The sequence below is a fragment of the Streptomyces sp. NPDC049627 genome (genome assembly GCF_044465645.1).
Taxonomy (GTDB): domain Bacteria; phylum Actinomycetota; class Actinomycetes; order Streptomycetales; family Streptomycetaceae; genus Streptomyces.
On the sequence record NZ_JBITLW010000011.1, the window covers coordinates 114,576 to 217,451 of the forward strand.

92 protein-coding genes and 1 riboswitch (1 of these 93 cut by a window edge) are annotated in these 102,876 nt (G+C 71.3%); of the genes, 57 read left to right on the plus strand and 35 right to left on the minus strand.

Annotated elements, in window-relative coordinates:
• Together ACIBU0_RS28785 and ACIBU0_RS28790 are read left to right on the plus strand one after the other, a co-directional pair.
• Positions 1 to 281: the 3' end of a hypothetical protein gene (locus tag ACIBU0_RS28785; protein ID WP_398824109.1), read on the plus strand. The gene continues 589 nt to the left of window position 1, outside the view; 281 of the gene's 870 nt are visible here — the last part of the coding sequence; its start codon lies beyond the left edge, outside the window; its stop codon occupies positions 279 to 281.
• 334 nt (positions 282 to 615) lie between these two features.
• Positions 616 to 2,010: a tannase/feruloyl esterase family alpha/beta hydrolase gene (locus tag ACIBU0_RS28790; protein ID WP_398824112.1), complete on the plus strand. Its 1,395-nt coding sequence runs from the start codon at positions 616 to 618 to the stop codon at positions 2,008 to 2,010.
• Positions 2,011 to 2,013: 3 nt separating this feature from the next.
• On the opposite strand, the gene ACIBU0_RS28795 is transcribed toward ACIBU0_RS28790, so the two are convergent.
• On the minus strand, positions 2,014 to 2,196 hold the full coding sequence (locus ACIBU0_RS28795) for a hypothetical protein (RefSeq protein ID WP_086731275.1): 183 nt from the start codon (positions 2,194 to 2,196) through the stop codon (positions 2,014 to 2,016).
• Between the two features lie 290 nt (positions 2,197 to 2,486).
• Here ACIBU0_RS28795 and ACIBU0_RS28800 point away from each other — a divergent pair, with 290 nt between their 5' ends.
• Both ACIBU0_RS28800 and ACIBU0_RS28805 read left to right on the plus strand, forming a co-directional pair.
• Positions 2,487 to 5,339 carry an SNF2-related protein gene (locus ACIBU0_RS28800; protein ID WP_398824116.1) on the plus strand — a complete coding sequence of 951 codons (2,853 nt, stop codon included), beginning with the start codon at positions 2,487 to 2,489 and terminating at the stop codon, positions 5,337 to 5,339.
• Positions 5,336 to 6,649, plus strand: coding sequence for an SWF or SNF family helicase (locus ACIBU0_RS28805; protein ID WP_398824119.1), 1,314 nt, complete (start codon positions 5,336 to 5,338; stop codon positions 6,647 to 6,649). Before ACIBU0_RS28800 ends, ACIBU0_RS28805 begins: the two co-directional genes overlap by 4 nt.
• Positions 6,650 to 6,788: 139 nt before the next feature.
• Here ACIBU0_RS28805 and ACIBU0_RS28810 read toward each other — a convergent pair whose 3' ends face one another.
• Together ACIBU0_RS28810 and xylA are read right to left on the minus strand one after the other, a co-directional pair.
• Entirely contained in the window at positions 6,789 to 7,049 is a 261-nt protein-coding gene (locus ACIBU0_RS28810) for a hypothetical protein (protein WP_398824122.1), read from the minus strand.
• 450 nt (positions 7,050 to 7,499) lie between these two features.
• The gene (gene xylA, locus ACIBU0_RS28815) at positions 7,500 to 8,666 is read right to left on the minus strand and encodes a xylose isomerase (protein WP_398824125.1); all 1,167 of its coding nucleotides are present in this window, start codon (positions 8,664 to 8,666) and stop codon (positions 7,500 to 7,502) included.
• A 203-nt stretch (positions 8,667 to 8,869) separates the two neighbouring features.
• Between xylA and xylB the strand changes: the two genes are divergently transcribed.
• The 6 genes from xylB (at position 8,870) to ACIBU0_RS28845 (ending at position 16,559) form a co-directional block, all read left to right on the plus strand.
• Positions 8,870 to 10,315 (plus strand): xylulokinase, encoded by a 1,446-nt coding sequence (gene xylB / locus ACIBU0_RS28820; protein ID WP_398824128.1) that lies wholly within the window; start codon positions 8,870 to 8,872, stop codon positions 10,313 to 10,315.
• A gap of 15 nt (positions 10,316 to 10,330) precedes the next feature.
• Positions 10,331 to 11,539 carry an ROK family protein gene (locus tag ACIBU0_RS28825; RefSeq protein ID WP_398824131.1) on the plus strand — a complete coding sequence of 403 codons (1,209 nt, stop codon included), beginning with the start codon at positions 10,331 to 10,333 and terminating at the stop codon, positions 11,537 to 11,539.
• A gap of 285 nt (positions 11,540 to 11,824) precedes the next feature.
• Positions 11,825 to 12,835, plus strand: a complete 1,011-nt coding sequence (locus tag ACIBU0_RS28830; protein WP_398824134.1) for an acetamidase/formamidase family protein — start codon at positions 11,825 to 11,827, stop codon at positions 12,833 to 12,835.
• 103 nt (positions 12,836 to 12,938) lie between these two features.
• A complete protein-coding gene (locus ACIBU0_RS28835) occupies positions 12,939 to 13,538 on the plus strand; it encodes an N-acetylmuramoyl-L-alanine amidase (protein ID WP_398824137.1) in 600 nt (199 codons plus the stop codon).
• A gap of 118 nt (positions 13,539 to 13,656) precedes the next feature.
• A complete protein-coding gene (locus ACIBU0_RS28840) occupies positions 13,657 to 14,958 on the plus strand; it encodes a GAF domain-containing protein (RefSeq protein ID WP_398824140.1) in 1,302 nt (433 codons plus the stop codon).
• Between the two features lie 77 nt (positions 14,959 to 15,035).
• Positions 15,036 to 16,559 (plus strand): aldehyde dehydrogenase family protein, encoded by a 1,524-nt coding sequence (locus ACIBU0_RS28845; RefSeq protein WP_398824143.1) that lies wholly within the window; start codon positions 15,036 to 15,038, stop codon positions 16,557 to 16,559.
• Between the two features lie 71 nt (positions 16,560 to 16,630).
• Here ACIBU0_RS28845 and ACIBU0_RS28850 read toward each other — a convergent pair whose 3' ends face one another.
• The 3 genes from ACIBU0_RS28850 to ACIBU0_RS28860 all read right to left on the minus strand — a co-directional run bounded on the left by ACIBU0_RS28850 (position 16,631) and on the right by ACIBU0_RS28860 (position 20,304).
• Positions 16,631 to 17,266, minus strand: a complete 636-nt coding sequence (locus ACIBU0_RS28850; RefSeq protein ID WP_398824146.1) for a hypothetical protein — start codon at positions 17,264 to 17,266, stop codon at positions 16,631 to 16,633.
• 196 nt (positions 17,267 to 17,462) lie between these two features.
• Positions 17,463 to 18,770: an RICIN domain-containing protein gene (locus tag ACIBU0_RS28855; protein ID WP_398824602.1), complete on the minus strand. Its 1,308-nt coding sequence runs from the start codon at positions 18,768 to 18,770 to the stop codon at positions 17,463 to 17,465.
• Between the two features lie 100 nt (positions 18,771 to 18,870).
• Entirely contained in the window at positions 18,871 to 20,304 is a 1,434-nt protein-coding gene (locus ACIBU0_RS28860; RefSeq protein ID WP_398824149.1) for an endo-1,4-beta-xylanase, read from the minus strand.
• 631 nt (positions 20,305 to 20,935) lie between these two features.
• Between ACIBU0_RS28860 and ACIBU0_RS28865 the strand changes: the two genes are divergently transcribed.
• Positions 20,936 to 22,402, plus strand: coding sequence for a non-reducing end alpha-L-arabinofuranosidase family hydrolase (locus tag ACIBU0_RS28865; RefSeq protein WP_398824152.1), 1,467 nt, complete (start codon positions 20,936 to 20,938; stop codon positions 22,400 to 22,402).
• A gap of 72 nt (positions 22,403 to 22,474) precedes the next feature.
• On the opposite strand, the gene ACIBU0_RS28870 is transcribed toward ACIBU0_RS28865, so the two are convergent.
• Positions 22,475 to 23,314: an endonuclease/exonuclease/phosphatase family protein gene (locus ACIBU0_RS28870; RefSeq protein ID WP_398824604.1), complete on the minus strand. Its 840-nt coding sequence runs from the start codon at positions 23,312 to 23,314 to the stop codon at positions 22,475 to 22,477.
• Between the two features lie 241 nt (positions 23,315 to 23,555).
• Between ACIBU0_RS28870 and ACIBU0_RS28875 the strand changes: the two genes are divergently transcribed.
• Positions 23,556 to 23,927 (plus strand): hypothetical protein, encoded by a 372-nt coding sequence (locus ACIBU0_RS28875; protein ID WP_398824155.1) that lies wholly within the window; start codon positions 23,556 to 23,558, stop codon positions 23,925 to 23,927.
• 175 nt (positions 23,928 to 24,102) lie between these two features.
• Positions 24,103 to 24,735, plus strand: a complete 633-nt coding sequence (locus ACIBU0_RS28880) for a DedA family protein (protein ID WP_398824158.1) — start codon at positions 24,103 to 24,105, stop codon at positions 24,733 to 24,735.
• A gap of 51 nt (positions 24,736 to 24,786) precedes the next feature.
• Here the strand turns inward: ACIBU0_RS28880 and ACIBU0_RS28885 are convergent, their stop codons facing one another.
• On the minus strand, positions 24,787 to 25,764 hold the full coding sequence (locus ACIBU0_RS28885) for an ABC transporter substrate-binding protein (protein WP_398824161.1): 978 nt from the start codon (positions 25,762 to 25,764) through the stop codon (positions 24,787 to 24,789).
• A gap of 295 nt (positions 25,765 to 26,059) precedes the next feature.
• Between ACIBU0_RS28885 and ACIBU0_RS28890 the strand changes: the two genes are divergently transcribed.
• From ACIBU0_RS28890 to ACIBU0_RS28905, 4 genes are all read left to right on the plus strand, one after another.
• On the plus strand, positions 26,060 to 31,051 hold the full coding sequence (locus tag ACIBU0_RS28890; RefSeq protein WP_398824164.1) for a family 43 glycosylhydrolase: 4,992 nt from the start codon (positions 26,060 to 26,062) through the stop codon (positions 31,049 to 31,051).
• Between the two features lie 156 nt (positions 31,052 to 31,207).
• On the plus strand, positions 31,208 to 32,182 hold the full coding sequence (locus tag ACIBU0_RS28895) for an ATP-binding cassette domain-containing protein (RefSeq protein ID WP_398824167.1): 975 nt from the start codon (positions 31,208 to 31,210) through the stop codon (positions 32,180 to 32,182).
• Positions 32,179 to 32,979, plus strand: coding sequence for an ABC transporter permease (locus tag ACIBU0_RS28900; protein WP_398824171.1), 801 nt, complete (start codon positions 32,179 to 32,181; stop codon positions 32,977 to 32,979). The genes ACIBU0_RS28895 and ACIBU0_RS28900 overlap by 4 nt, the downstream gene beginning before the upstream one ends.
• A 29-nt stretch (positions 32,980 to 33,008) precedes the next feature.
• On the plus strand, positions 33,009 to 34,229 hold the full coding sequence (locus tag ACIBU0_RS28905; protein ID WP_398824174.1) for a cytochrome P450: 1,221 nt from the start codon (positions 33,009 to 33,011) through the stop codon (positions 34,227 to 34,229).
• Here the strand turns inward: ACIBU0_RS28905 and ACIBU0_RS28910 are convergent.
• A complete protein-coding gene (locus ACIBU0_RS28910) occupies positions 34,219 to 37,365 on the minus strand; it encodes an ATP-binding protein (protein ID WP_398824177.1) in 3,147 nt (1,048 codons plus the stop codon). The genes ACIBU0_RS28905 and ACIBU0_RS28910 overlap by 11 nt on opposite strands.
• Positions 37,366 to 37,454: 89 nt before the next feature.
• Between ACIBU0_RS28910 and ACIBU0_RS28915 the strand changes: the two genes are divergently transcribed.
• Both ACIBU0_RS28915 and ACIBU0_RS28920 read left to right on the plus strand, forming a co-directional pair.
• Positions 37,455 to 37,814, plus strand: coding sequence for a DUF779 domain-containing protein (locus ACIBU0_RS28915; RefSeq protein WP_398824180.1), 360 nt, complete (start codon positions 37,455 to 37,457; stop codon positions 37,812 to 37,814).
• Between the two features lie 76 nt (positions 37,815 to 37,890).
• A complete protein-coding gene (locus ACIBU0_RS28920; protein WP_398824182.1) occupies positions 37,891 to 39,180 on the plus strand; it encodes a phosphodiester glycosidase family protein in 1,290 nt (429 codons plus the stop codon).
• Between the two features lie 3 nt (positions 39,181 to 39,183).
• Here the strand turns inward: ACIBU0_RS28920 and ACIBU0_RS28925 are convergent, their stop codons facing one another.
• From ACIBU0_RS28925 to ACIBU0_RS28950, 6 genes are all read right to left on the minus strand, one after another.
• The gene (locus ACIBU0_RS28925) at positions 39,184 to 39,378 is read right to left on the minus strand and encodes a hypothetical protein (protein ID WP_107912016.1); all 195 of its coding nucleotides are present in this window, start codon (positions 39,376 to 39,378) and stop codon (positions 39,184 to 39,186) included.
• Positions 39,379 to 39,488: 110 nt separating this feature from the next.
• Positions 39,489 to 40,352: a phosphatidylinositol-specific phospholipase C/glycerophosphodiester phosphodiesterase family protein gene (locus tag ACIBU0_RS28930; protein ID WP_398824186.1), complete on the minus strand. Its 864-nt coding sequence runs from the start codon at positions 40,350 to 40,352 to the stop codon at positions 39,489 to 39,491.
• Positions 40,353 to 40,545: 193 nt separating this feature from the next.
• Positions 40,546 to 41,622 (minus strand): acyl-CoA dehydrogenase family protein, encoded by a 1,077-nt coding sequence (locus ACIBU0_RS28935; protein WP_398824189.1) that lies wholly within the window; start codon positions 41,620 to 41,622, stop codon positions 40,546 to 40,548.
• Positions 41,619 to 42,800 carry an acyl-CoA dehydrogenase family protein gene (locus ACIBU0_RS28940; protein WP_398824192.1) on the minus strand — a complete coding sequence of 394 codons (1,182 nt, stop codon included), beginning with the start codon at positions 42,798 to 42,800 and terminating at the stop codon, positions 41,619 to 41,621. The genes ACIBU0_RS28935 and ACIBU0_RS28940 overlap by 4 nt, the downstream gene beginning before the upstream one ends.
• Positions 42,797 to 43,774 (minus strand): NADPH:quinone oxidoreductase family protein, encoded by a 978-nt coding sequence (locus ACIBU0_RS28945; RefSeq protein ID WP_398824195.1) that lies wholly within the window; start codon positions 43,772 to 43,774, stop codon positions 42,797 to 42,799. Before ACIBU0_RS28945 ends, ACIBU0_RS28940 begins: the two co-directional genes overlap by 4 nt.
• A gap of 102 nt (positions 43,775 to 43,876) precedes the next feature.
• A complete protein-coding gene (locus tag ACIBU0_RS28950; RefSeq protein ID WP_398824199.1) occupies positions 43,877 to 44,449 on the minus strand; it encodes a helix-turn-helix domain-containing protein in 573 nt (190 codons plus the stop codon).
• 65 nt (positions 44,450 to 44,514) lie between these two features.
• Here ACIBU0_RS28950 and ACIBU0_RS28955 point away from each other — a divergent pair, with 65 nt between their 5' ends.
• The 5 genes from ACIBU0_RS28955 (at position 44,515) to ACIBU0_RS28975 (ending at position 49,294) form a co-directional block, all read left to right on the plus strand.
• A complete protein-coding gene (locus ACIBU0_RS28955) occupies positions 44,515 to 45,519 on the plus strand; it encodes an NAD(P)/FAD-dependent oxidoreductase (protein WP_398824202.1) in 1,005 nt (334 codons plus the stop codon).
• Between the two features lie 30 nt (positions 45,520 to 45,549).
• Complete coding sequence (locus ACIBU0_RS28960; protein ID WP_398824205.1) at positions 45,550 to 47,088, plus strand: ATP-dependent DNA ligase; 1,539 nt, start codon at positions 45,550 to 45,552, stop codon at positions 47,086 to 47,088.
• Positions 47,085 to 47,561, plus strand: a complete 477-nt coding sequence (locus tag ACIBU0_RS28965; protein WP_398824208.1) for an NUDIX domain-containing protein — start codon at positions 47,085 to 47,087, stop codon at positions 47,559 to 47,561. The genes ACIBU0_RS28960 and ACIBU0_RS28965 overlap by 4 nt, the downstream gene beginning before the upstream one ends.
• Positions 47,562 to 47,637: 76 nt before the next feature.
• A complete protein-coding gene (locus ACIBU0_RS28970) occupies positions 47,638 to 49,032 on the plus strand; it encodes an NADP-dependent succinic semialdehyde dehydrogenase (RefSeq protein ID WP_398824211.1) in 1,395 nt (464 codons plus the stop codon).
• 25 nt (positions 49,033 to 49,057) lie between these two features.
• On the plus strand, positions 49,058 to 49,294 hold the full coding sequence (locus ACIBU0_RS28975) for a DUF6213 family protein (RefSeq protein ID WP_030054037.1): 237 nt from the start codon (positions 49,058 to 49,060) through the stop codon (positions 49,292 to 49,294).
• Between the two features lie 159 nt (positions 49,295 to 49,453).
• Here ACIBU0_RS28975 and ACIBU0_RS28980 read toward each other — a convergent pair whose 3' ends face one another.
• Positions 49,454 to 50,680 (minus strand): acyl-CoA dehydrogenase family protein, encoded by a 1,227-nt coding sequence (locus tag ACIBU0_RS28980; protein ID WP_398824214.1) that lies wholly within the window; start codon positions 50,678 to 50,680, stop codon positions 49,454 to 49,456.
• A gap of 185 nt (positions 50,681 to 50,865) precedes the next feature.
• On the opposite strand from ACIBU0_RS28980, the gene ACIBU0_RS28985 reads away from it, so the two are divergent.
• The gene (locus ACIBU0_RS28985; RefSeq protein ID WP_345012212.1) at positions 50,866 to 51,510 is read left to right on the plus strand and encodes a TetR family transcriptional regulator; all 645 of its coding nucleotides are present in this window, start codon (positions 50,866 to 50,868) and stop codon (positions 51,508 to 51,510) included.
• A gap of 15 nt (positions 51,511 to 51,525) precedes the next feature.
• On the opposite strand, the gene def is transcribed toward ACIBU0_RS28985, so the two are convergent.
• A complete protein-coding gene (gene def / locus ACIBU0_RS28990) occupies positions 51,526 to 52,122 on the minus strand; it encodes a peptide deformylase (protein WP_398824218.1) in 597 nt (198 codons plus the stop codon).
• Between the two features lie 111 nt (positions 52,123 to 52,233).
• Here def and ACIBU0_RS28995 point away from each other — a divergent pair, with 111 nt between their 5' ends.
• The 7 genes from ACIBU0_RS28995 to ACIBU0_RS29025 all read left to right on the plus strand — a co-directional run bounded on the left by ACIBU0_RS28995 (position 52,234) and on the right by ACIBU0_RS29025 (position 60,070).
• Positions 52,234 to 53,472 carry a MurT ligase domain-containing protein gene (locus ACIBU0_RS28995; RefSeq protein ID WP_398824221.1) on the plus strand — a complete coding sequence of 413 codons (1,239 nt, stop codon included), beginning with the start codon at positions 52,234 to 52,236 and terminating at the stop codon, positions 53,470 to 53,472.
• Positions 53,473 to 53,495: 23 nt separating this feature from the next.
• Positions 53,496 to 54,224, plus strand: coding sequence for a type 1 glutamine amidotransferase (locus ACIBU0_RS29000; protein ID WP_398824224.1), 729 nt, complete (start codon positions 53,496 to 53,498; stop codon positions 54,222 to 54,224).
• 178 nt (positions 54,225 to 54,402) lie between these two features.
• Entirely contained in the window at positions 54,403 to 55,428 is a 1,026-nt protein-coding gene (locus ACIBU0_RS29005) for a 6-phosphofructokinase (RefSeq protein WP_398824227.1), read from the plus strand.
• A 113-nt stretch (positions 55,429 to 55,541) separates the two neighbouring features.
• Entirely contained in the window at positions 55,542 to 56,492 is a 951-nt protein-coding gene (locus ACIBU0_RS29010) for a cytochrome c oxidase assembly protein (RefSeq protein WP_398824230.1), read from the plus strand.
• 181 nt (positions 56,493 to 56,673) lie between these two features.
• On the plus strand, positions 56,674 to 57,927 hold the full coding sequence (locus ACIBU0_RS29015) for a DUF6777 domain-containing protein (protein WP_398824233.1): 1,254 nt from the start codon (positions 56,674 to 56,676) through the stop codon (positions 57,925 to 57,927).
• A 39-nt stretch (positions 57,928 to 57,966) separates the two neighbouring features.
• Entirely contained in the window at positions 57,967 to 59,877 is a 1,911-nt protein-coding gene (locus tag ACIBU0_RS29020) for a septum formation family protein (RefSeq protein WP_398824236.1), read from the plus strand.
• Positions 59,878 to 59,890: 13 nt separating this feature from the next.
• Positions 59,891 to 60,070, plus strand: coding sequence for a hypothetical protein (locus tag ACIBU0_RS29025; RefSeq protein ID WP_398824239.1), 180 nt, complete (start codon positions 59,891 to 59,893; stop codon positions 60,068 to 60,070).
• Positions 60,071 to 60,073: 3 nt separating this feature from the next.
• Here the strand turns inward: ACIBU0_RS29025 and ACIBU0_RS29030 are convergent, their stop codons facing one another.
• From ACIBU0_RS29030 to ACIBU0_RS29045, 4 genes are all read right to left on the minus strand, one after another.
• Entirely contained in the window at positions 60,074 to 61,288 is a 1,215-nt protein-coding gene (locus ACIBU0_RS29030; RefSeq protein WP_398824242.1) for a sensor histidine kinase, read from the minus strand.
• Positions 61,289 to 61,493: 205 nt separating this feature from the next.
• Positions 61,494 to 63,206: a cation acetate symporter gene (locus ACIBU0_RS29035; protein ID WP_398824245.1), complete on the minus strand. Its 1,713-nt coding sequence runs from the start codon at positions 63,204 to 63,206 to the stop codon at positions 61,494 to 61,496.
• A gap of 74 nt (positions 63,207 to 63,280) precedes the next feature.
• Positions 63,281 to 63,640: a hypothetical protein gene (locus ACIBU0_RS29040; protein WP_398824248.1), complete on the minus strand. Its 360-nt coding sequence runs from the start codon at positions 63,638 to 63,640 to the stop codon at positions 63,281 to 63,283.
• A gap of 2 nt (positions 63,641 to 63,642) precedes the next feature.
• Complete coding sequence (locus ACIBU0_RS29045; protein ID WP_398824251.1) at positions 63,643 to 64,395, minus strand: LytR/AlgR family response regulator transcription factor; 753 nt, start codon at positions 64,393 to 64,395, stop codon at positions 63,643 to 63,645.
• Positions 64,396 to 64,473: 78 nt separating this feature from the next.
• Between ACIBU0_RS29045 and ACIBU0_RS29050 the strand changes: the two genes are divergently transcribed.
• The 6 genes from ACIBU0_RS29050 (at position 64,474) to ACIBU0_RS29075 (ending at position 72,168) form a co-directional block, all read left to right on the plus strand.
• A complete protein-coding gene (locus ACIBU0_RS29050) occupies positions 64,474 to 64,959 on the plus strand; it encodes an Lrp/AsnC family transcriptional regulator (protein WP_398824254.1) in 486 nt (161 codons plus the stop codon).
• A gap of 155 nt (positions 64,960 to 65,114) precedes the next feature.
• Positions 65,115 to 65,924, plus strand: a complete 810-nt coding sequence (gene ddaH / locus ACIBU0_RS29055; RefSeq protein ID WP_398824257.1) for a dimethylargininase — start codon at positions 65,115 to 65,117, stop codon at positions 65,922 to 65,924.
• Complete coding sequence (rocD, locus tag ACIBU0_RS29060; RefSeq protein ID WP_398824259.1) at positions 65,924 to 67,141, plus strand: ornithine--oxo-acid transaminase; 1,218 nt, start codon at positions 65,924 to 65,926, stop codon at positions 67,139 to 67,141. The genes ddaH and rocD overlap by 1 nt, the downstream gene beginning before the upstream one ends.
• A gap of 198 nt (positions 67,142 to 67,339) precedes the next feature.
• Positions 67,340 to 69,799, plus strand: a complete 2,460-nt coding sequence (locus ACIBU0_RS29065) for a SpoIIE family protein phosphatase (protein WP_398824261.1) — start codon at positions 67,340 to 67,342, stop codon at positions 69,797 to 69,799.
• Between the two features lie 88 nt (positions 69,800 to 69,887).
• Positions 69,888 to 71,120 (plus strand): PP2C family protein-serine/threonine phosphatase, encoded by a 1,233-nt coding sequence (locus tag ACIBU0_RS29070; RefSeq protein WP_398824263.1) that lies wholly within the window; start codon positions 69,888 to 69,890, stop codon positions 71,118 to 71,120.
• Positions 71,121 to 71,442: 322 nt separating this feature from the next.
• Complete coding sequence (locus tag ACIBU0_RS29075; protein ID WP_398824265.1) at positions 71,443 to 72,168, plus strand: lysophospholipid acyltransferase family protein; 726 nt, start codon at positions 71,443 to 71,445, stop codon at positions 72,166 to 72,168.
• A gap of 37 nt (positions 72,169 to 72,205) precedes the next feature.
• Here ACIBU0_RS29075 and ACIBU0_RS29080 read toward each other — a convergent pair whose 3' ends face one another.
• The 7 genes from ACIBU0_RS29080 to ACIBU0_RS29110 form a co-directional block, all read right to left on the minus strand.
• Positions 72,206 to 72,970, minus strand: a complete 765-nt coding sequence (locus tag ACIBU0_RS29080; protein WP_398824606.1) for an urease accessory protein UreD — start codon at positions 72,968 to 72,970, stop codon at positions 72,206 to 72,208.
• Positions 72,967 to 73,644 carry an urease accessory protein UreG gene (ureG, locus tag ACIBU0_RS29085; RefSeq protein WP_398824267.1) on the minus strand — a complete coding sequence of 226 codons (678 nt, stop codon included), beginning with the start codon at positions 73,642 to 73,644 and terminating at the stop codon, positions 72,967 to 72,969. The genes ACIBU0_RS29080 and ureG overlap by 4 nt, the downstream gene beginning before the upstream one ends.
• A 165-nt stretch (positions 73,645 to 73,809) precedes the next feature.
• On the minus strand, positions 73,810 to 74,484 hold the full coding sequence (locus tag ACIBU0_RS29090) for an urease accessory protein UreF (protein ID WP_398824269.1): 675 nt from the start codon (positions 74,482 to 74,484) through the stop codon (positions 73,810 to 73,812).
• 56 nt (positions 74,485 to 74,540) lie between these two features.
• Complete coding sequence (locus ACIBU0_RS29095; protein ID WP_398824271.1) at positions 74,541 to 76,262, minus strand: urease subunit alpha; 1,722 nt, start codon at positions 76,260 to 76,262, stop codon at positions 74,541 to 74,543.
• Positions 76,255 to 76,566 carry an urease subunit beta gene (locus tag ACIBU0_RS29100; protein ID WP_398824273.1) on the minus strand — a complete coding sequence of 104 codons (312 nt, stop codon included), beginning with the start codon at positions 76,564 to 76,566 and terminating at the stop codon, positions 76,255 to 76,257. The genes ACIBU0_RS29095 and ACIBU0_RS29100 overlap by 8 nt, the downstream gene beginning before the upstream one ends.
• A gap of 11 nt (positions 76,567 to 76,577) precedes the next feature.
• Positions 76,578 to 76,880, minus strand: a complete 303-nt coding sequence (locus ACIBU0_RS29105; protein ID WP_010988499.1) for an urease subunit gamma — start codon at positions 76,878 to 76,880, stop codon at positions 76,578 to 76,580.
• Between the two features lie 131 nt (positions 76,881 to 77,011).
• Positions 77,012 to 77,641, minus strand: a complete 630-nt coding sequence (locus ACIBU0_RS29110; protein WP_398824275.1) for a TetR/AcrR family transcriptional regulator — start codon at positions 77,639 to 77,641, stop codon at positions 77,012 to 77,014.
• A gap of 119 nt (positions 77,642 to 77,760) precedes the next feature.
• On the opposite strand from ACIBU0_RS29110, the gene ACIBU0_RS29115 reads away from it, so the two are divergent.
• The gene (locus tag ACIBU0_RS29115) at positions 77,761 to 78,744 is read left to right on the plus strand and encodes an ABC transporter permease (RefSeq protein WP_398824277.1); all 984 of its coding nucleotides are present in this window, start codon (positions 77,761 to 77,763) and stop codon (positions 78,742 to 78,744) included.
• A 128-nt stretch (positions 78,745 to 78,872) separates the two neighbouring features.
• On the opposite strand, the gene ACIBU0_RS29120 is transcribed toward ACIBU0_RS29115, so the two are convergent.
• On the minus strand, positions 78,873 to 79,151 hold the full coding sequence (locus ACIBU0_RS29120) for a type II toxin-antitoxin system Phd/YefM family antitoxin (protein WP_398824279.1): 279 nt from the start codon (positions 79,149 to 79,151) through the stop codon (positions 78,873 to 78,875).
• 67 nt (positions 79,152 to 79,218) lie between these two features.
• Here ACIBU0_RS29120 and ACIBU0_RS29125 point away from each other — a divergent pair, with 67 nt between their 5' ends.
• From ACIBU0_RS29125 to ACIBU0_RS29135, 3 genes are all read left to right on the plus strand, one after another.
• Positions 79,219 to 79,854, plus strand: coding sequence for an ATP-dependent Clp protease proteolytic subunit (locus ACIBU0_RS29125; RefSeq protein WP_398824281.1), 636 nt, complete (start codon positions 79,219 to 79,221; stop codon positions 79,852 to 79,854).
• Positions 79,855 to 79,861: 7 nt separating this feature from the next.
• Complete coding sequence (locus ACIBU0_RS29130) at positions 79,862 to 80,170, plus strand: hypothetical protein (protein ID WP_398824283.1); 309 nt, start codon at positions 79,862 to 79,864, stop codon at positions 80,168 to 80,170.
• A gap of 342 nt (positions 80,171 to 80,512) precedes the next feature.
• A riboswitch (cyclic di-AMP (ydaO/yuaA leader) is annotated at positions 80,513 to 80,723 on the plus strand.
• A gap of 3 nt (positions 80,724 to 80,726) precedes the next feature.
• Entirely contained in the window at positions 80,727 to 81,200 is a 474-nt protein-coding gene (locus ACIBU0_RS29135; RefSeq protein ID WP_398824285.1) for a C40 family peptidase, read from the plus strand.
• Between the two features lie 53 nt (positions 81,201 to 81,253).
• On the opposite strand, the gene ACIBU0_RS29140 is transcribed toward ACIBU0_RS29135, so the two are convergent.
• Positions 81,254 to 81,868 carry a LysE family translocator gene (locus ACIBU0_RS29140; protein WP_398824287.1) on the minus strand — a complete coding sequence of 205 codons (615 nt, stop codon included), beginning with the start codon at positions 81,866 to 81,868 and terminating at the stop codon, positions 81,254 to 81,256.
• 103 nt (positions 81,869 to 81,971) lie between these two features.
• Between ACIBU0_RS29140 and ACIBU0_RS29145 the strand changes: the two genes are divergently transcribed.
• A complete protein-coding gene (locus ACIBU0_RS29145) occupies positions 81,972 to 82,892 on the plus strand; it encodes a LysR family transcriptional regulator (protein ID WP_398824289.1) in 921 nt (306 codons plus the stop codon).
• A gap of 25 nt (positions 82,893 to 82,917) precedes the next feature.
• Here the strand turns inward: ACIBU0_RS29145 and ACIBU0_RS29150 are convergent, their stop codons facing one another.
• Positions 82,918 to 83,376 carry an ATP-binding protein gene (locus tag ACIBU0_RS29150; RefSeq protein WP_398824291.1) on the minus strand — a complete coding sequence of 153 codons (459 nt, stop codon included), beginning with the start codon at positions 83,374 to 83,376 and terminating at the stop codon, positions 82,918 to 82,920.
• A gap of 213 nt (positions 83,377 to 83,589) precedes the next feature.
• Here ACIBU0_RS29150 and ACIBU0_RS29155 point away from each other — a divergent pair, with 213 nt between their 5' ends.
• Positions 83,590 to 84,468 (plus strand): helix-turn-helix domain-containing protein, encoded by an 879-nt coding sequence (locus tag ACIBU0_RS29155; protein WP_398824293.1) that lies wholly within the window; start codon positions 83,590 to 83,592, stop codon positions 84,466 to 84,468.
• A gap of 9 nt (positions 84,469 to 84,477) precedes the next feature.
• The gene (locus tag ACIBU0_RS29160; protein ID WP_398824295.1) at positions 84,478 to 84,705 is read left to right on the plus strand and encodes a DUF397 domain-containing protein; all 228 of its coding nucleotides are present in this window, start codon (positions 84,478 to 84,480) and stop codon (positions 84,703 to 84,705) included.
• Between the two features lie 53 nt (positions 84,706 to 84,758).
• On the opposite strand, the gene ACIBU0_RS29165 is transcribed toward ACIBU0_RS29160, so the two are convergent.
• Positions 84,759 to 85,886: an 8-amino-7-oxononanoate synthase gene (locus ACIBU0_RS29165; RefSeq protein WP_398824297.1), complete on the minus strand. Its 1,128-nt coding sequence runs from the start codon at positions 85,884 to 85,886 to the stop codon at positions 84,759 to 84,761.
• A gap of 146 nt (positions 85,887 to 86,032) precedes the next feature.
• Between ACIBU0_RS29165 and bioB the strand changes: the two genes are divergently transcribed.
• From bioB to ACIBU0_RS29185, 4 genes are read left to right on the plus strand one after another with little or no spacing between them, the layout of a single operon-like run.
• A complete protein-coding gene (gene bioB / locus ACIBU0_RS29170; protein WP_398824298.1) occupies positions 86,033 to 87,250 on the plus strand; it encodes a biotin synthase BioB in 1,218 nt (405 codons plus the stop codon).
• The gene (locus ACIBU0_RS29175) at positions 87,243 to 88,541 is read left to right on the plus strand and encodes an adenosylmethionine--8-amino-7-oxononanoate transaminase (RefSeq protein WP_398824300.1); all 1,299 of its coding nucleotides are present in this window, start codon (positions 87,243 to 87,245) and stop codon (positions 88,539 to 88,541) included. Before bioB ends, ACIBU0_RS29175 begins: the two co-directional genes overlap by 8 nt.
• 1 nt (position 88,542) lies before the next feature.
• Positions 88,543 to 89,259: a dethiobiotin synthase gene (gene bioD / locus ACIBU0_RS29180; protein ID WP_398824302.1), complete on the plus strand. Its 717-nt coding sequence runs from the start codon at positions 88,543 to 88,545 to the stop codon at positions 89,257 to 89,259.
• 58 nt (positions 89,260 to 89,317) lie between these two features.
• The gene (locus ACIBU0_RS29185) at positions 89,318 to 89,839 is read left to right on the plus strand and encodes a hypothetical protein (RefSeq protein WP_398824304.1); all 522 of its coding nucleotides are present in this window, start codon (positions 89,318 to 89,320) and stop codon (positions 89,837 to 89,839) included.
• Here the strand turns inward: ACIBU0_RS29185 and ACIBU0_RS29190 are convergent.
• Positions 89,836 to 92,439: a LuxR C-terminal-related transcriptional regulator gene (locus tag ACIBU0_RS29190; RefSeq protein WP_398824608.1), complete on the minus strand. Its 2,604-nt coding sequence runs from the start codon at positions 92,437 to 92,439 to the stop codon at positions 89,836 to 89,838. The genes ACIBU0_RS29185 and ACIBU0_RS29190 overlap by 4 nt on opposite strands.
• A 226-nt stretch (positions 92,440 to 92,665) precedes the next feature.
• Between ACIBU0_RS29190 and ACIBU0_RS29195 the strand changes: the two genes are divergently transcribed.
• The gene (locus ACIBU0_RS29195; RefSeq protein ID WP_398824306.1) at positions 92,666 to 93,352 is read left to right on the plus strand and encodes an esterase/lipase family protein; all 687 of its coding nucleotides are present in this window, start codon (positions 92,666 to 92,668) and stop codon (positions 93,350 to 93,352) included.
• A gap of 107 nt (positions 93,353 to 93,459) precedes the next feature.
• The gene (locus tag ACIBU0_RS29200; protein WP_398824308.1) at positions 93,460 to 94,146 is read left to right on the plus strand and encodes a class I SAM-dependent methyltransferase; all 687 of its coding nucleotides are present in this window, start codon (positions 93,460 to 93,462) and stop codon (positions 94,144 to 94,146) included.
• Between the two features lie 10 nt (positions 94,147 to 94,156).
• On the opposite strand, the gene ACIBU0_RS29205 is transcribed toward ACIBU0_RS29200, so the two are convergent.
• Together ACIBU0_RS29205 and ACIBU0_RS29210 are read right to left on the minus strand one after the other, a co-directional pair.
• Positions 94,157 to 94,531, minus strand: a complete 375-nt coding sequence (locus ACIBU0_RS29205; protein ID WP_398824310.1) for a fic family toxin-antitoxin system, toxin component — start codon at positions 94,529 to 94,531, stop codon at positions 94,157 to 94,159.
• A gap of 4 nt (positions 94,532 to 94,535) precedes the next feature.
• Positions 94,536 to 94,775, minus strand: coding sequence for a toxin-antitoxin system HicB family antitoxin (locus ACIBU0_RS29210; protein WP_398824312.1), 240 nt, complete (start codon positions 94,773 to 94,775; stop codon positions 94,536 to 94,538).
• 204 nt (positions 94,776 to 94,979) lie between these two features.
• Between ACIBU0_RS29210 and ACIBU0_RS29215 the strand changes: the two genes are divergently transcribed.
• The 6 genes from ACIBU0_RS29215 to ACIBU0_RS29240 all read left to right on the plus strand — a co-directional run bounded on the left by ACIBU0_RS29215 (position 94,980) and on the right by ACIBU0_RS29240 (position 102,443).
• Positions 94,980 to 95,873 carry an ABC transporter ATP-binding protein gene (locus ACIBU0_RS29215; protein ID WP_398824314.1) on the plus strand — a complete coding sequence of 298 codons (894 nt, stop codon included), beginning with the start codon at positions 94,980 to 94,982 and terminating at the stop codon, positions 95,871 to 95,873.
• Positions 95,874 to 95,877: 4 nt separating this feature from the next.
• Entirely contained in the window at positions 95,878 to 98,451 is a 2,574-nt protein-coding gene (locus tag ACIBU0_RS29220; protein ID WP_398824316.1) for an ABC transporter permease, read from the plus strand.
• A 46-nt stretch (positions 98,452 to 98,497) separates the two neighbouring features.
• Complete coding sequence (locus tag ACIBU0_RS29225) at positions 98,498 to 99,466, plus strand: LLM class F420-dependent oxidoreductase (protein ID WP_398824318.1); 969 nt, start codon at positions 98,498 to 98,500, stop codon at positions 99,464 to 99,466.
• Positions 99,467 to 99,522: 56 nt separating this feature from the next.
• A complete protein-coding gene (locus ACIBU0_RS29230) occupies positions 99,523 to 99,948 on the plus strand; it encodes a GNAT family N-acetyltransferase (RefSeq protein WP_398824320.1) in 426 nt (141 codons plus the stop codon).
• A 144-nt stretch (positions 99,949 to 100,092) separates the two neighbouring features.
• Positions 100,093 to 101,433: a hemolysin family protein gene (locus ACIBU0_RS29235; RefSeq protein ID WP_398824322.1), complete on the plus strand. Its 1,341-nt coding sequence runs from the start codon at positions 100,093 to 100,095 to the stop codon at positions 101,431 to 101,433.
• Positions 101,430 to 102,443 (plus strand): hemolysin family protein, encoded by a 1,014-nt coding sequence (locus ACIBU0_RS29240; RefSeq protein WP_398824324.1) that lies wholly within the window; start codon positions 101,430 to 101,432, stop codon positions 102,441 to 102,443. Before ACIBU0_RS29235 ends, ACIBU0_RS29240 begins: the two co-directional genes overlap by 4 nt.
• Positions 102,444 to 102,876 lie beyond the last annotated feature (433 nt).

Genomic DNA, 102,876 nt, shown 5'->3' on the forward strand with positions numbered 1-102,876 from the left:
GGAACCAAGGAGGCCACAGCGGCATCCGGCGGGTCCTCGCCGAGGCACGCGCCTACGTGGAGTCCCCGCCACCGCTCGGCCGCGTCCGGTCGTCCTTCGCCACGGGTGACGCGCGGACCCTGCGCGCGGACGGCCCCGGCTGGTCGCTCGTCGCCAGAACGGACGACATCGCGTTCGTGCTCCTCGACGACGAACCCGGCGAGGTCCTGCCGGTGGGCCGCGGACCCGAGCTGCCCGGACTGCTGGAAGCGCTCGACAAAATGGCCGTACGGCCGAGCTGAGCCGCACACCGGGAGACCTGGCCGCCGGTCTCCCGGGGCCTGACCCGGGAGACCGACCGCCGATGCACACCGCTGCCGCGTCCGGCATGCCTGCCATGCGCGGAGCGGGCCGGCACTCCCGGGCGCGGAAAGGGTGCGCGGGGGAAGGGGCGCGCGGGGGAAGGCCCCGGGGAACAACGCTCAGGCGATGACCTGTCGTGGGGCCCCACGAGGCGACGGCATCCGATGTGGCCCCAACCCATGGAAGGCGCGGACCGAGACCCGCACGATGAGGCAGCCCTCACAGCTCCGTTCTCTGCCCTGTGCTCCGTCTCCCGCCTTCCAGGAGGCCGTCATGCGCCTGTCCCGAGGTGTCCCGTTCGTCGCCGCCACGTTGCTGGCCGGTGCCCTCAGTTGGCCGACTCCCGCAGCGGCCATGTCAGTCGGTCAGCAGCACTGCGCCCGCCAGGAGCGGGTGCGGGTACCGGGTGCGGCCCTCCAGCAGAGCGCCTGTCTCACGGATCTGACCACGGCGGGACTCGCCGGCACGCCCTACACCGACATGGCCGATCAGGCCGGGCTGACAGCCCGGGGCACCCGGACACCGGCCGGCGTTCCCGGCCTGCAGGTCGACGGCTACTTCCCGGACTCCTCCGGCTTCAATGCCACGCACGGCCTGCACCACGACGCCCAGTTCGTGATCCGGCTGCCGGACCGCTGGAACGGCGGACTGGTTGTCACCGGCGCCCCTGGCACCCGTAGGCAGTACGCGACGGACACGGCGATCTCCGACCACGTGCTCGCCCTCGGGTACGCCTACGCCGCGACCGACAAGGGGAACAACGGCGCCGACTTCTACCGTGACGGAAAGCGCCCCGGCGACGCGGTCGCCGAGTGGAACGAGCGGACCACCGAACTCACCCGGGCCGCCCGCAAGGCGGTGGCCCAGCGCTACGGGCACGCTCCCCGCCGCACGTACATGACCGGGATTTCCAACGGCGGCTATCTCACCCGTTGGCAGCTGGAGAACCATCCCGAGCTGTACGACGGCGGTGTGGACTGGGAGGGCGCGCTGTGGACCGCGAACGGTCCGAACCTCCTCACCTCCTTGCCCACCGCGGTGGCACGCATACTCGGCTCCGCGCGGGACGAGGACCTGTACACGGTCGGTTTCGCACGCGGCTCCGAGTTTCTGTGGCCGTACCATGAGCAGGCCTACTGGGGAGTCACGCAGAAGATCTACCGCGCGGAGTTCGACCCGGCCTACGACACCGGCTGTCCCGGCCCGTCCGCAGGGACCACACCGGCACAGATCCTGGCACCGTGCGCGTCCGACGCCACGTACGACTACGCGTCGCGTCCGGTGTCCGTCCGGCGCGCGGTGGCCCGCGTCGCGCTGACCGGGCGCATCGGCAGACCGCTGATCACCCTGCACGGCGATCTGGACGCGCTGCTGCCGAAGGCCGCCGACTCGGACGTGTACGCGCGCATGATCGACGCGAGCGGACGGGGCTCCCTGCATCGCTACTTCACGATCGCGGGCGGCACCCACGTCGACGGGCTGTACGACACCCACCCGGACCGGCTCCGGCCGGTCCTGCCCTGCTACCGATCGGCGTTCGACACGCTGGTGTCATGGGTGGAGCGCGGCACTCGACCGCCCGCGGACCATACCGTCGGCAGGCCCGCGAACGGCGATGTGGTCAACTCCTGCGCGCTGTCCGCCCCGGTCGCACCAGCTGCCAGGTGATCGTCAGCGGCCGAGTTCCTTGCGGGTGACGCGGCGCAGCCTGCGCCGCTGTGACGGGTCGAGCGTGAGGTAGGCGGCGGCCGGGACTCCCAGGACTATCAGGAGCGCGGCCCACCAGGGCAGCCAGATCAGCAGGATGAGGCCTGCCGCCACACCTCCCGCGGCGATCTTCGCGTTCTTCGACATGTGCGTCGCCTCCTTCGCGGCCACTGCCGCTCTCTGACCTGAGAACGGGTCCGCGCTGCCGACGGTTCCAGCCCGGACCCTGAGACGACCCTGAGGTGCGGCCCCTACTGGTCACGGAGACCCGGTGGCGGACGATGGGTGATGGATGCCACGGGCTCCGCACAGGGGAGATACCCCGGCCACCGATGAGTGACTCAAGTCACCACACGAAAATGCCGGGTGCGCCGCCGCAGTGCTGTACCCTCGGCCACTCGTCGCAAGTGGTCAAATTTGAGGAGTGTTGCAGAGCTGTGCCGAGGCTTTCCGAGGCAACACCGTCCGAGATCTCCGAACTGGCATCCTGCTGCGCCGTTTTCGTGCCCGGCGATCCGGCCCGTACCGGCCGGATCGCCTTCTGGCGGGCCGATGGCGACGCCGCTCCGCTCGTTGCATCCGGGTCCGCCGAGGACCTTTCCGTCGCCCTGCCCGTCGAGGACGGTGTCGGGCGGGTGAGTGTGCCGGCCGTCGTGCTGCCGGTACGTGCCGCCCTGCCCGTGCTCACACGCGCGCGTGCCTACGCGCAGGGGCACCGGGCGGCCGCCTTCTGGGGCGCCGCCGCGGTGCTGGCCCTGCAACTCGTGGCACGCGGGCTGCTGTTGCCCGGCCTCTCCGCGAACGATCACGACGCATGGCGGGCCGGTCCGCTGCGACCCGAGGACGTCGAACACATCCGCGCCCTTGCCGCCGCCATGCCGCCGGAAGCGCACGCCGTACCGCTGGACGACGTCCAGCCGCTGAGGCTGCCGGACCCGGAGAAGCTGCTGCGGGCCTTCCTGGACGCGGTCGCCGATACGCTGCCCCGCTCCCCCGCTGCGGCGCTCGTGACGGGCGCTCCCGCCTATGCGGCACAGGAGCCGCAGCACGTGCCCGAACAACGCGCATGGGCCGCGGATGTCGCCGCCGGCCACGACGCGGGGGTACGGCTCTCCCTGCGGCTCGAGGTCCCCGGCCTCGCGGCGGCTCGGCAGGATGACGCGGCGCTGTCGTTCCGGGCCGTGCTGCAGGTGCACAGCGTGAGTGATCCGACGCTGGTCGCGGATGCCGGCGATGTGTGGGCAGGATCCGGCGCCTTCGGCCCACGCGCGCGGATGGACGCCCTGCTGGCGCTTCGCCGGGCCGCGCGTGCCTGGAGTCCTCTTGCGCCGTTGCTCTCGGCGGCCGTGCCGGATGCCGTGGAACTCGCCGACGAGGAGGTGACGGACCTCCTCGGAAAGGGCGCTCGGACACTCGCCGGGGCGGGCGTCGACGTCCACTGGCCCAAGGAACTCGCTCGCGAACTGACCGCCCGCGCGGTGATCGGTCCGCCGGACGACGACCCGGAGCCCGGCGGGACCTCCTCGGACGTGCCGTCGTTCCTGTCCGCCGACGCGCTGCTCGCGTTCGACTGGTGGTTCGCCCTGGGCGACCAGCGGCTCACCCGTGAGGAGCTGGACCGTCTCGCGGAATCCAACCGCCCGGTGGTGCGGCTGCGCGACCAGTGGGTCCTCGTCGATCCTCGGGAGGTGCGCCGCGCCCGCGCGCAGCGGGACCACAAGGTGACGCCCATGGACGCGCTCGGCGCCGCCCTGACGGGCTCCACCGAGGTCGACGGCCGCCAGGTCGAGGTACGCCCCACGGGGTGGTTGGCGACAGTGCGCGAGCGGCTCGCAGACCCCGAGGGGCAGGAGCCGGTGGACCAGCCCGCCGCGCTCGCGGCCACGCTGCGGGACTATCAGCGGCGGGGCCTGAGTTGGCTGGCCCGGATGACCTCCCTGGGCCTGGGCTGCTGTCTGGCGGACGACATGGGGCTCGGCAAGACGATCACACTCATCGCGCTGCATCTGCACCGGCAGTCCGACGCCGCGTCCGCCGGTCCGACGCTGGTGGTGTGTCCGACGTCCCTGATGGGCAACTGGCAGCGTGAGATCGAGAAGTTCGCACCCGGCACGCGCGTGCGTCGCTTTCACGGGTCGCGGCGCGACCTGGACGCAGTGGCGGACGGGGAGTTCGTGCTGACCACGTACGGCACGATGCGCCTGGACGCGCGCCGACTCGCCGAGGTGCCGTGGGGCATGGTCGTGGCGGACGAGGCCCAGCACGTGAAGAACCCGTACTCGGCGACCGCGCGGGAGCTGCGCTCCATCGGGGCACGCGCGCGCGTGGCGCTCACCGGCACCCCGGTCGAGAACAACCTGTCGGAGCTGTGGGCGATCCTCGACTGGACGACGCCCGGCCTGCTGGGCAGGCTCGGCACCTTCCGCACCCGCTACGCGCAGGCCGTCGAGGGCGGTCGCGACCCGGCCGCCGCCGACCGCCTCGCCCGGCTCGTGCGACCGTTCCTGCTGCGCCGTCGCAAGTCGGACCCGGGGATCGCGCCGGAACTGCCGCCCAAGACGGAGACCGATCGCGCCGTGTCGCTCACCGCGGAACAGGCGGGGCTGTACGAGGCCGTGGTCCGCGAGACGCTCGCGGAGATCTCCGGCGCCGACAGCATGGCGCGGCGGGGCCTCATCGTGAAACTCCTGACGGGCCTGAAGCAGATCTGCAACCACCCCGCCCAGTTCCTCAAGGAGGAGCGGCCGAGGACCGCCGGACGCTCGGGGAAGCTGGAGCTGCTGGACGAGCTGCTCGACACCATCCTCTCCGAGGGGGCGAGCGTGCTCGTCTTCACGCAGTTCGTGCGCATGGGACGCCTCGTCGAACAGCATCTGGCGGCCCGCGGCGTACCCTCGCAGTTCCTGCACGGCGGAACACCCGTGGCCGAGCGCGAGGCCCTGGTGCGGCGCTTCCAGGACGGTGAAGTGCCCGTTTTCCTGCTGTCGTTGAAGGCCGCGGGCACCGGCCTGAACCTCACCCGCGCCGAACACGTCGTGCACTACGACCGCTGGTGGAACCCCGCCGTCGAGGCGCAGGCCACGGATCGCGCCTACCGCATCGGCCAGACCCGGCCCGTGCAGGTGCACCGGCTGATCGCCGAGGGAACCATCGAGGACCGCATCGCCGACATGCTGAGCCGCAAGCGGGAGTTGGCCGATGCGGTCCTCGGCGCCGGCGAGGCGGCGCTGACCGAGCTGACGGACGCGGAACTGACCGAGCTGGTGCAACTGCGAGGGGACGCGCGATGACTCGACACGACGGCGACACGGAGCGCACGTTCGCCGCGCTGCCGCCCGCGCACGGGCGGGGTTTCGCGCAGACGTGGTGGGGCCAGGCCTGGCAGAGGGCTCTGGAGGAGACGGCGCTGGACTCGCAGCAGCTGAAGGCCGGCCGCAGGCTCGCGCGCGCGGGAGCGGTCGGTGCGGTGTCGGTGCGTCCTGGGCGCATCACAGCCGTCGTGCAGGGCCGCGACCGTACGGCGTACCGGGCCGACGTGCTGCTGGAGGAGCTGCCCGCGCAGCAGTGGGACCGCTTCCTGGACATGACCGTCGAGCGGTCGGGGCATGTCGCGGCGTTGCTGGACCGCGACATGCCGCCGCACCTGGTGGAGGACGCGGCCGCCACGGGCATCGAGCTGCTGCCGGGCATGGGCGATCTGGAGCCGGAGTGCGGCTGCGGTGCCTGGGACCACTGTGGGCACACAGCAGCCCTGTGCTACCAGGTCGCACGACTCCTGGACCAGGATCCCTTCGTCCTGCTGTTGATGCGCGGACGGGGCGAACGCGACCTGCTGGACGACCTCCAGGCCCGCAGCGCCGCACCCACCGGCATACCGTCCGGCCCGTCCGGCCCGTCCGGCCCGCCTGGCCCGTCCGCTTCGTCCGAGCCGGACGGCGTGGATGCCGCCGAGGCGTACGCAACCGGCGACATTCTGCCGCCGCTGCCTGCGCTGCCCGAGCTGCCCGCCGAGCCGGGAGCGCCGCCGTCCCTCGACACCGAGACGTCTCCCGCCGCCGGCGTCGACCCGGCCGCTCTGGAGTTCCTGGCTGCCCGGACAGCCGCGGAGGCGCACCGCATGCTCGTGGAGGCTCTGCGGACGGGTCCCGAGCAGCGGGTCGCGGATGCAGAGTTGACGTTCGCCCAGGACACGGTGCGCCTCGCCGCCGGCTCCCCCGCCGAGGACGTGGCGGAGCGGCTGGCCGACGGGTCGGAGCGTGGCCGGGAGGGGCTGGCGACGGCGGTACGCGCGTGGCGCTTGGGGGGCGTCGCTGCGGTGTCCGTGCTCGACGAGGACTGGACCGTCGAGGGCGAAGCGCTCGCACGCGCGCGTGCCGCCCTGGAGTCGGCCTGGGACGAGGACGAACAGCCGCCGCTGCGGGCCGAGGGCAACCGCTGGACCGTCGTCGGTGCGCCGAGCCAGCTGCGCCTGGGGCGCGACGGCCGCTGGTGGCCGTACCGCGAGGAGCACGGCCGCTGGGTTCCCGCCGGCGGCCCTGCGCAGGATCCGGCGACTGCGCTGGCCTCGGCGCAGCTCGCGCCCGAGGACGGGGCGCCGTAGGACGATCCGGCCAACTGCTGCCGCCCCCTCGCGGCCACCTCGCCCGGCGGGCGGGCGTGGCCGCCGGGTGGGCATGTCGGCCCGCTACGGCGCCAGGAGACCGCACTTCTTCACCGTCTACCCGCCCGACCTGGCGTGATCACGGCAGCCCGCCCTCCAGCGACGGAATCAGCGACTCGAGACCGCTCGGAAAGCCGCTGGGCAGCTCGGTGGGGAACCCCGACGGCAGTGACGTCGGCAAGTCGCTCGGCAGCTTGCTGGGGAGCTGTGTCGGGATGCTGAAGGAGGGCTTGGGCGAGCCGCTGGTGCTGCTCCCGGCCGGCGGATTCCCGTCGCGCGGGTCGTCGCTCCCGGAGGCCATCAGAACCACCGTCACGACGGCTCCAACGGTCACGATCACGGCGAGCAGGATGAACAGCGGATTCCGCCGCCTCGGTCCCCCGCCTCCCTCGGGCGGTTCCGCCGGCAGCCAACCACCGTACGGGGGCGGTCCGCTGTCCCCCGGCGGGGGACCGTGGCCTCCCGGTGTCCCTGGCCCGTGGCCAGGTCCGTAGCCTCCAGGAGGCGGTCCGAATCCACCGCCCGGAGGCGGCGCGTCACCCGGCGGTCCGGGCGGTTGGGGCGGTACGGGCGGCATGGCCATACCGTCAAGAGTCGCCTCATATCCGTCAGGACGCGACCCCTGCAGGGGAGTTGATACGAGCCCCGGCCAAATGGATCGCAATGGATCGCATGATTCCGAGAACACTCCCCCGCGCGGGAACACCTCAGCACCTCGTAGCGCATGTGACCCGCTCCCCCGACGGGCGGGTCACATGCGGTGAGGCGGATACGTCACGCGCGCGTGGCCTCAGCCGCGGGCGCCCAGCAGGTGGTCCGTCGCAAGCTGGTCGAGGCGCTCGAACGCCATCCCGCGCGCGGCAGCCGCCTCGACGTCGAACTCCTCGAAGGCCGTGCGGTCCGCGAGCAGTGCCTTGAGGCCGTCCGCCGCCGTGGGCTGCGCCAGCTCGTCCAGGCGAGACGCGCGCAGGGCCTCCTGGACCTCCGGGTCGGCCCGGAAGGCGGCCGAACGCTCCTTGAGGATGAGGTAGTTGCGCATGCAGCCGGCGGCCGACGCCCACACGCCGTCGAGGTCCTCAGTCCGCGGCGGCTTGAAGTCGAAGTGCTTCGGGCCCGCGTAACCGGCGCTCTCCAGGAGGTCGACCAGCCAGAAGGCGGCGCGCAGGTCGCCGGCGCCGAAGCGCAGGTCCTGGTCGTACTTGATGCCGGACTGACCGTTGAGGTCGATGTGGAAGAGCTTGCCCGCCCACAGGGCCTGCGCGATGCCGTGCGGGAAGTTGAGCCCGGCCATCTGCTCGTGGCCGACCTCGGGGTTGACGCCGTACAGCTCGGGGCGCTCCAGGCGCTCGATGAACGCCAGCGCGTGGCCGACGGTGGGCAGCAGGATGTCGCCGCGCGGCTCGTTCGGCTTGGGCTCGATGGCGAACTTCAGGTCGTAGCCCTGGGAGGTCACGTACTCGCCGAGGAGGTCGAAGGCCTCCTTCATGCGGTCGAGGGCGACGCGTACGTCCTTGGCGGCGCCGGACTCGGCGCCCTCGCGGCCGCCCCAGGCGACGTAGGTCCTGGCACCCAGTTCGACCGCGAGGTCGATGTTGCGGATCGTCTTGCGCAGGGCGTAACGGCGCACGTCGCGGTCGTTGGCGGTGAACGCGCCGTCCTTGAAGACGGGGTGCGTGAAGAGATTGGTGGTGGCCATCGGCACGGTCATGCCGGTCGCGTCGAGAGCCTCGCGGAAGCGCTTGATGTGCGCCTCGCGCTCGGTGTCGGAGGACCCGAAGGGGATCAGGTCGTCGTCGTGGAAGGTGACCCCGTAGGCGCCGAGCTCGGCCAGGCGCTGCACCGTCTCGACCGGGTCGAGGGCACGGCGGGTGGCGTCGCCGAAGGGGTCCCGTCCCTGCCAGCCGACGGTCCACAGGCCGAAGGTGAACCTGTCCTCGGGGGTGGGCTGGTAGTTCATGCCGCGGCTCCTTGCTTGCGGACGACTGCTTGCTACGACTCGCTACGACTATTTCGTCATGGCGGTTTACAAATTAGTATGCCGACGCGTCCCTGGGAAGGGACAAGATGTCCACCGAAGGGGTGAGGTCCGGGTCCAGGCGCCTCGGGCACCCTTGAAACAGCAGGTCAGATCCCGCAGAGCCGCGGAAAAGGGAGAGCCCGATGTCAGCAGCCGAGGGTCCGCTCGTCGTCGGCGTGGACACGTCCACCCAGTCCACGAAGGCACTGGTCGTCGACGCGTCGACCGGACAGGTCGTCGCGAGCGGCCAGGCACCGCACACGGTGTCCTCAGGGGCCGGCCGCGAGAGCGACCCGCGCCAGTGGTGGGACGCCCTGTGCGAGGCGCTGCGCCAGTGCGGCGACGCCGCGCACGAGGCCGCCGCGGTGTCGATCGGCGGGCAGCAGCACGGCCTGGTCACGCTGGACGACCGGGGCGAGCCGGTCCGTCCGGCCCTGCTGTGGAACGACGTGCGCTCGGCGCCGCAGGCCCGCCGCCTGACCGAGGAACTCGGCGGCGCGAAGTTCTGGGCCGAGCGCACGGGCTCCGTCCCGGCCGCTTCCTTCACGGTCACGAAGTGGGCCTGGCTGGCCGAGAACGAGCCGGAGGCGATCCGGGCGACCAAGGCGGTACGCCTCCCCCACGACTACCTCACCGAGCGCCTCACGGGGCAGGGCACCACCGACCGCGGCGACGCCTCCGGTACGGGCTGGTGGGCGTCGGGGACGGAGTCGTACGACGAGGAGATCCTCGCGCGCGTGGGGCTCGACCCGGCGCTGCTGCCCCGTGTGGTCCGGCCCGGCGAGGTCGCGGGCACGGTGCGCGACAGCCATGACCTGCCGTTCTCCAAGGGCACCCTGGTCGCTCCCGGGACCGGTGACAACGCGGCCGCCGCGCTCGGCCTCGGCCTGCGTGCCGGCACGCCCGTGCTGAGCCTCGGCACGTCGGGCACGGTGTACGCGGTCTCCAAGCGGCGCCCCGCCGACCCGACCGGCACTGTTGCGGGCTTCGCCGACGCGCACGGCGACTGGCTGCCGCTGGCCTGCACCCTGAACTGCACCCTCGCCGTCGACCGCCTCGCGGCCCTGCTCGGCCTCGACCGTGAGGCGGTGGAACCCACCACGGACCTCACCCTCCTGCCCTACCTGGACGGTGAACGCACCCCGAACCTGCCGAACGCCTCGGGCCTGCTGCACGGCCTGCGCCACGACACGACCGCCGGTCAGCTCCTGCAGGCCGCCTACGACGGCGCCGTCCACGCGCTGCTGGGCGCCCTGGACCTGGTCCTGGACGAGGACGCGGACCGCTCGGCCCCGCTGCTGCTGATCGGCGGCGGCGCCCGGGGCACGGCCTGGCAGCAGACCGTACGACGGCTGTCGGGGCGTCCGGTGCAGGTCCCCGAGGCCAAGGAGCTGGTCGCGCTCGGCGCGGCGGCCCAGGCGGCCGGGCTGCTGACCGGCGAGGATCCCGCCGCGGTCGCCCGGCGCTGGAACACCACGCGCGGTCCGGTACTCGACGCCGTGGAGCGGGACGAGGAGACGCTGGCCAGGATCAGCGGGGTACTCTCCGACGCGGCCCCGCTGCTGGAGCGGAGCCCGGAAGCTCACTGAGGACTGACTTCAGGCATGACCGCACCGCTGCACGAGGCCCACCCGGCCGGCGCCGGGCGCGCGCTGCCCAACACCCAGCAGGGCATGCGCCGCCGCAACCTCGCCCGGGTGATGCACACCGTCAGCGCCGAGGGCCCGCTCTCCCGTGCCGCCGTGGCCTCCCGCATCGGGCTGACCCGTGCGGCGGTGTCCACGCTCGTCGACGAGCTGATCCGCTCGGGGCTGCTGGAGGAGCTCGGCCCCGAGCGGCCCGGCCGGGTGGGCCGTCCCGGATCGGCGCTGGCCGTCAGCGGGCACGGTCCGGCCGGAATCGGTGCCGAGGTCGGCGTCGACCATCTCGCCGTCTGCGCGGTCGATCTGCGCGGCGAGGTGCGGTCCAGGGCCGTGCGGTACGGCGCGAACCGGGGCCGTGCACCGGAGCCGGTGCTCGAGGAACTCACCGAGCTGGTGCACCGGGTGCTCGCCGAGGCCGAGGGCGAGGGTCTGTGGCCCGCCGGTCTGGCGGTCGCCGTACCGGGCCTGGTGGCGCGGGACGCCCGTACGGTCGTCCGCGCGCCGAACCTCGACTGGCGCGACACGGATCTCGGCTCTCTGCTGCCCGTGGACTTCGCCCTGTCCGTGGGCAACGAGGCCAACTTCGGCGCGCTCGCCGAACTCTGGCTGGGCGACGGCACCGCGCGTGACTTCCTGCACGTGTCGGCGGAGATCGGCATCGGTGCGGCAGTCGTGGTGGACGGAGGGCTGCTGCACGGAACACGCGGTTTCGCCGGTGAGTTGGGGCACGTGCCCGTCCGGCCGGACGGGCCCGAGTGTCCGTGCGGGGGACGCGGGTGCCTGGAGCAGTACGCCGGTGAGGAGGCGGTACTGCGTGCAGCCGGACTCGAACCCGGCGAGGACCGCGTCGGGCTGCTCGCCGAGCGTGCCGCCGAGGGCGACGTGGACGTACGGCGGGCGCTGCGCGACGCGGGAACGGCCCTGGGCATCGCGCTGACGGGCGCGGTCAATCTGCTCGACCCCGAGAGTGTGGTGCTGGGGGGTGCCCTGGCGGGGCTCGCACCCTGGCTGTTGCCCTCGCTGGAGGCCGAGTTGGACCGGCGCACCGCGGGGCCCGCCTGTCCGGTGTCCGTGTCGCGGCTGGGCCCCGAAGGGCCGTTGCTCGGAGCCGCGCACTCGGTGGTGCGAGCGGTGCTGGACGATCCGGCGGCCGTGGCGGAACGGGCCTGACTGCAGGGCGAGTTCGGCGATCGTCCGGGGTTCCCTCGCTTCGCCGCGCCGGGCCACCCTCACCCGTTCCGGTGAGCGAGTTGTCCACAATCCCGCCTCTGTCCACGGAAAGACGGCATGCCCTTCAGCCCGACCTGCCTGCCCCGTACCGTGATTCACGCGAGGCAGGGCCGTCGTGCCAGGTACGTCGAGGCAGGTACGTCATGCCAGGTACGTCGAGGCTGCTCACCACCGTGAAACGAGGGGGATTCACATGTCGAGGGAAACTGCGGCAGGGGTGCGGCGATGAGCGACCCCCGCATCCTGACCGTGCGACCCGAACCCGGCGAGTACGCCTGGACCTTCGGCGGCGCACCGCCCGTGGCGCGCATCGCACCCGGCACGGTCCTCGACCTGTACACGGAGGACTGCTTCGCCGGCCGGGTGCGCTCGGAGAAGGACCTGGTGTCCGAGGTGTGCGAGTTCCCGTACCTCAACCCCCAGACCGGTCCCTTCCACATCGAGGGCGCCGAACCGGGTGACACGGTCGCCGTGCACTTCGTGTCGATCGAACCGGCCAGGGACTGGGCGGCGTCGACCACCGTCCCGCTGTTCGGCGCACTCACCTCGACACACACCACAGCCACACTGCAACCGCCCCTGCCGGAGACCGTGTGGATCTGGCAGCTCGACCGGGCGCGGCGTACGGCGCTGTTCCGGGCGCACGACAGCGACATCGAGGCCGAGCTGCCCATGGACCCGATGCACGGCACCGTCGGAGTGGCACCGGCCAATCTGGAGGTGCGCTCGGCCCTGGTGCCCGACGCGCACGGCGGGAACATGGACACGCCGGAGATGCGGGCGGGCGTCACCTGCTATCTCGGGGTGAACGTCGAGGGCGCGCTGCTCAGCCTCGGCGACGGCCACGCCCGGCAGGGCGAGGGGGAGACCTGTGGAGTCGCGGTCGAGTGCGCGATGAACACCGTCGTGATCGTCGAGCTGCTCAAGGGGCTCGCCACGCCCTGGCCGCGGATCGAGTCGGACACGCACCTCATCTCGACGGGGTCCGCCCGGCCGCTGGAGGACGCGTTCCGGATATCCCAACTGGACCTGGTGCAATGGCTGGTGCGCGACTACGGGTTCAGTGAGCTGGACGCCTACCAGTTCGCGACCCAGGCCGTCGAGTCGCCGCTGGCCAATGTGTGCGACACCAACTACACGTGCGTGGCCAAGATCCGCAAGCAGTGGCTGCCCGCACGTGAGACGCACCGCGGAGTGCATGCGCGGCTGCGGGAGACCGCGGCGACTCTGCGCTGAGCGCCCCGGCCGGCCACGAGCCGAAAAACGGTCTCCTCACTGAACGGCAATCCCCACGGCAAGGCAATCGCCCTGTGGGACCACACTGAAAGGGAATCCTCTGTTGGACCACGCAAGCCCGCGTCTCAGCCGACGCCGGATCCTCCAGGGAACCGCCCTCGCCGCCGTCCCGTACGCCGTCCTCCCCGCAGCCCGGGCCGGAGCGCACACCCCGGGCCCGGACTACCCGCTCGCCGAGTGGCGGCCGGCGAGCGCCGGCAACTACACGGTGGCCGACCGCCCCGCGACCCACCCGGTGGATCAGGTGATCATCCACGTGACACAGACCTCCTACCGCAAGACGCTGCTGGTGTTCCAGAACCCCGGGAAGAAGGTGTCCGCCCACTACGTCGTCCGGTCGGCCGACGGACACGTGTCCCAGTGCGTGCGCGAGGCGGACATCGCCTGGCACGCCGGAGACTGGGACCACAACACGCGCAGCGTCGGCATCGAGCACGAGGGCTGGGTGGACAGCCCCGGCTACTTCACCGACGTCCTGTACGAGAAGTCGGCGCGGCTCACGGCGGCGATCTGCGCCAGACACGGCATACCGAAGGACCGTGCGCACATCATCGGTCACTACGAGGTGCCGGGCACGGACCACACCGATCCGGGCCCGCACTGGGACTGGACGCGCTATATACGACTGGTCAATCTCGTCTGAGGGCTCGCACGTCTGCGCCGGTGTGCCCACCGTCAGGGTGTCGCCCGTCGAAAAGGTTGTCCGCGCGCGTACCCGGAGTGACGATGTCCCCAGCCGCATCGCCGTCCGGGAGGCCGAGTTGACGGATCCGTGGGTGGCCCTGGAGCCGGGGGCCGACGCTGCCGAGCGTGTACGGGTGCTGCGTCGTGCGCATGAGACGTTCACCGAGGTGGGGACCGTGCCGAAGCCGGTGCGGGCCGTGGTGGCCGACTCGTGGCGGCGCTCCGCGCGCGCAGGTGTCGGTCCGGACGGCGTCGCGAGTGTGGAGCTGGCGGACGGGGAGCTCGGCGCCTATCGCGCGGAGCATCCGCTGGCGCCGGTGATGCCGTTGTTCCGGGAGCTGCTCGGCACGTTCGCCGCCGACGGGGAGCATCTGCTCGCGGTGTGCGACGCGCACGGCAGGCTGCTGTGGGTGGAAGGTCATGCCACGACCCGGCGCAGGGCGGGGCTGATGAACTTCGTGCCGGGTGCGCGGTGGGCGGAGACCGCGGTCGGGACCAACGCACCGGGTACGGCGGTCGCCGTGGACCGGCCGGTGCAGGTGTTCGCCGCCGAGCACTTCATACGCCAGGTGCAGCCGTGGACCTGTGCGGCGGCGCCCGTGCACGATCCGCGCACCGGGCGGGTGCTCGGGGCGGTGGACATCACCGGTGGGGACGGGCTCGCGCATCCGCACAGCCTGGGGTTCGTGCAGGCGGTGGCGCGTGCCGCGGAGTCCCATCTGGCGCTGCTCGCCCCGCCGGGACCCGCCGCCGGCACACCCGAGCTGATCGCGCTGGGCCGTGACGAGGCGCAGCTGCTGATGGGCGGCCGCCGGATCAGGCTCAGTCGCCGGCACAGCGAGATCCTGGTGCTGCTGGCGCGCCACCCGGAGGGGCTGACCGGGGACGAGTTGCTGTGCGCCCTGTACGAGGACGAGTCGGTGACGCCGGTGACGCTGCGCGCCGAACTGGCCCGTCTGCGCCGCACCCTCGGCCCCGGGCTGCTCGCCTCGCGGCCGTACCGGCTCACGGTGCCGGTCGAGTCGGACGTGGCGGCCGTCGAACGTCGCCTGGAGACAGGGGCGGTCACGGCAGCGGCCACCGCGTACTGCGGCCCGCTGCTGCCCGGTTCCCAGGCACCGGCGGTGGTGCGGCTCAGGCGGCGGCTGGCCGACAGCCTGCGGACGGCGCTCATCGCCCGCCGCGACCCCGACCTGCTGGCCGACTGGGCGCACACGCCGTGGGGCGAGGACGACCTCGACGTCTGGCGGGCCCTCGCTGCGGTGCGTCCGACGGCGGGGGTGCGGTCACGGCTGGCCGCGCTGGAATCGGAGCTGTCGGCACCGCCTGTCTGGGAACACCGCGCGGCACACCGACGCCCTCCGGCCCGCGCAACGTAGTTGCAACGTCGCCGTCCCTAGCCTCGCGCCGAGAGCTGCCCAACGGCGGGCAGCGCTTCTTCGGGAGGCACAGGAGTATGACCCGTTACGCGGCGCCCGGCACCGAGGGTGCGATCGTCTCCTACCAGGCGCGCTACGACCACTTCATCGGCGGGGAGTACGTGCCGCCGATCCGGGGGCAGTACTTCGAGAATCCGTCGCCGGTGAACGGGCAGCCGTTCACCGAGATCGCGCGGGGCACGGCGGAGGACGTGGAGCGGGCGCTCGACGCGGCGCACGCGGCCGCCCCCGCGTGGGGCCGGGCCTCGGTGACCGAGCGCGCCGACATCCTGCTCAAGATCGCCGACCGGATGGAGGCGAACCTGGAGCGGCTGGCGGTCGCCGAGAGCTGGGAGAACGGCAAGCCGGTGCGGGAGACGCTGGCCGCCGACATTCCGCTGGCCATCGACCACTTCCGCTATTTCGCGGGGGCGATCAGGGCGCAGGAGGGCTCGCTCGGCGAGGTCGACGACGGCACGGTGGCGTATCACTTCCACGAGCCGCTCGGCGTGGTCGCGCAGATCATCCCGTGGAACTTCCCGATCCTCATGGCGACCTGGAAGCTCGCCCCCGCGCTGGCCGCGGGCAACGCGGTCGTCCTCAAGCCGGCCGAGCAGACCCCGGCGTCCATCCACTACTGGCTCGGCCTGATCGCCGACCTGATCCCGCCCGGCGTGATCAACATCGTCAACGGGTTCGGCGTGGAGGCGGGCAAGCCGCTGGCGTCCAGCCCGAGGGTGGCCAAAGTGGCGTTCACCGGGGAGACCACGACCGGCCGGCTGATCATGCAGTACGCCTCGGAGAACATCACGCCGGTCACCCTCGAACTCGGCGGGAAGTCCCCGAACATCTTCTTCGACGACGTCTGGGCGGCGAACGACGACTTCCGGGACAAGGCACTCGAGGGCTTCACGATGTTCGCGCTCAACCAGGGCGAGGTGTGCACGTGCCCGTCCCGGGCGCTGGTCCAGCGGGGCCGTTACGCCGAGTTCATGGAGGCGGCGATCGCCCGCACCGAACAGATCAAGACCGGTCACCCGCTGGACACGGACACGATGATCGGTGCGCAGGCCTCCAACGACCAGTTGGAGAAGATCCTCTCCTACCTGGACATCGGCCGGCAGGAAGGCGCCAGGGTCCTCACGGGCGGTGAACGTATCGAGCACGACGGCGAGTTGAAGGGCGGGTACTACGTCCAGCCGACCGTCTTCGAGGGTGACAACCGCATGCGGATCTTCCAGGAGGAGATCTTCGGGCCGGTCGTGTCCGTGACGTCCTTCGACGACTTCGACGACGCCGTGAAGATCGCCAACGACACGCTGTACGGTCTCGGCGCGGGCGTGTGGACCCGGGACATCAACACCGCGTACCGCGCGGGCCGCGCGATCCAGGCGGGCCGCGTGTGGACGAACTGCTACCACGCCTATCCGGCGCATGCGGCGTTCGGCGGCTACAAGGGCTCGGGTATCGGCCGGGAGACGCACAAGATGATGCTGGAGCACTACCAGCAGACGAAGAACATTCTTGTTTCATACAGTCCGAAGAAACTCGGGTTCTTCTAGAGCTGCAAGTCGGTTGTCCGGAGGGAGCTTTCCCCTGGAGCGCCGCGGGCCCCCTGCGCTCACGGGACGGCTCATCGCGGTTGCCGGCCTCTGACAAGCGCTGTGGGCAGTGATGCGTCAAGGATCAGATCACGCGGCAGCGCCAGTTCGAAGCACTGCTCCAGAACGGTGAGCGAGGCACGGTGCGCCGTGTCCCTCTCCCTCTCCTCCGGGATTCCGGCCGCGTCGATTTCAGCGCGGACGAGGTCGGCGCCGGGGCCGGTGATCTCCGGCGACCACGTGTGCATGTACATATCGAAACCACACACATACTGGTCGTCGTGGAAGTAGGCGAATGCGGGTGGCGGGACTTTGGGGTTCTGCTTCTCGTGGTAGAGCTCGAAGACGTGGGCGCCGTCTCGGGATGTCCCGTCGTGGTACGCGGGCCCGAGGACGGACGGCCAGTGGCCGTAGGCGATGGCGAAGCCCAGGCCGGCGTGGTCGCCGTAGCGGACGGCGATGCTGTCGGCGTCGCCGCGCTCCGCGTCGAGCCCGTCGATGAGCGCTTCGGCCTGCGGCCCGGTGGTGGCCTGGACCGGTACGGGGCCGCCGGGAGCGGCGAGGCGGGCGGCGAGCTGTTCGCCGGTCAGGCCCCGGGCCAGCTTGATGCAGTAGCCGAGCCAGGAGATGTCCGCGTCGGCTATCCATGTGATCCCGCCGGAACTCACTGCGTGCCTCCGTTCTCCGGTGTGGCACGGCCCGGGGTCGGGCCTGCGACCGGCCACGGGCCCCCATTCGGTGTGCGTCAGTATCGTGCCACCGGATGTCGCACTTGATCGTCGACTTCGAGGCGTCGCACTTGTCGAAGCCCGGCGTCGGAGTGGAGCCAGGGTCATCCTGGCTCCACTCCGTGGTGCGGGCGTGTCACTGGAACTGTGCGAAGAACCTCCAGATCTCTGCTTTGGTCCAGGTGGTGACGCCGTTGTCGCCGGTGGAGCCGTCGACCGGACCGGGTGCGTGGCCTCCGTCGAACGCGGCCCACTGGACCGGGTATCCGGCACGGCAGCCCGAGTAGGTCGTCGTGATGTGCGTTCGGCTGCCCGGCGCGGGCTCGCGCGGGCTCTGGGCGGCGCAGCCGTTGTTGCGGACGAATCGGTCGCGCAGGGACCGTCCTTGCGCGATGTTGAGGACGGAGTCGCTGACCCCGTGGATTCCGAAGTAGGCGATGGGCTGGGTGCCGCCACTGCAGCCGCTGATCTCAGCACCGGATATGACCGCGACGGCCCTGAAGACGTTCGCCCGGCTGCACGCGAGTGCGTAGCTCATACCGCCGCCCCAGCTGAATCCCGTGGCGAAACGCTGTGCCGGGTTGACACAGAGGCCGCCCTCGATTCGCCGGATCATGTCGTCGACGAAGGTGACGTCCTCACCGCCCGAATTGGCCCAGCCGTTGCCGAGGCCCTGAGGAGCGACGAGGATCGCGCTGTTGTTCGACTGTTCCTGTTGGCCGTAGTAGGACCAGGCGATCCCGCTGGTGCCGCCCGAGGCGACGTCGCCGGCGGTTCCGCCTCGCCAGTGGAACGCGAAGATCAGCCGGTAGCGGTGGTTGTTGTCGTAGTTGGCCGGAACCCTGAGGATGAAGCTGCGGCTCTTGCCGCCGCTCTGAATCGTGTGCGTACCGCTTGCCAGAGTCGGTGCGCTGCCGCATCCGCCGGCGCCACCGCCACCGGATGACAGCTTGATCATCTGCCATTGCTGGTTGGCTCCGCCCCAGTCGGTGTACTGGACGACGTTGCCTCCGTCGGCGGTGGAGGCACCCTGCACCTCCACCGCCTTGCCGCTGGTGCGGTTGATCAGCCGGACGTGGCCCGCGTCGGAGTCGGCCAGGCGGAACTGCTGGTTGGCCCCGTTGTGGTCGGCCCACTGCTGGATCGCGGCACCGTCCGCGGTCGAGGCGCCGGCCACGTCGAGAACCTTGTCCGAATGCCGGGCCTTGAGGCGGTAGAAGCCGTCGCCGGAGTCCACGAACTGCCACTGCTGGTTGGTCCCGTCGTTGCGCGTCCACTGGCTGACCCGCGCGCCGTCGGCGGTGGACGCGCCGGAGACGTCCAGCGCCTTGCCGCTGTTGCGGTTGACCAGGACGTACCAGGCGTTGGTGTCCACCGTCGCCGCCCGGGCGGGCGCCGGATCCACCACGGCGAGCATGCCGATCGCGAGGGTCGCCGCCACCAGGGCTGCGATCCGGGACCACCAGCGATGTCTTCCTGGTAAGACGAGGGAAGTCGCATCGTAGGCCGTCATCGATTCACCCCTTCGTTTGTGGCACGCCCTGTCAGGTGCGGGTCCAGCGTTGGTTGCTGCCGTTCGAGCAGGAGTAGAGCTGGATCAGGGTGCCGTTGGCGGTGCCGCCCGAGGCGGCGTCGAGGCAGAGGCCGGACTGTACGCCGACGATGGATCCGTCGGAGTTGAGGCGCCATTTCTGGTTGTCGCCGCCCCAGCAGCTGTAGATCTGGACTTTGGTGCCGTTGCCGGTGCCGGCGGCGTCCAGGCACTTGTTGCCGTAGACCCTGAGCTCACCGGCCGCGGTGTACGTCCACTGCTGGTTGGTGCCGTTGTGGCAGTCCCACAGCTGGAGTTGGGTGCCGTCGGTGGTGCCGGCGCCGGGCACGTCCAGGCAGCGGCCCGAACCGACGCCCTTGATCTGTCCCGAACCCGACGGGGGCGGCGTGGTGGTGCCGCCGTTGAGTGCGTTGAGGACGGCGGTGTAGGCAGGCTTCTTGCTGCCGTCGCCGTTGAACAGCAGCGGCGTCTGCTCCGCACGCCAGGAGTCGGTGTCGCGCACACCCCAGACGGTGATGCCGAGGCAGCGCGAAACGGCCAGGCAGTCGTTGGTCACGTTGGCGTAGGTCGTGGGCGAGGCGCCCTGGATGTCGAGTTCGGTGACGGCCACGTCGACGCCGAGAGCGGCGAAACTCTGCAAGGTGGTACGGAAGTTACTGTTGTACGGGCTGTCGTTGTTGAAGTGCGCCTGGAACCCGACGCAGTCGATCGGTACGCCGCGCTGCTTGAAGTCCTTGACCATGGCGTACACGGCCTGGGTCTTGGCCCAGGTCCAGTTGTCGGTGTTGTAGTCGTTGTAGCAGAGCTTGGCGGCCGGGTCCGCGGCGCGCGCGGTGCGGAAGGCGACCTCGATCCAGTCGTTGCCGGTGCGTTGCAGGTTGGAGTCGCGCCGGGCTCCCGAGTTGCCGTCGGCGAAGGCCTCGTTCACGACGTCCCACTGGGCGATCTTGCCCTTGTAGTGGGCCATCACGCCGTTGATGTGGTCGATCATCGCCTGGCGCAGCGTGCTGCCGCTGAGGCTCTGCATCCAGCCGGGCTGCTGGGAGTGCCAGGCCAGGGTGTGACCCCGCACCTTCTTGCCGTTCTGCACCGCCCAGTTGTAGACGCGGTCACCGGCGGAGAAGTTGAACTGGCCCCGCTGCGGTTCGGTGGCGTCTATCTTCATCTCGTTCTCGGCCGTCACCATGTTGAACTCACGGCTCGCGATCGTCGTGTACGCCGAGTCGCCCAGCCGACCCGAGGCGATGGCGGTGCCGAAGTAACGGCCGCTCTGCGCCGCCGCGGCACCGAGCGTGCTCTCGGCGGCGTGTGCGGTCGGCAGCGCGACCAGTGCGGCGGCCGCACCGAGGGTGCCGACGACCAGCGCGAGCAGCAGGCCGCGGATCTTCCGGCGGACAGCGGATCTGGGAAGGGCATACAAGCCCATGACTGTGCCTCCAAGGTGGACATCACGGAATGGCTGAAGCGCAGAGGAAAGGGCCGCCCGCTCCCATTCGACAGACGGCGTTGGTGCGAACCTCACCGGCACGAAACGGGGTGGCGCGGGTGGTTTGCTCGGGGCCGGCGTGGTTCGCATTCTCGAAACGTGGCGGTCACCCAGTGAGGGATGATTGAGGGCTTGACGGTGAATCGTCAATACTCATCACACAGAATGTTTCCGGCCCTCGTTCGAAACATTCGAAACGGCGTCGAGTCGAACGGTGAACGCTCCGGCGCCACCTTCGGCGGATACCGCAGGCCCGCGCCGAGACCAGGACGCGTGTGCGGACGCCACTCCCCCGCCTCCTCTCCCTGCTCGGCGGCTTGTACCGGCGAGCCGCATCGCGAACCGCGGGAGTGCTTCCGGGGCGGCGCGACAGCTCGCCAAACCCGAAGAGGGGAGGAACTGTTTGTAGACAGATCGGCGACAGACCTTGACCGGAGAGCCCCGCATTCCTAGCTTGTGGCGTCAAAGGTTCGGGGATATCTTCGAAAGTTTCGAAACTGTCCCCGCCCCCGGTTCGGCCGCTTCGCGGTGCATCGGCGTCACCTCACCCCGCCCCCAAGGAGGCCCTCTGATGTGGTTTCGCCACCCGTCCCCGGTTCGTCTCAGACGCTTACTCGCCGTCCTTTCGCCCTTGCTGCTCGTGGCCACCTTCATCGGTGCCCAGCCCGCCAGCGCGGCGACCGTAGACCCCAACGCCTCGTATGTGCTGGTCAACCGCAACAGCGGCAAAGCCCTGGATGTCTACAACCTGGCGACCGACGACGGCGCCCGCCTCACCCAGTGGACCAGGAACGATCAGAACCAGCAGCAGTGGCAGTTCGTCGATTCCGGGGGCGGCTACTACCGCATCAAGTCCCGTCACTCGGGCAAGGTGCTGGATGTCTACAACTGGTCCACCGCGAACGGCGGTTCGATCGTCCAGTGGACCGACCTGAACGCCACCAACCAGCAGTGGCGGCTGGCCGACAGCTCCGACGGCTACGTGAGGCTCATCTCGCGCCACAGCAACAAGGCCCTCGAAGTACAAGGCGCCTCCACCGCCGACAACGCGAACATCGTCCAGTACGACGACTGGGGCGGCAGCAACCAGCAGTGGCAGCTCGTCAAGGTCGGCGCCGACAACCCCGGCCCGTGCGACCTTCCGTCGACCTACCGCTGGGCATCAACGGGCGCGCTGGCGCAGCCCAAGCCGGGGTGGGTCTCGCTCAAGGACTTCACCGTCGTCCCCTACAACGGCAGGCAACTCGTCTATGCGACGACGCACGACACGGGGACGCGCTGGGGCTCCATGAACTTCAGCCCGTTCACCAATTGGTCGGAGATGGCCTCGGCCGGCCAGAACACGATGTCGAATTCCACCGTCGCACCCACGCTCTTCTACTTCGCACCGAAGAACATCTGGGTGCTCGCCTACCAATGGGGCAGGACGGCCTTCTCCTACCGGACGTCGAGCGACCCCACCAACCCGAATGGCTGGTCATCCGAGCAGGTGCTCTTCTCCGGAAGCATCTCCGGGTCCGGAACAGGACCCATCGACCAGACGCTCATCGCTGACGGCACGAACATGTACCTGTTCTTCGCCGGCGACAACGGCAAGATCTACCGGGCCAGTATGCCGATCGGGAACTTCCCGGGCAGCTTCGGCACGAACTCGACAGTGATCATGAGCGATTCGACGAACAACCTGTTCGAAGCCCCGCAGGTCTACAAGCTCCAGGGCCAGAACCGCTACCTCATGATCGTCGAGGCGATCGGCTCGCAGGGCCGCTACTTCCGCTCGTTCACGGCCACCAGTCTGAACGGCTCATGGACACCCCAGGCCGCGACCGAGAGCAATCCTTTCGCCGGCAAGGCCAACAGTGGCGCCACCTGGACCAACGACATCAGCCATGGCGAACTGATCCGCACCAGCCCTGATCAGACCATGACCGTCGATCCCTGCAACCTGCAGTTGCTCTACCAGGGGCGCAGCCCCAGCTCAGGCGGCGACTACGGCCTCCTGCCCTACCGTCCGGGTCTGCTGACACGGCAGCGCTGACGGTATGACACGGGTCCGGCCCCGGTAGGGAGCCGGACCCGTGTCGTACTCGCCGAAGAAGCCGGGCTTCTTCTAAGAGGCTTCCAGGTCGGTGTGCAGTATGTGGTGGTCCGAGTACGGAGTCGGCTCCACATGGCGGCCGAGCGGGACGAGGCCTCGCAGGAAGACGTAGTCGAACTTGCTCTGCCAGTCGGTGGTCGGCTCGCAAGTGGCGGTGGCCGAGGGTTGGCACTCGGGGTCTGTGTCCTCGGCCAGTGCCCATATCCCGTTCAGTTCGGAGGCGTCGGGCACGGCGTTGAAGTCGCCGAGAACGATGGCGCGCTCGTGCCGGGCGACGTCTGCGGCGAGTACGGCGATCTGGTCCGCCCGGACCGCCTCTTGGCGTCGTTGGGCGAGATGGGTGTTGAAGACCCGGACGGGCCGGTCGCTCACTGTGGTGGTGACCGCGATGTACCCGCGGTCCTCGGATCCGCCGTCGGGGTATTCCACCTTGACGACGTCGGTCATCGGTGCCGCCGAGAGGATCGCCTGGCCGTAGGCCCCCGGACTCCACGGCACTCCCCCGCAGCGTCCCCAACTCCTGAGCACCGTCCCGTACTCGACGTGGTAGTCGAGCCCGTAACGGCTCTTCAGATAGCTCCGGATCCTTTCGACATCACGCACGCACGCTTCCTGGAGACCGATGACCTGGGGCGCGAACCTGGCGATCTCCGCTGCCCGGCCGGCGTTGCCCGTCTCGCAGGGGTTGCAGATGTTCCACGTCAGGACCCGGTTCGGTACGACGTCCCGGACCGCGTCGACGGGCACCGATCCGGCGGAGAGGGCGCCGCTCGGCACACTGGGGCCGACGAGCCCCAACCAGGCCACGGTCATGGCGCCCGCGAACACCCGCGTGCCCCTTGCGAACACCATTGCCTCCCCGAAGTGGATACGGAAGTGGAGGCGTGTGTCATCCGACGTCTCCATGAACGAGGTTATGGGACGCGGCCCAGCCCACGTGACAGGAATCCTGGACCCATTTCTCCGGCGAGAACCCCGTGCGGACAGGGGCGCGGGCGCCCCCTATTCGGGTGCTTGTGTGCACGTCAACGCTTCTCGCACGGGGGCAGGCGGCATACCTCTGGCGATCACACACCGACCGAAGGAGATGCTCATGCGTGCACGTACCGTGCTGGCCGCCATCGCTCTCGCCGGAACTGCTCTGCTCGGAGGCGCGGGCCAGGCCCTTGCCTACGACAACGACGATCTCAGTGGGCTCGGCACTGATTTCGGGAGCACACTTCCGGCCGCGTCCGACTTCGGCAAGGGCGCTCCTGGTTTCGACCAGAGTGCCTCCCGCGCCGACAAGGGTGGCTCGGGTTCCGACCAGAGTGCCTCCGGCTCCGACAACGCTGACTTCAACCAGGACGCTTCTGATCTCAACCAGGACGCCGCCGATTTCAACCAGGGTGCCTCCGGCTCCGACCAGAGCGCCGCAGATGTCAACCAGGCCGGGTCCATTTTCGATCAGCCCACCGGTCGCTGAGGCCTGGGCCACGCCTTCATTCCCTGCCCCGCACCGTGACGCTCACGGTGTGGGGCGGGGCTTTTCCCCATGCAGGGCAGGAACGGGCAGGACAGCGGGCGGGACAGGCGCCGGTATCGCGTGCACGGGATGCTTGAGGGGGGCACCCGACGAGGACGGCCGGGAGGTGAGGGCGATGATCGCCGTCAACCCGATGGACAGCGGCTCGGTGCTGGCGACCTTCGGTGCCCTCGGTGTCCTCGTGGTGATCTTCGCGGAGTCGGGTCTGCTGGTCGTGGGCTTCTTCCTGCCCGGTGACACGCTGCTGTTCCCGGCCGGCGTGCTGTGCGCGGGATCGGCCGAGCAGGCGCCACGGCTGGTGCTGTGGCAGGTGCTGCTGTGCGCGGCCGTCGGCGCGGTGGCGGGCGCCCAGGTCGGATTCCTGCTCGGGCGGCACGGCGGGCGGGCCCTGCTGGCCCGCACCGAGAGACGGCGCGTACGGGAGACGGCGGCGCGTGCGGAGAAGCTCCTGGCCCGCTATGGCTACGGCAAGGCCCTGGTGATCGGCCGGTTCGTCCCGATGGTGCGGACGGTCCTGCACCCCGCGGCCGGAGCGCTGGGCGTGCCCACCCGGAGCTTCACCGTCTGGCAGATCGTCGGCGGCCTGCTCTGGACGCAGAGCCTGGTCCTGGCCGGTTACACCCTCGGGTCCTCCGTCCCCGACATCGACGCCTTCCTGCTGCCGCTGGTCGCCGTCGTCGTCGTGATCTCACTGCTGCCCCTGCTCCCGCTGCTGACCGAGGCACGACGCGAGCGGCGTGATCGCTGACCCGCACTCCCTGCCACCCCTAGAAACACCGCCCTCAAGAGCACCGGCGCGTCAGGAGAACAACGCGCCGACGTCCGGCTTCTTCCCCCCGAAGATCCCGTCCTCCTCCCCCAGCGAAGCCAGCTTCTCCAACGACGCCAGGTCGACCTCGGTCGGCCAGCTGGGCAGGGTCAGGTCGTCGATGACCTCGTCGCTGATCTTGGTGTAGGTGGTGAGGATCCGGCGCGCCTCGTCGGGGTGCTCGGAGGCGTACCGCAGGGATTCGGTCATCGCCTCGGCGAACTTCTTCACCAGCGAGGGGTTGTCCTGCGCCAGCTTCGTGGAGGTGAAGTACGTGGCGACGGTGAGCTTCGGGTCGGTCTCGGCGAACGGGGACGCCACCACGCGCGCGCCCTGCGCCTTGGCGATCGTCATCGCCGGCTCACCCATCCAGGCGGCGTCCACGCGCCCGTCGTCCAGCGCGGCCGGCATCTGGTCGAACGGTATCTCCACGAACTTGACCTTCGAGGGGTCGCCGCCGGCCTTGCGTACCGATTCACGGACCGTCGTGTCGCCGATGTTCTGAAGGGTGTTGACCGCCACCGTCCGGTCGGCTAGGTCCTTGGCCGACTTGACCGGGCTGTCCCGCTTGACGGCCACCCCTGTGACATCGCCGCCGACCTTGCCGTTGGAGGCCGCCCCATTGGCCACGGACTTCACGGGAACGCCCTTCGTCCGGGCGAGCATCAGCGAGGTCGTGTTGCTGAAGCCGAACTGGAACTGCCCGCTCACCACACCCGGGATGATCGCCGCGCCGCCCTGGGCACTGACCATCTTCAGATCGAGGCCGCGACTGCCGAAGAAGCCCTTCTTCTGCCCCAGATAGAGCGGCGCCACGTCCACGATGGGCACGACGCCGACCGTGACCTGCGTCTTTCCGTCCCCTCCGGAGGACGCCCCGGCACCGCCGCCGGAGTCCGACGACCCGCACCCTGCGAGGCCCACGACGACCACCGCCGCGGTGACCAGCCCGAACACGCGCCTTTGCATGGGCTCCTCCTGCTGTGAAACGAGGTGTGCGAGCCGAAAGACCTGGCGGACGTTGTGCAGATTGTTGACGCCTGAAACGTACACACCCAGCTTCCGCCTGTCAGTCCCTCGAACCGAGGGAAGTTCCCACAGGACCCAGAACCTTCCTTGTTCGGCCAGTCGGACATCGTTCGAAACCTCTTGACGCTGCCCCACACCCCGGCTGACACTCTCGCAACACGACGACGTCACACAGCCGAAACGGCAGGGTGCCCACGGCCGAGGCCCCGCCATGCCTCAGCAGGGAAACCCTCATATGCCGTACATCGCACGCGTCCGCAGCCGCGCGAGACGCCGGGCGGGCCGCCTCGCCTGCCTGGCCGCCGCGTCGCTGTTCCTGGGCCTCGCCGCACCCGCCGTCCCCGTACAGGCGGCGGAGACGGCCGGCCCAGCGGAGATCACCGACGGTCTGGCCCTCTGGTACAAGCTCGACGCCGCCTCCGGCAGCACCGTGGCCGACGCCTCCGGCCACGGCCGGGACGGCACGGTGAACGGCACCGCCGACTGGTCGGCCACCGGCCAGGGGCTCTCCTTCAACGGCTCGGACACCTACATCAAGGTGCCGAACGACGTCATGAAGGGCATGGACGCGATCAGCGTCTCGATGGACCTGCTGATCGACTCCGCGCAGGCCACTCCGTACTTCGTCTACGGCTTCGGCAACTCCAGCGGCGGCAACGGCAACGGCTACCTGTTCACCACCGGCAACTCCTTCCGCACCTCCATAGCGACCGGCAACTGGTCGACGGAGCAGACCACCAAGCCCGCCGACTCCCACAACCTGACCCGCGCGGTGTGGAAGCACCTCACGTACACGCAGACCGGCACCACAGGGGTCCTGTACGAGGACGGCGTGGAGGTCGGCCGCAACACGTCGGTCACCATCACCCCCGGCGCGATCGGCTCCGGCACCACCACCGCCAACTACATCGGCAAGTCCGTCTACTCCGGCGACAGGCTCTTCAAGGGCCGTATCCGCGACTTCCGGGTCTACGACCGGGCGCTGACCGGCTCCGAGGTCGAGCAGCTCTCGCTCCCCGTGGCCACGCAGGGCGTCGCCGACGACAAGGCGGCCCTCAGCCTCGGCGACACCGGCGGCGTCACCGCCGACCTGGACCTGCCCGAGACCGGCACGGCCGGCGGCTCCACCATCGGCTGGGCCAGCGACAACACGTCCGTGGTGTCCGACAGCGGCAAGGTGACGCGCCCCGCCGCCGGCGAACCGGCCGGCCACGCCACGCTCACGGCGACCCTGAGGAAGGGCACCGTGACCGACACCAAGAGCTTCGACGTCACGGTCCTGCCCGCCTTCGACGACAAGACCGCCACCGAGCAGGCCGCCGAGGCCCTCACCGTCCACAACCTCGACGACGTACGCGGCAACCTCACGCTCCCCGTCCAAGGCGACTACGGCACGGACGTCAGCTGGTCCTCGGCCGACCCGGACGTGGTCTCCGCCGACGGTGTGGTCCACCGCCCCGCGCACGGCGACGGCGCCACCACGGTCGACCTGACCGCCACCGTCACCAAGGGCGCGGCGAAGACGACCCGGCCCTTCACGGCGAAGGTCCCCGAACTCCCCGCGAAGGCAGCCCTCAAGGGCTACATGTTCAGCTACTTCACCGGCGAGGGCACAGCAGACGGCGAGCAGCTGTACGCCGCTCTCAGCAAGGGCAACGACCCGCTGCACTGGCGGGAGTTGAACGACGGCCGGCCCGTCCTGACCTCCACGCTCGGTGAGAAGGGTCTGCGCGACCCGTTCATCATCCGCTCCCCCGAGGGCGACAAGTTCTACCAGATCGCCACCGACCTCAGGATCTACGGCAACGGCGACTGGGACGCCGCCCAGCGCACCGGCAGCAAGTCCATCATGGTCTGGGAGTCCACCGACCTGGTGCACTGGACGAACCAGCGGCTGGTGAAGGTCTCTCCCGACAGCGCGGGCAACACCTGGGCGCCTGAGGCGTTCTACGACGCGAAGCTCGGCGAGTACGTCGTCTTCTGGGCGTCGAAGCTCTACGACAACGACGCGCACTCCGGCGACACGTACAACCGCATGATGTACGCGACCACCCGCGACTTCTACACCTTCAGCGAGCCCAAGATCTGGATCGACCGCGGCTACTCGGTCATCGACTCCACGGTGATCCAGCGCGACGGCACCTACTTCCGCCTCTCCAAGGACGAGCGGAACAACACCTCCTCCACGCCCAACAGCAAGTTCATCTTCGAGGAGAAGAGCGACTCGCTCCTGAACCTGTCCTGGGACGCGGTCGCCGAGGGCATCGGCAAGGGCGCGATGAACGCCGCCGAGGGGCCGCTGGTGTTCAAGTCGAACACCGAGGAGAAGTGGTACGCGTTCCTCGACGAGTTCGGCGGCCGCGGCTACATCCCCTTCGAGACAACCGACCTCGCCTCCGGCACCTGGACCCCGGCCACCGGCTACGACCTGCCCGCCAAGCCCCGCCACGGCACGGTCCTCCCGGTCACCCAGGCCGAGTACGACCGCCTGCTGCGGGCCTACCAGCCGGACCAGCTCGTGGAGAGCGTCGAGGACGTCGCGGTGAAGACGCGCATCGGTGAGGCGCCGGTCCTGCCGGCCACCGTGATCGCCGAGTACGCCGACGGCGTCAAGCGGCCCGTCGCCGTCACGTGGGAGGACGTCCCGGAGTCCCAGTACGCGCAGGCCGGTACCTTCACCGTGACGGGCAGCCTGCCCGACGGCGCCGCCATACCCGTCCAGGCCCAGGTCACCGTGTCGGAGGAAGGCCCCGACGTCCCCGCCGACCTGCTCCTGCACTACGGCTTCGACGAGAGCGGCGGCAACATCGTCCGCGACTCCAGCGGGCACGGTTACCACGGCACGTACGTCCGCACGCCCGACTTCGGCACCGGGGTCGAGGGCGGCTCGTTCAGGATGTCCGGCGGTTCGAGCTCCTCGACCACCTCGCCGTACGTCCGTATCCCGAACGGCGTGCTGAAGAGCACCGACAGCATCACCGTGTCGACGTACGCCAAGTGGAAGGGCGGCGACAACTTCCAGTGGCTGTTCGGCCTCGGCCCCGACAGCAACAAGTACCTGTTCGCCACGCCCTCCAACGGCGGCTCCAGCCTCTACTCGGCCATCACCAAGGCGAGTTGGTCCGCCGAGTCGAAACTGACGGCGGGCTCGCAGCTCACGCCGGGCGAGTGGCGGCACGTCACCGTCACCCTCGACGGCTCGACCGGCACGATGGTCCTGTACGTCGACGGCATCGAGGCCGCCCGCACCACGACCACCATCAAGCCGTCCGAGCTGTATGACGCCAACAAGGACCACACCGGCTACATCGGCCGGTCCCTGTACTCGGCCGACCCGTACTTCGGCGGCGAGGTCGACGACTTCCGCATCTACGACCGGGCCCTCACAGCCGCCGAGGTCATGGAGCTCAGCGGCAACACCGCGGGCATCGCGAAGGCGACCCACCCCGCGCTGAAGGTCGACGCGATCGTCGACAACGCCGACAGCAGGATCACGCTGCCGATGAAGGAAGGGACCGATCTCACCGCGCTGGCCCCGGAGTTCGCCCTCGCCCACGGCGCGGCGATCAGCCCCGCGTCCGGCAGCGTGCAGGACTTCAGCAAGCCGGTGACGTACGAGGTGACGGGCTCGGACGGGACGAAGCGCACCTGGACGGTCTCGGCGCTCATCATGAAGAGCCCGGTGCTGCCGGGGCTCAACGCCGACCCGAACATCGTCCGCTTCGGCGACACCTTCTACATCTACCCGACGACCGACGGCTTCGAGGGCTGGAGCGGCACGCAGTTCAAGGCATATTCCTCGAAGGACCTGGTCCACTGGACGGACCACGGCGTCGTCCTCGACCTCGGGCCGGACGTCTCGTGGGCGGACAGCAGGGCCTGGGCGCCGACGATCGCCGAGAAGGACGGCAGGTACTACTTCTACTTCTGCGCCGACGCGAACATCGGGGTCGCGGTGTCCGACTCGCCGACCGGACCGTTCAAGGACGCGCTGGGCAAGCCGCTGCTCAAGGCGGGCCAGTACAGCGGCCAGATGATCGACCCGGCGGTGTTCACGGACGACGACGGCCAGTCGTATCTGTACTGGGGCAACGGGCACGCGTACGTGGCGCCCCTGAACGCCGACATCTCCTCGATCGACACGTCGAAGGTCAAGGACATCACCCCGAGCGGCTACAACGAGGGCTCCTTCGTCATCAAGCGCAAGGGCACCTACTACTTGATGTGGTCGGAGAACGACACCCGCGACGAGAACTACCGCGTCGCCTACGCCACCGGCTCCTCCCCCACCGGCCCGTGGACCAAGCACGGCGTGATCCTGGAGAAGGACCTCTCCCTCGGCATCAAGGGGCCCGGCCACCATTCGGTGGTCCACGTCCCGAAGACCGACGAGTGGTACATCGCCTACCACCGGTTCGCCATCCCGGGCGGTGACGGCACCCACCGCGAAACCACCATCGACAAGCTGGAGTTCGACTCCGACGGCCTCATCAAGAAGGTCGCCCCGACCCTGACGAGCATCGACCCGATCGTCAACAGGAAGCCGGCGATCACCTCCGCCATCGGCCCGACGTCCCCCGTGTCGGTCGGCCGTCGCATCACCGTGACGGCCGAGTTCCGGGACGCCGACGTCGGTGACACCCACACCTGCCGGATCGACTGGAAGGACGGCACCGAGCCCACGGCCGGGACGGTCGACGGCACCACCTGCCGGGCCGAACACACCTACACCAAGGCCGACATCCGCCGTCCGGTCATCACCGTCACCGACAACGACGGCGGCTCGGACGGCACCACCCTCCCCGAGCTGATCGTCTACGACCGCTCCGCCGGCCCCGCGCTCGGCGTCGGCCTGATCACCTCACCGGCCGGCGCCTACCCGGCCAAGCCCGGACTGACCGGCAGGGCGGCCTTCACCTTCGCGGCCGCCTACCCGAAGGACGCCACCGTTCCGCTGGGGAAGGCGACCTTCGACTTCGGCGCGGCGAAGCTGAAGCTCCGCTCCACCGGCTCCGACTGGCTCGTGGTCAGCGGCACCAAGGCCGTCTACCAGGGCTCGGGCACGGTCGACGGAAACAGCGGCTACGGTTTCCGCATCACCGTCACCGACGGCCCGGACACCTTCCGTATCCGGATCTGGAAGAAGTCCACCGGTGAGATCGTCCACGACAACGTCACCGGCGCGAAGACGACGGGCGCCGTCAGGATCGGCACCGACTGGCGATGAACACCCGCGTGCCCTGGACCGGTGCCGTGATCGCGGACCGGCCCAGGGCACGCGCGTGTCCGCACCATCACTCGGCCGCCGTCGGTTCCGGCCGCGCACCGACCCTGAAACCGCTCTGAAACCGCGGCAAAGCCGGCGCCCCGCACGCTCTGGGGCATGAACTCACCACGGCAGCACACCGATCGGACGCTCCCGGCCATCGAGGCGGCGGGGCTGCGCAAGGCGTACGGCGAGAAGGTCGTCCTCGACGGCATCGACCTGCGGGTGCCGCGCGGCACGATCTTCTCGCTGCTCGGTCCGAACGGAGCCGGCAAGACCACCACCGTCCAGATCCTCTCCACCCTGATCCGCGCCGACGGCGGCACCGCCCGCGTCGCCGGACACGACCTGGCCGCCGAGCCGCAGTCCGTGCGGGCAGCGATCGGCGTCACCGGCCAGTTCTCCGCCGTGGACAACCTGATCACCGGCGAGGAGAACATGGCGCTGATGGCGGACCTGCACCATCTGGACCGCCGCGAGGGCAGGCGCGTCACCGCCGAACTCCTGGAGCGCTTCGACCTGGTGGACGCCGCGAAGAAGCCCGCCTCCACCTACTCCGGCGGCATGCGGCGGCGCCTCGACATCGCGATGACGCTGGTCGGCTCCCCCGAGGTGATCTTCCTCGACGAACCGACGACGGGTCTCGACCCGCGTTCCCGGCACGCCGTGTGGCAGATCGTCCGCGATCTCGTCGCCGGCGGGGTCACGGTCTTCCTGACCACGCAGTATCTGGAGGAGGCCGACCAGCTCGCCGACCGCATCGCGGTGCTGAACGGGGGCCGGATCGTCGCCGAGGGCACACCGGACGAGCTGAAGCGGCTGGTCCCCGGGGGCCATGTGCGGCTCCGCTTCCCGGATCCGACCGAGCTCGCCCGCGCCGCCGCCCTGTTGGACGTGGGTGTGTGCGACGACGAGGCGCTCACCCTCCAGGTCCCGGGCGACGGCAGCGTCCACACCCTGCGCGCCCTGCTGGACCTCCTCGACGGGCACTCCGTGGCCGTCGACTCCCTCACCGTCCACACCCCCGACCTCGACGACGTCTTCTTCGCGGTCACCGGCCGCCCCGAGCAGGAAAAGGTGCAGAGCCGATGACCACCGCCGTCCAGCCCGCCACCCCGCACGTGCGCGACTCGCTCACCATGCTGCGGCGCAACCTCCTGCACGCGCGCCGCTACCCCTCGATGACGCTCCAGGTCGCGCTCATCCCCGTCTTCCTGCTGCTTCTGTTCGTGTACGTCTTCGGCTCCGCGCTGGGCGCGGGCATCGGGCAGGGCGGCGACCGCACCGCCTACCTCGCCTACCTCGTCCCCGGCATCCTGCTGATGACCGCCGGTGTGGGAGCCGTGCCGACGGCGGTCGCCGTGTGCACGGACATGACCGAGGGCATCGTCGCCCGTTTCCGCACGATGGCGATCTCCCGGGCGTCGATCCTGGTCGGCCATGTCGTCGGCAGCGTCATCCAGACGTTGATCACCCTGACCCTGGTGATCTCCGTCGCCCTCGCCATCGGTTTCCGTCCCGGCGCGAGCCCTGTGGAGTGGCTGGCGGCCTGCGGACTGCTCGTCCTGTTCGTCCTCGCCCTGACCTGGTTCTCCGTCGCCCTGGGCCTGATCAGCAAGACGCCGGAGGGCGCCAGCAACGCCCCCCTGCCCATCTCGTTCCTGCTGCCCTTCGTCAGCAGCACCTTCGTACCGGTCGACTCGATGCCGTCCTGGATCCGCTGGTTCGCCGAGTACCAGCCGTTCACCACGGTCATCGAGACCGAGCGCGGACTGCTGACCGGCACGGGCATCGGCCACGACGGCTGGATGGCCGTGGCGTGGTGCGTGGGCATCGCGGTCCTCGGCTTCGTGTGGTCGCTGCGCCTGTTCGACCGCGACATCCACTGAACACCCCCACCGAAAGAAGGGCAGTTGCCATGACCGCCGTGCACCTCACCCCCGAGCTCGTCGAGAATCCCGTCGGCGCCTACGCCGATCTCCGCTCCCGCCCCGGCCTCGGCCATGTCGTCCTGCCCGGCCTGGACACCCCGGTACGGCTGGTCACCCGGTACGAGGACGTGAAGGCCGCGCTGAGCGAGCCGCGCCTGGTCCGGGACCGGTCGTCGATCGCCGGCTCCGACATGCCCGACCCGCAGGCCGAGTTGCTGGCGCAGGGCATGGACGGCCTCCCGCCCGAGTACGCCCGGTACCTGTCCGGGCACCTGGCCCTCTTCGACGGCGATGAGCACATGCGCCGCCGCAGCCCTCTCACCCGAGCCTTCACCGCCCGCCGGGTGGCCGCGCTGCGCCCCTTCGTGGAGAAGACGGCGCGCGAGCTCATCGAGACCCTCGCCGCGCGCGAACAGGCCGATCTGCTGGGCGAGTTCGCCTACCCGCTCAGCACCGCCGTGATCTGCGCGCTGGTCGGCGTGGACGCGGCCGACCAGGACAGGGTGTGCGGGTGGATCCGGGACTTCGCGTACGGCGACGGCAGCCGCGTCCTCGAAGGGCTCGGCGGAATCGTCGAGTACACGAAGGACCTCGTCGCCCGGCGCCGTACCGCACCGGCCGACGACCTGGTGTCGGCGCTCCTCGCGGACGGCGGCATGACCGACGACGAGATCGTCACCGTCTTCTTCCTGCTCATCAACACCGGCATCACCCCACCGGCCCTGTTCCTCGCCCACGCCGTGCTCGCCCTGCTGGACCACCCGGACCAACTCCGGCGGCTGCGCGCCGAACCGGAGCTGCTCGGCCGCGCGGTCCCCGAACTCCTGCGGTACGTCACGCTGGTCCGCATGGGGGCGACGCTGTACGCCACCGAGGACTTCGTGTTCGCCGGTACGCGGCTGCGCAAGGGCGAGGCGGTGACGGTCGCCCTGTTCGGCGCCGATCACGACCCGGCGGCGTACGAGGCCCCCGAACGCCTCGACATCACCCGGGAGTTCGGCCGGGGCGACGGCCACCTGGCCTTCGGGCACGGGCCGCACTACTGCATCGGCGCGGCCCTCGGCCGTCTGGTGACGGGCGTGGTGTTCGAGGAGCTTCTCGTACGACGGCCCGCGGCACCGGAGTTGGCCGTGGACCGTGCCGACGTGCGGTTCGGGCACTGGCCCGGCGACGGTTTCCATCTGCTGGGCCTGCCGGTCAGGCTGTGAGCCTGTCCCGCGCCACGGCGAGGGCCGTCTCACGCAGCCCCTCCATGTCCAGGGCGGCGTAAGTGGAGACCGCGTCCTCGTAGGCCGCCCTGTCGGCGTGCTCGGCGGCCTCCCGGGCGCGTGCGGAGGACATCGTCGGCTGGAAGGTCCGCAGGAACCTCAGCCGCTCGGCGAGCGCGATCAGCCGTACGCCGCCCTTGTCCCCCTTCGCCAGATCGGCCGTGCCGAGCGCCAGCAGCAGCGCGCCGCACAGCGGGAACTCCGTCGGCGAGACGGCCGAGGAGCGGTTCAGCAGGGTCGTGAGGCGGCCGGGGAAGGCGGCGAGATGGCGTTCGACGACGTCCGTACGGCCGTGCCGGGCGTGCGCGATGACGGCGACCGCCTGGAGTTCCGGCAGCCAGGTCGCCATCAGTTCCTCGCCGCCGGGGGCAGGGCTCACGCCGTGTTCCATCCGGTCCAGGGCCCTGCGCCACAGCCCCAGGCCCGTCTCGACATCGCCGCGCGCGAGGGCCATCTCCGCGCGAGCGCCCAGGTCGGGGGTGAAGGGGTCGGACGCGGCGCCCTCCGGCTGGTGGCGCAGCGCCTGCTCCAGCCAGTGTTCCGCCGCGTCGAGGTCGCCGGCCTGGAGGTGGGCCAGCATGACCCCCCAGCGCAGGCCGATCGAGTCGGTCCACTCGCCCGACTCCTCCAGGGCCGCGAGCGCGTCCAGCATGGGGCCGATCGCCTCCGCGCCGCGCTCCAGCTGGAGGCAGAGTTCGGCGAACCGCGCCCCCGGCCAGATCCGCAGCAGCGGGCCGTTGCCGTCACCGGCCGTGTCGAGCATCCGGCGGGCGGCGGCGTAGGCGAGGTCCGGCTGCTGGTCGTACTCCCACACATAGCCGGCGACGCCGCTGGCGATGCAGGCGACGAGCGGTGCGTCGTCGGCGCACAGCGCGTCGAGGACGCCACGGCCGCCGGGCGCGAGTGCCTCGGGCAGGGCGCTGAGCACCGTCGCCATGGCGCGGAGCAGGGTGTCCGGCGGGGCGGGCGGCAGCCGGCGCAGCGCCACGAGGGTGCGCAGGGGGCCGGGGCCGATACCGAGGAGGGCGTTGGCGGTCAGCAGTGCGGTGGCGGTGCGGGCCGGTTCGACGTACTCGGGGCCGGGCCGGTAGTGCGAGAGCAGGACCGCGGTGTCCTCGGCCAGTGCCGCCAGCCGGGCGTAGTGGGCGCCGGCCTCGGTGCTCCACAGGCTGCCCAGCACGGCGGTGACCGGGGCGACGGTGTCCGGATCCTCGTGGGCGAGGGCGAGCCGCAGCGCCTGGAGGAGGTTGTCCTGCTCGGCGCGGACCAGGTGCCAGGAGGTGAAGGCGTCGGGGCCGAACGGGGCGTCGTGGTGGGCGACGCCGAACTCCCGCGCCCAGCGCAGGAACCGCTCCGTGACGGCCGCGTCCTCGCCGGCCCGCTCCCGGTGGGCGGCGGCGAACTCCCGTACCGTCTCCAGCATCCGGAAGCGGCTGCCGTACGGCGTGTCGGCCACCTTGAGCAATGACTGGTCGACGAGGTCCTCCAGGGTCCCCAGCACGTCGAGGCCGCCGACGAGGTGCTCCGCGGCCTCGGTGGTGAAGCCCGCGGGGAGGACGGACAGGGCACGCAGGGCGGACTGCCCTTCCTCGTCGAGGAGGTTCCAGCTCCAGTCGACGACGGCGTGCAGGGTGCGGTGGCGTTGCGGCGCGTCCCGGGGGCCACCTCGCAGCAGGGCGAACCGGTCTTCGAGACGGCCGGCGATCTCCGGCACCGACATCACTCGTACCCGGGCGGCGGCGAGTTCGGTGGCGAGGGGCAGTCCGTCGAGGCGGCGGCACAGGGCGGTCACGGTGCCGGCCGGCAGGTCGGCGTCGGGGCGGGCGGCGCGGGCGCGCTGCTCGAACAGCTCGACGGTGGTGGTGAGGTCCAGCTCGGGCAAGGGGTAGACGGTCTCGGAGGAGAGGCCGAGCGGGGCGCGGCTGGTGGTGAGGACGCGCAGGTCCCTCGTCCGTGAGACGAGCGCCTGTACGAGGTCGGCGACGCCTTGGACGACCTGCTCGCAGTTGTCCAGGACGAGCAGCGCGGACCCGGCGCCCAGCGCGCCCACGATGCCGGTGATCACGTCACCCTGGGCGCCGAGGCGCGGACTGTCGCCGACGCCCAGCGCGGAGGCGACCTCCGCGGTGACGTCGGCGTCGTGACGGACGCCGGCGAGCGGCACGAGGTGCACGACGCGGTGCTCGGCGTCCCGGGCGACCGCGCTCGCGAGCCGTGTCTTGCCGAGCCCGCCGGGTCCCACGACCGAGGTCACGCGGGAGCTGTGCAGCAGCCGGGTCACGGCGGCGACGTCGGCGTCCCGGCCGAGCAGCGGGTTGGGTTCGTGCGGCACTCCGCGCCGGACGACGGGTGCCTCGCCGCGCAGCAGCTCCTGGTGCAGCTCCTGGAGGGCGGGCCCGGGGTCGGTGCCGAGCTCGTCGCGCAGCCGGCGCCGGTGGGTGTCGTACGTGGCGAGGGCGGCGGCCGGACCGGCGGTGGCCGTCTGGCAGCGCATCAGCTCCAGCAGCAGTTCCTCGTCGCGGGGATACAGGGCGGCCAGTTCGGTGAGCGGGTCCAGGGCCTGCTCACGGCTGCCGAGGCGGGCCAGCGCGAGCGCACGGGAGCGGACCAGCGCACGGTACGTCACGGCCCGCTCGGCGCGCAGCTCGCCGACGGGGTCGCCGAGCGGTGCCGCTTCCCCGGCCGGGGCGCCGTCCCACAGCGCGAGCCCCTCCTCCGCCTCGGCGAGGGCGCCCGCGTGATCCCCCGCACGTGCCTTCTCGGCGCTCGCGGCCGCGAACAGCAGGACGGCAGCGGCGTCGACCTGGTCCTCGCGCAGGGCGAGCCGGTAGCCGGCCGGGGTGCTGGCGATGACCTCGGCTCCGAGCTGCTTGCGGGCCCGCGCCACCAGGATCTGCAGGGCCTTGGCGGGCTTCTCGGGCTGCTCGTCGGGCCACAGCCCGTCGACCAGCCGCCCGGCACCGCACCCGGACCGCAACTCCCCGGCCAGCAGCGCGAGCAGGGCGCGCACCCGGGGCGCGGTGATCTCCTCGCCCTGGTGGGAGACGGACGTCAGCAGCGTCAACTCGATGGTCACCCATGCAGGTTAGTCAGAGCGGGTGGTCAGGTCGGGGGGAAAGATCGGGTGCAACGCTCTCGCAACGTTGCCCGTGCTGTCCTTGCCCCATGTATGAGGAGACCCCGCGCGTCGAACTCACCCCCGCCGCCGCCGACCTGCTGCGCCGCCTGCGCGCGACGCACGGCCCGCTGATGTTCCACCAGTCCGGCGGCTGCTGCGACGGCAGCGCGCCGATGTGCTACCCGGAGGGCGAGTTCCGCACGGGTGACTCGGACGTGCTGCTCGCGGAGCTGGACGTCGAGGGGGTGGCGGAGCCGGTGACGTTCTGGATGTCGCGCAGTCAGTACGAGGCGTGGAGCCACACCCGGCTGATCGTCGACGTCGTCGAGGGCCGGGGCAGCGGCTTCTCGCTGGAGGCACCCGAGGGGGTGCGTTTCCTCACCCGTTCGCGGGTCGTCGGCCGCTAGCAACCCCGCAGGTCATCGCCGTCTGGTGCACTTCCCCCGAGTCCTGGGACATTTGACGAGACCTCAGGGGGGAACTGTGACGCGTCGTCAGAAGCGGTTCGGAGCAGGCAGAGGAGCAGGCAGAGCGGCCCTCACGCTGCTCACGGCACTCGGCGCGCTGGCCGGTGCGGCCCTGGTGGGGGCGGCGCCGGCCGGTGCGGCGCAGGGGGACGTCCGGATCGCGCCGGGCGTGCGGTACCAGGAGTTCGACATCGCGGCACAGAAGGGCCCGGCGCACGCCCACGTGCTCACCGTGGACCTGCGCAATCCGCACGTCCGACTCGATCTGCTGCATCCGGGGGCGGTGGCCGCGCGGTCGACCGTCTCGCGGCTGGCCACCGCGCAGGGTGCCGTCGCGGGCGTGAACGGTGACTTCTTCAACATCAGCGAGACCCAGCATCCGGGCGTCGAGGCCACCGGCGCGAGCGTGGGACCGGCCATCGCCGGCGGCCGGGCGCTGAAGGCCGCGGTGCCCGACGGTCAGCGTTTCGGACCGGCGCTGCCGCCCGGCACCGGCACCGAGGACGTGATCGGCGTGGGCGTCGACCGCCGGGCCCGGATGGACGACCTGAGCCTGGTCGGCTCGGTCCGTACGCCCCAGGGCCGGCTTCCGTTGCGCGGGCTCAACCAGTACGCGCTGCCGGTGGGCTCCGTCGGGGCGTTCACCGCGGCGTGGGGCAGCGCCTCCCGGGTGCGCGCGACGTGCGGCACGGACACGGACCGGGCGGCCCCGTGCAGCACCGACACCTACGAGGTGACGGTCCGCCGAGGCCGGGTGGTGTCGACCGCCGACGTCCCCGGGAGCGGGCCGATCGCCCCGGACACCACCGTGCTCGTGGGCCGGGAGGCGGGCGCGCAGCAGCTGCGGAAGTTCTTCGCGGGCGAGCGAAGCGAGATGGGGGTCCCCCCGGCCGGAGGCTGGGGGAGGGTGAAGGTGCGGCACCGGCTGGTGGCGGCGGCGTCCCGGGTCCCGTACGAGTTCGCCCTCGGCGGCTATCCGGTGCTCGACGACGGGCGGCCGCTGCCCGGGCTGGACGACAGGACCTCGGCGGTGCGAACGGCCGTCGGCATCGCGGACGGCGGCCGGCGCCTGCTGCTGTTCGCCCTGGACGGCGCGCGCGAGTACCGCTCGGGGCTGACCATCGCGGAGGTGGCGTCGGTCATGCGGGAGTTGGGCTCGGTGGACGCCTTCAGTCTGGACGGCGGCGGTTCGTCGACGCTGGTCGCCCGCGCGCCGGAAGCGTCGGAGATCTCCGTACGGAACCACCCGTCCGACGGGCGGGAGCGCCCCGTCCCCAACGGCATCGGAGTCTTCTCGACGCCCTGACGGTCACGGTCGCAGGCTGCTGACGATGTCCGCCGTGGCCGTCAGACCGCTGTTGATGGTCGGCGCCATGCTGGTGCTGGCCAGGTAGAAGCCGAGCAGCAGACATACCAGCGCATGGGTGATCTTCAGCCCGCCGTTGCGTACGAAGATCACCGCCAGGATGAACAGCAGCAGCACCACAGAGATGGAAATGGCCATCGTCAACCTCCTCCGCCACGCCGCCTTGCCCGGTTCACGGCGTTCGGCCGCAAGTGTGGCGTAGCGGAGGGTTGGTCCGGGCGGCTGACCTGTCCGCCGAACGTGTGGTTCTACGCCGGCCGGTGGGCGTCCAGGAATGCCTCCAGGCCCGCCAGGTCGTCGGTGTTCAGGTAGTCCACGCCGGCGGCGAGCAGCTCCGTCCACAGTGCGTCCCGCGCGGGGCCGGCCACGTCCGGGGTGGCCCAGAACCGCACCTGCTGACCGCGCGTGTGAGCCGCCCGGACGATGCCGTGCAGCTTCTGCCGCTCCGCGTCGGGGAAGGGGCCGTCGCCGAGCCAGGTGAAGTTCAGCGTCCAGTTGTCGCTGATCAGCGAGATCAACGAGGCGGGCGCCGCGCTGCCGAGGTCGGCGAGCCGGCCGTCGTAGAAGGCGCGGCGCACGCTCTGCGCCTCCATGGGCGTGCGGGCGGCCCGGTCGCCGGAGATCACGGCGGTGACCGGGCCCGGGAGGACGCGGCCGTGGGCGTAGGTCGTGAACAGGTGCTTGTAGCGGCGGAGGTGGCGGTCGAGTTCGAGGTACGTCGAGGAGCCCTCGGTCTTGATGTCGATGAGCAGTTGGACCGGCTTGCGGTATCCGCGGTACACGGAACCGTGGTTGGCCTTGACGCGGGCGGCGAGCGGGTCCAGGTAGAGGGACTCGAGGGTGCGGGTCGGGTCGAGCTCGGACGCCTCGTGGGCGACGAGCAGTTGGTCGCCGACGAGGAAGATGTCGGCCTCGACGCTGCCGAAGCGGTGGTCGAGCGCGTCGAAGAGGGGACGCGGGTGCTCGTAGTCGTTGTGGGCGTGCGCCCGCCACAACGGGCGCGGGCCGTGCCGGTGTTCGCCCGCGAGCGCGCGGGTGCCGGGCAGGGCGACGGTGCCCGCGAGGGCGGCGCCGAGGGTGGTGAGGGCTCTGCGACGGGTGGTGAGGGCCATGCTCTGCCTCCCTGACAGGGGCGTTCGGGCTTGGGGAACCGCTGTGAGTATGCGATTCCGAAGGACCGAAACAGCAGAGCTGGGCGGCGAGTTGGCCGGACTGCCGCCCTGTGTTCACTTCGTCGGTGCAGGGCACACGGAAAAGCCCGCCCCAGGTCGGGCGGGCTTTCCGTGCGGTTCGCTCAGGTGTATGTCAGGGAGCGCGCAGGTCGACGAGTTCGGCCAGTGCCTCGCGGTGGGCGCCCGCCGTGCCGTAGGCGATCGAGTCGGCCTTGGCCCGCTTCAGGTACAGATGGATCGGGTGCTCCCAGGTCATCCCGATACCGGCGTGCAGTTGCAGCGCCTCCTCGGCGGCGTGCACGGCGACGGGCGCCGCGTAGGCCTGGGCGACGGCCACGGCCACGTCGAGGTCCTCGTCGTCCCTCGCCAGCGCGTCCGCGGCGTTGCGGGCGGCGGCGCGGAGGTTGACGACCTCCAGCCAGAGCTGGGCGAGCCGGTGCTTGAGCGCCTGGAAGCCGCCGACGGGCCGGTTGAACTGCTTGCGCTCCTTCAGGTAGCGCACCGTCTCCGTCAACGCCCAGTCGGCCACGCCGAGTTGCTCGGAGGCGAGCAGCCCGGCCCCGGCGCGCAGGGCCCGTCGTACGGCGGGCTCGGCGTCGCCCAGCCGGCGGCCCGGCGTTCCGTCGAAGGTCACCTTCGCCAGCGGTCGGGTCAGGTCGAAGGGCACCTGCGGCGTGATGGTCACGGCCTCCGCGTCCACGGCGTACAGGGCGCCGTCCTCCGCGGGAACCAGCAGGACGTCCGCCACGGCCGCGTCCGCGATGCCGGTCAGCTCACCCTGCAGAGCGCCGTTCTCGACGCGCACGGACGGGAAGGCGGCGCCCGGGGCGGTGTGCAGCCCGACGGCGAGGGCGCCGATGGTCCGGCCGGAGGCCAGCTCCGCGAGCAGGTCGTCCGCCTCGCAGTCCAGCAGCGCCTCGGTGGCGACGACGGCGCTCGTCAGATACGGCACCGGCGCGACCGCGCGGCCCAGTTCCTCCAGCACCACGGCGGCCTCGCGGTGCGTGGCGCCCTGGCCGCCCCGGTCCTCGGGCACCAGCAGGCCGGCGAGGCCCATGCCGTCGGTCAGCGCCTTCCACGCCGCGCGGTCGTGCGGGGCGTCCGACTCGGTGCGGGCGATCACGCCCGGCGCGTCGCAGTGGTCCGCGAGCAGATCGCGAACGGCGGCGCGGAGGGCCTCTTCCTCCTCGGAGTAGAGCAGATCGGTCATCGGGCCAGGTCCTTCCACGCGACGTCCTTGTCGGTGCGCGGCTCGGACGGCAGGCCCAGGACGCGCTCGGCGACGATGTTCAGCAGGACCTCGCTGGTCCCGCCCTCGATGCTGTTGCCCTTGGCACGGAGATAGCGGTAGCCGGCGTCGCGGCCGGTGAAGTCCACCAGCTCGGGGCGGCGCATGGTCCAGTCGTCGTACAACAGGCCCTCCTCGCCGCGCAGTTCGACGTCCAGGCCGCTGATCTCCTGGTTGAGGCGGGCGAAGGCGAGCTTCATGCCGGCGCCCTCGGGGCCGGGCTGTCCGGCGACGAGCTGCTGGCGCAGGCGTTCGGCGGTGAGACGGGACACCTCGGCGTCGACCCACAGCTTCAGCAGCCGCTGATGCAGGTCGTGGGTGCGCAGCTCCGGGCGTTCGCGCCAGGTCTTCGAGACCGGGCCGATCATGCCGCCCTCGCGGGGCAGCCGCATGCCGCCGATGGCGACGCGCTCGTTGTTCAGCGTGGTCTGCGCGACCTTCCAGCCGTCGCCGATCTCGCCGAGGCGCCGCGAGTCCGGGATGCGGACATCGGTGAGGAAGACCTCGTTGAACTCGGCCTCGCCGGTGATCTGGCGCAGCGGCCGGACCTCGACGCCGGGGTCGGTCATGTCGCAGAGGAAGTACGTGATGCCCGCGTGCTTGGGCACGTTCGGGTCGGTGCGGGCGATGAGGATGGCCCAGCGGGAGTTGTGCGCGCCGGACGTCCACACCTTCTGCCCGTTGACCACCCAGTCCTCGCCCTCACGGACGGCGCGCGTCCCGAGCGCGGCGAGGTCGGAGCCGGCGCCGGGCTCGCTGAACAGCTGGCACCAGACCTCCTCGCCGGTCCACAGGGGCCGCAGATAGCGCTGCTTCTGCTCCTCGGTGCCGTACTTGAGGATCGTCGGGGCGGCCATGCCGAGCCCGATGCCGTTGCGGCGCGAGTCGTTGTCGGGGGCGCCGGCCGCCTCCAGCTCGGCGTCCACGACAGCCTGGAGGGAGCGCGGGGCACCCAGCCCGCCGAGGCCCTCCGGGTAGTGGACCCACGCCAGACCGGCGTCGAAGCGGGCCCGGAGGAATTCCAGGCGGTCGGTCGTGGCCGGCGGATGCGCGGCCAGCAACTCCGCCGTGCGGCGGCGCAGTTCGGCGGCGTCGGTCATGCCGCTCCTCCTTCGGTGAGTCCCGGGAGCACGGCGACACGGCCCGTGGTCACGCCGTCGGCGACGCGCTGCACGGCGGCCGCGGCCCCGCCCAGCGGGACGCGCTCGCTCACCAGCGGCTTGATGGCGCCCCGGGCGGCCAGTTCGGTGAGCTGTTCGTGGCAGTGCTGGATCAGCTTCGGGTTCTTGGTGTTGTACAGGCCCCAGTGCAGGCCGAGGATCGAGTAGTTCTTCACCAGGGCGTGGTTGAGGGCCGGGCTGGGGATCGTGCCGCTCGCGAAGCCGACGACCACGATCCGGCCCTCGAAGGCGACGACCTTGGCGGACTGGGCGTAGGCCTCGCCGCCGACGGGGTCGTAGACGACGTCGGCGCCACGGCCGCCCGTGGCCTCCTTCACGGCGGCGATGACGTCCTCGCTCCGCCGGTCGACGACGACGTCACAGCCCAGTTCCCGGGCGACGGCCGCCTTCTCGGCGCCGCCGACGACACCGATGACGGTGGCGCCGGCGGCCTTCCCGAGCTGCACGGCCGCGCTGCCGACCCCTCCTGCGGCAGCGTGGACGAGCAGGGTCTCCCCGGCCTGAAGACCGGCCCGGCGGTGCAGGCCGAACCAGCCGGTCTGGTAGCCGATGTGCAGGGCGGCGGCCTCGGCGTCGTCCAGCGCCTCGGGGGCGGGCAGGACGGCCGCGGCGTCCGCGACGGCGTACTCGGCGAAACCGCCGTAGGGCAGCGCGGGGTTGGCGAGGACGCGGCGCCCGTCCTCGGTCTCGCCGCAGATCTCCACGCCCGGCGTGAACGGCAGCGGCGGCCTGACCTGGTACTGCCCCCGGCACAGCAGCGCGTCCGGGAAGTTGATGTTCGCGGCACGCACCTTCAGCAGGACCTGGCCGTCACCCGGCGTGGGCGTCTCGACGTCCTCGAGGCGCATCGCCTCACTCGGCTCGCCGTTCTGGTGCACTTGCCATGCCTGCATGCGGGGCCTCCACGGGACTGCTTCGTCTGACCGGGGTCGCTTCGCATACTAAGCGGTCGCTTGCCGATCAGGGAACAGTCCGCCGGGGAACAGTCGCGTCCGTCAGGCTTTCCGGGGACGCGCCCGTACGTGCATCCGCTCCCCCTGGGGCCCGAACAGACTGAGGAACTCCGCCGGCCCCTCCCCCGTCGACCCGAACCAGTGCGGCACCCGCGTGTCGAACTCCGCCGCCTCTCCTGCCGTCATCACCACGTCGTGGTCGCCCAGCACGACGCGCAGCCGCCCGGACAGCACGTACAGCCACTCGTAGCCCTCATGGGTGCGCGGCTCGGGTTCCTCCCTGCGCTGCGGCACCAGCACCTTGAAGGCTTGCAGGCCACCGGGCTGCCGGGTGAGCGGCCAGTAGGTGCGTCCGTGCCGCTCGAGGGGCTTGGCCCTGATCCGCGGGTCGCCCACCGGCGGCGTCCCGACCAACTCGTCCAGCGGCACCTGATGGGCCTGAGCGATCGGCAGCAGCAGCTCCAGGCTGGGCTTGCGCAGCCCGGACTCCAGCCGGGACAGGGTGCTCACGGAGATGCCGGTCGTCTCGGACAGCGCCGCGAGCGTCACCTCCCGCTCCTTCCGGATCCGCCGCAGCCGCGGCCCGACCTCCGCGAGCACGTCATCGGTAGTCATGACTCTCATTGCAGAATCGGCAAAGACGTTTGTCAATCCCGCGCCCTCGGAGTGACCGTGGCGGCATGACCGAGACATACGAAGTGATCGTGATCGGCGGCGGCGCGGCCGGCCTGTCCGCCGCGCTCGTCCTGGGCCGCGCCCGGCGCCGCACCCTGGTCGTCGACGCGGGTGAGCCGCGCAACGCGCCCGCCGCCCATATGCAGGGCTATCTGTCCCGGGACGGCATGCCGCCGGCCGAGTTCCTGGCGATCGGGCGGGAGGAGATCGCGCGGTACGGCGTCGATCTGGTCCGGGACCGGGTGGTGGACGTCGAGCGCGGCGAGGGCTTCGCGGTCGCCCTGGCCGGCGGTCGGCACGTGCACGCACGGCGCCTGGTCATCGCCACCGGCCTCAAGGACGAGCTGCCGGACGTCCCCGGCGTCGCCGAGCGCTTCGGCAAGGACGTGCTGCACTGCCCGTACTGCCACGGCTGGGAGGTGCGGGACCAGGCCTTCGGCGTGCTGGCGACGACCCCGATGAGCGTGCACCAGGCGCTGATGGTGTCCCAGTGGTCGAAGGACGTGACGTTCTTCCTGCACGAGCTCGCGGAGGAGTCGCTGTCGGACGACGACCTGCGCAGGCTCGCGGCGGCCGGGGTGAAGGTCGTGCCCGGTGAGGTGGCCGAGCTGGTGATCGAGGACGACCGGCTCACCGGGGTGCGGCTCGCCGACGGCACGGTGCACGCACGCGAGGTGCTGTTCGTCGCACCGCGCGCGGTTCCGCAGACCGGACTGCTGGAGAAGCTCGGCGCCGAACTCCAGGAGACCCCCATGGGCGCGTACCCGGTGGTCGACCCGACGGGGCTCACGTCCGTACCCGGCGTCTGGGCCGTCGGCAACGCGATGGGCTTCTCGGAGCAGGTCATCAACGCGGCGGCGGGCGGCTACCGGGCAGGGGCCTTCATCAACGGGGAGCTGCTTTTCACCGACCTCGATGCAGCCCCCCAAGGGGCGCGGGGAACTGCGCGACCAGCCACAACGGACTCGCAGACGACAGACGGCCCATCTCGGCACTCACCCAGGGTGTAAACCGGCGGAGCCCGTTGCACCATGGGCTGCATGCTGCTCACCCGGCTGGCCCAGGTGTCCCAGGACGTCGCCGCGACCTCGGCACGGTCCCGGAAGATCGCTCTGCTGGCGGAACTCTTCCGGGACGCCGAAGCGGACGACGTGCCGATCGTCATCCCCTATCTGGCGGGACGCCTCCCGCAGGGGCGGCTCGGCATCGGCTGGAAGGCGCTGAGCCGCCCGGTCGCCCCGGCCACCGAGCCGTCCCTCACCGTCCGCGAGGTGGACGCCCGGCTCACCGGGCTCGGCAAGGTCTCCGGCACCGGCTCCCAGGCCGAACGGGCCCGCATGGTGGGCGAGCTGATGGGCGCGGCCACGCAGGACGAGCAGCGCTTCCTGATCGCGCTGATCACCGGCGAGGTGCGGCAGGGCGCGCTGGACGCCGTGGCGGTGGAGGGCCTGGCCCAGGCGACCGGGGCGCCGCCGGCGGACGTACGCCGGGCGGTGATGCTCGCCGGGTCGCTCCAGACGGTGGCCGGGGCCCTGCTCGCCGACGGCCCCGCCGCCCTCGCCCGCTTCCGGCTGACCGTCGGCCGCCCGGTCCTGCCGATGCTGGCGCACACCGCCTCCTCGGTGACCGAAGCGGTCGACAAGCTCGGCACGTGCGCGGTCGAGGAGAAGCTGGACGGCATCCGCGTACAAGTGCACCGGGACGGCGATGCCGTACGGATCTACACCCGCACGCTCGACGACATCACCGACCGGCTCCCCGAACTGACCGCGACAGCACGGGAGTTGAGGGGTGAGCGGTTCATCCTCGACGGCGAGGTCATCGCCTTCGACGCGGAGGGCCGCCCCCGCTCCTTCCAGGAGACCGCCGGCCGCGTGGGCTCCCGGGTGGACGTGGCGACGGCGGCCGAGGAGGTCCCCGTCTCCCCCGTCTTCTTCGACGCGCTGTCGGTCGACGACCACGACCTGCTCGACCTGCCGTTCACCGAGCGGCACGCGGAACTCGCCCGGCTGGTCCCCGAGCCGATGCGGGTGCGCCGCACGCTCGTGTCCGGCCCGGATGACCTCCCGCAGGCCGAGGACTTCCTCGCCGAGACCCTGAAGCGGGGACATGAGGGCGTCGTCGTGAAGGCCCTCGACGCGCCCTACAGCGCGGGCCGGCGCGGCGCCTCCTGGCTGAAGGTCAAGCCCGTGCACACCCTCGACCTGGTCGTCCTGGCCGCCGAGTGGGGCCACGGCCGCCGCACCGGCAAGCTGTCCAACCTCCACCTGGGCGCCCGCACGGCGGACGGCGGCTTCGCGATGCTCGGCAAGACCTTCAAGGGCATGACCGACGCGATGCTGGCCTGGCAGACCGAGCGCCTGACGGAGCTGGCCGTCGAGGACAGCGGCTGGGTGGTGACCGTACGCCCCGAACTCGTCGTCGAGATCGCCTACGACGGCCTGCAGCGCTCCACCCGCTACCCGGCCGGTGTCACCCTCCGCTTCGCGCGCGTGGTCCGCTACCGCGAGGACAAACGGCCCGAGGAGGCCGACACGGTCGAGACCCTCCTCGCCGCCCACCCGGAGGTGAAGCCGTGACGACCTCCTCCGGCGCGAAGCGCAGCGCAGGCCTGCTCCTGTTCCGCCATACCGATGACAGCCTGGAGGTGTTGCTCGGCCACATGGGCGGCCCGTTCTTCGCCAAGCGCGACGCGGGGGCATGGACGATCCCGAAGGGCGAGTACGCACCCGACGAGCCCGCCTGGGAAGCGGCCCGCCGGGAGTTCCAGGAGGAGCTGGGGCTGCCACCGCCCGACGGGGAGGCCGTACCGCTGGGCGAGGTCAAGCAGTCGGGCGGCAAGATCGTCACGGTCTGGGCGGTCGAGGCCGACCTCGACCCGGCGACGGTCGTCCCCGGGACGTTCGAGATGGAGTGGCCCCCGCGCTCGGGGCGGACGCAGTCGTTCCCCGAGCTGGACCGGGTGCAGTGGCTCGGCCTCGACCGGGCACGGGAGGTGATCGTCAAGGCCCAGGCGGCGTTTCTCGACCGGCTGGCGGAGCACTCGGCCTGAGCAGACGTACACGCGTTGCGGTCGCCGCCGCCGCGCGCGAAGGTCGGAACAACAGTCCGCTCCCAGGAGGTCGGTCATGCCCATCGCAACGGTGAACCCGGCGAACGGCGAGACGCTCAAGACGTACGAGCCCATGGGCGAGGAGGAGATCGAGCGCAGGCTCCAGCTCGCCGAGGCCACGTTCCGCACGTACCGGTCGACCAGCTTCGTCGACCGCGGCCGTCTGCTGCTCCAGGCCGCGACCCTCCTGGAAGAGGACCAGCAGGACATCGCCCGCGTGATGACCACCGAGATGGGCAAGCCCATCAAGCAGGCCCGCGCGGAGGTCGCCAAGTGCGCCAAGGCGATGCGCTGGTACGCCGACCGCGCCGAGGACCTGCTCGCCGACGAGGAGCCGGCCGAGTCCGACGTGAAGGACTCGGGCGCCTCGCGGGTACGGGTGCGCTATCGCCCGCTGGGGCCGATCCTCGCGGTGATGCCGTGGAACTTCCCCCTCTGGCAGGTGGTCCGGTTCGCGGCGCCCGCGCTGATGGCGGGCAACGTGGGCCTGCTCAAGCACGCCTCGAACGTCCCCCGGACCGCCCTCTACCTCGAGGACCTGTTCCACCGGGCGGGCTACCCCGAGGGCTGCTTCCAGACCCTCCTCATCGGCTCCGGACAGGTCGACGACGTCCTGCGCGACGAGCGGGTCAGGGCGGCGACCCTCACCGGCAGCGAGCCCGCGGGCCGGGCGGTCGCCTCCACCGCCGGGGAGATGGTCAAGAAGACGGTGCTGGAACTGGGCGGCAGCGACCCGTACGTCGTCATGCCGTCGGCCGACCTCGACCGGGCCGCACAGGTCGCGGTGACCGCGCGGGTGCAGAACACCGGGCAGTCGTGCATCGCCGCCAAGCGGTTCATCGTGCACACGGACGTCTACGACGCCTTCGCCGAGCGGTTCGTCGAGGGCATGAAGGCGCTGGTGGTCGGCGACCCGATGCAGGAGGAGACGGAGGTCGGCCCGCTGTCGAGCGAGAAGGGGCGGGACGATCTGGAGGAACTCGTCGACGACGCCCGGCGCAGTGGGGCGGAGGTGCTGTGCGGCGGCCACCGGCTCCGCCGGCCCGAACTGCCCGGCTGGTACTACCCGCCGACCGTCCTCGCCGGCATCACCCGTGAGATGCGGATCCACCGCGAGGAGGCGTTCGGACCGGTCGCCACGCTGTACCGGGCCGGCGATCTGGACGAGGCGGTGCTCATCGCCAACGACTCGCCGTTCGGGCTGAGTTCCAACGTGTGGACGCGGGACGAGGCCGAGGTCGACCGGTTCGTCCGGGATCTGGAGGCCGGCAGCGTGTACGTCAACGGGATGACGGCGTCCCACCCGGCTTTCCCGTTCGGCGGCGTGAAGCGGTCCGGGTACGGGCGTGAGCTGTCCGGGCACGGAATCCGCGAGTTCTGCAACATCACCACTGTTTGGCACGGTGCGTGAGCGCTGCGCGACTACGATCCCGGGTGTGAACCGCGAAGTTACTCTGCCGCTGATCGTCGATGACCGCGGGACCCTGCAGGTGGCTGCCGCCGATGTGAGCAAGCTGCTGCGCACGGTGGGTGGTCGGTGGCTGCACCTCGTCGAGGCCGGGGAGGACGGGCTCGACGAGGACACGGTGGCCGCGTTGACCATTGAGCTCGCGAAACTTGCCGATCGCATCGATGTGGCGTGCATTGCGCACAGCAGCGGGACTACGCCGTAGGGGTAGCGGTTCGATGCCGGGTGCGGGTGTGTCTGGGCTGGTCGCGCAGTTCCCCGCGCCCCTTGAGGGCGTTACGGATGCCGACCTCAAGGGGCGCGGGGAACTGCGCGAGCAACCACGGACGACCCGCAGACCGCATCGCGCAGAACCCCCACGGCGCTAACGAATCGGCATCCCCGACAACGTACGGGCGATCACCAGCCGCTGGATCTCGCTCGTCCCCTCGAAGATCGTGTAGATGGCGCTGTCCCGGTGCATCCGCTCCACGGGATACTCCCGGGTGTAGCCGTTGCCCCCGAGGATCTGTATCGCCTGAGCCGTGACCTTCTTCGCCGTCTCGCTCGCGAACAGCTTCGACATCGACCCCTCGGCCGCCGTGAACGGCTTGCCGTTGATCGCCATCCAGGAAGCGCGCCACACCAGAAGCCGCGCCGCATCGACCTGTGTGCGCATGTCGGCCAGTTGGAAGGCCACGCCCTGGTTGTCGATGATCGGCCGCCCGAACTGCTCCCGCGTCTTGGCGTAGTCGAGGGCGACCTCGTACGCGGCACGGGCCGTGCCGACGGCCATCGCACCGACGGCCGGCCGCGAGGCCTCGAACGTGGCCATGGCCGCGTTCTTCACCCGCTCGCCCCCCGCCTTGGCCCGCTCACGGGCCCGCGCCAGCCGCTCGTCCAGCTTCTCCTTGCCGCCCAGCAGGCAGGAGCCCGGCACCCGTACGTTGTCCAGGATGACCTCGGCGGTGTGCGAGGCGCGGATGCCGTGCTTCTTGAACTTCTGGCCCTGGGCCAGGCCCGGCGTGTTCGGCGGGATGATGAAGGACGCGTGTCCCTTGGAGCCCAGGTCCGGGTCGACGACGGCGACGACCACGTGGACGTTGGCGATGCCGCCGTTGGTCGCCCAGGTCTTCGTGCCGTTGATCACCCACTCGTCCTTGGCCTCGTCGTACACGGCACGGGTGCGCATCGAGGCCACGTCGGACCCGGCGTCGGGCTCGGAGGAGCAGAACGCGGCGAGCTTGACGTCGTTGGCGTCGCCGTACATCTGCGGCACCCAGGTGCCGATCTGCTCCTCGGTGCCGTTGGCCAGGACGCCGACGGCGGCGAGGCCGGTGCCGACGATCGACAGGGCGATGCCCGCGTCACCCCAGAAGAGCTCCTCCATCGCCATGGGGATGCCGAGACCGGTCGGGTCGAAGTACTGCTGGGCGTAGAAGTCGAGCGAGTAGATGCCGACCTTCGCGGCCTCCTGGATGACCGGCCAGGGAGTCTCCTCACGCTCGTCCCATTCGGCGGCCGCGGGGCGGATCACATCGGCGGCGAAGCCGTGGAGCCAGTCCCGGACCTCCTTCTGTTCGTCGTTGAGCTCCATGGTGAACTCGGCCATGTCCCCTCCAGCGGCGTACGTGCATGGCTGCGTGCATGCTTGTTACTAGCGGTAACCCTAGTTTGTTACCCGTCGGTAGGTAAAGTCAACCGGCGGTACCCCGTCGGCAGCCCGTTCGATGATTGAGCCAGGTTGAGTGTTAGTTTGCGCAGGCGTCATCGATTCAGCACGGGTGGGGAGAGCTCATGGACACCACACAGCGGACCGATCAGCAGCGGTCCGCCGACCGCCGTCGGCGTGAGCTGCTGGAGGCCGCCGACAGGGTGGTGCTGCGCGACGGCCCACAGGCCTCGATGAACGCGATCGCGGCGGAGGCCGGCATCACCAAGCCGATCCTGTATCGGCACTTCGGCGACAAGGGCGGGCTTTACGCGGCGTTGGCCAAGCGGCACACGGACGCGCTGCTGGATTCACTGAGGGCGGCGTTGGACGCCCCTGCGGATCGGCGCGAGCGGGTCGAGGCCACGTTGGACACGTACCTCGCGGCCATTGAGGCACGGCCTCAGGTGTACCGGTTTCTGATGCATCCGGCGGAGGGTGGGCAGGTCGGGGACCAGGGGTTCGATGTCGGTAAGCATTCCGCGCCGTTGCTTCGCAGGATGGGTGAGGAGCTGGCCACCGTCATCGAGGAGCGGTTGGATCTCGGGCCCGGGAGTCAGCAGCTCGCTCGGGTGTGGGGGCACGGGATAGTCGGGATGATGCACGCGGCCGGGGACTGGTGGCTGGGTGAACGGCCTTGTTCCCGGGCCGAGTTGGTACGTAGTCTGGCCGACCTTTTGTGGGGTCGGCTGGCTGCCGCCGGGGACAAAATGGGAGGTCCGGGGTTCTGACGGGTCGTTTGCCGTCTATCCGGCCGGTGGGGGCTGGTCGCGCAGTTCCCCGCGCCCCTGGGTCGGCCATGTCGGCCTGCGCCACGAGGCTCTCGCCACCTGTCGCATCAAGCGGCGGTGGCGCCGGCCTCTCACGCGGTCCGCGTACACCCTGCCCTCCAAGTGGTCGCACTCGTGCTGGAGGCAGCGGGCGAAGAAGCCGGTCCCGTGTACGGTGATCGGCTCCCCGGTCATCGTGAAACCCTCCACCACCGCGTGGTCGTAGCGCTCCGTCCCCGCCTCCAGGCCCGGCAGGGACAGGCAGCCCTCCGGTCCGCGGATCACCACGCCGTCCGTCTCCACCAACCGGGGGTTCACCACGTGCCCGAGGTGACGCACGTCCTCGTCGTCCGGGCAGTCGTAGACGAACACCCGCAAGGACTCCCCCACCTGGTTCGCCGCGAGGCCCACGCCCTGCGCCGCGTACATCGTCGCGAACAAGTCCTCCACCAGCGTCGCCAATTCGGGGCCGAAGTCGGTGACCTCCTTGCAGGGTGCCTGGAGCACCGGGTCGCCGAGCAGGGTGAGGGGGCGGACGCGCCCGTGCGCGCCCGGAATGGGGCCGTTCCGCATGGCCGCAAGGGTACGGCGATTCGGGAGTGCGAATGGATCTCGATAGGCTGACCACCACCACGTTGCCGTCAGGCAGAGGCGCGGCGCGTACGCAAGGAGGATCGAGAACTGATGGCAGGCAACTCGGACCCGCTCACGCCGCGGGCCAAGCTGGCCGTGACCGCGGGCAAGGCGGTCGCGGCGGCATCGCGCGCCGCTGGGCGCGGCAGCGGTTCGGTGATCGGTGGCCGGGTGGCCCTCAAACTCGACCCCGACCTTCTCGCCAAGCTCGCCCAGAACCTGGACGTCGTCCTGGTCTCGGCGACCAACGGCAAGACCACGACGACCCGGCTGATCGCGGAGGCCCTGCGGGCCGCGGGTCCGGTCGTGTCCAACGCGCTCGGCGCCAACATGCCTGCCGGTATCACCTCCGCGCTGGCCGGTGGGTCCGAAGCCCGGTACGGCGTGATCGAGGTCGACGAGAAGTACCTCGCCGGTGTCGCCCGGGACACCGAGCCCAAGTGCATCGCCCTGCTCAACCTCTCCCGTGACCAGCTGGACCGCGCCGCCGAGACCCGGATGCTCGCCGAGAACTGGCGTGAGGGGCTCGCGGGGTCGAAGGCCGTGATCGTCGCCAACGCCGACGACCCGCTGGTCGTGTGGGCGGCTTCGTCGTCCCCGAATGTGATCTGGGTCGCAGCCGGGCAGATGTGGAAGGACGACGCCTGGTCCTGCCCGTCGTGCGGCGGTGTGATGCAGCGGCCGGGGGACGACTGGTTCTGCGGTGAGTGCGGCTTCCGGCGGCCCACGCCGAGCTGGGCGCTGTCCGGTGACCACGTCCTGGATCCGCACGGGTCCGCCTGGCCGATTCATCTGCAGCTGCCGGGGCGCGCCAACAAGGCCAACGCCGCCTCCTCGGCCGCCGTGGCCGCCGTGTTCGGGGTGCCGCCGCAGGTCGCCCTGGAGCGCATGTACCAGGTGCAGGCCGTCGCCGGACGGTACGACGTCGTGCAGTTCCAGGGGCGGGATCTGCGGCTGCTGCTCGCCAAAAACCCGGCCGGCTGGCTCGAGACGTTCTCCCTGATCGATCCGCCGCCGACCCCGGTGATCCTCTCCGTGAACGCGCGCAGCGCCGACGGCACCGACACCTCCTGGCTGTGGGACGTCGACTACACGCGGCTGACCGGGCACCCGATCTGCGTCATCGGTGACCGCAAGCTCGACCTCGCGGTGCGGCTGGAGGTCGCGGGCCAGCAGTTCCAGGTGTGCGACAACCTCGACCAGGCCGTGCAGCAGTGCCCGCCGGGCCGGATCGAGGTCATCGCCAACTACACCGCGTTCCAGGACCTGCGCCGCCGCGTCGGCAACTGATCACCAGATTTCAGGGGACTTAAGTGAGCGACAACCAACTGCGGGTCGTCTGGGTCTACCCGGACCTGCTCAGCACCTACGGCGACCAGGGCAACGTCCTCGTCGTCGAGCGCCGGGCCCGGCAGCGCGGCCTCGACGTGGCCCGCCTCGACGTGCGCAGCGACCAGCCGATCCCGACCTCCGGGGACATCTACCTGATCGGCGGCGGCGAGGACCGCCCGCAGCGGCTGGCGGCCGAGCGGCTGCGCCGGGACGGCGGTCTGCACCGGGCCGTCGAGAACGGCGCGATCGTGTTCTCCGTGTGCGCCGGCTACCAGATCCTCGGCCACGAGTTCATCAACGACCTCGGCCAGCGTGAGCCGGGCCTGGGTCTGATCGACGTCGTGTCCGTGCGGGGTGAGGGGGCCCGGTGCGTCGGTGACGTGCTCGCCGACATCGACCCGCGCCTCGGTCTGCCCCCGCTGACCGGCTTCGAGAACCACCAGGGCGTCACCCACCTCGGCCCCACCGCCCGCCCCCTCGCCCAGGTCCGCTTCGGCAACGGCAACGGCACGGGCGACGGCACGGAGGGGGCGTACAACGACACCGTCTTCGGTACGTACATGCACGGCCCGGTGCTGGCGCGGAACCCGCAGATCGCGGACCTGCTGCTGAAGCTGGCGCTCGATGTGAACGCCCTTCCGCCGACCGACGACCGCTGGTACGAGGCGCTGCGCAACGAGCGCATCGCGGCTGCGCAGCAGCCGGCCTGACCTGTTGTCCGAGCCGACCGAAGAAGCCCGTCTGACGGCCCTTCCGCACAGGTGAGCGGGGCCGTCCAGCAGGCGGACGCACGCTTCGGCCCCGCCCCCTGAAGCCGCTAGGGTGGCGGGGATTCGAGCCGGACAACGTGGTCCGGTCCCGGCCCACGTTGAGAAGGTTTTTCGGGCTATGCGCATTGGTGTCCTCACGTCCGGCGGCGACTGCCCCGGCCTGAACGCCGTCATCCGGTCCGTCGTGCACCGCGCCGTCGTCGACCACGGCGACGAGGTCATCGGCTTCCGGGACGGCTGGAAGGGCCTCCTGGAGTGCGACTACCTCAAGCTCGACCTCGACGCGGTGAGCGGCATCCTGGCTCGCGGCGGCACGATTCTCGGTTCCTCCCGGGTCCAGCCCTCCCATCTGCGGGACGGCGTGGAGCGGGCCAAGGGTCATCTCGAGGAGCTCGGCCTCGACGCGATCATCCCGATCGGCGGCGAGGGCACGCTCAAGGCGGCCCGGCTGATGTCCGACAGCGGCCTGCCCGTCGTGGGGGTGCCGAAGACCATCGACAACGACATCGCCGTGACCGACGTCACCTTCGGCTTCGACACGGCCGTGGGGGTGGCGACCGAGGCCCTGGACCGGCTCAAGACCACCGCCGAGTCCCACCAGCGGGTCCTCGTGGTCGAGGTCATGGGGCGCCACACGGGCTGGATCGCGCTGCACTCCGGCATGGCGGCCGGCGCGCACGCCATCGTCGTACCGGAACGGCCCTTCGACATCGAGGAGTTGGCGAAGCGGGTCGGCGAGCGGTTCGAGGCCGGGAAGCGCTTCGCGATCGTCGTGGCGGCCGAGGGGGCCAAGCCACGGCCCGGCTCCATGGAGTTCGACGAGGGCGGCAAGGACATCTACGGGCATGAGCGGTTCGCCGGAATCGCCCGCCAGCTGTCGATCGAGCTGGAGGAGCGGCTGGGGAAGGAAGCGCGGCCGGTCATTCTCGGGCATGTGCAGCGGGGCGGTACGCCGACCGCGTACGACCGGGTGCTGGCGACTCGGTTCGGATGGCACGCGGTGGAGGCCGTGCACCGGGGAGAGTTCGGCCACATGACGGCCCTGCAAGGGACCGACATCGTGATGGTGCCGCTGGCGAAGGCCGTGGAGACGCTGAAGACGGTTCCCGTGGAGCGGTACGAAGAAGCCGAGTGCGTCCTCTAGATCACGTCGTACGGGCCTGAAGAGTCTGCCCCCGGCCGCAGCTGCGGCCGGGGGCAGTTCTAGTCTGTGTGCGGACAGACTTGCACAACCCCCACGAATCAGGAGCCGCCGGAATGGATCACAGCGGGCACGGCATGACCATGGATCTGCCGCCGTTCACGCTGGGGCGCGGACTTCAGTGGTCGGCCGACCCGTTCTTCCTCGTCGCGTGCCTGGTCGCGCTCGCGCTGTACGCGTGGGGCGTCGTGCGGCTGCGGCGGCGTGGGGACTCATGGCCCGTGGGGCGGACCGTCTCCTACGTCGTCGGAGTGCTGTCCGTGATGCTCGTCATGTGCACCGGGCTGAACGACTACGGCATGGTCATGTTCAGCGTGCACATGGTGCAGCACATGGTCATCAGCATGCTGTCGCCGATCTTCATCCTGCTCGGCGCGCCCGTCACCCTGGCCCTGCGGGCACTGCCGCCGGCGGGGCGCGGACGCAAGGGGCCGCGGGAGTGGCTGCTGGCCCTGCTGCACAGCAGGTACATGCGGATCATCACGCATCCGGCGTTCACCATTCCACTGTTCATCGCCAGCCTGTACGCGCTGTATTTCACGCCGCTCTTCGACTTCCTGATGGGCTCCAAGACCGGGCACATCGCGATGATGGTGCACTTCCTCGCCGTGGGTGTGGTGTTCTTCTGGCCGATCATCGGCGTGGACCCCGGCCCGCACCGGCCGGGGTATCTGATGCGGATGCTGGAGCTGTTCGCGGGGATGCCGTTCCACGCCTTCTTCGGTATCGCGTTGATGATGGCGTCGGCGCCGATGGTCGAGACGTTCAAGAACCCGCCCGCCTCGCTCGGCATCGAAGCCCTTGCCGACCAGAACGCGGCCGGCGGTATCGCCTGGGCGTTCAGCGAGATTCCCTCCGTGCTGGTGCTGATCGCGCTGCTGTTCCAGTGGTACCGCTCGGAACAGCGGCAGGCCCGGCGCAAGGACCGCGCCGCCGACCGGGACGGCGACAAGGAACTCGAGGCGTACAACGCCTATTTGGCCTCATTGAACGCACGCGGAAACTGAGGAAACCGAAAGGCTTCGCCTTTCAGTAGCATGAAGCGCGTCGGGGGAACCGCCGGGGGGAGCGGTAATGACGCTACGCGTTTTCGCACACAGGTCCGGAAAATCGGCGATCCGGAGGATCGCCGTCCTGCTGGTCCTCGTTCTGGCGCTCAGTGGATGTGATCGGGACACTCCGTTGTTCATGGTGAAGGCCGTGGCCGCGGGAGTTCCGTCGCTCGCGCCCTTCTTCGACGAGGAGCAAGGACTGGGGCGGGACCAGCAGGTCCGGGCGCAGACGGCGCACGGCGGCCTGCAGCAGGGCGACACCCCTGGTCTGTACGGGGGTTCGAAGCAGCCGACGATCTGTGATGTCGTACGGCTCAAGGCGTTTCTCACCGATCCCGCCCATGAGCGCAAGGCACAGGCGTGGGCAGCCGCGCTCTCGATCAGCACGGCCGAGATTCCGGATTATCTCGATCGCCTCACACCCGTTCTCCTGCGCCACGACACGCTCGTGAAGAATCACGACTACAAGAAGGGAAAGGCCGCCCCCTTCAACGCACTGCTGCAGGTGGGAATCGCGATTCTCGTCGATCCGGAAGGCCTTCCCGCGGTGAAGTGCTCGTGCGGAAATCCACTGCGCCCCTTCCTGGGTGACACGACTCGGATAAAGGTCGAGTTCGACAACCGCAACGAGGAATGGAAGGGATACGAGAAGTCGTCCGTGGTGGCCGTACGTCCCGCCACGCGGACGGTGGAGCGGCTCGCTCTCGTCGACGTAGAAGAACCCGGCCGGGGTATCAACCGGCCCGTGGGCACCACGGGTGAGGACGACACGTCATTCGACACGCGTGAGCAGCACGAGGTGCCCCTCCTCGCCGGGACGACGTTCGGGCAGGCGAGCCGGAAGCTGGCCGACTCGGGGCTGGCCGTCGCCGTCGAGGGTGGAGGGCTGCCGCCGGACGCCTCCCGGGTCACGGCGTCGGATCCGCCGGCCGGGACCGAGCTGCGGTTCGGGGAGTACGTGACGTTGAGTGTGGCCGGGGATACGACGTCCAGCGGGCCTTCCAAGGGGTCCTCCAGCGGGTCCTCCTCCCGCGGGGGATCCACTCCCCCGGCCTCCGGCCCGTCCTCGACTCCGCCGCCCTCGTCCTCCGGCCCCGGCAGCTCCGGGCCTGCCACTCCCGGGCCCACCAGCAAGCCCCCGTCCTCGTCGGCGCCGCCCTCCTCCGCCCCGCCCGCCGGCTCGACGCCGCCTCCGTCGACCAAGGCGCCTACGGCCAGCTCGTCGCCCCCGCCCACAACCAGCGCCCCACCGCAGACCACGAGCGCGCCACCCACCAGCGCCCCGGTCACGAGCAGCGCCCCGCCGCCCAGGACGAGCGCGCCCGCCACGACCGACCCGGCGACCGGTGTGCCCTCCTCGGACGGGCCCACGGCGAGCACGACCGCCTAGCAACCACGCAGCGCCCCCGCAGAACCCGGGAGTCACCGGATGCCTTCAGGATCACCGACGTCGGGAGTGGGCCGGATCATCGCCGGCCGTTATCTGCTGCTGAACCGGCTCGGCAGCGGCGGTATGGGCCATGTCTGGCTCGCCCACGACCAGAGACTCGCCTGTGAGGTCGCGCTGAAGGAGATCGTGTTCCGGGACGCGGCCGAGGCCGACGAGCGTGAGGCCCGGGTGGCCCGTGCCCGCGCGGAGGCCCGGCACGCCGCGGGGCTGCGCGGGCATCCGCACGTGGTGACCGTGCACGACGTACTGGAGCACGAGGGGCTGCCGTGGATCGTCATGGAGTACGTGGCGGGCGCCGTCAACCTCCGGGACCTGGTCGACCGGCGCGGCCCGCTGGCGCCCGCGGAGTGCGCCCGCATCGGGCTGGCCGTGCTCGACGCGCTCACCGCCGGGCACCGGCGGGGCGTCATGCACCGGGACGTGAAACCGGCGAACATCCTGCTGGCGCCGGACCGCACCGGGGCGCCGTACGGCCGGGTGCTGCTCACCGACTACGGCATCTCGGTGCAGCCGGACGCCGGGGAGACGCGGTACACGCTGGCATCGGTCCTCGTGGGCACGTCGGGCTATCTGGCGCCTGAGCGGGTCACGGGCGGGGCGCCGACGCCGGCCACCGATCTGTTCTCGCTGGCCTGCACGCTGTACTACGGCATCGAGGGCCGGGGACCCTTCGATCGCGAGTCGCATCTGGCGGAGCTCACCGCGGTGGTCATGGAGGAGCCCCACCCGGCGGCGCGAGCCGGTGCGCTGGCGCCCGTCCTGCGGGCGTTGCTGGAGAAGGACCCGGCACGGCGGATGTCCGCGGCGCAGGCGGAGGCGGCGCTGTCGAGGATCGTCACGCCGGAGGCCGACGCGTACGCACGCACCCAGACCGACCTCGGGTCACAGCCGCAGTGGGACGGGGCGCCGCCTCCGGGACCCGCGCCCGAAGCGGCGGAGTCCGGCTCGGCGCCCGCCTCCGATCGGCGGGGCGGCGCCGCACAGGGCTTCGCTTCGCCCTCCGGATACTCCCTGCCGGAGCGGCCCCGCGCGCCGCAGGCCTTCGGCCCGGGACCCGGCAGGCATACCCGCACCCGCCCCCGTATCCTCCACGCGGTCCTCGCCGGCCTCCTCGGGCTGGCGCTCGCGGGTTCCGGCGTCTGGTACGCCATGGCCCGGCAGCCGGACACCAGGGGGACGCACCAGCCGTACGGCGCCACGGTCGGTCTCGGCCATCCGCTGAAGGACGGTGACTGTGTGCTCGCCGACTGGCCCGGCGCGGCTCCCTTCCAGGGCACGCCCCGGCTGACGCTGGATCCGAGCTGCGCGGAGAAGGCGCCCGACGGGCAGGTCATGGCCTTCGTCGCCGCCGCGTCCGCCGCCGAGGCGCGCGAGGAGGGGCCGGCGGCGTGCGAGGAGCGGACCGCGGAGCTCCGCGGGAGGCTCGCGGACGTCCGCAGCGTCGCCGTCGTACCGTCCGAGGCGGGGTTCGAGGCGGCCGGGCGGCGCACCGCCTGTCTGGTGCTGGGCGCGCACGGGCCGGTGTACGGGCCCCTGGGCGAGCACCGCAAGTGGGGGGCGGCCTTCGCGGACACGGCGACCATGCAGCGACGGGACTGTCTGGACGTCCGCTCGTCCCGCGACGCCCGCCTGGTGTCCTGCGCCGACCCGCACGACGAGCAGGTGCTCGGGTTCGCCCGTCTGGGTGCCGACGTCACGCCGGCCGAGGCGCGCACCGAGTCGGACACGCTGTGTGCCCGGGAGGTTCCGCCGGGTGACTACGGCTTCGACCCTTCCGTCTACACGGCCGGTTCCTGGACGAGCGAGGGGTCCTGGAAGAACGGCACTCATTTTGTCGTGTGCACCGTACGGAGGCAGAACGGGGGCACCATGGAGGGGGACGAACCATGAGGAGGGTGTTGCGATGCCCGGTTCTAGCGGTTCTACGGACGGTTCTACGAAGGCGATGGGGGTGGTCACCGTCGGCGGGCTCGTCGTGGTGACGGCCTACACGGTGGCGCTCGGGAGCAATGGCTGGCTGTGGTTCGGGTGGGTGGTGCTGGGGCTGATCACGCTGGGGATGGTCGTCAGCCGCAGCACCTGAGCCTCACTCCCGGGTGAGCCGCCCCGCGGAATGCACCCCCGGCTGGTACTTCGGCAGCCGGGCGGTGATCTTCATGCCTGACCCTACGGCGGTCTCGATGATGAGGCCGTAGTCGTCGCCGTAGACCTGACGGAGCCGGTCGTCGACGTTCGACAGGCCGATGCCGCCCGAGGGGCTGACCTCACCGGCGAGGATGCGGCGCAGTAGGACGGGGTCCATTCCGGCGCCGTCGTCCTCGATGACGACGAGGGCCTCGGCGCCGGTGTCCTGGGCGGTGATCTGGATGTGGCACTTGCCGGAGAGCGCGGTCTTGCCCTCCAGGCCGTGCTTGACGGCGTTCTCGACGAGCGGCTGCAGGCACAGGAAGGGCAGGGCCACCGGCAGCACCTCCGGGGCGATCTGGAGGGTGACGGAGAGGCGGTCGCCGAAGCGTGCCCGGACGAGCGCCAAGTAGTGGTCGATGGCGTGGAGTTCGTCGGCGAGGGTGGTGAAGTCGCCGTGCCTGCGGAAGGAGTAGCGGGTGAAGTCGGCGAACTCCAGGAGCAGTTCGCGGGCACGCTCCGGGTCCGTGCGGACGAAGCTGGCGATGACCGCGAGCGAGTTGAAGATGAAGTGCGGGGAGATCTGGGCCCGCAGCGCCTTGATCTCGGCCTCGATCAGACGGGTGCGGGACTGGTCGAGGTCGGCCAGCTCCAGCTGCACGGAGACCCAGCGGGCCACCTCGCCCGCCGCCCGCACGAGCACCGCCGACTCCCGGGGCGCGCAGGCGACGAGGGCGCCGTGGACCCGGTCGTCGACGGTGAGCGGGGCGACGACCGCCCAGCGCACCGGGCAGTCCGGGGTGTCGCAGGTGAGCGGGAACGCCTCGCCGCGGCCCGACTCCAGCGGTCCGGCGAGGCGTTCCATGATCTCCGTACGGTGATGGCCGCCGACGCCGTCCCAGACGAGGACCTGCTTCTGATCGGTCAGGCACAGCGCGTCGGTGCCGAGGAGTGAGCGCAGTCTGCGGGCCGACTTGCGGGCGGTCTCCTCGGTGAGACCGGCGCGCAGCGGGGGCGCGGCGAGGGAAGCGGTGTGCAGGGTCTCGAAGGTGGCGTGCTCGACCGGCGTGCCCAGACCGCCGCGGTTCTCGGGGCGGGCCGTGCGCCGGCCGAGCCAGAATCCGGCGGCGAGCAGCGGAAGGACGGCCACGCACAGGCCCGCGATGAATCCGCTCATGCCGCCACCGCCACCCGAACTCGACGTCCGGCCGCACATCCGCTCACACCGCCGGCGCCGCCCGAGCGACCGGCCGCGCGTCCGCCGAAACCGCCACCTGATCGACCCTCATCGGACCCGCTCACACCACCCCCGCCGCCCAAGCGACCGGCCGCGCATCCCCCGAAACCGCACCCGCCACCTGATCGACCGGCTTCGCGTCCGCTCATGCCTTCGCCTCCGCCCGCAGTTCCTCCGGCAGATGGAACCGTGCCAGGATCGCCGCCGTTCCGGCCGGGACCCGGCCGGGGGTCGCCAGGGACACCAGGATCATGGTGAGGAAGCCCAGTGGCACCGACCAGAGCGCGGGCCAGGCGAGCAGCGCGTGCAGCGCCCCGGCGCCCGGGAAACCGGCCATGGTCGCGGCGACGGCGAGCAGCGCCGAGCCGCCGCCCACCAGCATCCCGGCGGCCGCGCCGGGCGGGGTCAGCCGCCGCCACCAGATGCCGAGGACGAGCAACGGGCAGAAGGACGACGCGGACACGGCGAAGGCGAGGCCCACCGCGTCGGCGACCGGCAGCCCGCCGACCAGGACGCTCGCGGCGAGCGGGACGGCCATGGCGAGGACGGTGCCGAGCCGGAAGTGCCGTACGCCCCGGGACGGGAGGACGTCCTGGGTGAGCACGCCCGCGACGGCCATGGTCAGGCCCGACGCGGTGGACAGGAACGCGGCGAAGGCGCCGCCCGCGACCAGGGCGCCCAGCAGATCGCCGCCCAGGCCGCCGATCATGCGGTCGGGCAGGAGGAGGATGGCGGCGTCCGCGTCACCGGCGAGGGTGAGTTCGGGGGCGTAGAGGCGACCCAGGGCGCCGTAGACGGGTGGCAGGAGGTAGAAGGCGCCGATCAGGCCGAGCACGGCGACGGTGGTGCGGCGGGCGGCGACGCCGTGCGGGCTGGTGTAGAAGCGGACGACGACGTGCGGCAGGCCCATGGTGCCGAGGAAGGTGGCGAGGATCAGCCCGTAGGTGGCGTACAGCGGGCGTTCGCCGCGGTTCTCGGCCTGCGAGGGCGACAGGCCGCCGCCCGCTCGGTGGTCGGGTTCGGGGACCTCGGCGCCCTGCGCGAAGGTCAGACGGGTGCCGCTCTCGATGCGGTGGGTGCCGGCGGGGAGCCGGAGTTCCCGCTCGTCGTGGGTGCGGCCGTCGATCGTGCCGGTCACGGTGACGGTCAGCGGGCGGTCGAGCTTCACGTCGAGGGTGTCGTCGACGCGGACGACGCTGTGCTCGCGGAAGGTGGCCGGTTCGTCGAAGGCGTGGCGGGGGGCGCCGTCGCCCTGCCAGGCGAGGATGAGGAAGAGCGCGGGGACCAGGAGAGCGGTGAGCTTGAGCCAGTACTGGAAGGCCTGCACGAAGGTGATGCTGCGCATGCCTCCGGCGGCGACGATGGCGACCACGACCACCGCGACGATCAGCCCGCCGAGCGAGTCGGGCGCGCCCGTCAGCACGGTCAAGGTGAGCCCGGCGCCCTGGAGTTGGGGCAGCAGATACAGCCAGCCGGTGCCGACGACGAAGGCGCCCGCGAGCCTCCGTACCGCCTGGGAGGAGAGGCGGGCCTCGGCGAAGTCGGGGAGGGTGTAGGCGCCGGAGCGGCGCAGCGGGGCCGCGACGAACAGCAGCAGCACCAGGTATCCGGCGGTGTAGCCGACCGGGTACCAGAGCATGTCCGGGCCCTGCGTCAGGACCAGGCCGGCGATACCGAGGAAGGAGGCGGCAGAGAGGTACTCGCCGCTGATCGCGGCCGCGTTGAGGCGGGGGCCGACGGTGCGGGAGGCGACGTAGAAGTCGGAGGTGGTGCGGGAGATGCGCAGGCCGAAGGCGCCGACGAGGACGGTCGCCAGGACGACGAGGGCGACGGCGGGGACGGCATAGCTGGAGTTCACGGCCGCATCGGTTCTCTCGGGCTCACTCGGTTCACTGGCTCACTCGGTTCTCTGGCTCACTCGGTTCTCTGGGCTCAGCGGTCTTCGACGAGCCGTACGAAGTCCCGTTCGTTGCGCTCGGCGCGGCGCACGAACCAGCGGGCCAGCAGGACCAGCGGCGCGTAGAGGCCGAAGCCGAGGACGGCCCATTCGAGGTGGCGGGCGTCCGGCATCGCGGCGAAGAGCAGGGGCAGGGGGCCGACGAGCAGGCCGAGGACGGCGAAGACGGCGAGGCCGGTGCGCAGTTGGGTGCGCATCAGGGAGCGGACGTAGGTGTGGCCGAGGGTGGTCTGCTCGTCGATCTCGGTGCGGGGGCGGTAGTAGCCGGAGACGCGGCGCACCCGCCGGGGCGGGCCGGTGACGACGACGCGGCGTTCGGTGGGGTTCTGGGGCATCGTCACGGCCTCCTCATGAGCAGGTCCCGCAGCTCGCGCGCATGCCGGCGGCTGACCTGGAGTTCCTCGGATCCGACCATGACGCTGACGGTGCCTGCGTCCAGGCGGAGTTCGCCGATGTGGCGCAGGGCGACGAGATGGCGGCGGTGGATGCGGACGAAGCCGCGGGAGCGCCAGCGCTCCTCAAGGGTGGACAGGGGGATGCGGACGAGGTGGCTGCCCTTGTCGGTGTGCAGGCGGGCGTAGTCGCCCTGGGCCTCGACGTGGGTGATGTCGTCGACGGCGACGAAGCGGGTCACACCGCCGAGCTCGACGGGTATGTGGTCGGGGTCGGGCTCGCTGACGGGGATGCGCGGGGCGGCGGTGTCCCTGAGCTCGGCGGCGCGGCGGACGGCCTCCGCGAGGCGCTCCTTGCGCACGGGCTTGAGGACGTAGTCGACGGCCTTGAGGTCGAAGGCCTGGACGGCGAAGTCCTCGTGGGCGGTGACGAACACGACGAGCGGCGGGTTGGCGAAGCCGGTGAGCAGCCGGGCCAGGTCGAGGCCGTCGAGGCCGGGCATGTTGATGTCGAGGAAGACGACGTCGATCGCCTCGGGGCCGCCCGGCCCCGACTCCAGGGCCCGGTTGATCCGGCGCAGCGCCTCGGTCGCGTCGCCGGCGCCCTCCGCGGTGCCGATGCGCGGATCGGCGTTGAGGAGGTAGAGGAGCTCCTCCAGCGAGGGGCGTTCGTCGTCGACAGCCAGGGCACGCAGCATGAACCCGGAGTGTAGGAGCAATTCGTACGCCTGCACACGTGCCTACATGGGGACGTTCCCGCTGGATACAGTGCCGCCATGCACAGCACGCCCCCGCCGTTCGACGAGCTCGACCGGAAGATCGTCACCGCGCTGATGGCGAACGCCCGGACGAGCTTCGCCGAGATCGGCGCGGCCGTCGGGCTGTCCTCGACGGCGGTCAAGCGGCGCGTGGACCGGCTGCGGGACACGGGCGTGATCACCGGCTTCACGGCCACGGTCAAGCCGTCGGCGCTGGGCTGGCGCACGGAGGCGTACGTCGAGGTGTACTGCGAGGGCGCGGCCCCGCCGCGGCGGCTCGCGGAGGTGGTCCGCAACCATCCGGAGATCACCGCGGCGATGACGGTGACCGGGGGCGCGGACGCGTTGCTGCATGTGCGGGCGCGGGACGTGGAGCACTTCGAGGAGGTGCTGGAGCGGATCCGCGTCGAGCCGTTCATCCGCAAGACGATCAGCGTGATGGTGCTGTCCCATCTGCTCCCGGAGAGTCCGGAGGCGGGCGCGAGCCAGCCGGCGCCGGAGTAAACCTCACGCCGCGCAGCAACACTGCGTAGAGCCGGAAAACTTCGCAGCATTCCTGCGCGGACACGCAATATTTCTTCCTTGTCGCTCGTATTCGGCGCTTCCTACCTTGGTGTCAACCCTCAGTCGACACTCTCAGGAAGCGGAGGAAACCCTCTGTGACCGAAACGCGTGTGCCGCGCCGGCGGCGGTTTCTCGTCTGCGAACCCAGACACTTCGCCGTGCAGTACGCGATCAACCCGTGGATGCGTCCCGACGCCCCCGTCGACGTCGACCTGGCCCGGGCTCAGTGGCAGGCGCTGATCAGCGCGTACCGGGCCCACGGCCACACCGTCGACGCGGTGGAGCCCGCCCCCGGCCTGCCGGACATGGTGTTCGCGGCTAACTCGGCGGTCGTCGTCGACGGCCGTGTCTTCGGCTCCCTCTTCCACGCGCCGGAGCGGCGCCCCGAGTCCACGCACTACGACACCTGGTTCAAGGCGGCGGGCTATGACGTGTACCGCCCCGAGTCCGTGTGCGAGGGCGAGGGCGACCTGGTCTGGACGGGCCGGTACGTCCTGGCCGGCACCGGGTTCCGTACCACCCGCGAGGCGCATCGCGAGGTGCAGGAGTTCTTCGGCCACCCGGTGATCAGCCTGACGCTGGTGGATCCGCGCTTCTACCACCTGGACACGGCGCTGTTCGTCCTCGACGACGACAACATCGCGTACTACCCGGAGGCGTTCTCGCCGGGCAGCCGTGAGGTCCTCGCGCGCCTGTATCCGCAGGCCGTGCTCGCGACCCGCGAGGACGCGCTGGCGTTCGGCCTCAACTCCGTGTCCGACGGCCGCAACGTCTTCATCGCGCCCCAGGCCGAGGCCCTCTCCTCCGCCCTCGCCGACCGCGGCTATGTCCCCGTCCCCGTCGACCTGTCGGAGTTCCGCAAGGCCGGCGGCGGCATCAAGTGCTGCACCCAGGAGATCCGCTGATGACCGCTCCCGTGACCACCCGCTCGTCCGCCGACCTGATCCGCGCCGAGGAGCCGGTCCTCGCGCACAACTACCACCCCCTGCCCGTGGTCGTCGCCCGCGCCGAGGGCACCTGGGTGGAGGACGTGGAGGGCCGCCGCTACCTGGACATGCTGGCCGGATACTCGGCGCTCAACTTCGGCCACCGCCACCCGGCGCTGATCGAGGCGGCGCACCGCCAGCTGGACCTCCTCACCCTGACCTCCCGCGCGTTCCACAACGACCGCCTGGCCGAGTTCGCCGAGCGGCTGGCGGAGCTGACGGGCCTCGACATGGTGCTGCCGATGAACACGGGCGCCGAGGCGGTGGAGAGCGGCATCAAGGTGGCCCGCAAGTGGGCGTACGAGGTGAAGGGCGTCCCGGCCGACCGGGCGACGATCGTGGTCGCCGCGGAGAACTTCCACGGCCGTACGACGACGATCGTGTCGTTCTCCACGGACGAGACGGCGCGGCAGGGCTTCGGGCCCTTCACGCCGGGCTTCCGGATCGTGCCGTACAACGACCTGGCGGCGCTGGAGGCGGCGGTCGACGAGACGACGGCGGCGGTGCTGCTGGAGCCGATCCAGGGCGAGGCGGGCGTCGTCATCCCCGACGACGGCTATCTGACCGGCGTGCGTGAGCTGACCCGCCGCAAGGGCTGCCTGTTCATCGCCGACGAGATCCAGTCGGGCCTCGGCCGCACGGGCCGTACGCTCGCCGTCGAGCACGAGGGCGTCGTCCCGGATGTGCTGCTCCTCGGCAAGGCGCTGGGCGGCGGCATCGTGCCGGTGTCTGCGGTGGTGGCCCGCCGGGACGTGCTCGGGGTGCTGCGGCCGGGCGAGCACGGCTCGACGTTCGGCGGCAACCCGCTGGCCGCCGCGGTCGGCACGGCGGTGGTCGAGCTCCTGGAGACGGGCGAGTTCCAGCGCCGGGCCGCCGAGCTGGGCGTGGTCCTGCGGGGCGGCCTGTCGGCCCTGGTCGGCAAGGGCGTCGTCGGCTTCCGCGCGCGGGGCCTGTGGGCGGGCGTCGACATCGACCCGGCGTTCGGCACGGGCCGCGAGATCGGCGAACGGCTCCTGCGCGAGGGCGTCCTGGTCAAGGACACCCACGGCTCCACGATCCGCCTGGCTCCGCCGCTGACGATCACTGTGGAGGAGTTGCAGGGGGCGCTGGGGGCGCTGGAGAAGGTCCTGACCTGACCCACCCCGGCCCACCCGACCGACGCAGCAGCCCGGCAGCCCGACGCCTGACCTTCGGGGCCGGGCTGCCGGCGTTCCGGCCAAGGCCATGGCTGCCACCCGCCCCCACCCGGCCCCCACGGAGAGGCGGCGTTGACCGGAAGGGTGAAGATGGGGACAAGAGGTGGTAGACCGCTCTCAGCGACAGAGAGGTCGGCCGTGGGCACACACGAGGAGCAGGGCGTTGCCCGGCAGGGGTTCGACGTGGCGGACGCCGCGCCTCTGCTGCTCGACGCCCAGGGTCGGGTGACGGGGTGGACCAGGGACGCGCAGCGGCTGCTGGCGTACGGGGCCTCCGAGGCGGTGGGGAGGCACATCGCCGAGTTGTTGAGCGCGTCGGACGCCGGGCGGGTCCCCGAGCTGATCGAGCGGTGCCGTGCGGAGGGCGGCTGGGCGGGGCTGCTCACGGCTCTGCACCGGGACGGAGCGCCGGTCAGGCTCATGGTGCGGATCACGCCCACGCATGACGGTCAGGGCCCCTCGCACTGGCTCGCGCTGCTGTCGGAGCTCGGTGACGCACACGGCTGGGACATGAGCCGCCACACCCTGGAGCAGATGGTCGCCCGCTCCCCCGTGGGCATAGCCATCGTCGACACGAACCTGCGCTACGTCTGGTCGAACGCCGCCCTCGCCCAGTTCGGCGGCGGCCCCCCGCCCCACCGGCTCGGCATGCGGCTCGCGGACATCCAGCCCGGCCTGGACTCCGAGTCCATCGAGGCCCAGATGCGCCACGTCCTGACGACCGGCGAACCGATCGTCGGCTACGAGCACGTCGGTCACGCACGCTCCGCCCCGCTGCGCGAGACCGCGCACATGATGTCGTTCACCCGGCTCGACGACGGCCACGGCCACCCCACCGGCGTGTACTACACCGTCGAGGACATCTCCGACCGGCACCGCGCCCGGCAGCGCCTGGCCCTGCTCGACCGGGCCGGCGAGCGCATCGGCCGCACGCTCGACATCACGCGCACCGCCCAGGAGCTGGCGGACGTGGCCGTACCGGGACTCGCCGACCTCGTCACCGTGGACCTGCTGGAGTCGGTGCTGCGGGGCGGCGAGCCCGCGGCCGGGCCGCTGAGCGACACGGATCCGGTGCCGCTGCGCCGGGCGGGGTACGGGTCGGTCAACGGAAGCGTGCCGGTGACCGTCGTCGACATCGGCGCGGTGGTCACCTATCCGGCGCAGTCGCCTCCGATCCGCTGTCTGAGGACGGGCAAGTCCTGGCGCGAGGAGAAGCTCGATCCGCTCGGCGAGGCATGGGCCCAGCACTCCCGCGGCGGCCGGGCCGCCATCTTCCTGGAACTGGGCCTGCACAGCGTGATGATCGTGCCGATCCGCGCCCGGGGCGTCACCCTGGGCGTCACCACCTTCTTCCGCACCCACCGCCAGGAGGCCTTCGAGGAGGACGACCTCAACCTGGCCGAGGACCTCGTCTCCCGCGCCGCCGTCTGTGTCGACAACGCCCGGCGCTACACCCGCGAGCGCGACGCGGCGCTGGTCCTGCAGCGCAGCCTGCTGCCGCACCGGCTGCCCGAGCAGGACGCGGTGGAGGTGTCCGCCTGCTACCGGCCGGCCGACGAGCTGACCGGCCTCGGCGGCGACTGGTACGACGTCATACCGCTGTCGGGCGCCCGCGTCGCCCTCGTGGTGGGCGAGGTGCCCGGGCACGGCATCGACGCCGCCGCGGCGATGGGGCGGCTGCGGACCGCCGTACGGACGCTCGCCGCGCTGGACCTGCCGCCCGAGGAGGTGCTGGCCCATCTCGACGACCTGGTCGCGCGGTCGGCCCGGGAGGAGGGCGTGGAGCCGGGCGGGGAGGACGACGGCAGCGCGCAGGGCGTGGGGTCCGGGTGCGTGTACGTGGTCTACGACCCGGTCGACGGGGCGTGCACCATGGCGGCCGCGGGCCATCCGGCGCCCGCGGTCGTCATGCCCGACGGCTCGGTCGCCTTCGTCGACCTCCCGCAGGGCCCGCCGCTCGGCGTGGGCGGTCCGCCCTTCGAGTCGGTGGAGCTGGCCCTGGCGGCGGGCAGCACGCTCGCCCTGCACACCGACGGGCTGCTGGCCGGCGGGGACGACTGGGCCGTGGACGCCGACCGCGGCCGGCTGCGGCTGGCCCTGGAGCGGCACGCGGACTCGCTCGACCTGCGCTGCCGGACGGTGGTCGACGCCCTGGTCCCGGACCGCCCGCACGACGACGTGGCCCTGTTGATGGCCCGGACCCGGCTGCTCGGCGCCGAACAGGTCGCCGACTGGGACCTGCCCGTCGACCCGGCCGCCGTCGCCGACGCCCGCAAGACGGCCGCCCGGCAGCTGGCGGAGTGGGGGCTCGACGAGCTGGCGTTCACGACGGAACTGGTGGTCAGCGAGCTGGTCACCAACGCCATCCGGTACGCGGCCGGACCCATCCGGCTGCGCCTGATCAGGGAGCGCGCCCTGTTCTGCGAGGTGTACGACGGCGGTGCCACCGCCCCGCACCTGCGTCATCCGCGCACCACGGACGAGGGCGGGCGCGGGCTGCTGCTGGTCTCCCAGTTCACCCAGCAGTGGGGCACCCGCTTCGTCCCCGAAGGGAAGATCATCTGGGCCGAGCAGTCCCTGACGGATCCGCCGCCCTGACCTGCCGGACCGGCACACATGCAGCACATCGACACGTACGCCATACGGCGTGGGACACCGGCCAGGTCCCGGTGGTGAGGCGGTAGCCATGAAAGAGACGGCGATCGACTACGAGGCGGTGTTCCAGGCCCTGCCCGGAATGGTGGCGCTGCTCACCCCGGAGCTGGTCTACGCCGACGCCAACGAGGACTTCCAGCAGCTGTCCGGGCGCACCCGGGAACAGCTGGTGGGCCGGTACATCTTCGACGTCTTCCCCGAGAACCCCAACGACCCGACGGCAACCGGAATGCGCGACGTCCGGGCGTCGATGCTGCGCGTGGTGGCCGGCGGGGAGCGCGACGCCATGGCGCTGCAGCGCTACGACGTCGAGGACCCGCTGCGCCCCGGCCACTGGGAGGAGCGCTACTGGAGCCCCATCAACGCGCCCGTGCGCGGCCCGGACGGGAAGGTGCAGTTCGTTCTGCACCGGGTGGAGGAGGTCACCGAACTCATCCATCTGCGCGGCGGCGCCGGCAGTGACAGCCGGGCCCGGGTGCTGGAGGCGGAGCTGTACACACGCGCCCGCGAGCTGCAGGAGCTCAACGACAGACTGCGGCAGGCCCACGCCCGTGAGCGCGAGGTGGCCCTGGCGCTGCAGGAGGCGATGCTGCCCGCCCGGCGGCAGGTGGGCAACCACCGGGCGGCGGTGCGCTACCGGCCCGCGGTCGGCGCGCTGAACGTGTGCGGTGACTGGTACGACCTGGTCGACCTGGTGGGCGGCAACCGCATCGCCGTGTCCGTGGGCGACGTGGTCGGTCACGGCCTCCCGGCGGCCGGCGTCATGGGCCAGCTGCGCAGCGCGCTCACCGCCACCTCCCGGGTCGCCGACGGCCCGGCGCAGGCGCTCGACGTGCTGGGGCGGTACGCCCATGTGGTCGACGGCGCCGAATCGGCCACGGCGGCCACCACGTTCATCGACTTCGACGCCCACGCCATCACCTACAGCAGCGCGGGCCATCCGCCGCCGGTGCTGGTGCACGCCGACGGCCGCGTGGAGTTCCTCGACCGGGCCACCGACACACCGCTGGACGCGCGGCCCGACCCGGTCCCCAGACCGCAGGCCGTCACCACGTACACCGACGGCGCCACGCTCGTGCTGTACACGGACGGCCTGATCGAACGCCGCCGGGAGGACATCGACACCGGCCTGACCCGGCTCGCGGACGCCCTCGTCCGCCATCGCCGGGCCGACCCCGAGACCCTCGCCGACGCCGTCCTGCTGGAGCTGCTGCCGCCGGGAGGCGCGACCGACGACACGGCGCTGATCATCGTGCGGCTGTGATGGGAAAGCAGACGCGGCGGATCCCCGCAAGGGCGGGCCACCTGCCACCCAGCGATCGCGATCACGCCAAACCACGCCATCGGGTTGCCGCGCACCGATCCCTGACACCAGGCTGGTCCGGCGGTCCTCCCCTCCCGCAAGTGACGCCGTCCACCAGGTTCCTGACATCCGGTCAGGAGCATCACGATGGGTCGGCATCCGTCCGACCCGCCCCGGTTCCGGCCCGACACCCCTGCGCCTACACTGGCAGCCCCACGGCACGCTGGTTGACCTGCCAGAACACGGCGGCCCGAGCTGATAGCCCGAGTGAGGAGCGCCCCCTTTGTTCTACTACCTCCTGAAATACGTGTTGTTGGGACCTCTCCTGAGACTGTTCTTCCGGCCTCGCATAGAAGGCCTTGAGCACATACCGGCCACGGGCGCGGCCATCGTCGCCGGCAACCACCTGTCGTTCTCGGACCACTTCCTGATGCCGGCGATGCTCAAGCGGCGCATCACCTTCCTCGCGAAGAAGGAGTACTTCACCGGCCCGGGCATCAAGGGACGCCTGACCGCGGCCTTCTTCCGCAGCGCCGGGCAGATCCCGGTCGACCGCACCGGCAAGGAGGCGGGCCAGGCCGCGATCCGCGAGGGCCTCGGCGTCCTGCGCAAGGGCGAGCTCCTCGGCATCTATCCGGAGGGGACCCGCTCGCACGACGGCCGCCTCTACAAGGGCAAGGTCGGCGTCGCGGTGATGGCCCTCAAGGCCCAGGTCCCGGTCATTCCCTGCGCGATGATCGGCACGTTCGAGGCACAGCCGCCCGGCAAGGTCATCCCGAACATCCACCCGGTGACCATCCGCTTCGGCAAGCCCCTCGACTTCTCCCGCTACGCCGGCATGGAGAACGAGAAGGCGATCCTGCGCGCGGTGACCGACGAGATCATGTACGCGATCCTGTCGCTGTCCGAGCAGGAGTACGTCGACCAGTACGCGGCCGTCGCCAAGGCCGAGGAGGCCGAGGCCAAGGCGGAGAAGGAACGCAAGTTCCCGCGCATGCCCATCAGTTGACGCGCCGAAGAGCGGCCGACGGGGACGGCGGCGGCGCTCAGCCGCCGAGGGAGTCGAGCGCCTCGTCGAGCACCCTGCGCAGCCGCAGCCCGTCCGCCGCCACGGCACTCACCAGGGCGGCGGGCCCGGCGAGAGGCATGACAGCGGCGTCCTCCCCCAGCACCCGGGCCGTCACAGGGGTGTGCGCGAACTCCGGCCGGACGACGACGAGTTGCCCGGCAGCGCGATACCCGCCGAGTCCGGCGGGCCCGTCCCAGCCTCCCGGTGCACCGGGCCCGCAGCACAGCTCCTGATCGAGCACCACCCGACCCGCGACAGCCACGCGGATCCGGCTGCTCAGCCGCCCGGGCTCCTCCCCCACCCGCCCGAGCACCTGCTCCTCGCGCAGCACGAGCCGCCCCGTCGCGCCGACGTCGACGCGGGTCGTGACGTACAGATCACTGCCCCGGGCGCAGATCAACTGCTCGGGCAGCCAGTGCAGTTCACCCCCGTCGGCGACGCAGAGGCGTACGTCGTAACGGGCCTCGCCCTTGCTCTGCCCCGGCAGCGCGATGGTGGCCGCGGCCGACCCGACCCGCAGCCGGGCGCCGGCCTCCACGTCGGCCTCGACGCCGAAGCGGTCACCCCCGAGCGGCCCGCTCATCGCACCGACGAGCACGACCCGCGCCTCGGCACCGCTCCCCCGGGTCCGCCGGAGCGCGAGCGGCCCGTCACCCTCCAGCACCGGCAGCGACGTACCGCCCCGCCCGTCGTCCCGGGCGACGATCCGCGCAACGGCCCGCACTCCACCGGCCACGGTCATGCCGTCCACGCCGCGAGCTGCGCCCGCACCCAAGCGGCGACGTCCCGCACGCCGGTCCCGCCCCTCAGCGACTGGAAGACGACGGGCAGTTCCGCCCGCTGTGCCTTGGCGTCCGCCGCCATCCGCTCCAGGTCGGAGCCGACGTACGGTGCGAGGTCGGTCTTGTTGACGACCAGCAGATCGGCGGTGGTCACACCGGGACCGCCCTTGCGCGGAATGTCGTCGCCGCCGGCCACGTCGATCACGAAGATCTGCGCGTCGACGAGCCCCTTGGAGAAGGTGGCGGTGAGATTGTCCCCACCGGACTCGACGAGGATCAGATCGAGAGGCCCGACCTCGTCCTCCAGATCCTCGACGGCTTCGAGGTTGGCGGAGATGTCGTCCCGGATCGCGGTGTGCGGACACGCCCCCGTCTCCACCGCCGTGATCCGCTCGGGCGGCAGCACGGCCTCCCGCAGCAGGAACTCGGCGTCCTCCCGCGTATAGATGTCGTTCGTGACGACGGCAAGCGACAGTTCGTCACGCAGCGCCCGGCAGAGCGCGGCAACGGTGGCCGTCTTACCGGACCCGACGGGCCCTCCGAGCCCGATCCGCAGGGCCCGGCGCGATCCGTCGGGCCGGTGGGCGTCGGCGCTGACGGCGGAGGGACCGTCGTGGGAGTGGTCGAGGTGCATGGGACGGCTCCGTTCATGAGTGGGTCGGCGTTTTCAGCCCGTCCGGCGTTTGAGGACGAGGCCCTTTCGGGGCCGACGGGGGTCCAGGGGGCGGAGCCCCCTGGCGGGGTCGAAGGGGCGGAGCCCCTTCAGGATGGGACGGGCAGGGGCGGCGGGGGCGACCTCCTACGACGCGAACAACCGAACAGGCCAAGCGGCATGCGACTCCGCCCCGATCTCCAGCAGCACCCCCGAAGCCGCCGGCAGCGCGTCGACCCCGTCGTCGACCACCCGCCGAGCCGCCTCCACCGCCCGATCCGCGACCCGGTCCATCTCCGGCGCCAACCGCGCCAGCACACCCGTGGCGTCGAAGGGATCAAGACTCAGCAACCGCACCGTCGCACTCGCCGCCCCGCTCACACTCTCGTACGCCGCACAGTACGCCGCGTCGACCGCCCCCAGCCCGGCCGCCCGAGCCGCCAGCCCGAGCACCACCGGCTGATGCGCCCCCTTCGGGAACTCCCGCGCCACGGCGTCGAGCTCCCCGGACGGCCAGGTCGCCCGAGCCGCCCTCATCAGCTGACGCCCGAGCTTGCGCGCAGCCGTGCGCAACGCGGGCGACGGAGTACGGGCATCCGCTGCCCGGTCCAGTGCGACCGTGTCGACCCCGAGCGCGGCCGCAGCGGCGAGCGAGGCCGCGACCAGCCCCGCCGTGTGCAGCCGCCCCCGGCAGAAGTCCTCCAGACTCGCGGCCCCCGTGATCCGCCCGGCCTTGACGGCCGCCTCCGCCCCGCCGGAGTGCGCATGCCCCCCGGCGGGAAAGCGGCCGTCGGCCAGAACGAGCAGTGCTGCCCGGGACATCACGAACCACCCACGGTCATCACGACCACGCACCCACGAACATCACCACTCGCCCCTCAGAACAGGAAGTACCGCTGGGCCATGGGCAGTTCGGCGGCAGGCGTGGCCTCCACCAGCTCCCCGCCGATGTGCACGGCGAAGCTGTCGGGATCGACCCGCACCTCGGGCCGCGCGTCGTTCTCCCGCATGTCCGCCTTGGTGACCCCTCGCGTCGACTCGATCGCCACGAACCGCTTCCCGAGCTGGAGCCGCTCCGGCAGCCCGTCCTCGACGGCGAGCGGCGCCACGAAGTTGACGGAGTTCGAGGCGGGCGCGCGCCCGATCGCGCCGAACATCGGCCGGGGCAGGATCGGCTGCGGCGTCGGGATGGACGCGTTGGCGTCGCCCATCTGCGCGTACGCGATCTGCCCGCCCTTGATGACCAGGTGCGGCTTGACGCCGAAGAACGCCGGTTCCCACAGCACGAGGTCGGCGAGCTTGCCGGTCTCCACGGAGCCGATCTCCCGGCCAAGGCCCTGCGCGAGCGCGGGGTTGATCGTGTACTTGGCCACGTACCGCCGTACGCGCAGGTTGTCGGCCCGCCCGTCCCCCGGCAGCGCACCGCGCCGCCCCTTCATCACATGGGCGGTCTGCCAGGTCCGCATGATGACCTCGCCCACCCGGCCCATGGCCTGCGAGTCCGACGAGATGATCGAGATCGCGCCCAGGTCGTGCAGGATGTCCTCCGCCCCGATGGTCGACGGCCGGATCCGTGACTCGGCGAAGGCGAGGTCCTCGGGCACCGCCGCGTTCAGGTGGTGGCACACCATCAGCATGTCGAGGTGCTCCTCGGCGGTGTTCACAGTGAACGGCCGCGTCGGATTCGTCGAACTCGGCAGCACGTGCGACTCGGAGACCACGGTCATGATGTCCGGCGCATGCCCGCCACCCGCACCCTCGGTGTGGTACGCGTGGATGCCGCGCCCGGCGATCGCGGCGAGCGTGTCACCGACGAACCCGGCCTCATTCAGCGTGTCCGTGTGGATGGCGATCTGGATGCCGGTCTGGTCGGCGACGGTCAGCGAGGCGTCGATGACGGCGGGGGTGGAGCCCCAGTCCTCGTGCAGCTTCAACCCCAGGGCCCCGCCCCGGATCTGGGACAGCATCGCCTCGTGCGAGACGGTGTTGCCCTTGCCCAGCAGACCGAAGTTGACGGGGTAGTGCTCCATCGCCTCCAGCATCCGGGCCAGATGCCAGGGCCCGGGCGTCACGGTCGTCGCCTTCGAGCCTTCCGCCGGTCCGGTGCCGCCGCCGATCAGCGTCGTGATCCCCGACGACAGCGCCTCGTCGGCGATCTGCGGGCAGATGAAGTGGACGTGCGCGTCGATGGCCCCGGCGGTGAGGATCCGCCCGTTGCCCGCGATGACCTCGGTCTCCGGCCCGATGACCAGATCCGGGTGCACGCCGTCCATGGTGTCCGGGTTGCCCGCCTTGCCGATGCCGGTGATCCGGCCGTCGCGGATGCCGACGTCGGCCTTGACGATGCCCCAGTGGTCGATGATCACGACACCCGTGATGACCGTGTCCGGCGTGCCGTCTGCGCGCGTAGCACGCGACTGGCCCATGGACTCCCGGATGACCTTGCCGCCGCCGAACACGGCCTCGTCACCGGCGAGCCCGGGCCCGCCGGAACGGTCCTCCTCGATCTCGACCAGCAGATCGGTGTCGGCGAGCCGGATGCGGTCTCCGGTGGTCGGGCCGAACAGGTCGGCGTACGCGGCGCGGGAGATCTCAGGCATCGAGGGCACCTCCGGTCTCCCCGCGCAGCCCGGGCACTATGCGGGCGCCGGTGAGGGGGACGAGTTCGACGTCGACGGGGATCCCGGGCTCGAAGCGCACGGCCGTGCCGGCGGCGATGTTGAGCCGCTTGCCGCGGGCGGCGGCGCGGTCGAAGTCCAGACCGGGGTTGGCCTCGGCGAAGTGGTAGTGGGAGCCGACCTGGACGGGCCGGTCGGCGGCGTTGAGGACGGTCAGCCGGGTGACCTCACGACCTTCGTTGTAGGCAATCGGGCCGTCGGCGAAGAGGATCTCTCCGGGAATCATCGAGGCCCCCCTCAGACGATCGGGTCGTGGACGGTGACGAGCTTGGTGCCGTCCGGGAAGGTCGCCTCGACCTGGACGTCGTGGATCATCTCGGGGATGCCTTCCATGACGTCGTCCCGGGTGAGCAGCTTGCGTCCGGAGGACATGAGCTCGGCGACCGTACGGCCGTCCCGGGCGCCCTCGAGGATGTGCGAGGTGATGAGGGCGACCGCCTCCGGGTGGTTCAGCTTGAGCCCGCGGGCCCTGCGCTTCTCGGCCACGTCGGCCGCCACGTGGATGAGCAGCCTCTCTTGCTCGTGCGGGGTCAGTTGCACGTCCCACCTCACAGTCCTCGCCCGGACCGTGCGGGGTCCGGTTGCCGCGGCCACGGGGCAAAATCCCTGGTGGCGTTGATCGGCAGGCTAGTTGGGCGGAGTTTCAAGCAAGTTAACCGACCTGTGATCCATCAGCTCGTGACCGGCTCGTCCCGCATGCTCATCAGGGCTCGCAGTCCGTCCCGCAGGATCTCGACCGGAGCGGGCTCGAAGAGGGACTGCTGCGCGAGGAAGCCCAGCACGGCGGAGATCATCGTGCGGGCCACATGGTCGGGCTCCACATCGGTGCGCATCATCCCGGCACCCTGGTAGCCCTCGACGATCTTCGACCAGGCCGCGCGGACCGAGCCGTAGCCCTCCCGCAGGACGGCCGCCAGCTGGTCGTTGCGCAGCGTCTCCGCCCACACCTGGACGATGAGCCGCGGAAACGCGGGCCGCCCGTCGACGACCAGGGACTCACGCGCGGCGAGCGTCTTGCCGAGAACGGCGGCGACGAGTTCGTCCGGCGGCGGGGGCGGGCTCTGCCGGGCCGCCTCCTCGAAGGCCGCGCGGACCGATCCGAGCACCTCGGCGACGATCGCGCCGATCAGCTCCTCCTTGCCCTTGAAGTAGCGGTACACCGCCCCCGCCGAGAGGTCGACCTCCTTCAGTACGTCCTGCATGGACGTGGCGTGGAAGCCGTTGCGGGCGAAGCAGATCGCGGCGCCGTCGAGGATCTGCCGGCGGCGGGCGTCGAGGTGTTCCTGGGATACGCGGGCCATGGCCACAAAGTAAAACGAACATTCCTTCTTGACAAGGAGATGCATCCGCAGGACGGTGGGGGCACAAGTAAAACGAACGATCCTTCTTTTTACCCGAGCGCACACCTCAGGGAGTCCCCATGTCCACCCGCCGCCTGATCGCGGTCGTCGTCCTCGCCCCCGCCCTGGCCGCCCTCGCCCTGTGGGCCTTCGCCTGGCCGGCCGCCCGCACGGCCCCGCGCGACCTGCCGCTCGGCGTGGCCGGACCGACGGCCGCCACCGCCCGGGTGGAGAAGCAACTGGCTGCGCACGAGGGCGCCTTCGAGATCCACCGCTACGCCGACGAGGCCGCCGCCCGGGACGCCATCGAGGACCGGACCGTATACGGGGCGGTCGTCGTCACGCCGCAGGGCCCGGAGCTGTTGACCGCGTCGGCGGCGAGCCCGGTGGTGGCGCAGCTGCTGCAGCAGGCGGTGACCCAGCAGGCCGCCGCCGAGGGCGCCGCAGCGAGGACGGTCGACGTAGTGCCCGCGCCCGAGACGGACCCGCGCGGCGCGGCCCTCAACGCGAGCGTCCTGCCGCTCGCCCTGGCCGGCATCGCGGCCGGCGCGGCGGTGACCCTGCTCGGACTGCGCGGACTGCGCGCCGCATGCGCCCTGGTCGGCGCCGCCGCCCTGATCGGGGTGATCGCGGCCGCGCTCGCGGACAGCTGGCTGGAGGTCCTCACCGGCACCTGGTGGACGGAGGCCGGGGTGTTCGCCCTGTCGACGCTGGCCGTGAGCGCTGCCGTCGCGGGGCTGGCCGCCCTCATCGGCGCCGCCGGAGTCGGGATCATGGCGGGCGTGGTGATGCTGCTGGGCAACCCCTTCTCGGGGGCGCCCTCGGCACCGCAGATGCTGCCCGAGCCGGCCGGCGTGATCGGCCAGTGGCTGCCGCCGGGCGCGGGCACGACCCTGCTGCGTTCGGTGTCCTTCTTCGACGGCGCGGCGGCGACCGGCCCCGCCCTGACGCTCACCTGGTGGGCGGCGCTGGGCCTGGGCGCCGTACTGCTCGGCAGTGCGCTCCGCTCCCGCACCAGGGCCACCGAGCCCGCGACCACCAGGGAACTCGCCCCCGTCGGCTGACCGAGCCCGCCGGTCGCACAGAACCGACCGTGCACCCCCGCTGTAGCGGACGGGGGTGCACGGTCTCGTGGTTTCCAGGCGAAGGACACCGCGGCCGGGCGTCAGCGCCGGGCGTCCATGCCGGGTGTCTATGAAGGGGCGGTCCCCCGGTGCTCCGCCGCGATGCCGAAGCGGTGTCGTTCGCGCGGGGCGGAACCGACCTCGCGGACGCTGGAGACCGCGCTGATCACCGGCTCCTCGACGGGTCCGTCGAGGGCGTCGAGTCGCTCCAGGTCAGCTGCGGAGACAAGGGCGACGAGGGGCTTTCCGTGCCGCGTCACGACGACGCGCTCACCGCCGTACACCACGCGGTTGATGAGGTCGGCGAGCTCAGCCCTGGCTTGCGTCACCGGAATCTCGTAGGCCATGCTCCCTACATTACGTCATGTACGTCCTGTACATTTTTTACAGGCACCCCGCCAAGGAGCGTGAGCCATGACCCGACCGTCCGCCCGCTACGTCCTGCCCGAGTTCACCGAGCGCACGAGTTCGGGCACCAAGACGCAGGACCCGTACTCGAAGCTGCTGGAGGAGCGGATCGTCTTCCTCGGCACCCAGGTCGACGAGACCTCGGCGAACGACGTGATGGCGCAGTTCATGTATCTGGAGCACAAGGAACCCGACCGGGACATCTCGCTGTACATCAACTCGCCCGGCGGCTCGTTCAGCGCCATGACGGCGATCTACGACACGATGCAGTACGTCACCTGCGACGTGGAGACGATCTGCCTGGGCCAGGCCGGCTCGGCGGCCGCGGTGCTGCTCGCGGGGGGCACGTCGGGGAAGCGGTTCGCACTGCCGGGGGCACGCATGGTGATCCACCAGCCGGGGCTGCCCGAGCCGGTGGAGGGACAGGCGAGCGATCTCGCCATCCAGGCCGACGAACTGACGCGCATTCGGGCCCGCATGGAGGAAATGCTCGCCCGTCACACCGGACGCAGCCGCGAACAGGTGACCGAGGACATCGAGCGGGACAAGATTCTGAACGCGCAAGAGGCGGTGGAGTACGGCCTGGTGGACCGGATCATCCCCAGTCGCAAGGCCACCCTCGCACCGCCCACGGGGCGGTGACCGGCCGGTGCTCCCACCCGAGTTGCCGCCCCTGCCCGCACTGACCCGCGCGGAGGGGGAGTTGATCGACCGTTACCTCGATGTGGTCGACCTGCTGGGCCGGATCAACCCGGCGCAGCACGGCGACACCTACCGCGGACTGCGCGCCGCCCAGGCGCTCGTCGCCAGGGCGGCCGAGCTCCGGGACGCGCTGGCGCTGATGCACCAGCGCGGTGAGACGGAGCTGCACGCGCCCACGCTGGCGCGCGCGTTGCGCGTGCTGGACGGGGAGCGCCGCACGGCTCGCGTCACACTGCCGCCGCTCTCCGACAGTTGACGACGTATACAGCACGGCCACCGGACGCCTCGGCCTCCTGACGAGGCGTCCGAAGCGGGGCTGAAACGGACCAAACGACGTACCCCCTTTCGGCGTAGTCACTTCTCCTTTTGTATGCCTGTCAGAGTTGCGCAACAGGCATGACGTCAAGGCGGAATCAGACGTTCCGTCCCTGGTCCGGGGCTCATCGGACCTCCGGACACCCCCACGAAAGCGCTGCTGCCCACCCGAACGGGTGAGTGGTGAGTAACAACACAAATCCCCGGTTCCGTTGGGTATTTCGCTCATCCGTGCGTCAAGATCCCTGTCTGACGACAAGCCCCCGCCACAGCGGCGGGGCGGTCCGGGCGGACGCCGAGTCCTGCCGCCGCCCGGATGACCGGTCGACAGGAGTGGATCGGCAGGAGTGGAGGACCCGAGCAAGACGGGTCGCCGGAGCGGACGTTCGTTCGATCCGAGCAGCCCTTGGGGTGAAGCCGCGGCAACGCGGCCGGGCAACTTCGCCAGCCCGAATCCGACAGGTCATCCTTCACAGGCGGCTGACGAAGGGTTGCGCATGACTGCGCTCAATCGTGTCCCGTCGCTGATGGTCCGGGCCGGTACGGCCTCTGCTCTCACGCTCGCCGCAGTGGGCGGCACCGTCGTCGCCCCCGGCCTCGCCCCCGAGGCCGAAGCCGCGACGCCGGCGTCCAAGGCACTTCAGGTGGCGGCCTCGAAGAAGGGCTCCCCGTACAAGTGGGGCGCCACCGGGCCGCACAGGTTCGACTGCTCCGGGCTCACGCTGTACTCGTACAAGAAGGCGGGCAAGAAGCTGCCCCGTACGGCGGCCCAGCAGTACAACAAGACGCGTCACATCTCCGCGAGCAACCGCAAGGCCGGGGACCTGGTGTTCTTCCACTCGGGGTCGAACGTGTACCACGTCGGCATCTACGCCGGGAAGGGAAAGATCTGGCACTCCCCGAAGAGCGGGGACGTCGTGAAGCTGCAGAAGATCTGGACCAGGAGCGTCTGGTACGGCCGGGTCAAATGACCTTTCCGGGGGCGGTGACGGCAGTCTGATGCGCCGTCACCGCCCCCGGGGCGTCAGAGGGCCGACAGCGGCCCGGCAAGGAGCCCCAGGCCGAAGGCCGTCAGCGCGGCACCCGTGCCGACCGTGACCGCCCGGGCGGCGCGTGGCCTGCGCAGCCACCTGCCGAGCCGGTCCACCAGCAGGGCGACGACCTGGAACCACACCAGCGCGATCGCGAGCACGATCAGGGCGAGCAGCAGCGTCCGGGGCAGCGCCGGAGCGCCGGCGGGCACGAACTGCGGCAGCACGCTGAGGAAGGTGAGGGACGCCTTCGGGTTGAGGGCGTTGGTGACGAAGCCCTGCCGCAGCGGCCGCGCGGCGGATTCCTCGTGCGTGTCGACCACGTCGGTGTGCCGCTGCCGCAGCGTCTGGACACCCAGGTACAGCACGTAGACGCCGCCCACCACTTGAAGCGCCCGGAACAGCGCCGGTACGGCGGCCAGGACCGCGGCGACTCCCACCACCGCCAGCGTCACATGGACCAGCAGCCCCGCCCCGATCCCGAGCGCACAGGCGATTCCCGCCCGACGGGAGACGAGGGCATTGCGTACGACGACGGTGAAGTCCGCCCCGGGCATGGCGACCAGACCGGCGGAGACCCCGGTGAAGGCGATGAGCTGAGCATCCATGCGACCAGCGTGCCGGGCGCGAGCCTTCAACAGGTATTTCGAATATCCTGGGAAGCCCTAAAGCATCGCTTTAGGCCTCGGTTCAGGCATCTGGGAGCCCCGCATGTACGACCCGGTCCGCCTCGCCGCCCTGGTGGCGGTCGCGGAGGCGGGTTCGATCACCCGAGCGGCCGAGCGGCTCGGCTACACCACACCGGCGCTCTCCCAGCAGCTGGCCAAGCTGGAACGCGAGGCGGGCACCGCCCTTCTGGTACGGCACCACCGCGGGGCGCGGCTGACCGGTGCGGGGGAGCTGCTGGTGGCCCGGGCGCGAAGGGTGCTGGACGAGCTTGAGCGGGCCCGGCACGAACTGGCCCGGCTGACCGGACTGTCGGGCGGCACGCTCCGGCTGGGCACCTTCCAGACGGCCGGCATCCATCTCCTGCCGCCTGCCCTCAGCGCCTTCCGCCGGGCCCACCCGGACGTGGAGCTGACCGTCAGCGACTACGAACCGTCGGCCGGTGTCACCGCCGTGGCGGCGGGCGAGGTCGACCTGGCCCTCACGCACGCCTATGAGCCCGGTGATCCGATCCCGCTGCCCTCCTCCGTGGGCGTCGAGCCGATCCTCGTCGAGGAGCTGGTCCTCGTGTCCGCTCCGGGCCACGCCCTCACCAGCGGGACCGCCCGCCTGCCGCTGGCCGAGCTCGCCGGACAGCCGCTGATCAGCATGGCGCCGGACGCTCCGGCCCGACGGGGCGTCGAGGCGATGCTGACCCGGGCCGGTGCCACGCCCTCGGTCCTGGTACCGACACCCGGGTACCTCCTGGTGTGCGCGCTGGCGAGCGCGGGGCTCGGCGTAGCGGTCGTACCGGAGATGGTGGCGCGCACGTCGGTCACTCCGGTGGGGGTGCGCGCACTGGAGGGCGGGGAGCTGCGCCGTACGGTCTCGGTCGCCTACAGGAGCGACGACATGTCTCCCGCGGCGGATGCCTTCCGTGCGCTGCTGCGGGGCACTTTCAACCGTGCCCGGCAATCCCAGCCCTGAGGGACGGGGCCCGACCGGAGGAGCGCTACGGTTCCTGCTGCCCCGCCACCGGAACCGCCTCCGCCGACACGATCCACGGCAACTCGATGGACACGGTCTTCCCACCCTCCCGCGTCGGCCGCACACGCAGCCTGCCGCCGCACTCCGCGGTCAGCCAGCGGATGATGACCATGCCGCGGCCGTTGTCCTGCTGGACCGCGGCCGGCAGCCGCTTGGGGAACCGCGGATGGCTGTCGGTGACGCCGATGCGCAGGTGCTCGTCACGGTCGAGCTCCAGGTCCACCGTGAAGGTGGGCGACTGACCGAGGGTGTGCTGTACGGCGTTGGTGGTGAGTTCGGAGACGATCAACCGGATGGTGTCGGCCGTTTCCGTGTCCGACGGCAGTCCCCACTCCGCGAGGGTGGTGACCACGTACGCCCGCGCCGCGGAGACCGAGGCGGGATCGCTCGGCAGAGTGACGGATGCTTCCAAGTGATCTGCCATGGCGATGTCGTCCCTTTCCCAACGGGACCGGAGTCCGACACGGAGCGGATGGTTCGAGTACGGTCCCGGACTGGTGCTTCGTCGCCAGACTGCCATTACCAGGGCCGTCAGAGTGCCGATCCACCAAGATATGCATATATCTGTCGCTCGAAGCGGTGAACTCTGCGACGGCAGACCGTATTTGGGCGGGCCGGTTGGAGTAAGGAGTTGCCCATGCAGCACGGTCCCGCGGTGCGCCGCCGGAAACTTGGCGCGGAACTGCGTGCGTTGCGCACCGGGGCCGGGTTCACCAGTGGTGAGGCGGCCCGGTTGGTGGGCTGGCACCAGTCCAAGGTGAGCCGGATCGAAACCGGCGCCAGCGGGGTGAAACCGGCCGATGTGCGGTTACTGCTCGACGCCTACGGAGTGCGGGACTCCCAACTGCGCGAGTTGCTCCTGGTGTTGGCGGGGTCGGACGACGGTGGCGGCCGGCACCACTGGTGGCACGCGTATCGGGGCGTGCTGCCCCCGACCTACCGGGATTTCATCAGCCTGGAGTCCCAGGCGAGCGCGATGCGCACGCTGGAGACCTCCGTGGTGCCCGGGCTGCTGCAGACGCCCGAGTACGCCAGGGCGGTGACCCGGGCCGCGGTGAGCGGACTCGCCGACGAGGCCACCACCGCCGACGAACGGCTCGACGCGCTGGTCGCGGTCCGTCTGGCCAGGCAGGACGTGCTGTACGCCGATCCGCCGTTGCGGCTGAGCGCGGTGCTCGACGAGGCGGTGCTGCGCCGGGAGATCGGCGGGCCCGAGGTGATGGCGCGGCAGCTGCGAAGGCTGGTGGAGGCGGCGCGGCTGCCGCATGTCCGCTTGCAGGTACTGCCGTTCGCGGCCGGGGAACATATCGGCATCACCGGCCCTTTCGTTATCTTCTCATTTTCGAGCACTTCTGATCTGGATGTGGTTGTTCTCGACCACTTGACGAGTAGCCTCTATCTCGAACGGAAAGAAGACCTCCAGGCCTACACGGAGGCCTTCAACTCCCTTCGGATCCACGCCCTTTCGCCCGAGGAATCGATGGATTACATCGCCGCGCTGGCTGGCGACGCGTAAGGAGGCACCATGACCGCACTGCCTCGGAAGGTGACGTCAAGTACCGATCTGCCCGGTGTCCAATGGCTGCGCAGCAGCTACAGCACCGGCGCCAACAACTGCGTCGAGACGGCACGGGCGCACTCCGGTCCCTGGACCGGGCTGCTCGCCGTGCGCGACTCCAAGAACCCGGCCGGACCCGCGCTGCTCTTCTCCCCCGAGAGCTGGGCGGGCTTCACGGCCGCGTTCCAGTCCTGATCAGTTCCTGATCAAAATCCGTCAAAGGCGCCGCCCGGCCGTGTCACGCCGACTCATGGTCGTGTTTCGCCGATCACCTGTACAGCGCGTTCGATCTGTGTCTCGGAGAGGTCCGCGCGGGCGGTCAGCCGCAGCCGTGAGATGCCGTCGGGAACGGAGGGAGGACGGAAGCAGCCCACGGCAAGGCCTGCCGTACGGCAGTCGGCCGCCCACTGCACAGCCTCCTGCCGGGAGGGCGCGCGCACCGAGACGACCGCGGCGTCCGGACGGACCGCCGTCAGGCCCGCGGCCGTCAGGCGGGTGTACAGCTCGCCCGCCACCGCGCGCGCCCGTTCCGCCCGCTCCGGCTCTCGCCGCAGCAGCCGGAGGGCGGCCAGGGCCGCCCCCGTCGCGGCGGGGGCCAGGCCCGTGTCGAAGATGAACGTCCGTGCCGTGTTCACCAGATGGTCGATCACCCGGGCCGGGCCGAGCACGGCTCCGCCCTGACTGCCGAGCGACTTGGACAGGGTGACGGTGGCGACCACGTCGTCGGCGCCCGCGAGGCCCGCCGCGTACGGGGCGCCGCGCCCGCCGGTGCCGAGCACGCCGAGCCCGTGCGCGTCGTCGACGACCAGTCCGGCGCCGTACTCCCGGCAGGCGTCGGCGAGCCCGGCGAGCGGGGCCTGGTCGCCGTCGACGGAGAACACCGTGTCGGAGACGACGACGGCGGGCCCGTCATGCGTCTGCAGCGCCTTGCGCACCGCGTCCGGGTCGGCGTGCTCCACCACCTCGGTGGTGGCGCGGGCCAGCCGGCAGCCGTCGATGAGCGAGGCATGGTTGCCGGCGTCGGCGACGATCAGGGAGCCGCGCGGGGTGAGCGCGGTGACAGCGGCCAGGTTCGCCGCGTACCCGGAGGAGAAGACGAGCGCGGCCTCGAAGCCGCAGAGGTCGGCCAGCTCGCGCTCCAGCTCGCCGTGCAGCTCGGTGGTGCCGGTGACCAGCCGGGAGCCGGTCGCGCCGCCGCCCCAGGTGCGGGCGGCCGCGGCGGCGCCCTCGACGACCTCGGGGTGGTGGGCGAGGCCCAGGTAGTCGTTGCTCGCGAGGTCGAGGAGCGGCGAATCAGCGGGGCGGGGGCGCAGAGTCCTTACGAGTCCGACGCGGCGACGCCGCTCCGCCTGCTCGTCGATCCAGCCGAACGCCATGACTCCTCCGGGCTTTTGTAGGCAGTGCACAGACACTAGTCGCATGATCGGCCACCCACGGTGTGGCAATACCCACACATCGAAACGACAGGGTTGTGCAAACTCACCTTGGCTCGGAGACCCTCCGTACGTCAGGATCAGCTCCCATGGACCTGCTGAACACGCTGGTGGACAAGGGGCTTCGGCGCGAGCTGCCGACCCGCGAGGAGGCGCTGGCCGTCCTCGCCACTTCCGACGACGACCTGCTCGATGTGGTGGCCGCGGCCGGAAAGGTACGCCGCCACTGGTTCGGCCGACGGGTGAAACTCAACTATCTCGTCAACCTCAAGTCGGGCCTGTGCCCGGAGGACTGTTCCTACTGTTCCCAGCGGCTCGGCTCCACCGCCGGCATCCTGAAGTACACCTGGCTCAAGCCGGACGAGGCCTCCGAGGCCGCGGCCGCCGGTTTGGCGGGTGGCGCCAAGCGGGTCTGTCTGGTGGCGTCCGGGCGCGGCCCGACCGACCGTGACGTCGACCGGGTCTCCGAGACCATCAAGACGATCAAGGACCAGAACGAGGGCGTCGAGGTGTGCGCCTGCCTCGGCCTTCTCTCGGACGGCCAGGCCGAGCGCCTGCGCGAGGCGGGCGCGGACGCCTACAACCACAACCTCAACACCTCGGAGTCCACGTACGGGGACATCACGACCACGCACACGTACGCCGACCGGGTCGACACCGTGCAGAAGGCGCACTCGGCCGGCCTGTCCGCCTGCTCCGGCCTCATCGCGGGCATGGGCGAGAGTGACGAGGACCTGGTCGACGTCGTCTACTCGCTGCGTGAGCTGGACCCGGACTCGGTGCCGGTCAACTTCCTGATCCCGTTCGAGGGCACCCCGCTGGCCAAGGAGTGGAACCTCACCCCGCAGCGCTGTCTGCGGATCCTGGCGATGGTCCGCTTCGTGTGCCCGGACGTCGAGGTGCGCATCGCGGGCGGCCGCGAGGTGCATCTGCGCACGATGCAGCCGCTCGCCCTGCACCTGGCCAACTCGATCTTCCTCGGCGACTACCTCACCAGCGAGGGCCAGGCCGGCAAGGCCGACCTGGAGATGATCGCGGACGCCGGGTTCGAGGTGGAGGGCGCCGACCAGGTGACGCTGCCCGAGCACCGGGCCGCGGCCGGGGGCGGGTGCGGGGCGCACGAGGCGGCGGGCTGCGGGTCGCACGAGAGTGCCGGGTGCGGGTCGCAGGAAGGCGCCGGGTGCGGGTCGCACGAGGCCGGCGGTGTGTGCGGTACGGCCGCTGCCGCGCCGGCCGGTGAGCCGCGCACCGACCTGGTCGCCGTACGCCGCCGTGGTGCCGGAACGGACCTCGCGCCCAATGCCTGACCCGCACCCCAGGCCCGGCCTGACCGTGCCCGAGCTGCTGGAGCTCGACCGGCGGCACGTCTGGCATCCGTACGGCCCGATGCCCGGCCGCATCGAGCCGCTCGTCGTGGAGTCGGCGAACGGGGTGCGGCTGAAGCTCGCAGGAGACTCCGGCGAGCTGGTCGACGGCATGTCGTCCTGGTGGTCGGCCATCCACGGCTACAACAACCCGGTGCTCAACGAGGCCGCGCGCGAGCAGCTGTCGCGGATGAGCCATGTGATGTTCGGCGGGCTCACGCACGAGCCCGCCGTACGCCTGGCGAAGCTCCTTGTCGACATGTCGCCCGACGGTCTGGAGCATGTCTTCCTCGCCGATTCCGGTTCGGTGTCGGTCGAGGTCGCGGTCAAGATGTGCCTGCAGTACTGGCGTTCGCTGGGCCGCCCCGCCAAGCAGCGCCTGCTGACCTGGCGCGGTGGCTACCACGGCGACACCTGGCAGCCGATGTCGGTGTGCGACCCCGAGGGCGGGATGCACGAGCTGTGGACCGGCGTGCTCCAGCGCCAGGTGTTCGCGGACCCGCCGCCGGCGGAGTACGAGGAGTCGTACGCCGACCATCTGCGGTCGCTGATCGAGCGGCACGCGCACGAACTGGCGGCCGTGATCGTCGAGCCGGTCGTACAGGGCGCGGGCGGGATGCGGTTCCACTCCCCCGCCTATCTGCGGGTGCTGCGGGAGGCGTGCGACGCGCACGACGTGCTGCTGGTGTTCGACGAGATCGCGACCGGGTTCGGGCGCACGGGCGCGCTGTTCGCGGCCGGGCACGCGGCGGTGACGCCGGATGTGATGTGCGTGGGCAAGGCGCTGACCGGCGGCTACATGACGATGGCCGCCACCTTGTGCACCTCGCGCGTGGCCGACGGGATCTCGCGGGGCGAGGTGCCGGTGCTGGCTCATGGCCCGACCTTCATGGGCAATCCACTGGCGGCCGCGGTCGCCTGCGCCTCGATCGAGCTGCTGCTCGGCCAGGACTGGTTGGCCGAGATCAAGCGGATCGAGACGGGGCTGCGGGACGGACTGGCTCTCGCGTCGGACATTCCGGGCGTGAAGGATGTCCGGGTCCTCGGCGCCATCGGGGTCGTACAACTCGACCACGCGGTGGACATGCAGGCGGCCACGGCGGCGGCCGTGCGCGAGGGCGTGTGGCTGCGACCGTTCCGCGACCTGATCTACACGATGCCGCCGTACGTCACCGGCGACGCGGACGTGGCACGGATCGCCCGCGCGGTGTGCGCGGCGGCGCGGGAGGGCTGACATGCCGGTACTGGTGATCACGGGCACGGGCACGGAGGTCGGCAAGACGGTCACGACCGCCGCGGTCGCCGCTGCGGCCGTGGCGACGGGCCGGTCGGTGGCGGTGCTGAAGGCCGCGCAGACGGGTGTGGGGCCGGACGAGCGGGGGGACGCGGAGGAGGTCGCGCGGCTCGCCGGTGCCGTGACGATCGCGGAAGTCGCCCGGTATCCGGAGCCGTTGGCGCCGGCGACCGCCGCCCGCCGGTCCGGCCGCGCGCCGGTCCGGCCGCACGAGATCGCCGAGGCCGCCGCCAAGCTGACCGCTGAGCACGACCTGGTGCTGGTCGAGGGGGCGGGCGGGCTGCTCGTCCGCTTCGACGAGGCGGGCGGCACGCTGGCGGACGCGGCGGAGCTGCTGGCGGCGCCGGTCCTGGTCGTCGCGTCGGCGGGCCTCGGCACGCTGAACACGACGGAGTTGACAGCGCGTGAACTGCGCGGGCGACGGCTGGACCTGCTCGGCGTGGTGATCGGCAGCTGGCCCGCAGCACCGGATCTGGCGTCGCGTTGCAATGTCGCGGATCTGCCGGACGTCGCGGGTGCGCCGCTGCTGGGTGCGGTGCCGGCCGGTGCGGGGGCGCTCGCGCCTGCCGAATTCCGTGGCGCGGCGCCGGGCTGGCTGGCGCCGCGGCTGTTCGGGACGTGGGACGCGGACGGGTTCCGGGTGCGGGAAGCGCCCTGAGGCAGGCCCACGGGTGACGTCGGCGACGACTGTCAGACCCTCGTGCCATCCTCTGATCATGGTCAATGCAGACGCGGTCGCCGAGTGGGATGTCCTGATCGGCGAGTGGGACGAGATCCGGCAGGGCTACTACCTGGGCGATGCGCCGGCGAAGGTACTGGAGTGCGCGAGGAACCTCGAGGCGAGCGTGGCGGCGGACGGGCCGGACACGGCGCTGTGGACCCTCGGGCTGACGCTCATAGGTCCCTACGTGATCTACGCCTCCCCGGACGCAGAGGCCGAGGCCCATGTGCTGAAGGCCATGGGTGCCGTGGAGCAGGCTCTCGGGCGGATGCCCTGTGCCCATGACGGGCATCCGTGTGACGACATCGAGGACGATGACGAGCTGGACAACCTTCGGTACGTCCTCGAAATGCTGGCCCACCCGGAGCGGGAAGCCGCCGGTGAAGCGGCCCCGACCGATGACGAGCTCTGGCCCGACGACGAGTCGGACACCTGGTTCGAACGCGGGATGACGCGGGAGATCTGGGCCTGCCCGCAGAACCTCGCCGGGTTCGCCCGTGCCTTTGCCGAGGCCTAGCCGGCCCCGCTCGCGTCGCTCTCCGCGACGAGCCGCACCAGTTCGACGCGGGAGCGGATCCCCAGGCGGGTGAAGACACCGCGCAGGTGGTGGTCGATCGTGCGCGGGCTGAGGGCGAGACGGGCGGCGATCTCGCGGTTGGTGGCGCCCTCGGCGGCCATGCGGGCGACGAGGAGTTGCTGGGCCGTGAGGCGAGCGACGGGGGTGTCGGGGCCGCCGCGCGCCGGGGCGGCCGGGGTGCCCAGGGCCCGGAGTTCGGTGCGGGCCTGGGCCGCGCAGTGCGGGGCGCCGAAGGAGTCGAACGCCTCCAGGGCGCTGTGCAGACGGTCGCGTGCCTCGGTGCGGCGGCGCAGTCGGCGCAGGGCGCTGCCGAACAGCAGCTCGGTGCGGGCGCGTTCGAAGTCACGGGTGCCGTGGGAGTGGAGGTCGAGTGCCGTGCGGTAGTGGTCGATCGCTTCCGCGCCGGGCGCGAGGAGCGCGCGGCAGCGGGCACTGAGGGCCAGGTCGTCCGGGCTGCGCACCGTGCTCGCCCAGTGGTGGTAGTCGGCGTGCGCGACGCGGGCGATCCGGGTGTCGCCGGTGCGGACGGCGGCCTCGACGTAGTGCGGAGTGGCCAGGTGGCGGATGGCCCGGTGCCCGTGGCCGGGGCCGAATGCGGCGAGGGCGCGCAGCCGGGTGGCCGCGGCGGCGTATCGGCCACTGCTCAGGTCGAGGAAGGCGAGCGCCCACTGGGCGAGGGCGGCGGGCAGACCCAGACCATGGGCGAGGGCGTACGACCGTGCGGTCGCGCTGCGCTCCCGGCAGACGTCGGCGTCCCCGGTGACTGCCGCGAACATGGCGAGGGCGGCCTGAAGATGGCAGGCGCCGTTGTCCTGACCGGTGGCGTGGGCCTGCCACAGCGCGTCGGTCGCGGTGGCCTCACCGGCTCTCGGTCGTCCCGTCCAGAAGTCGGCGTACGCACGGAACTCCATGGCCTGGGCGACGGTCACCGGCGTACCCCGCGCGCGGGCGGAAGCGGCCGCGCGCAGGGTCGCCGTGGCGGCGCGGGTGTGGTCGCCGAGGAGCAGGGCGGCGATCCCGGCGTGGATGAGGACGGTGGGGTCACCACCCGGCCCGCACCGCCCGGCCGCCGCCTTCAGCAGGTCACGGGCGTCTTCGTACCGCCCCTCGAAGGCGGCCACAAGACCGGTCAGCGTGCCGGGCGGCACGACGCCGAGCCGATCGGCGGCCCGGGCGGCCTCACGCAGGCGGCGGACGTCCCCGGTGTAGAGGGCGGCTTCAGTGGCGCGGGCGAGGAAGTGGGTGGCGGGGGCGGGGGTGGCTACGACGGCCGACGCCGGGGCGGGGGTGGCGATGTCGGCGGTGACGGACGCGGCGCCGGCGAGGGCCGCATCGGCGGCAGGCGGTAATGCGGCTGGGTCCGTCGTCTGCGGGATCGTCGTGGCCGGTCGCGCAGTTCCCCGCGCCCCTGGGGGGTTGAGCCGACCGTCGGTTCCAGGGCTCGCGGCGCCGCGATCGCCCTCTTCGGCAGTGGGCACTCCGGCGCCCAGGACATCGCCACCGCCGAGCGCTGGGGCGGCTCTGGACCCGGTGCGGCCCGTGGGCCCGGAAGCCCCGTCGCCGACGACCACGCTCGGCGACGAGCAGCGCCCTTCCCCCACAGCAGTGTTCGCCCGGACACCGCCGTCCCACTCGGCAACCGTCGACCGACCGCCCCCGTCCACGGCAACGCCCCCCGACCGCAAGCCGACCACAGCCGAGCCTCCGGCCTCTGTGGCACCGGTGTCCGGGGCCGTCGGTGCGGAGGGTGCCGCTCCCCCCAAGTCCCCGGCTTCCGCCCCCAGCTGCACCACCGCCGTCAGCAAGGCGTCGAACGCCTCAGCCGCGTTCCCCGCCCGCAGGGCGAGCACCCCGCTCAGCGCGTCGTCGGTGACGGCGGCCGCCAGCCTGCGCGCCCGGTCCCCGTCTCCCGAGCGCCAGGCGTAGGCGGCGGCCCGGGTCACCAGACGGGCCCGTGCGGACGGCTCGGGGCACAGAGCGGCGGCCCGCTCCGCCAGCGCCCGTGCCAAGGCGAGCCGGCCGGCATGACCCGCCCTGTCCGCGGCGGCGCCGAGTTCCGCCGCCAGTCGCCCGCTGGGTCCGAGCGCCCCCGCGCCCCGGTGCCACGAGCGCCAGGGTGCCTCGCGCCTGTCGCCGAGCACGCGGGCCAGAAGGCGGTGGACGTCACGGCGGTCGGCCGGGGATCCCGACTCGTAGGCCGCGATCCGCGTCCACGCGTCCCGGAACACCACCCCGCCCGCTCCCGCGTGCGCGATCCCGGCCGTCTCGGCGGCGTCCAAGCACCGTGTGTCGAGACGGGCGGCCATGACGGCGCGCAGGAAGGCGTCGGTGGGGACCGGGTACTGGTCGGCGGCGGCGAGGAGCAGGAGCAGGCGTGTGGCGTCCGGCAACTCCCTGATCTCCGCTCGGCGTTCACGCAGCAGGGACGGGGCCAGTTCGGCCGGTTCCGTGGGGAGTGGGTCGAGGCCGGCCGCCTGGCGGTCCGTCAGGCGCGGTACCAGTTCGGCGGCGGCGCGCGGATCGCCGTACACCGCACGCAGCACCCGTACACGGACGCCTTCCGGAAGGGCGGCGGCCGCCTGTCGCCACGTGTCCGTGAGTGGCTGTGGCGAAGTGCGGTCAAGGGGCGGGGGGTTCACCGGAGTCACCACACAAGTGACGTTACTGGCGAGTTAATTGAACCGTAAAGACCGGCGATTTCGCCGATGCGGCGCGCGTAGATCCGGCTCGACACTCCTGACAACCCCACACGTTTCAGGAGGCATCATGCAGCGCCACAAGCGTCGCATCGCCACGGCCCTCACGGCCCTGGGCTCATCGCTCCTTCTGTCCCTGTCCCTCTCCCCCACACCCGCGCACGCCGCGGCCCACGACCCCGTCGTCTTCGTGCACGGCCTGAGCAGCTCGGCGAGCAGCTGGGACGACTGGGTCGGCTACTTCAAGGCCGACGGCTACACGTCCGCCGAACTGGACGCCTGGTCCTACGACTGGACCCAGTCCAACGCCACGACCGCCCGGCAGCTCCAGACCGAGATCAGAAACGTGCTCTCCCGCACCGGCGCCTCCAAGGTCGACCTGGTCGTCCACTCCATGGGCGCGCTCAGCTCCCGCTATTACCTCAAGAACCTCGGCGGGACGTCGTACGTCGACGACTTCGTCTCGACGGCCGGTGTGAACCACGGCACGAGCACCGCCTCGTGGTGCGCGTGGCTGTACACCTCGTGCGCGGAGATGAACACAGGCAGTTCGTTCCTGACCGCCCTGAACTCCGGTGACGAGACGCCGGGCAGCGTGTCGTACGCCAGCTACTGGTCGAACTGCGACGACGCGCTCACCCCCGACACCACCGCGCTCCTCAGCGGCGCGACGAACGTCGAGGTCGGCTGCGTCTCGCACACCGGCATGAACAACGATCACGGCGTGTACGAGCAGGTGCGCGACTTCATCGGCTGAGCGCCAGGCCGAGGGATCGGCCGAGCGAGAGCAAGGACGACAGCGGGGGTGCGGCGGGCTCACGCGGGGGAGAATCGGGTTACGCCCGTCCTGCCCGGGAGGTCCCCATGGCCCTACGGTCCGCCGGCTCCGGCAAAGTGTCGCGTGATGCCGTGCACCACCCGCTGTTCGCCCGTTTCTACGCCCGGATGAGCGTCAACGCCGAGACGCGTATGGGCATGGCCGGTGTCCGCGACCGGTTGCTGGCCGGGCTGTCCGGCCGGGTGATCGAGATCGGCGCGGGCAACGGCCTGAACTTCGCCCACTATCCGAGCGCCGTCTCGGAGGTCGTCGCCATCGAACCGGAGCGTCTGCTGCGCAAGCTGGCGGTGGAGTCCGCGCTGCGGGCCGGGGTGCCGGTGGACGTGGTGCCGGGCGCGGCGGAGGCGCTGCCGGTCAAGAGCGAGGCCTTCGACGCGGTCGTGCTCTCGCTGGTGCTGTGCAGCGTGCGGGACGTGCCGCGGGCGCTCGGTGAGGTACGGCGGGTGCTGCGGCCCGGCGGGGTCGTACGGTTCTTCGAGCACGGCCGGGGCGGCGGGCCCGCGATGAACTTCACCCAGCGCGCGCTGGACCGGACGGTGTGGCCGCTGGTGAGCGGCGGCTGTCATCTCTCCCGCGAGCCGGTCGCCGCGCTGCGGGCGGCCGGGTTCGAGATCGGCCCCTACCGGAGGGTGATGATGCCGGAGCAGGGGCCGGTGCTCCCTTCGTCGTACTGCGTGCTGGGGACGGCCTGGCGGCCGCCGACCGGCGACTAGCCACCGGCCCTCACAGGCTCCACTGCTGCAGTTCCCGCGCGATGTCGTGCACCGAGGCCTCACCGCTCTTCACCAGGCGGGCCAGGTCGCGCACCTGCTCGGGCGAGGTGACGACCTTGAGGCCGCTGGCGACGAGGTAGGCGTAGGCGACGGCGGAGGCGAACAGGGCGTTGGAGCGCTCCAACGCGGGGACGTGGACGAGCAGTTGGAGGAGGGCGGCGGCTCGGGCGTGCGGGCTGTCGTAGACGGGGACGTCGAAGATCTCGGCCTGATGGCGTGCCACGGCGGCGACGAGGGCTCCCCAGTCGGTGACCTGGGGGTCCCCCGGCGTCCTCTTCTCGGCGAGCATCAGCAGCCAGGCAAGGTCGATGTTCAGATCGCTCAAGGGATCAGTGGCGACCTTCGCGCGCGCCTTCACGGTCGGCGCCGAACTCCTCGGCGAACACCGACTCGTACTGCTTCATGAAATCGGCGGCGGCCTCCACGAACGTATGCCCGGCCTCGCCCGTGTCCTGCCGGACCAGTTCCTCGATGTAGCGGTTGACGCTCATGCCTCGGGCCAGGGCGCGTTCGCGGGCCGCGCGGGCGGTGCCCTCGTCCACTCTCACGTTCAACTGGGTCTTCGCCATACGTCGAAGCTAGCGCTGCCGTGCTAGCACCCGCAAGGGCTCCCCGGGGCGCCGCACGGACGGAGGGTGCCCCTTACATCGATATCAGGGGCCCGACCTGGGGCGGAGAGCGACCGGGACCTCGGGAGGATTCGGGTGTGCGGTGGATCACATTACGCTCGGCGGGGAGGGAGTCCGTGATGTCCGTTCCGTGAGGAGGCGGTCTTGTCCACAGCAGCTGCGCAGTACGCGCCGGGCCCGGCGTCGGCGGACGGGATCGCGGCCCGCGCCCGAGGCCTGACCAAGGCGTACGGCTCGGGCGAGACGACGGTGCTCGCCCTCGACTCGGTGGACGTGGACATCGCGCGCGGCCGTTTCACGGCGGTCATGGGGCCGTCGGGCTCCGGGAAGTCCACGCTGATGCACTGCCTGGCGGGCCTCGACAACGTCTCGGCGGGACAGGTGTGGCTCGGTGACACCGAGATCACCGGCCTGAAGGAGCGGGAGCTGACCCGGCTGCGGCGGGACCGGATCGGGTTCATGTTCCAGTCCTTCAACCTCATCCCGACGCTGAACGCGGCCGAGAACATCACCCTGCCCATGGACATCGCGGGCAAGAAGCCCGACGAGAAGTGGCTGGACCAGGTCATCGACACACTGGGCCTGCGGGACCGGCTCAAGCACCGGCCGTCCGAGCTCTCCGGCGGTCAACAGCAGCGCGTCGCCTGCGCCCGCGCGCTGGCCTCCCGGCCGGAGCTGATCTTCGCCGACGAGCCGACCGGCAACCTCGACTCCCGGGCCGGCCTCGAGGTGCTCGGCTTCCTGCGGGAGGCCGTCGACCAGCTGGGGCAGACCGTCGTCATGGTCACCCACGACCCGGGCGCCGCCGCCCACTCCGACCTGGTCCTCTTCCTGGGCGACGGGCGGATCGTCGACGAGATGGAGCGGCCTACGGCGGAGGCCGTGCTCGAACGCATGAAGCGGTTCGACGTGATCCGCAGCCAGTTCGACGACGGCGGGCCCGCGCCGGGGGCGGTACCGGCCGACGGTTCCTCGTCGGCGCCGTCCGAGCCGCCCGCTTCCGGGGCGTCCGGGTCACCCGATTCCGGGGAGAGCTGACCTCGTGCTGAAGGCGACGCTCCGCAGCTTCCTCGCCCACAAGGGGCGGCTGCTGCTCTCCGCCCTGGCGGTGCTCCTGTCCGTGGCGTTCGTCGCGGGCAGCCTGATCTTCTCGGACACCGTCAGCCGCACCTTCGACCGGCTCTTCGCCTCGACCGCCGCCGATGTCACCGTCACCCCGAAGGAGACCCTCGACGAGACGGTCCCCTCGGGGCAGACCCTGACCCTGCCGGCCTCCCTCGCCGACCGCCTGGCCCGGGTGGACGGCGCCGCTGCGGCCCGCGCGGAAGTGGACGTGGACGGCATCACCGTCGCCGACGAGGACCGCGAGTCGGTCGGCCCGACCACCGGCGCGCCCACGATCGGCACCGCCTGGAACCCGACCGAGCGCAGCCCCGTGGAGCTCACCTCCGGGCACGCCCCGAAGGGTGACGCGCAGGTGCTGATCGACGCGGACACCGCCGACGGCAAGGACGTACGGATCGGCGACCGCCTCACGGTCATCGGGCAGCAGGGCTCCTTCCCGGTCGAGGTCGTCGGCATCGTCACCTTCACCACCACCAACCCCGGTGCCGCGCTCGTCTTCTTCGACCCGGCGGCCGCGCAGACGAAGCTCCTCGGCGACCCGAAGGCGGCCACCAGCATCTCGGTCGACGCGGCCGAGGGCGTCAGCGACACCGAGCTCAAGCGGCGCGTGGCCGACGCGCTCGGCGGCGATGCCGGCACCTACGAGCTGCGCACCGCCGAGGAACAGGCCAAGTCGGACGTCGAGCAGCTGGGCGGGTTCCTCGACATCATCAAGTACGTCATGCTCGGCTTCGCCGGGGTCGCCGTACTCGTCGGCGTGTTCCTGATCGTCAACACCTTCGCGATGCTGATCGCCCAGCGCACCCGCGAGCTGGGCCTGCTCCGGGCGCTCGGCGCGGACCGGCGCCAGGTGCGGCGCTCGGTGCTCACCGAGGCGCTGCTGCTCGGGCTGGTCGGCTCGACGCTGGGCCTCGCGGCCGGCATCGGGCTGGCCGTCGGGCTCATCGAGCTGATGGGTCTGATGGGCATGAACATCAGGGCGACCGAGATGGTCATCGGCTGGGGGACACCGGTGACCGCGTACGTCGTCGGCCTCGGCGTCACCTTCGTGGCGGCCTACCTCCCGGCCCGGCGGGCGGCGGGCGTCTCGCCGATGGCGGCCCTCGCGGACGCCGAGATCGCCGACATCGGGCGGCCGCTGCGGCTGCGCGCGGTGGTGGGCTCGCTGGTCGGGGCGGCCGGCGCGGCGGCGCTCGCGGGCTGTGCCATGTCGTCGAAGACGTCGTCGGCGGCGTCCCTGCTCGGTCTGGGCGTCGTCCTGACCCTGATCGCGACCGTGATCGCGGGACCGTTGCTCGTACGCCCCGTGATCCGGGTGCTGGGCGGGGCGTTCCCCGCGCTGTTCGGCTCGATCGGCCGGATGAGCCAGCGCAACGCGCTGCGCAATCCACGCCGCACCGGGGCCACGGCCGCCGCCCTGATGGTGGGCCTCGCCCTGGTCGGCGGGATGTCGGTGGCGAGCGCCTCGATGACCAGGTCGTTCGACCAGCAGATCGACAAGACGCTGGGCGCCGACTTCGTGGTGCAGAACGGCAACTTCGTGCCGTTCCCGCGGGAGGTCACCGAGAAGATCCGCGACACCGAGGGCGTGGGGCTGGTCGTACGCCAGCAGCTCGCGACGATCCGCGTCGGCCTGCCGGACGGCGACCGCGTGAAGACGACCGCAGCGGGTTACGAACCCCAGCTCGACAAGGTCGCCAACATCACGTACGCGCAGGGCGACACCGCGGCCGCGCTGGCGGCCGGGCACCTCGCCATGGACAAGGACTTCGCCGAGGACCACGGCGTGCGCGTCGGCGACAAGCTCCCCGTCGAGTTCCAGGGCGAGCGCCGGGCCGAGCTGACCGTGGGCGCCCTCACCGACCAGGAGTCCGCCGAGGGCTTCGGCACCCAGGGCGGGATCTACTTCTCGCTGGCCACGCTGGAGCGGTTTGCGCCGGGCGGGCAGGACGCGGCCGTGTACGTCAACGCCGCCTCCGGCACGAGCGACGGCGACCTGCGCGGCAGCCTGGAGAAGACGCTCGACCCGTATCCGCAGGTCCAGGTCCGGGACATCGCCGACTACAAGGAGCTCGTACACGACCAGATCGCCGTCCTGCTCTACCTCGTGTACGCCCTCCTCGGGCTCGCGATCATCATCGCGGTGCTCGGCGTGGTCAACACCCTCGCCCTGTCGGTCGTCGAGCGCACCCGGGAGATCGGGCTGCTCAGGGCCATCGGGCTCGCCCGGCGGCAGCTGCGCCGGATGATCCGGCTGGAGTCGGTGGTGATCGCCGTGTTCGGCGCGGTCCTGGGGCTCGCGCTGGGGCTGGTGTGGGGCGTGTGCACCCAGCAGGTGCTGGCGTTGCAGGGCATGACGGCGCTGGCGATCCCCTGGGGGACGATCGTCGCGGTGATGATCGGCTCGGCGGTCGTGGGCGTGGTGGCGGCGCTGCTGCCCGCGTTGCGTGCATCACGCATGAATGTGCTGGCGGCCATCGCGCACGAGTGATGGAATCGCGGCAGGTGCTCAAGTCCCTTGCAGGTGAGGAGAGTTCATGTCGCAGCCGTCGCAGCCGTCGCAGTCGTCGCAACCGGTGAGCCCGCGTCCGTTCCGCTTCGGCGTCAACCTGATGACAGCCGCGCCTGCCGACGAGTGGCGGGCCAAGTGCCGCCGGGCCGAGGAGCTCGGCTACGACGTGATCCTGGTCCCCGATCATCTGGGCATGCCCGCGCCGTTCCCGGCCCTGGTAGCGGCGGCCGAGGCGACCGAGCGGCCACGCCTGGGCACGTTCGTGCTCAACGCGGGATTCTGGAACCCCGCCCTGCTCGCCCGGGAGGTGGCGACGACCGACGCACTCACGGGCGGGCGCCTCGAACTGGGACTCGGCACCGGATATGTGAAGGCGGAGCACGACACGGCGGGTCTGCCGTGGCTGTCCCCTCGAGAGCGCGTGGACCATCTGCGGCGCACGATCGAGGAGTCGTACCGGTTACTCGGCTCCGAGGACCTCCCCCACTCCCGGCTTCGCTCGAGCGGGGAGACTCCCATGCCGCAGCCGGTGCGGCAGCCCCGTGTGCCTCTGCTCGTCGGCGGCAACGGCGACCGGGTGCTGCGCCTGACCGCCGAGCACGCCGACATCGCGGCCTTCACCGGTGCGCGTTCGGTGCGGGGCAGCTCGACCGGTCAACTGAAGGTCATGCTCGCCGACGAGCTCGAAGAGCGTGTCGCGCTGTACCGGGAACTGGAGACGGACCGCAAGGAACCGGCACAGCGAAACCTGCTCATCCAGTTCGTGCTCGACACCGACGACCGCGAGGCCGCCGTACAGCCCTTCATGGAGCGCGTCCCGTACCTCACCGTGGACCAGGTCCTGGAGCTGCCCATCGGGCTGGTCGGCACCGTGGCGGAGATGACGGCCCAGGTGCTGGCGCAGCGCGAGCGGTACGGGTTCACCTATCTGACCGTGCTGGAACCGAGCATGGAGGCGTTCGCTCCGGTGATGGCGGGGCTGCGCGGCAAGTAGCCGTCCGGATAGTGGAATTCCGCCTCCGGTTCCGCCCGTCGTGCTGTGATCACGGCATGACCGATCTGCGGATACGGGCCGCGACGCCCGGCGACCTCGACACCGTGCTGGCCTTCTGGAAGACCGCCGCCGAGGGCACGAGCATCAGCGACGACCGGGACGGCGTGGAGCGCCTGGTCGACCGCGACCCCGAGGCACTGATCCTGGCCGAGCTGGACGGCGAGCTGGTCGGCACGGTGATCGCGGGCTTCGACGGCTGGCGATGCCATCTGTACCGGCTGGCGGTGCACCCGCAGCGCCGTCGGCGTGGCATCGGGTCGTCGCTGCTCGCGGCCGCGGAGCAGCGGTTCGTACGGCTCGGCGGGCGCCGGGGGGACGCGATGGTGCTGCAGCGCAACGAGACCGCTCATCATGCCTGGCGCGCGGCCGGGTACTCGCCCGAGGAACACTGGCGTCGGTGGGTGAAGCACCTCACCGACTGAAACACTTTGCCCATCCTTTACTATTGGAGGACTGCTTCGGTCCTCCAATGAAAGGTGTGAGCGTCCGCCCATGGGCGAGCCTCCCAGTACGCGACATCGCGCGATCCTCCTCACCCTGTCCCACCATGGGACGGAGGTGACCCGATGACCGAAGTGCTCCTCCTTCTGGTGGCGATCCTGCTGTCGCTCGCCTGTGGTGCCTTCGTCGCGGCCGAGTTCTCGCTGACCACGGTCGAGCGCAGCGAGCTGGAACGCGCCGTGGAGCGCGGTGAGCGGGGCGCCTCCGGCGCTCTGAAGGCCGTACGGAATCTGACGTTCCAGCTCTCCGGCGCGCAGCTCGGCATCACGGTCACCAACCTGGTCGTCGGCATGCTCGCCGAGCCGTCGATCGCGGCGCTGCTCGCGGGCCCGCTGGAGTCGCTCGGCATCTCCCGCTCCGCGGCGAGCTCGATCGCGCTGGTGATCGGTACGGCGCTGTCGACCGTCGTGCTGATGGTCGTCGGCGAGCTCGTGCCCAAGAACTGGGCGATCTCCTCGCCGCTTGCCGTGGCCAAGACGGTGGGGAACGCGCAGCGCTGGTTCAGCGCGATCTTCCGGCCCTTCATCACCCACCTCAACAACACGGCGAACCGCGTGGTGCGGCGCTTCGGCATAGAACCCACCGAGGAGCTGGCCGCCGCGCGCGGCCCCCAGGAACTGGCCGCCCTCGCCCGGCACTCCGCCCGCGAGGGCGCCCTGGAGGCGGACACCGCCGAGCTCTTCGTGCGGACCCTGAACCTGGCCGATCTGACCGCGGAGAACGTCATGACGCCGCGCGTCCAGGTCATCGCCCTGGAGGCCCAGGCGACCTGCGAGGACGTGGCGAACGCGACGCGGGCCACCGGGCTCTCCCGGTTCCCCGTCTACCGCGGCACCCTCGACTCGGTCGTGGGCACCGCGCACGTCAAGGACGTCCTGGCGGTGCCCGCCGAGCGCCGGCCCCGGGTCTCCGTCGCCGAGCTGATGCGCGAGCCGCTCCTCGTCCCCGAGACACTCACCGTCGACCGGCTCCTGGACCGGCTGTCCGGCAAGCGCACCATGGCCGTGGTCATCGACGAGTACGGCGGTACGGCCGGCGTGGCCACGCTGGAGGACATCGTCGAGGAGGTCGTCGGCGAGGTGCGGGACGAGCACGACCCGCACGAGACACCGGACCTCGCCCCCGCGGGGAGCGACGAGGAGGGCCGGGCGCTGTTCTCGGCCGACGGTTCGGCACGGGTGGACCAGCTCGCGCGCGTCGGCCTGAGGGCGCCCGACGGGCCGTACGAGACGCTGGCGGGTCTCGTCGCGACCGAACTCGGCCGCATCCCCGCCGTCGGTGACCGTGTCGACGTCGCCGGCTGGCGGCTGGACGTGGTGGACGCCGCGGGGCGCAGGGCCGCGCGGGTGCTGATGCACGCGCCGTTCGACGACTCGACGGCCGGCGAGGAGGAGGACGCGCGATGACCGCCGTACAGCTGTTCATCGGTTTCCTGACGCTGGTCGTCAACGCCTTCTTCGTGGGCGCCGAGTTCGCGCTGATCTCCGTACGCCGTTCGCAGATCGAGCCGTACGCCGACCAGGGCGACCGACGCGCCAAGAGCGTGCTGTGGGGTCTGCAGCACGTGTCCGCGCTGATGGCGGCCGCTCAGCTCGGCATCACGCTGTGCACGCTGGTGCTCGGTGTCGTCGCGGAACCCGCCATCGAGCACCTGCTGGAGCCGGTGTTCCACGCGGTGGGCGTGCCGGAGAGCGCCGGACACGTGATCTCCTTCGTCATCGCTCTGACGCTGGCGACGTATCTGCACATGCTGCTCGGCGAGATGGTGCCGAAGAACATCGCGCTGGCCGAGCCGGTGCGCAGTGCGCTGCTGCTCGGTCCGCCGCTCGTCGCGCTGTCCCGGGCGGTGCGGCCCGTGATCTTCGCGATCAACGCCTTCGCGAACGGGTTGCTGAAGCTGCTGCGCGTCCAGACGAAGGACGAGGTCACGGCGACCTTCTCGGACGCCGAGCTGGCCCAGATCGTCCGGGACGCAGGCGAGGCGGGCCTCATCGACGAGCGCGCGCGGGAGCGGCTGCACGACGCCCTGGAGCTGGGCCGCCGCCCGGTGCGCGACGTCGTCCTCCCCCTCGAACACGTCGTCTACGCGCGCGTGGGCGTCACGCCGGAAGAACTGGAGCGCCTGTCGGCCGAGTCGGGCTTCTCCCGCTTCCCGGTCGTCGACTCGGGCCGCCGCATCGTCGGCTACCTGCACGTGAAGGACGCCCTGGACGCCTCCCCTCGGGACGTGCCGTTCCAGGTCCGCGACATGCGGCCCATCGCCCGCGTCCGCGAGGGCACACCGCTGGACGACGTCCTCACGGCCATGCGGGGCAGCCGCACCCACCTGGCCGCCGTGCTGGGCGGCGACGGCCGACTGGCCGGCCTGGTGACCATGGAGGACGTGCTGCGGGAGCTGTTCGGGCAGCGGACGTGAGGCGCGGTCGGGCTGCGGGGGTCGCCAGGGCCCGGCGGCGGGCCTGACGGGCGGAACTCGGCGACGGCCGGCCGCATTGACCCCCCGGCCGTCAGCACATCGCCGACTCGGCGCGAGCTGCGGACCGCAGAGGTGGCCGGGCGCACCGGGCGCCGCCTGCGCGCCGGAGCTGGACGGCGGCCGGAGGCCACCAGCAGCCGGTCTGACCTCCAGAAGATGAGTGATACCCGGGCCGACCGACCGACGGCCCGGCGGCGGGCCTGACGTGCGGAACTCGGCGACGGCCGGCCGCATTGACCCCCCGGCCGTCAGCACATCGCCGACTCGGCGCGAGCCGCGGACCGCAGAGGTGGCCGGGCGCACCGGGCGCCGCCTGCGCGCCGGAGCTGGACGGCGGCCGGAGGCCACCAGCAGCCGGTCTGACCTCCAGAAG

Excerpts from the sequence above, each read along its gene's own strand:
- ACIBU0_RS29100 (WP_398824273.1), bottom strand. The coding sequence starts at position 76,566 with ATGATTCCCGGAGAGATCCTCTTCGCCGACGGCCCGATTGCCTACAAC.
- ACIBU0_RS28805 (WP_398824119.1), top strand. The coding sequence starts at position 5,336 with ATGACTCGACACGACGGCGACACGGAGCGCACGTTCGCCGCGCTGCCG.
- ACIBU0_RS28970 (WP_398824211.1), top strand. The coding sequence starts at position 47,638 with ATGCCCATCGCAACGGTGAACCCGGCGAACGGCGAGACGCTCAAGACG.
- ACIBU0_RS28985 (WP_345012212.1), top strand. The coding sequence starts at position 50,866 with ATGGACACCACACAGCGGACCGATCAGCAGCGGTCCGCCGACCGCCGT.
- ACIBU0_RS29230 (WP_398824320.1), top strand. The coding sequence starts at position 99,523 with ATGACCGATCTGCGGATACGGGCCGCGACGCCCGGCGACCTCGACACC.
- ACIBU0_RS29200 (WP_398824308.1), top strand. The coding sequence starts at position 93,460 with ATGGCCCTACGGTCCGCCGGCTCCGGCAAAGTGTCGCGTGATGCCGTG.
- ACIBU0_RS28960 (WP_398824205.1), top strand. The coding sequence starts at position 45,550 with ATGCTGCTCACCCGGCTGGCCCAGGTGTCCCAGGACGTCGCCGCGACC.
- ACIBU0_RS29050 (WP_398824254.1), top strand. The coding sequence starts at position 64,474 with ATGCACAGCACGCCCCCGCCGTTCGACGAGCTCGACCGGAAGATCGTC.
- ACIBU0_RS29110 (WP_398824275.1), bottom strand. The coding sequence starts at position 77,641 with ATGGCCCGCGTATCCCAGGAACACCTCGACGCCCGCCGCCGGCAGATC.
- xylA (WP_398824125.1), bottom strand. The coding sequence starts at position 8,666 with ATGAACTACCAGCCCACCCCCGAGGACAGGTTCACCTTCGGCCTGTGG.
- ACIBU0_RS28955 (WP_398824202.1), top strand. The coding sequence starts at position 44,515 with ATGACCGAGACATACGAAGTGATCGTGATCGGCGGCGGCGCGGCCGGC.
- def (WP_398824218.1), bottom strand. The coding sequence starts at position 52,122 with ATGCGGAACGGCCCCATTCCGGGCGCGCACGGGCGCGTCCGCCCCCTC.
- ACIBU0_RS28790 (WP_398824112.1), top strand. The coding sequence starts at position 616 with ATGCGCCTGTCCCGAGGTGTCCCGTTCGTCGCCGCCACGTTGCTGGCC.
- ACIBU0_RS28895 (WP_398824167.1), top strand. The coding sequence starts at position 31,208 with ATGAACTCACCACGGCAGCACACCGATCGGACGCTCCCGGCCATCGAG.
- ACIBU0_RS29120 (WP_398824279.1), bottom strand. The coding sequence starts at position 79,151 with ATGGCCTACGAGATTCCGGTGACGCAAGCCAGGGCTGAGCTCGCCGAC.
- ACIBU0_RS28930 (WP_398824186.1), bottom strand. The coding sequence starts at position 40,352 with ATGGCCCTCACCACCCGTCGCAGAGCCCTCACCACCCTCGGCGCCGCC.
- ACIBU0_RS28845 (WP_398824143.1), top strand. The coding sequence starts at position 15,036 with ATGACCCGTTACGCGGCGCCCGGCACCGAGGGTGCGATCGTCTCCTAC.
- ACIBU0_RS29175 (WP_398824300.1), top strand. The coding sequence starts at position 87,243 with ATGCCTGACCCGCACCCCAGGCCCGGCCTGACCGTGCCCGAGCTGCTG.
- ACIBU0_RS29015 (WP_398824233.1), top strand. The coding sequence starts at position 56,674 with ATGGTGAAGGCCGTGGCCGCGGGAGTTCCGTCGCTCGCGCCCTTCTTC.
- ACIBU0_RS28795 (WP_086731275.1), bottom strand. The coding sequence starts at position 2,196 with ATGTCGAAGAACGCGAAGATCGCCGCGGGAGGTGTGGCGGCAGGCCTC.
- ACIBU0_RS29070 (WP_398824263.1), top strand. The coding sequence starts at position 69,888 with ATGAAAGAGACGGCGATCGACTACGAGGCGGTGTTCCAGGCCCTGCCC.
- ACIBU0_RS28905 (WP_398824174.1), top strand. The coding sequence starts at position 33,009 with ATGACCGCCGTGCACCTCACCCCCGAGCTCGTCGAGAATCCCGTCGGC.
- rocD (WP_398824259.1), top strand. The coding sequence starts at position 65,924 with ATGACCGCTCCCGTGACCACCCGCTCGTCCGCCGACCTGATCCGCGCC.
- ACIBU0_RS28995 (WP_398824221.1), top strand. The coding sequence starts at position 52,234 with ATGGCAGGCAACTCGGACCCGCTCACGCCGCGGGCCAAGCTGGCCGTG.
- ACIBU0_RS28950 (WP_398824199.1), bottom strand. The coding sequence starts at position 44,449 with ATGACTACCGATGACGTGCTCGCGGAGGTCGGGCCGCGGCTGCGGCGG.
- ACIBU0_RS29235 (WP_398824322.1), top strand. The coding sequence starts at position 100,093 with ATGACCGAAGTGCTCCTCCTTCTGGTGGCGATCCTGCTGTCGCTCGCC.
- ACIBU0_RS29195 (WP_398824306.1), top strand. The coding sequence starts at position 92,666 with ATGCAGCGCCACAAGCGTCGCATCGCCACGGCCCTCACGGCCCTGGGC.
- ACIBU0_RS29160 (WP_398824295.1), top strand. The coding sequence starts at position 84,478 with ATGACCGCACTGCCTCGGAAGGTGACGTCAAGTACCGATCTGCCCGGT.
- ACIBU0_RS28880 (WP_398824158.1), top strand. The coding sequence starts at position 24,103 with ATGATCGCCGTCAACCCGATGGACAGCGGCTCGGTGCTGGCGACCTTC.
- ACIBU0_RS29210 (WP_398824312.1), bottom strand. The coding sequence starts at position 94,775 with ATGGCGAAGACCCAGTTGAACGTGAGAGTGGACGAGGGCACCGCCCGC.
- ureG (WP_398824267.1), bottom strand. The coding sequence starts at position 73,644 with ATGCACCTCGACCACTCCCACGACGGTCCCTCCGCCGTCAGCGCCGAC.
- ACIBU0_RS28980 (WP_398824214.1), bottom strand. The coding sequence starts at position 50,680 with ATGGCCGAGTTCACCATGGAGCTCAACGACGAACAGAAGGAGGTCCGG.
- ACIBU0_RS28890 (WP_398824164.1), top strand. The coding sequence starts at position 26,060 with ATGCCGTACATCGCACGCGTCCGCAGCCGCGCGAGACGCCGGGCGGGC.
- ACIBU0_RS29125 (WP_398824281.1), top strand. The coding sequence starts at position 79,219 with ATGACCCGACCGTCCGCCCGCTACGTCCTGCCCGAGTTCACCGAGCGC.
- ACIBU0_RS28900 (WP_398824171.1), top strand. The coding sequence starts at position 32,179 with ATGACCACCGCCGTCCAGCCCGCCACCCCGCACGTGCGCGACTCGCTC.
- ACIBU0_RS29025 (WP_398824239.1), top strand. The coding sequence starts at position 59,891 with ATGCCCGGTTCTAGCGGTTCTACGGACGGTTCTACGAAGGCGATGGGG.
- ACIBU0_RS29005 (WP_398824227.1), top strand. The coding sequence starts at position 54,403 with ATGCGCATTGGTGTCCTCACGTCCGGCGGCGACTGCCCCGGCCTGAAC.
- ACIBU0_RS28830 (WP_398824134.1), top strand. The coding sequence starts at position 11,825 with ATGAGCGACCCCCGCATCCTGACCGTGCGACCCGAACCCGGCGAGTAC.
- ACIBU0_RS28935 (WP_398824189.1), bottom strand. The coding sequence starts at position 41,622 with ATGACCGATCTGCTCTACTCCGAGGAGGAAGAGGCCCTCCGCGCCGCC.
- ACIBU0_RS28865 (WP_398824152.1), top strand. The coding sequence starts at position 20,936 with ATGTGGTTTCGCCACCCGTCCCCGGTTCGTCTCAGACGCTTACTCGCC.
- xylB (WP_398824128.1), top strand. The coding sequence starts at position 8,870 with ATGTCAGCAGCCGAGGGTCCGCTCGTCGTCGGCGTGGACACGTCCACC.
- ACIBU0_RS28875 (WP_398824155.1), top strand. The coding sequence starts at position 23,556 with ATGCGTGCACGTACCGTGCTGGCCGCCATCGCTCTCGCCGGAACTGCT.
- ACIBU0_RS29010 (WP_398824230.1), top strand. The coding sequence starts at position 55,542 with ATGGATCACAGCGGGCACGGCATGACCATGGATCTGCCGCCGTTCACG.
- ACIBU0_RS29165 (WP_398824297.1), bottom strand. The coding sequence starts at position 85,886 with ATGGCGTTCGGCTGGATCGACGAGCAGGCGGAGCGGCGTCGCCGCGTC.
- ACIBU0_RS29030 (WP_398824242.1), bottom strand. The coding sequence starts at position 61,288 with ATGAGCGGATTCATCGCGGGCCTGTGCGTGGCCGTCCTTCCGCTGCTC.
- ACIBU0_RS29150 (WP_398824291.1), bottom strand. The coding sequence starts at position 83,376 with ATGGCAGATCACTTGGAAGCATCCGTCACTCTGCCGAGCGATCCCGCC.
- ACIBU0_RS28915 (WP_398824180.1), top strand. The coding sequence starts at position 37,455 with ATGTATGAGGAGACCCCGCGCGTCGAACTCACCCCCGCCGCCGCCGAC.
- ACIBU0_RS29135 (WP_398824285.1), top strand. The coding sequence starts at position 80,727 with ATGACTGCGCTCAATCGTGTCCCGTCGCTGATGGTCCGGGCCGGTACG.
- bioB (WP_398824298.1), top strand. The coding sequence starts at position 86,033 with ATGGACCTGCTGAACACGCTGGTGGACAAGGGGCTTCGGCGCGAGCTG.
- ACIBU0_RS29080 (WP_398824606.1), bottom strand. The coding sequence starts at position 72,970 with ATGACCGTGGCCGGTGGAGTGCGGGCCGTTGCGCGGATCGTCGCCCGG.
- ACIBU0_RS29225 (WP_398824318.1), top strand. The coding sequence starts at position 98,498 with ATGTCGCAGCCGTCGCAGCCGTCGCAGTCGTCGCAACCGGTGAGCCCG.
- ACIBU0_RS28925 (WP_107912016.1), bottom strand. The coding sequence starts at position 39,378 with ATGGCCATTTCCATCTCTGTGGTGCTGCTGCTGTTCATCCTGGCGGTG.
- ACIBU0_RS29095 (WP_398824271.1), bottom strand. The coding sequence starts at position 76,262 with ATGCCTGAGATCTCCCGCGCCGCGTACGCCGACCTGTTCGGCCCGACC.
- ACIBU0_RS29045 (WP_398824251.1), bottom strand. The coding sequence starts at position 64,395 with ATGCTGCGTGCCCTGGCTGTCGACGACGAACGCCCCTCGCTGGAGGAG.
- ACIBU0_RS29240 (WP_398824324.1), top strand. The coding sequence starts at position 101,430 with ATGACCGCCGTACAGCTGTTCATCGGTTTCCTGACGCTGGTCGTCAAC.
- ACIBU0_RS29020 (WP_398824236.1), top strand. The coding sequence starts at position 57,967 with ATGCCTTCAGGATCACCGACGTCGGGAGTGGGCCGGATCATCGCCGGC.
- ACIBU0_RS28945 (WP_398824195.1), bottom strand. The coding sequence starts at position 43,774 with ATGCAGGCATGGCAAGTGCACCAGAACGGCGAGCCGAGTGAGGCGATG.
- ACIBU0_RS29090 (WP_398824269.1), bottom strand. The coding sequence starts at position 74,484 with ATGTCCCGGGCAGCACTGCTCGTTCTGGCCGACGGCCGCTTTCCCGCC.
- ACIBU0_RS29040 (WP_398824248.1), bottom strand. The coding sequence starts at position 63,640 with ATGCCCCAGAACCCCACCGAACGCCGCGTCGTCGTCACCGGCCCGCCC.
- ACIBU0_RS28870 (WP_398824604.1), bottom strand. The coding sequence starts at position 23,314 with ATGGTGTTCGCAAGGGGCACGCGGGTGTTCGCGGGCGCCATGACCGTG.
- ACIBU0_RS28825 (WP_398824131.1), top strand. The coding sequence starts at position 10,331 with ATGACCGCACCGCTGCACGAGGCCCACCCGGCCGGCGCCGGGCGCGCG.
- ACIBU0_RS29155 (WP_398824293.1), top strand. The coding sequence starts at position 83,590 with ATGCAGCACGGTCCCGCGGTGCGCCGCCGGAAACTTGGCGCGGAACTG.
- ACIBU0_RS28885 (WP_398824161.1), bottom strand. The coding sequence starts at position 25,764 with ATGCAAAGGCGCGTGTTCGGGCTGGTCACCGCGGCGGTGGTCGTCGTG.
- bioD (WP_398824302.1), top strand. The coding sequence starts at position 88,543 with ATGCCGGTACTGGTGATCACGGGCACGGGCACGGAGGTCGGCAAGACG.
- ACIBU0_RS29115 (WP_398824277.1), top strand. The coding sequence starts at position 77,761 with ATGTCCACCCGCCGCCTGATCGCGGTCGTCGTCCTCGCCCCCGCCCTG.
- ACIBU0_RS29145 (WP_398824289.1), top strand. The coding sequence starts at position 81,972 with ATGTACGACCCGGTCCGCCTCGCCGCCCTGGTGGCGGTCGCGGAGGCG.
- ACIBU0_RS29140 (WP_398824287.1), bottom strand. The coding sequence starts at position 81,868 with ATGGATGCTCAGCTCATCGCCTTCACCGGGGTCTCCGCCGGTCTGGTC.
- ACIBU0_RS28940 (WP_398824192.1), bottom strand. The coding sequence starts at position 42,800 with ATGACCGACGCCGCCGAACTGCGCCGCCGCACGGCGGAGTTGCTGGCC.
- ACIBU0_RS28860 (WP_398824149.1), bottom strand. The coding sequence starts at position 20,304 with ATGGGCTTGTATGCCCTTCCCAGATCCGCTGTCCGCCGGAAGATCCGC.
- ACIBU0_RS29185 (WP_398824304.1), top strand. The coding sequence starts at position 89,318 with ATGGTCAATGCAGACGCGGTCGCCGAGTGGGATGTCCTGATCGGCGAG.